112 protein-coding genes, 1 tRNA gene and 2 pseudogenes (2 of these 115 only partly in view) are annotated in these 115,343 nt (G+C 37.1%); 50 read left to right on the top strand and 65 right to left on the bottom strand.

Annotated features, from left to right (window positions below; all coding sequences use genetic code 11):
- The 7 genes from MKL33_RS13780 to MKL33_RS13750 form a co-directional block, all read right to left on the bottom strand.
- A protein-coding gene (locus MKL33_RS13780) for an HIT domain-containing protein (RefSeq protein ID WP_002117900.1) crosses the window boundary here: on the bottom strand, window positions 1-229 show its 5' portion. 206 nt of this gene lie to the left of the window's left edge; 229 of the gene's 435 nt are visible here — the first part of the coding sequence; its start codon is at window positions 227-229; the stop codon falls past the left edge of the window.
- Between the two features lie 201 nt (window positions 230-430).
- On the bottom strand, window positions 431-3,892 hold the full coding sequence (gene mfd, locus MKL33_RS13775) for a transcription-repair coupling factor (protein WP_270907154.1): 3,462 nt from the start codon (window positions 3,890-3,892) through the stop codon (window positions 431-433).
- A 134-nt stretch (window positions 3,893-4,026) separates the two neighbouring features.
- Window positions 4,027-4,383 carry a hypothetical protein gene (locus MKL33_RS13770; protein ID WP_270907153.1) on the bottom strand — a complete coding sequence of 119 codons (357 nt, stop codon included), beginning with the start codon at window positions 4,381-4,383 and terminating at the stop codon, window positions 4,027-4,029.
- 81 nt (window positions 4,384-4,464) lie between these two features.
- On the bottom strand, window positions 4,465-5,397 hold the full coding sequence (locus MKL33_RS13765; RefSeq protein ID WP_025466564.1) for a Dyp-type peroxidase: 933 nt from the start codon (window positions 5,395-5,397) through the stop codon (window positions 4,465-4,467).
- A 143-nt stretch (window positions 5,398-5,540) separates the two neighbouring features.
- Window positions 5,541-6,320: a glutathione S-transferase N-terminal domain-containing protein gene (locus tag MKL33_RS13760; RefSeq protein ID WP_057070753.1), complete on the bottom strand. Its 780-nt coding sequence runs from the start codon at window positions 6,318-6,320 to the stop codon at window positions 5,541-5,543.
- Between the two features lie 24 nt (window positions 6,321-6,344).
- Window positions 6,345-6,851, bottom strand: a complete 507-nt coding sequence (rraA, locus tag MKL33_RS13755) for a ribonuclease E activity regulator RraA (protein WP_270907152.1) — start codon at window positions 6,849-6,851, stop codon at window positions 6,345-6,347.
- 12 nt (window positions 6,852-6,863) lie between these two features.
- Window positions 6,864-7,529 carry an NAD(P)H-binding protein gene (locus tag MKL33_RS13750; RefSeq protein ID WP_270907151.1) on the bottom strand — a complete coding sequence of 222 codons (666 nt, stop codon included), beginning with the start codon at window positions 7,527-7,529 and terminating at the stop codon, window positions 6,864-6,866.
- Window positions 7,530-7,741: 212 nt separating this feature from the next.
- Here MKL33_RS13750 and rpsT point away from each other — a divergent pair, with 212 nt between their 5' ends.
- Complete coding sequence (gene rpsT, locus MKL33_RS13745; RefSeq protein WP_002117906.1) at window positions 7,742-8,008, top strand: 30S ribosomal protein S20; 267 nt, start codon at window positions 7,742-7,744, stop codon at window positions 8,006-8,008.
- A gap of 57 nt (window positions 8,009-8,065) precedes the next feature.
- Here rpsT and MKL33_RS13740 read toward each other — a convergent pair whose 3' ends face one another.
- A complete protein-coding gene (locus tag MKL33_RS13740; protein ID WP_002117975.1) occupies window positions 8,066-8,800 on the bottom strand; it encodes a histidine phosphatase family protein in 735 nt (244 codons plus the stop codon).
- 57 nt (window positions 8,801-8,857) lie between these two features.
- Entirely contained in the window at window positions 8,858-9,715 is an 858-nt protein-coding gene (locus tag MKL33_RS13735; protein ID WP_032056997.1) for a 3'(2'),5'-bisphosphate nucleotidase CysQ family protein, read from the bottom strand.
- A gap of 295 nt (window positions 9,716-10,010) precedes the next feature.
- Here MKL33_RS13735 and MKL33_RS13730 point away from each other — a divergent pair, with 295 nt between their 5' ends.
- Window positions 10,011-10,379 (top strand): hypothetical protein, encoded by a 369-nt coding sequence (locus MKL33_RS13730; RefSeq protein ID WP_005069482.1) that lies wholly within the window; start codon window positions 10,011-10,013, stop codon window positions 10,377-10,379.
- A 59-nt stretch (window positions 10,380-10,438) separates the two neighbouring features.
- Here MKL33_RS13730 and MKL33_RS13725 read toward each other — a convergent pair whose 3' ends face one another.
- The 7 genes from MKL33_RS13725 to MKL33_RS13695 all read right to left on the bottom strand — a co-directional run bounded on the left by MKL33_RS13725 (window position 10,439) and on the right by MKL33_RS13695 (window position 20,716).
- Window positions 10,439-11,098: an SOS response-associated peptidase family protein gene (locus tag MKL33_RS13725; RefSeq protein WP_270907150.1), complete on the bottom strand. Its 660-nt coding sequence runs from the start codon at window positions 11,096-11,098 to the stop codon at window positions 10,439-10,441.
- A 107-nt stretch (window positions 11,099-11,205) separates the two neighbouring features.
- On the bottom strand, window positions 11,206-12,939 hold the full coding sequence (locus MKL33_RS13720; RefSeq protein WP_270907149.1) for an ABC transporter ATP-binding protein: 1,734 nt from the start codon (window positions 12,937-12,939) through the stop codon (window positions 11,206-11,208).
- A 12-nt stretch (window positions 12,940-12,951) separates the two neighbouring features.
- Window positions 12,952-14,094: an ABC transporter permease gene (locus MKL33_RS13715; protein WP_270907148.1), complete on the bottom strand. Its 1,143-nt coding sequence runs from the start codon at window positions 14,092-14,094 to the stop codon at window positions 12,952-12,954.
- 7 nt (window positions 14,095-14,101) lie between these two features.
- The gene (locus MKL33_RS13710) at window positions 14,102-15,040 is read right to left on the bottom strand and encodes an ABC transporter permease (RefSeq protein WP_000881922.1); all 939 of its coding nucleotides are present in this window, start codon (window positions 15,038-15,040) and stop codon (window positions 14,102-14,104) included.
- Between the two features lie 12 nt (window positions 15,041-15,052).
- A complete protein-coding gene (locus MKL33_RS13705; RefSeq protein ID WP_270907147.1) occupies window positions 15,053-17,086 on the bottom strand; it encodes a M3 family metallopeptidase in 2,034 nt (677 codons plus the stop codon).
- Window positions 17,087-18,910, bottom strand: a complete 1,824-nt coding sequence (locus tag MKL33_RS13700; protein WP_082188481.1) for an ABC transporter substrate-binding protein — start codon at window positions 18,908-18,910, stop codon at window positions 17,087-17,089.
- Between the two features lie 15 nt (window positions 18,911-18,925).
- On the bottom strand, window positions 18,926-20,716 hold the full coding sequence (locus MKL33_RS13695; protein WP_130121060.1) for an ABC transporter substrate-binding protein: 1,791 nt from the start codon (window positions 20,714-20,716) through the stop codon (window positions 18,926-18,928).
- A gap of 131 nt (window positions 20,717-20,847) precedes the next feature.
- Between MKL33_RS13695 and MKL33_RS13690 the strand changes: the two are divergent.
- The 6 genes and pseudogenes from MKL33_RS13690 (at window position 20,848) to MKL33_RS13665 (ending at window position 26,793) form a co-directional block, all read left to right on the top strand.
- Window positions 20,848-20,969 (top strand): annotated as a pseudogene (locus MKL33_RS13690) (hypothetical protein).
- Window positions 20,970-21,489: 520 nt separating this feature from the next.
- Window positions 21,490-24,177, top strand: coding sequence for a TonB-dependent receptor (locus MKL33_RS13685; protein ID WP_270907146.1), 2,688 nt, complete (start codon window positions 21,490-21,492; stop codon window positions 24,175-24,177).
- A 109-nt stretch (window positions 24,178-24,286) separates the two neighbouring features.
- Complete coding sequence (locus MKL33_RS13680) at window positions 24,287-25,000, top strand: energy transducer TonB (RefSeq protein WP_270907145.1); 714 nt, start codon at window positions 24,287-24,289, stop codon at window positions 24,998-25,000.
- Between the two features lie 40 nt (window positions 25,001-25,040).
- On the top strand, window positions 25,041-25,922 hold the full coding sequence (locus MKL33_RS13675) for a MotA/TolQ/ExbB proton channel family protein (RefSeq protein ID WP_270907144.1): 882 nt from the start codon (window positions 25,041-25,043) through the stop codon (window positions 25,920-25,922).
- Between the two features lie 15 nt (window positions 25,923-25,937).
- The gene (locus MKL33_RS13670) at window positions 25,938-26,360 is read left to right on the top strand and encodes an ExbD/TolR family protein (protein ID WP_002118000.1); all 423 of its coding nucleotides are present in this window, start codon (window positions 25,938-25,940) and stop codon (window positions 26,358-26,360) included.
- A gap of 19 nt (window positions 26,361-26,379) precedes the next feature.
- Window positions 26,380-26,793: an ExbD/TolR family protein gene (locus MKL33_RS13665; protein ID WP_002117898.1), complete on the top strand. Its 414-nt coding sequence runs from the start codon at window positions 26,380-26,382 to the stop codon at window positions 26,791-26,793.
- Between the two features lie 69 nt (window positions 26,794-26,862).
- On the opposite strand, the pseudogene MKL33_RS20635 reads toward MKL33_RS13665, so the two are convergent.
- The 4 genes and pseudogenes from MKL33_RS20635 to MKL33_RS13645 all read right to left on the bottom strand — a co-directional run bounded on the left by MKL33_RS20635 (window position 26,863) and on the right by MKL33_RS13645 (window position 32,189).
- A pseudogene (locus MKL33_RS20635) lies at window positions 26,863-27,312 on the bottom strand (GNAT family N-acetyltransferase).
- Window positions 27,313-27,410: 98 nt separating this feature from the next.
- Window positions 27,411-29,576 carry a malate synthase G gene (locus tag MKL33_RS13655; RefSeq protein WP_270907142.1) on the bottom strand — a complete coding sequence of 722 codons (2,166 nt, stop codon included), beginning with the start codon at window positions 29,574-29,576 and terminating at the stop codon, window positions 27,411-27,413.
- Window positions 29,577-29,945: 369 nt separating this feature from the next.
- Window positions 29,946-31,088 (bottom strand): cell division protein ZapE, encoded by a 1,143-nt coding sequence (zapE, locus tag MKL33_RS13650; protein ID WP_002117902.1) that lies wholly within the window; start codon window positions 31,086-31,088, stop codon window positions 29,946-29,948.
- Window positions 31,089-31,166: 78 nt separating this feature from the next.
- Complete coding sequence (locus MKL33_RS13645; protein WP_270907141.1) at window positions 31,167-32,189, bottom strand: AraC family transcriptional regulator; 1,023 nt, start codon at window positions 32,187-32,189, stop codon at window positions 31,167-31,169.
- A 121-nt stretch (window positions 32,190-32,310) separates the two neighbouring features.
- On the opposite strand from MKL33_RS13645, the gene MKL33_RS13640 reads away from it, so the two are divergent.
- Together MKL33_RS13640 and MKL33_RS13635 are read left to right on the top strand one after the other, a co-directional pair.
- Window positions 32,311-33,858, top strand: a complete 1,548-nt coding sequence (locus tag MKL33_RS13640) for a flavin-containing monooxygenase (protein ID WP_227061224.1) — start codon at window positions 32,311-32,313, stop codon at window positions 33,856-33,858.
- Between the two features lie 46 nt (window positions 33,859-33,904).
- Window positions 33,905-34,816 (top strand): lysine exporter LysO family protein, encoded by a 912-nt coding sequence (locus tag MKL33_RS13635; RefSeq protein ID WP_270907140.1) that lies wholly within the window; start codon window positions 33,905-33,907, stop codon window positions 34,814-34,816.
- Here MKL33_RS13635 and pyrF read toward each other — a convergent pair.
- The 28 genes from pyrF to MKL33_RS13495 form a co-directional block, all read right to left on the bottom strand.
- Entirely contained in the window at window positions 34,813-35,511 is a 699-nt protein-coding gene (gene pyrF / locus MKL33_RS13630) for an orotidine-5'-phosphate decarboxylase (protein ID WP_062848581.1), read from the bottom strand. The genes MKL33_RS13635 and pyrF overlap by 4 nt on opposite strands.
- A 180-nt stretch (window positions 35,512-35,691) precedes the next feature.
- Window positions 35,692-36,057, bottom strand: coding sequence for a lipopolysaccharide assembly protein LapA domain-containing protein (locus MKL33_RS13625; RefSeq protein ID WP_002121360.1), 366 nt, complete (start codon window positions 36,055-36,057; stop codon window positions 35,692-35,694).
- A gap of 25 nt (window positions 36,058-36,082) precedes the next feature.
- Window positions 36,083-36,385, bottom strand: coding sequence for an integration host factor subunit beta (locus tag MKL33_RS13620; RefSeq protein ID WP_002121337.1), 303 nt, complete (start codon window positions 36,383-36,385; stop codon window positions 36,083-36,085).
- 156 nt (window positions 36,386-36,541) lie between these two features.
- Window positions 36,542-38,215 (bottom strand): 30S ribosomal protein S1, encoded by a 1,674-nt coding sequence (rpsA, locus tag MKL33_RS13615; RefSeq protein WP_002121348.1) that lies wholly within the window; start codon window positions 38,213-38,215, stop codon window positions 36,542-36,544.
- Between the two features lie 111 nt (window positions 38,216-38,326).
- Window positions 38,327-39,007: a (d)CMP kinase gene (cmk, locus tag MKL33_RS13610; protein ID WP_005069521.1), complete on the bottom strand. Its 681-nt coding sequence runs from the start codon at window positions 39,005-39,007 to the stop codon at window positions 38,327-38,329.
- 10 nt (window positions 39,008-39,017) lie between these two features.
- The gene (locus tag MKL33_RS13605; protein WP_057085613.1) at window positions 39,018-39,458 is read right to left on the bottom strand and encodes an SRPBCC family protein; all 441 of its coding nucleotides are present in this window, start codon (window positions 39,456-39,458) and stop codon (window positions 39,018-39,020) included.
- Window positions 39,459-39,528: 70 nt separating this feature from the next.
- A complete protein-coding gene (gene tadA, locus MKL33_RS13600; RefSeq protein WP_002121378.1) occupies window positions 39,529-40,032 on the bottom strand; it encodes a tRNA adenosine(34) deaminase TadA in 504 nt (167 codons plus the stop codon).
- A 5-nt stretch (window positions 40,033-40,037) separates the two neighbouring features.
- A complete protein-coding gene (locus MKL33_RS13595; protein WP_014206599.1) occupies window positions 40,038-41,162 on the bottom strand; it encodes an enoyl-CoA hydratase/isomerase family protein in 1,125 nt (374 codons plus the stop codon).
- The gene (gene ung, locus MKL33_RS13590; protein WP_005069527.1) at window positions 41,159-41,872 is read right to left on the bottom strand and encodes a uracil-DNA glycosylase; all 714 of its coding nucleotides are present in this window, start codon (window positions 41,870-41,872) and stop codon (window positions 41,159-41,161) included. The genes MKL33_RS13595 and ung overlap by 4 nt, the downstream gene beginning before the upstream one ends.
- Before the next feature lie 53 nt (window positions 41,873-41,925).
- Window positions 41,926-42,522 carry a 6-pyruvoyl trahydropterin synthase family protein gene (locus MKL33_RS13585; protein WP_017386831.1) on the bottom strand — a complete coding sequence of 199 codons (597 nt, stop codon included), beginning with the start codon at window positions 42,520-42,522 and terminating at the stop codon, window positions 41,926-41,928.
- Window positions 42,523-42,749: 227 nt separating this feature from the next.
- Window positions 42,750-43,709 (bottom strand): type II secretion system minor pseudopilin GspK, encoded by a 960-nt coding sequence (gene gspK, locus MKL33_RS13580; protein WP_270907139.1) that lies wholly within the window; start codon window positions 43,707-43,709, stop codon window positions 42,750-42,752.
- Complete coding sequence (gene gspJ / locus MKL33_RS13575) at window positions 43,710-44,525, bottom strand: type II secretion system minor pseudopilin GspJ (RefSeq protein WP_270907138.1); 816 nt, start codon at window positions 44,523-44,525, stop codon at window positions 43,710-43,712. It lies immediately after the preceding gene.
- Window positions 44,525-44,905: a type II secretion system minor pseudopilin GspI gene (gene gspI, locus MKL33_RS13570; RefSeq protein ID WP_064784081.1), complete on the bottom strand. Its 381-nt coding sequence runs from the start codon at window positions 44,903-44,905 to the stop codon at window positions 44,525-44,527. The genes gspJ and gspI overlap by 1 nt, the downstream gene beginning before the upstream one ends.
- A complete protein-coding gene (locus tag MKL33_RS13565) occupies window positions 44,895-45,449 on the bottom strand; it encodes a type II secretion system protein (RefSeq protein ID WP_270907137.1) in 555 nt (184 codons plus the stop codon). Before MKL33_RS13565 ends, gspI begins: the two co-directional genes overlap by 11 nt.
- 6 nt (window positions 45,450-45,455) lie before the next feature.
- Window positions 45,456-46,064, bottom strand: coding sequence for a TetR/AcrR family transcriptional regulator (locus MKL33_RS13560; protein WP_014206595.1), 609 nt, complete (start codon window positions 46,062-46,064; stop codon window positions 45,456-45,458).
- A gap of 36 nt (window positions 46,065-46,100) precedes the next feature.
- The gene (locus tag MKL33_RS13555) at window positions 46,101-46,874 is read right to left on the bottom strand and encodes a TatD family hydrolase (protein WP_060465740.1); all 774 of its coding nucleotides are present in this window, start codon (window positions 46,872-46,874) and stop codon (window positions 46,101-46,103) included.
- Between the two features lie 17 nt (window positions 46,875-46,891).
- The gene (locus MKL33_RS13550; RefSeq protein ID WP_002121335.1) at window positions 46,892-47,233 is read right to left on the bottom strand and encodes a PilZ domain-containing protein; all 342 of its coding nucleotides are present in this window, start codon (window positions 47,231-47,233) and stop codon (window positions 46,892-46,894) included.
- A 10-nt stretch (window positions 47,234-47,243) separates the two neighbouring features.
- Entirely contained in the window at window positions 47,244-48,224 is a 981-nt protein-coding gene (locus tag MKL33_RS13545) for a DNA polymerase III subunit delta' (protein ID WP_060465741.1), read from the bottom strand.
- Between the two features lie 13 nt (window positions 48,225-48,237).
- Complete coding sequence (gene kdsB / locus MKL33_RS13540; RefSeq protein ID WP_270907136.1) at window positions 48,238-48,999, bottom strand: 3-deoxy-manno-octulosonate cytidylyltransferase; 762 nt, start codon at window positions 48,997-48,999, stop codon at window positions 48,238-48,240.
- A gap of 9 nt (window positions 49,000-49,008) precedes the next feature.
- Window positions 49,009-50,019, bottom strand: a complete 1,011-nt coding sequence (lpxK, locus tag MKL33_RS13535; RefSeq protein WP_060465743.1) for a tetraacyldisaccharide 4'-kinase — start codon at window positions 50,017-50,019, stop codon at window positions 49,009-49,011.
- A gap of 2 nt (window positions 50,020-50,021) precedes the next feature.
- Complete coding sequence (gene msbA / locus MKL33_RS13530; RefSeq protein ID WP_017386824.1) at window positions 50,022-51,749, bottom strand: lipid A export permease/ATP-binding protein MsbA; 1,728 nt, start codon at window positions 51,747-51,749, stop codon at window positions 50,022-50,024.
- On the bottom strand, window positions 51,746-52,174 hold the full coding sequence (locus MKL33_RS13525) for an ExbD/TolR family protein (protein WP_005069548.1): 429 nt from the start codon (window positions 52,172-52,174) through the stop codon (window positions 51,746-51,748). The genes msbA and MKL33_RS13525 overlap by 4 nt, the downstream gene beginning before the upstream one ends.
- Window positions 52,175-52,189: 15 nt before the next feature.
- A complete protein-coding gene (locus MKL33_RS13520) occupies window positions 52,190-52,825 on the bottom strand; it encodes a MotA/TolQ/ExbB proton channel family protein (protein WP_005069550.1) in 636 nt (211 codons plus the stop codon).
- A 50-nt stretch (window positions 52,826-52,875) separates the two neighbouring features.
- The gene (locus MKL33_RS13515; RefSeq protein WP_032034851.1) at window positions 52,876-53,763 is read right to left on the bottom strand and encodes a ParB/RepB/Spo0J family partition protein; all 888 of its coding nucleotides are present in this window, start codon (window positions 53,761-53,763) and stop codon (window positions 52,876-52,878) included.
- Window positions 53,760-54,542, bottom strand: coding sequence for a ParA family protein (locus tag MKL33_RS13510; RefSeq protein WP_002121458.1), 783 nt, complete (start codon window positions 54,540-54,542; stop codon window positions 53,760-53,762). The genes MKL33_RS13515 and MKL33_RS13510 overlap by 4 nt, the downstream gene beginning before the upstream one ends.
- Window positions 54,543-54,563: 21 nt before the next feature.
- Window positions 54,564-55,196, bottom strand: a complete 633-nt coding sequence (gene rsmG / locus MKL33_RS13505) for a 16S rRNA (guanine(527)-N(7))-methyltransferase RsmG (protein WP_002121443.1) — start codon at window positions 55,194-55,196, stop codon at window positions 54,564-54,566.
- A gap of 87 nt (window positions 55,197-55,283) precedes the next feature.
- Window positions 55,284-55,973: an N-acetylmuramate alpha-1-phosphate uridylyltransferase MurU gene (gene murU, locus MKL33_RS13500; protein ID WP_141315259.1), complete on the bottom strand. Its 690-nt coding sequence runs from the start codon at window positions 55,971-55,973 to the stop codon at window positions 55,284-55,286.
- On the bottom strand, window positions 55,973-56,986 hold the full coding sequence (locus tag MKL33_RS13495; RefSeq protein ID WP_270907135.1) for an aminoglycoside phosphotransferase family protein: 1,014 nt from the start codon (window positions 56,984-56,986) through the stop codon (window positions 55,973-55,975). Before MKL33_RS13495 ends, murU begins: the two co-directional genes overlap by 1 nt.
- A gap of 120 nt (window positions 56,987-57,106) precedes the next feature.
- On the opposite strand from MKL33_RS13495, the gene MKL33_RS13490 reads away from it, so the two are divergent.
- Window positions 57,107-59,548 (top strand): LPS-assembly protein LptD, encoded by a 2,442-nt coding sequence (locus tag MKL33_RS13490; protein WP_017386818.1) that lies wholly within the window; start codon window positions 57,107-57,109, stop codon window positions 59,546-59,548.
- Window positions 59,548-60,858, top strand: coding sequence for a peptidylprolyl isomerase (locus tag MKL33_RS13485; protein ID WP_086398940.1), 1,311 nt, complete (start codon window positions 59,548-59,550; stop codon window positions 60,856-60,858). Before MKL33_RS13490 ends, MKL33_RS13485 begins: the two co-directional genes overlap by 1 nt.
- Before the next feature lie 118 nt (window positions 60,859-60,976).
- On the opposite strand, the gene fba is transcribed toward MKL33_RS13485, so the two are convergent.
- From fba to MKL33_RS13470, 3 genes are all read right to left on the bottom strand, one after another.
- Window positions 60,977-62,014: a class II fructose-bisphosphate aldolase gene (fba, locus tag MKL33_RS13480; protein WP_002121428.1), complete on the bottom strand. Its 1,038-nt coding sequence runs from the start codon at window positions 62,012-62,014 to the stop codon at window positions 60,977-60,979.
- Between the two features lie 121 nt (window positions 62,015-62,135).
- The gene (locus tag MKL33_RS13475; RefSeq protein WP_206217710.1) at window positions 62,136-62,381 is read right to left on the bottom strand and encodes a hypothetical protein; all 246 of its coding nucleotides are present in this window, start codon (window positions 62,379-62,381) and stop codon (window positions 62,136-62,138) included.
- 123 nt (window positions 62,382-62,504) lie between these two features.
- Window positions 62,505-63,692 carry a phosphoglycerate kinase gene (locus MKL33_RS13470; RefSeq protein ID WP_270907134.1) on the bottom strand — a complete coding sequence of 396 codons (1,188 nt, stop codon included), beginning with the start codon at window positions 63,690-63,692 and terminating at the stop codon, window positions 62,505-62,507.
- A gap of 138 nt (window positions 63,693-63,830) precedes the next feature.
- On the opposite strand from MKL33_RS13470, the gene MKL33_RS13465 reads away from it, so the two are divergent.
- From MKL33_RS13465 to putP, 14 genes are all read left to right on the top strand, one after another.
- Entirely contained in the window at window positions 63,831-64,214 is a 384-nt protein-coding gene (locus tag MKL33_RS13465; RefSeq protein WP_002121396.1) for a DUF2237 family protein, read from the top strand.
- Window positions 64,214-64,807, top strand: a complete 594-nt coding sequence (locus MKL33_RS13460) for a Maf family protein (RefSeq protein WP_270907133.1) — start codon at window positions 64,214-64,216, stop codon at window positions 64,805-64,807. Before MKL33_RS13465 ends, MKL33_RS13460 begins: the two co-directional genes overlap by 1 nt.
- 30 nt (window positions 64,808-64,837) lie before the next feature.
- Window positions 64,838-66,001: a ribosomal protein uL16 3-hydroxylase gene (locus MKL33_RS13455; RefSeq protein ID WP_206232761.1), complete on the top strand. Its 1,164-nt coding sequence runs from the start codon at window positions 64,838-64,840 to the stop codon at window positions 65,999-66,001.
- A 353-nt stretch (window positions 66,002-66,354) separates the two neighbouring features.
- Window positions 66,355-66,918, top strand: a complete 564-nt coding sequence (locus tag MKL33_RS13450) for a TetR/AcrR family transcriptional regulator (protein ID WP_002121343.1) — start codon at window positions 66,355-66,357, stop codon at window positions 66,916-66,918.
- Between the two features lie 468 nt (window positions 66,919-67,386).
- Window positions 67,387-67,698, top strand: coding sequence for an ArsR/SmtB family transcription factor (locus MKL33_RS13445; RefSeq protein ID WP_002121379.1), 312 nt, complete (start codon window positions 67,387-67,389; stop codon window positions 67,696-67,698).
- A 408-nt stretch (window positions 67,699-68,106) separates the two neighbouring features.
- On the top strand, window positions 68,107-69,309 hold the full coding sequence (gene sstT, locus MKL33_RS13440) for a serine/threonine transporter SstT (RefSeq protein ID WP_017399485.1): 1,203 nt from the start codon (window positions 68,107-68,109) through the stop codon (window positions 69,307-69,309).
- 5 nt (window positions 69,310-69,314) lie between these two features.
- The gene (locus tag MKL33_RS13435; RefSeq protein WP_033849841.1) at window positions 69,315-69,995 is read left to right on the top strand and encodes a YoaK family protein; all 681 of its coding nucleotides are present in this window, start codon (window positions 69,315-69,317) and stop codon (window positions 69,993-69,995) included.
- 3 nt (window positions 69,996-69,998) lie between these two features.
- Window positions 69,999-70,535, top strand: coding sequence for a DUF2058 domain-containing protein (locus MKL33_RS13430; RefSeq protein WP_002121466.1), 537 nt, complete (start codon window positions 69,999-70,001; stop codon window positions 70,533-70,535).
- 361 nt (window positions 70,536-70,896) lie between these two features.
- Complete coding sequence (locus MKL33_RS13425) at window positions 70,897-72,744, top strand: ABC transporter ATP-binding protein (RefSeq protein ID WP_270907132.1); 1,848 nt, start codon at window positions 70,897-70,899, stop codon at window positions 72,742-72,744.
- The gene (locus MKL33_RS13420) at window positions 72,744-73,184 is read left to right on the top strand and encodes a MaoC family dehydratase (protein ID WP_002121358.1); all 441 of its coding nucleotides are present in this window, start codon (window positions 72,744-72,746) and stop codon (window positions 73,182-73,184) included. Before MKL33_RS13425 ends, MKL33_RS13420 begins: the two co-directional genes overlap by 1 nt.
- Before the next feature lie 108 nt (window positions 73,185-73,292).
- Entirely contained in the window at window positions 73,293-74,318 is a 1,026-nt protein-coding gene (locus MKL33_RS13415; RefSeq protein WP_002121430.1) for an AraC family transcriptional regulator, read from the top strand.
- 37 nt (window positions 74,319-74,355) lie between these two features.
- On the top strand, window positions 74,356-74,730 hold the full coding sequence (gene gcvH / locus MKL33_RS13410) for a glycine cleavage system protein GcvH (protein ID WP_005069578.1): 375 nt from the start codon (window positions 74,356-74,358) through the stop codon (window positions 74,728-74,730).
- 107 nt (window positions 74,731-74,837) lie between these two features.
- Window positions 74,838-75,536, top strand: coding sequence for an SIR2 family NAD-dependent protein deacylase (locus MKL33_RS13405; protein ID WP_270907131.1), 699 nt, complete (start codon window positions 74,838-74,840; stop codon window positions 75,534-75,536).
- A gap of 411 nt (window positions 75,537-75,947) precedes the next feature.
- Window positions 75,948-77,438 carry a sodium/proline symporter PutP gene (gene putP, locus MKL33_RS13400; RefSeq protein WP_064784066.1) on the top strand — a complete coding sequence of 497 codons (1,491 nt, stop codon included), beginning with the start codon at window positions 75,948-75,950 and terminating at the stop codon, window positions 77,436-77,438.
- A gap of 34 nt (window positions 77,439-77,472) precedes the next feature.
- On the opposite strand, the gene MKL33_RS13395 is transcribed toward putP, so the two are convergent.
- On the bottom strand, window positions 77,473-77,961 hold the full coding sequence (locus MKL33_RS13395) for an Lrp/AsnC ligand binding domain-containing protein (protein WP_017386809.1): 489 nt from the start codon (window positions 77,959-77,961) through the stop codon (window positions 77,473-77,475).
- Between the two features lie 124 nt (window positions 77,962-78,085).
- Between MKL33_RS13395 and putA the strand changes: the two genes are divergently transcribed.
- The 4 genes from putA to MKL33_RS13375 all read left to right on the top strand — a co-directional run bounded on the left by putA (window position 78,086) and on the right by MKL33_RS13375 (window position 84,090).
- The gene (putA, locus tag MKL33_RS13390; protein ID WP_270907130.1) at window positions 78,086-81,838 is read left to right on the top strand and encodes a trifunctional transcriptional regulator/proline dehydrogenase/L-glutamate gamma-semialdehyde dehydrogenase; all 3,753 of its coding nucleotides are present in this window, start codon (window positions 78,086-78,088) and stop codon (window positions 81,836-81,838) included.
- A gap of 106 nt (window positions 81,839-81,944) precedes the next feature.
- Window positions 81,945-82,412: a GrpB family protein gene (locus tag MKL33_RS13385; protein ID WP_086395026.1), complete on the top strand. Its 468-nt coding sequence runs from the start codon at window positions 81,945-81,947 to the stop codon at window positions 82,410-82,412.
- Between the two features lie 113 nt (window positions 82,413-82,525).
- On the top strand, window positions 82,526-83,611 hold the full coding sequence (trmA, locus tag MKL33_RS13380) for a tRNA (uridine(54)-C5)-methyltransferase TrmA (RefSeq protein ID WP_017399478.1): 1,086 nt from the start codon (window positions 82,526-82,528) through the stop codon (window positions 83,609-83,611).
- A gap of 248 nt (window positions 83,612-83,859) precedes the next feature.
- On the top strand, window positions 83,860-84,090 hold the full coding sequence (locus MKL33_RS13375; RefSeq protein ID WP_000011679.1) for a hypothetical protein: 231 nt from the start codon (window positions 83,860-83,862) through the stop codon (window positions 84,088-84,090).
- Between the two features lie 35 nt (window positions 84,091-84,125).
- On the opposite strand, the gene MKL33_RS13370 is transcribed toward MKL33_RS13375, so the two are convergent.
- Entirely contained in the window at window positions 84,126-84,872 is a 747-nt protein-coding gene (locus MKL33_RS13370; protein WP_086395024.1) for a phosphodiester glycosidase family protein, read from the bottom strand.
- A 193-nt stretch (window positions 84,873-85,065) separates the two neighbouring features.
- Here MKL33_RS13370 and MKL33_RS13365 point away from each other — a divergent pair, with 193 nt between their 5' ends.
- Window positions 85,066-85,656 carry a lecithin retinol acyltransferase family protein gene (locus MKL33_RS13365; protein WP_014206573.1) on the top strand — a complete coding sequence of 197 codons (591 nt, stop codon included), beginning with the start codon at window positions 85,066-85,068 and terminating at the stop codon, window positions 85,654-85,656.
- A 45-nt stretch (window positions 85,657-85,701) separates the two neighbouring features.
- Here MKL33_RS13365 and MKL33_RS13360 read toward each other — a convergent pair whose 3' ends face one another.
- Window positions 85,702-86,292, bottom strand: a complete 591-nt coding sequence (locus MKL33_RS13360; RefSeq protein ID WP_017386802.1) for a YceI family protein — start codon at window positions 86,290-86,292, stop codon at window positions 85,702-85,704.
- A 213-nt stretch (window positions 86,293-86,505) separates the two neighbouring features.
- Between MKL33_RS13360 and MKL33_RS13355 the strand changes: the two genes are divergently transcribed.
- A complete protein-coding gene (locus tag MKL33_RS13355) occupies window positions 86,506-86,913 on the top strand; it encodes an OsmC family protein (RefSeq protein WP_262451629.1) in 408 nt (135 codons plus the stop codon).
- A gap of 56 nt (window positions 86,914-86,969) precedes the next feature.
- Here the strand turns inward: MKL33_RS13355 and tkt are convergent, their stop codons facing one another.
- Window positions 86,970-88,958 (bottom strand): transketolase, encoded by a 1,989-nt coding sequence (tkt, locus tag MKL33_RS13350; RefSeq protein ID WP_270907129.1) that lies wholly within the window; start codon window positions 88,956-88,958, stop codon window positions 86,970-86,972.
- A gap of 537 nt (window positions 88,959-89,495) precedes the next feature.
- Between tkt and metK the strand changes: the two genes are divergently transcribed.
- On the top strand, window positions 89,496-90,662 hold the full coding sequence (metK, locus tag MKL33_RS13345; RefSeq protein WP_005069601.1) for a methionine adenosyltransferase: 1,167 nt from the start codon (window positions 89,496-89,498) through the stop codon (window positions 90,660-90,662).
- Between the two features lie 128 nt (window positions 90,663-90,790).
- Here metK and MKL33_RS13340 read toward each other — a convergent pair whose 3' ends face one another.
- On the bottom strand, window positions 90,791-91,039 hold the full coding sequence (locus MKL33_RS13340; RefSeq protein WP_002121448.1) for a hypothetical protein: 249 nt from the start codon (window positions 91,037-91,039) through the stop codon (window positions 90,791-90,793).
- 259 nt (window positions 91,040-91,298) lie between these two features.
- Between MKL33_RS13340 and MKL33_RS13335 the strand changes: the two genes are divergently transcribed.
- Entirely contained in the window at window positions 91,299-91,490 is a 192-nt protein-coding gene (locus MKL33_RS13335; protein WP_002121357.1) for a hypothetical protein, read from the top strand.
- Window positions 91,491-91,556: 66 nt separating this feature from the next.
- On the opposite strand, the gene MKL33_RS13330 is transcribed toward MKL33_RS13335, so the two are convergent.
- On the bottom strand, window positions 91,557-92,123 hold the full coding sequence (locus tag MKL33_RS13330; protein ID WP_104074617.1) for an FxsA family protein: 567 nt from the start codon (window positions 92,121-92,123) through the stop codon (window positions 91,557-91,559).
- Window positions 92,124-92,539: 416 nt separating this feature from the next.
- Between MKL33_RS13330 and MKL33_RS13325 the strand changes: the two genes are divergently transcribed.
- Window positions 92,540-93,361, top strand: a complete 822-nt coding sequence (locus tag MKL33_RS13325; protein WP_119685493.1) for an OXA-213 family carbapenem-hydrolyzing class D beta-lactamase OXA-1150 — start codon at window positions 92,540-92,542, stop codon at window positions 93,359-93,361.
- A 79-nt stretch (window positions 93,362-93,440) separates the two neighbouring features.
- Here MKL33_RS13325 and MKL33_RS13320 read toward each other — a convergent pair whose 3' ends face one another.
- On the bottom strand, window positions 93,441-93,986 hold the full coding sequence (locus MKL33_RS13320) for a GNAT family N-acetyltransferase (protein WP_002121393.1): 546 nt from the start codon (window positions 93,984-93,986) through the stop codon (window positions 93,441-93,443).
- A complete protein-coding gene (locus tag MKL33_RS13315) occupies window positions 93,983-94,576 on the bottom strand; it encodes a helix-turn-helix domain-containing protein (protein ID WP_033849818.1) in 594 nt (197 codons plus the stop codon). The genes MKL33_RS13320 and MKL33_RS13315 overlap by 4 nt, the downstream gene beginning before the upstream one ends.
- Before the next feature lie 198 nt (window positions 94,577-94,774).
- Between MKL33_RS13315 and ruvC the strand changes: the two genes are divergently transcribed.
- Window positions 94,775-95,320: a crossover junction endodeoxyribonuclease RuvC gene (gene ruvC / locus MKL33_RS13310; RefSeq protein ID WP_002121356.1), complete on the top strand. Its 546-nt coding sequence runs from the start codon at window positions 94,775-94,777 to the stop codon at window positions 95,318-95,320.
- A 4-nt stretch (window positions 95,321-95,324) separates the two neighbouring features.
- Here ruvC and MKL33_RS13305 read toward each other — a convergent pair whose 3' ends face one another.
- Window positions 95,325-96,785, bottom strand: coding sequence for an NAD(P)H-hydrate dehydratase (locus tag MKL33_RS13305; RefSeq protein WP_270907128.1), 1,461 nt, complete (start codon window positions 96,783-96,785; stop codon window positions 95,325-95,327).
- A gap of 26 nt (window positions 96,786-96,811) precedes the next feature.
- Here MKL33_RS13305 and queG point away from each other — a divergent pair, with 26 nt between their 5' ends.
- On the top strand, window positions 96,812-97,912 hold the full coding sequence (queG, locus tag MKL33_RS13300) for a tRNA epoxyqueuosine(34) reductase QueG (protein ID WP_032062391.1): 1,101 nt from the start codon (window positions 96,812-96,814) through the stop codon (window positions 97,910-97,912).
- An 87-nt stretch (window positions 97,913-97,999) separates the two neighbouring features.
- Window positions 98,000-98,989, top strand: a complete 990-nt coding sequence (bioB, locus tag MKL33_RS13295; RefSeq protein ID WP_005069622.1) for a biotin synthase BioB — start codon at window positions 98,000-98,002, stop codon at window positions 98,987-98,989.
- 48 nt (window positions 98,990-99,037) lie between these two features.
- Here the strand turns inward: bioB and MKL33_RS13290 are convergent, their stop codons facing one another.
- Complete coding sequence (locus tag MKL33_RS13290) at window positions 99,038-99,250, bottom strand: hypothetical protein (protein ID WP_002121471.1); 213 nt, start codon at window positions 99,248-99,250, stop codon at window positions 99,038-99,040.
- 63 nt (window positions 99,251-99,313) lie between these two features.
- Entirely contained in the window at window positions 99,314-99,664 is a 351-nt protein-coding gene (locus tag MKL33_RS13285) for a hypothetical protein (RefSeq protein WP_270907127.1), read from the bottom strand.
- Window positions 99,665-100,109: 445 nt separating this feature from the next.
- Between MKL33_RS13285 and MKL33_RS13280 the strand changes: the two genes are divergently transcribed.
- The 7 genes from MKL33_RS13280 (at window position 100,110) to MKL33_RS13250 (ending at window position 107,623) form a co-directional block, all read left to right on the top strand.
- Window positions 100,110-100,646, top strand: coding sequence for a fimbrial protein (locus tag MKL33_RS13280; protein WP_025468538.1), 537 nt, complete (start codon window positions 100,110-100,112; stop codon window positions 100,644-100,646).
- Window positions 100,647-100,719: 73 nt separating this feature from the next.
- The gene (locus MKL33_RS13275; RefSeq protein ID WP_270907126.1) at window positions 100,720-101,463 is read left to right on the top strand and encodes a fimbrial biogenesis chaperone; all 744 of its coding nucleotides are present in this window, start codon (window positions 100,720-100,722) and stop codon (window positions 101,461-101,463) included.
- Window positions 101,464-101,602: 139 nt separating this feature from the next.
- Complete coding sequence (locus MKL33_RS13270; RefSeq protein ID WP_270907284.1) at window positions 101,603-104,059, top strand: fimbria/pilus outer membrane usher protein; 2,457 nt, start codon at window positions 101,603-101,605, stop codon at window positions 104,057-104,059.
- Window positions 104,056-105,075, top strand: a complete 1,020-nt coding sequence (locus MKL33_RS13265; RefSeq protein ID WP_270907125.1) for a fimbrial protein — start codon at window positions 104,056-104,058, stop codon at window positions 105,073-105,075. The genes MKL33_RS13270 and MKL33_RS13265 overlap by 4 nt, the downstream gene beginning before the upstream one ends.
- Window positions 105,076-105,633: 558 nt before the next feature.
- Window positions 105,634-105,813, top strand: a complete 180-nt coding sequence (locus MKL33_RS13260) for a hypothetical protein (protein WP_002115975.1) — start codon at window positions 105,634-105,636, stop codon at window positions 105,811-105,813.
- A gap of 81 nt (window positions 105,814-105,894) precedes the next feature.
- Entirely contained in the window at window positions 105,895-106,893 is a 999-nt protein-coding gene (locus MKL33_RS13255) for an AraC family transcriptional regulator (protein WP_270907124.1), read from the top strand.
- A 103-nt stretch (window positions 106,894-106,996) separates the two neighbouring features.
- Window positions 106,997-107,623, top strand: coding sequence for a sterol desaturase family protein (locus MKL33_RS13250; RefSeq protein WP_032034795.1), 627 nt, complete (start codon window positions 106,997-106,999; stop codon window positions 107,621-107,623).
- 65 nt (window positions 107,624-107,688) lie between these two features.
- Here MKL33_RS13250 and MKL33_RS13245 read toward each other — a convergent pair whose 3' ends face one another.
- Window positions 107,689-108,540, bottom strand: a complete 852-nt coding sequence (locus MKL33_RS13245) for a LysR family transcriptional regulator (protein WP_206215989.1) — start codon at window positions 108,538-108,540, stop codon at window positions 107,689-107,691.
- 94 nt (window positions 108,541-108,634) lie between these two features.
- Here MKL33_RS13245 and MKL33_RS13240 point away from each other — a divergent pair, with 94 nt between their 5' ends.
- The 3 genes from MKL33_RS13240 (at window position 108,635) to MKL33_RS13230 (ending at window position 111,911) form a co-directional block, all read left to right on the top strand.
- Window positions 108,635-109,564, top strand: coding sequence for a DMT family transporter (locus tag MKL33_RS13240; protein WP_270907123.1), 930 nt, complete (start codon window positions 108,635-108,637; stop codon window positions 109,562-109,564).
- A 225-nt stretch (window positions 109,565-109,789) separates the two neighbouring features.
- The gene (locus tag MKL33_RS13235) at window positions 109,790-110,254 is read left to right on the top strand and encodes a hypothetical protein (RefSeq protein ID WP_161282081.1); all 465 of its coding nucleotides are present in this window, start codon (window positions 109,790-109,792) and stop codon (window positions 110,252-110,254) included.
- A gap of 241 nt (window positions 110,255-110,495) precedes the next feature.
- Entirely contained in the window at window positions 110,496-111,911 is a 1,416-nt protein-coding gene (locus MKL33_RS13230; RefSeq protein ID WP_270907122.1) for a purine-cytosine permease family protein, read from the top strand.
- Between the two features lie 59 nt (window positions 111,912-111,970).
- Here the strand turns inward: MKL33_RS13230 and MKL33_RS13225 are convergent, their stop codons facing one another.
- Complete coding sequence (locus tag MKL33_RS13225; protein ID WP_005076367.1) at window positions 111,971-112,408, bottom strand: PACE efflux transporter; 438 nt, start codon at window positions 112,406-112,408, stop codon at window positions 111,971-111,973.
- A gap of 89 nt (window positions 112,409-112,497) precedes the next feature.
- Between MKL33_RS13225 and MKL33_RS13220 the strand changes: the two genes are divergently transcribed.
- Complete coding sequence (locus MKL33_RS13220) at window positions 112,498-113,382, top strand: LysR family transcriptional regulator (RefSeq protein WP_005076369.1); 885 nt, start codon at window positions 112,498-112,500, stop codon at window positions 113,380-113,382.
- A gap of 1,114 nt (window positions 113,383-114,496) precedes the next feature.
- Window positions 114,497-114,573 (top strand) — tRNA-Ile (locus tag MKL33_RS13215).
- Window positions 114,574-114,742: 169 nt separating this feature from the next.
- Here MKL33_RS13215 and MKL33_RS13210 read toward each other — a convergent pair.
- Window positions 114,743-115,343: the 3' portion of an iron-containing redox enzyme family protein gene (locus tag MKL33_RS13210; RefSeq protein WP_039760712.1), read on the bottom strand. It continues 263 nt past the right edge of the window; only the last 601 of its 864 coding nucleotides appear in the window; the start codon falls outside the window, past its right edge — the gene reads right to left on this strand; the stop codon is at window positions 114,743-114,745.

Genomic DNA, 115,343 nt, shown 5'->3' with positions numbered 1-115,343 from the left:
TTTTATCAGCGCGGAATACACGAGATAGCTGGCTAGATAACCAACTTGATTCGCGCAAAAACTGTTCTTGGTCAGCTTGGCTCAACTCATATAATTCTGTGATTCCCGGCACACGAGGGATTAAAATCAGCCAAGGGAATTGCATATCATTCATTAAACGACATGTTGAAAGCGGGAAATCGCCTACAAAAAAAGTATCTTGAGCAAGTTGTGGATGCAAACTAAACATATCTTTTATAAATGACAATAAACAATAATGGCTAATACTATCACATCAGTTTTGATGTGAGTATTGCTAGTGTCTGGTTTGATTACAAATAACAATGATTTTATGCACTTATTCCCCCAATAGACCGAGAAATCGTGCATAAAATTCTGTTATCAACATATAAAGGATTTGTATAGAATGAAAATCACTTTAAAACACTATTCAAGCATGTAATTCATTCAATAATTTCGCTAATAAATCATTAATAAATTGGATTCGTTTTTCCTGCTCTTCAAGCTGAACCATAACCTTTAAACGTTGACCACCTTCCATACGATAATAGGTTGGATGCTTTTGCATGAGTTGAATAATACTGATGGCCTGAACAGGTGTATCAGGCGAGAATTCAATATTGCCACCTTGAGTATTAATATCGATTTTAGTAATCCCTAACTGTTCAGCTTTCAGTCGAATTTGGTGAACACTAAATAAGTGTTTAACTGATTGCGGTGGAACCCCAAAACGGTCAATAAGCTCCATACGGATATTGTCGAGCTTTTCTTGGGTATCTGTATTACTAATACGCTTATAGAATAATAAACGCTGATGCACGTCACCTAGGTACTCATCTGGAATAAGAGCAGGTATGTGTAAATTAATTTCTGCTGTTAATGATAAAGGTGCATCAAAATTCGGCGTTTTCCCTTGCTGAATCGCTTTAGTAGCTTTTTCCAGCATTTCCATATACAAGCTATAACCAATTGCCTGCATTGAACCACTTTGCTGCTCACCTAAAAGCTCACCTGCGCCTCGAATTTCTAAATCTTCTGTAGCCAACATGAAACCAGCACCAAGAGTTGAAGCACGTTGGATTGCATCAAGGCGTTTTTCAGCATCACCTTTTAAATGCTTTATCGAAGGAACCAATAAATAGGCATAAGCTTGGTGATGTGAACGTCCTACACGGCCACGTAATTGATGTAGTTGAGCTAAACCAAGTTTGTCAGCCCTTTCTATCAAAATAGTGTTGGCATTTGGAACATCAATTCCGGTTTCAATAATGGTTGAGCATACCAATACATTGTATTCTTTGTGATAGAACTGTTGCATGACTTGCTCAAGTTCTCTTTCCCTCATTTGTCCGTGTGCAACAGCTACACGAGCTTCAGGGACAAGCACACGAATATTTTCAGCTGCTCTCTCAATCGTATCAACTTCATTGTGCAAGAAATATACTTGGCCACCACGTAGTAACTCACGCAAAATCGCTTCTTTAATCGACGCTTCAGTATGTTCTTGTACAAAGGTTTTAACAGCTAAACGACGGGCTGGCGGTGTAGCAATGATAGATAAATCACGCATTCCCGAAAAAGCCATATTAAGCGTACGTGGAATTGGTGTAGCTGTAAGCGTTAGCATATCTACATCTGCACGTAATGCTTTAATACGCTCTTTATCACGCACCCCAAAACGGTGCTCTTCGTCGACCACCATTAAGCCTAAATCTTTAAACTGTACATTTTCTTGTAAAAGTTTATGGGTGCCCACCACAATATCGACTTTGCCTTCAGCAAGGTCTTCAATATTTTTCGTATGGGTTTTATTTGAACCAAAGCGTGATAATACTTCAATACGAACAGGCCAGTCGGCAAAGCGGTCTTTAAAAGACTCATAATGCTGTTGAGCAAGTAATGTCGTCGGTACTAATACAGCGACCTGCTTACCATTTTGCACCGCAACAAATGCTGCTCGCATTGCAACTTCTGTTTTACCAAAACCAACGTCCCCACAAACAAGTCGATCCATCGGTTTAGCTTGTTGCATATCATAAAGCGTCGCTTCAATAGCATTGGCTTGATCAAGTGTTTCTTCGTACGCAAATCCACTCGCAAATTGCATATAAAGTGACTGATCGACTTCAAAACCAAAGCCAGGTTTTGACTGGCGACGTGCTTGTATATGTAGCAACTCTGCTGCAACATCATGAATTTGTTCTAAAGCTTTACGTTTAGCCTTACTCCACGCGTCAGTTCCAATTTTGTGTAATGGTGCTAAATCTGGATCTCCGCCACTATAGCGGCTAATGAGGTGCAAGTTAGTCACGGGCACATAAACTTTTGCCTCTTCAGCATAGTCTAGTTGCAAGAATTCATAATCTTGCCCTTCAATTGCCAAAGTAATTAATCCAGCGTAACGCCCTACACCATGGTCAATATGAACAACAGGAGCACCTATGCTTAATTCGGTCAAACTACGAATTAGGAATTCTTCTGAAACTTCTTGCTGACGTTTACGACGACGTTGGACTACCCGATGCTCATATAACTGATTTTCTGAAATAACAGACAATTCATCAGTTAAAAGCAAACCACGGTCTAATGGCGCATTCGTAATCGCAATCGCAAACTGACTTTTCTGGAATTGCTCAAAACTATCTACACTAGGAATATCTCCCAGACTGGCACGCAAACCATCTCTTAAACTTTCTCGTCGACCAGCACTTTCTGCAACCAATAAAACAGGATGATTTGCTTCATCAATATATTTTTTAACTACGGCAAATGGTTTGTCTTTTTTCGGATCAACTGGCAACTTAGGTGGTTGCTCAACCTTAAGATTTAGAGCCCCAACTTTTTCTTCAACTGCTTCAGCACTCACAAGCATACGTGGGAACTGATTTAAAGCACTTAGTAAGTTATTTGGTGCAATAAATAACTCATCAGGTGGGAGAATTGGCTGGTCTGCATTGTGGCGTCTATCTTCATAGCGACGGAAAACTTCTTTCCAAAAACTGGTTAAATCAGTATCCACATCATTATTTGTAATTACAATGCAATTCTTTGGAAAGTACGTTGTGAGTGTACTTTGAGATTGCATGTAAGTTTTATCAAAAAATAACGGTAAATAAAACTCGATTCCTGGAGATGCGATTCCATCAAGAACATCTTGGTAAATTGGGTTTTTCTTAGGATTTGCGGTGGGAAAAAGTTCAGAATAACGATCTCTGAAAATGGAACGAGCTTCTTTTAATGGGAACTCTTTCGCGGGAAGAACTGTAAAACTTTTTAAAGTTGTGGTGGTTCTTTGTGTTTCTGGATCAAAGAATTTTAAAGTATCAATTTCATCATCAAATAGGTCAATACGGATAGGTGCATCCTGACCAGATGCAAAAATATCCATAATGCTGCCACGTACAGCAAACTCACCATGGTCATAAACCGTATCTACTAAATGATACCCAGCTTGTACTAACCGTAGCTTCTGTTGTTCTAAATCAAATTTTTGCCCCACACGTATATCAAAATGCTCACCTAAAACCCAAGAATATGGTGCAACTCTTTGAGCTAAAGTGCTTGCTGAAATGAGCAATACACCTTTTTGCGGCATATTGGATAATATCGCGAGTCGTTCTGAAACAATATCTTGATGAGGTGACAAGCGGTCATACGGCAAAATTTCCCAATCAGGGAAAATTGTCGGTTTTATGCCATAAAATTCAAGTTCACTTTCTAACTGAGCAACATGTTGGTTATTTCGAGCCACCACCACGAGCAAAGATGAATGCTGAACAGCAATTTCTTTGAATAATAATGCAGCAGATGAACCTAATAACGACCCTACCCAACGCTTTTCACCGGCTTTGAGCTGTTGTAAATTCAATTGAGAGATTTCTTGTTGAAACATGTATATGGCTTTTATCAGCTAAGAAGATATGAGCTCAATAGTAGCATGATGTTTTTAGTGAAATGAGTTATTTTTTTGAAAATCAAACTACTAGTTGGCCCTACTTTTTATATTTTTTAATCAATCAACTATGATTATTTATCACGCAAAAACAAAACGTAATATTGATTTAAAATTTGTATAATCGCTTTGAGTTGAAGTAGCTTTTCTTGAGTATTTTCCAATCTTGCAACATAGCGCTGTGTTGCGATTTCTAGATCTATCTTTTCATTAATTTGTGGCGTAATTTGAAATAACTTTTGAAGATTATCAAAATTCTGTAATTTACGGTTTGAGAAATATTCAAGATGCTCTGACCACTTCTGATTAATCACTACATCATTAATGATAGGCCCACGTTCAGAATCAAATTTTAATTGATTCTCTTGCAAGTAAATTTGTTCAGATGTCTCTTTCGAGCCTTGAAAAAGCTGCGTTATCTTTTTAAACATTTCATCACATCATATTTATTTCAATTTAAATAATGGAAGTCATCTAGTCACTCCCATCATTTGAGTCTTCTAAATTAACGACTATTCATCGCCTAAATCATCAAGAAAATCTACAGTCGGTACAAAAAATAAAGTACCTGTTTGAGCAGTACTAAAGTCAAGCAACCGATCAAGATTACCATGCTCGTTACCTAAAAACATGTTCTCAAGCATTTGTCGGGTTGTACTAAATTTACGCGAGTAGCCAATAAAGAATGTGCCATATTCATTTCTAGACGGATTTGAAAAAGGCATATTAGCTCGCATAATTTTAAGTTCATTACCTTCTGCATCATGAGCTTTACTAACGACATTATGAGCCGTTAAAGGTTTTTCATCATCGCCGAGCTCAACATCATTGAACTTTTTACGGCCGATCACTTTTTCTTGCTCTTCGTCAGTTAATGAACGCCATTTGTCCATATCATGTGTATATTTTTGGATAAAAGCATAACTTCCCCCGATAAAGTCAGGGTCTTCATCGCCTACTAATGCCCACTGTGCTGCAATAACAGGTTCAGGATTCTCTGTTCCATCCACAAAGCCAATAATTGCACGACCGTCAAAATAACGAAAACCATGAACTTCATCAATTGGATACGTTACTTTACCAAGCTGTTGATTAATTATATTACCTAGCTCGTAACATAAAGTCTGACGATCAGCACGTATATGAAAAAATAAATCACCCGGAGTTGAGACAGCCGTGTATTTCGGACCTCTAATTTCTTGAAATGGTTGTAACTCTTGAGGCTTGGATTGCTCTGGAAATAATATATCCCATGCATTTGAGCTAAAACCTAAAGTAGCATTAAATTTACTATCTGGATAACGATTAAAGAGACTTCTGGTTAGTGCTGAAAAATTAGCAGCAAAATCTTTTACTTTTTCTATTACAGAATCACCTTGAGCTAATCCCAATACAATAAATAATGCATTTTCACCAGGAGCACTCGTTACAGGTTGAATTCTCATACATTCCATAAAATATGCCTTTTTAGGTATTTAAGTTTATTAATTTAGCATACTCATATTTTTTTCATACAGCCTGTTAATAAATCTGATGTTGATAAGAGTTTAAGTAAACCGCCTTAAACCCTTACTCAAATTAACCTTAATCAACGTCCATATTGCTTTTTTAAATACTTTACGATTTGAGCCGACTCAAACATCTTCACTCCCGTATTTGGGTCTACCAAGTATGGTACTTGCATTTTATCCTGCATAATAGGCAACAGCTTTTCCCTTTTTCCACCTTCTAAAGGTATATATTTCCCTGGTTTTAAGCGAAGAATAGCAGGTCCCATATCTTGCCATCTCTCTTTTGCTACATTATGCAAAATATATGGAAGCTCAAGTTCAGAGAGTAGACTTCTTACAATTCGTGAATACGGACTTGCTTCAAAACTCCATAACTCAAGTTTTTGTTCAGGTGCAGCTCTATTAACAATTTTTTTATTTATCCATATTCCGCGAGCTCCATTTAATAGAGTTCCAGCAACTGCAACATAAGGCATGTTTGGGTAACTCGAAAATTTCTGCGGCGTTTTCCCTGTCTTACCATAATGTTTAAATAAATGATGAATAATATCCTGTGATTCATATAGCTGATCGCCAGTATTTTCATCAATTAAAAATGGAAACTGTAATTTGCCGCCTTTTTCTTTTACAACTGAACGATACTTTGTTCCACCTTTAGGACATGGATAAATTTCAACGTCCAGATTCAAAAGTGTAATCACTTCACGAACACGACGGCAAAATGGTGAACCTTCAAATTCATATAATTTCAAAGCCTTTACAGGTTGTTGTGGAAATGCTGTTCCTGAAACACCTCTACCACCTTCAGCAATTGCAGATACAACTGCTTGAAGTACTTTAATTTGATGAATCACCATCGTGCCTTCCTTTATATTAGAGAATTAGATTAATTTTTCTTTTGCTATCACAATCCCATTATTATCAGCATAGATAAAATCACCAGATTGAATTGTGACTCCACCAAAATACAAATTAATATCTACCTCACCAATGCCCTTACGATTACTTTTTTGTGGAATTGCAGCCAATGCATGTACTCCCAAATCTAAGGTCGCAAGTGCATCAACGTCTCGTACACAACCGTAAATCACTACACCATTCCAGTTGTTTTTAACTGCTGACTCAGCAATCAAATCACCCATGAGTGCACAGCGCATAGATGCACCACCATCCACAACTAATACTTTACCTGTACCATCTGTTGCCAATAACTCTTTTACACGTGAGTTATCTTCAAAGCACTTTACTGTTACAACCTGTCCCCCAAAAGTTTTACGAGCTCCATAACTTTGAAAGAACTTGCCATCCATTGATGGGATTACAACCTGTAAGCCTTTTTCAGGGTTATCATCTAATAAATCACATGTTACAAATGGTACTGTCGACACTTTAATACTCCCTTATCGAGTTTGTTGTATGCTCAGATTATCATATCGTTTAAAGGCTTCAATTTGCGTTAGCGCCGCTACGACCATCGTATGAGCCAATTGCTCGGCAGTTACTGGCTTATATTTGAATGGCTTTTGAAATTTATTCTCAATAAGTTTAAATAGACTCTGCCCTAAGTCTTCAATAAACCGTACATCGCTGCGTTTACCAATCAGTAAAGACGGTCTAAAAATAGATAGTTTTTCGAGTTCTAAGCTCTCAATATAATCCTCTAACTGTCCTTTCACTTTATTATAGAAAAGTGGAGAGTTTGCATTTGCTCCAAGGGCACTCACTAGCAGTAAATGAATGTGCTTATCTTGCACTAGATCTGCTAAATGAGCATTGATTTCATAATCCACGGCATAAAAAGCCTGTTTTGAACCAGCCACTTTTAATGTTGTTCCAAGACAGCTAAAAGCATGGGTATGGCCATTCACATCTTCATCATTGAGTAATAAAAAGTCCTCTATAACAAGTTGAGTAACTTTTTTATATGTATTAAGTAGTTGTGATTCTTTTCTTACCACAACAGTAATCGCTTCAAATTCTGGTGTTTGCTCAAGCTGTTCGACAAGCGCTAAACCCACAAGTCCCGTAGCACCTATCACAATTGCTTTTTTAGTACTTATAGTCATTTTTTATCCAACCCTCTTTAAGTTTGTATCAAATTTAACCTTTTCTTACCGTTTTAGCAGCCCCTAAAACCGCTTAAAATGCTCGCAAGGCTTGACTTCACCGTGTTGATTCATCACAATATGGCACTTGTTTACGGGCTGGTGATGGTTACACCAGTTTACTGAATTGACCACAGCCCGCCCAGACCAACTTATTTTCAAGGAGTGCAAGAGTGGCAAACTCTGCTCAAGCTAAAAAACGTGCGCGTCAAAACGTTACAGCGCGTAAACACAACGCAAGCTTGCGTTCTATGGTTCGTACCTACATCAAACGTACTTTAAGTGCAATCGCTGGTGGTGATTATGCTGTTGCTACAGAAGCTTACAAAAAAGCTGTTCCTGTAATCGACCGCATGGCTGATAAAGGCATCATCCACAAAAATAAAGCTGCTCGTCATAAGAGCCGTTTAAATGCTCAAGTTAAAGCGTTAGCTAACTAATTTGAACATGTAAAAAAAGCCCAATAGGGCTTTTTTTATTATCTATTGTTTTTGAGCTTATAGCACTTTATGAAATTTAGCTACATTCAGCTCATAGGCCTTTCCTCTCCAAATCCACTTTAATTTACAATTTGGAAACTCTTCACCTTCAAACCATACAAATAATCCTTCCATCATTTCCGGCCAGTCTTCTTTCTTAATTTTATTCTCGCCAGAAATTACAGCAACAATTGCTGCAATAATCGTGTCATGACTCACGGCTAAACTAAGACCGCCTTTAGTTTTTGGATGAGTCCGGTAAATAAGCTCTAGTACATCTAAAACACCTGTAATGGGATGTTTCATACCAGGTAATGCATTATTTACAAAACTATTAATAAAACCTAAAGCACCCTGCTTTTTAAAATAAGGAGCAGCTTGTTGTATATCCAACACAAAGCTACCCGGTTCAACAAGTAGCCCTTGCTCAATAATTTCAATCGTATGAGTATTTGATTGGGGACTTACATCGTCAGCCCCTTCAATCATGAGTGCCGCCGTATCGACACAGCGTTGTATTGGACTTGAAATACAATGCTGAATAACACGATCTGTATTTTTGATTAAGTAATTACCCCATGCCTGCGCAAGCTCACGTCCTTGAGGAGTAAGTTGGAGATCATAACCAGCCAAGCCCTGCCCATCTACAAGTTCTCTTAAAGAATGGCGCGTAAATAAGGTTACAGGAGTTGAAGCATCGGGCAATAAATCAATTGCTTCAAACATACTTTTAGGCAATAAATCGAGTGCCATCTTTATCTTGTCATCTTTTTTCAATACTTTGCCACTATAACATGTCTGGCATAACTCTCAATCGATAACACCTGATTGGGCTAATGCTTCAAATGCTATTTTTTTGCTTTCCTGATCACGAAAAGCGATAAAGCCCTTATTTAAAACCGTGCTTCTTTGGTTATATTCAAAAGGTTTTCCATCCAGAGTAAGTAAACCACCGCCTATACTTTCTAACAGACCTTGACCAGAACTGGTATCCCATTCAGAAGTAGGATGAAAGCGTGGGTAAATATCTATTTCACCTTCTAACATCATGCAAAACTTATAGGCACTCCCAGCTTCTCGTCGAATAATGCGATGTTCTTTTTCTATAGGTTGAATAAATTTTTGGTATTTTGGATTTTTACTACCGTGACTAAGTCCTATTTGTATAGGTGCATCTAGCGAAGTTGAACTAACCTGATATTGATACCATTGTTGTTGGCTAAAGCTATATTTAAAAGGTAAATCTTGCAGATATCCTAAGTACACCACTTGTTCACATGGCACGGCAATAACTGAGAAAACTGTTTCTTTGCCGTTGATCAAGCTTAGATTGATCGTAAATTCATCACGTTCATGTATAAACTCTTTCGTACCATCAAGCGGATCTAACATCCAACATGTAGACCAGTCATGACGGGCACTATAATCACTTTCTTCAGACAATACAGGCAACTCTGGAGTAATCTCTGCAAGATGCTTTAATAAAAATCTATTTACCTTTAGATCTGCTTGGGTTACAGGTGAATCATCTTGCTTTTCATGAATAGTAAACTCATAACCCGCAGAATAGTTTTGATATTCTTCTAGTAAAATCTGACTCGCCTGTTCCAAAATCGGCAGAAGTTGGTGAATTAAATTATCTTGTGGGCGCGTAGTTGTTATAAACATAAATATGCTCTATATAGTTTCATTTCTATTATAGGTGAATTATGAACAATTCTATATTCGCCAACAGTTTGATTTACTAAAATAGTCATTTATCCTAATCATTAGGATTGTTACTTTCCGCCTATGCTATTGAGGTAATATGAATAATTTTAATATTTATAAAAGTCTTTATTCCGTACAAAAAACAATCTATAAGTTATGAAAAATAAACAACTTAAATCAGATTTATCCATTTCCTTTTCATATATTTCTTGGTATGTTCAAGGACACAATAACAAGATGGAAGAAAGTGCACATGATGCTATATGGATATCATTTCTCGACAATAGAACATAACTGGGAAGACCTTAAGCCCTTAAATGAGTTTCTACAAACATTTGCAGATGATGATGGTGATGTCTCAACACGAGATAAAGAATCACTCAAAGAAATCATAGCGAAATCTGATACAGCGTTGGCTCTCGCTAGAGAAATGGGTTGGGATGGTAGTTATACTGGCTGCCCTTATCTATTCTGGTTACCAAGTAAAAATAGCCAATCTTTTGAATATGGCTTTGTATTTAAACAGACCTCAGATAATACAACTTTTGTGATTTCACCGATTGAATTGAGCTATTTAGCTGAAGACTCTGAGGTACAAACATTAAGTAAAAATATTGAATAAGTGATATAGGTTATTGATTCAAATTTGAGATCAATAACCTCATCTTAATTTTAGATAGATTAGTCAAACATACTTAACTGTGGTGTAGGTTTTATAATTTTTTCTTTTGGTACATGAGAGCATTCAAACTCTTCAACTGGAAAGCCTTCGATAAAGCTGGAAATATCTGGTGTTTCTAAACTTAACCATTCATCTAGTCGTTCATGTGGAATCACAATAACTGATCGTTTAACATCGCCTGGATCATGAAAATCTTTCATCATCGGATGGTCTATAGCATCCATCGTCAACATGCTTGCAGAACGAATAATCGTTTCATTTATTTTGCAAATTTCATAGATTGCTGCGATGAAAAAAGCCTGCCCATCTTTACGGCGAACACCCCACCGCTCAGGTTTATCATTTATATACTTACTTTCATAAAATTCGGTCACTGGAATCACACCAAATTTACATTTAAGTGCAGCTTCTTGAAAGCTAGGTTTTTGAAAAATAGTCTCATGGCGGGCATTGTAGGTATGTTTTGCTATATTTGTATCTTCAGCCCATTTAGGAACCAATCCGAACATCACTTCACGCCACTCAAGCCCTTGTGGTGATTTAAATAATAGTGGCATTGTTCCTGCAGGATAAACCTCTTCGGCATAGCTAAAGCCGACCACAGGCAACTGAAGTTGCTGTAATTGGGCAAACGTTAAAGGTTTAAAATTAGCGCACATAACAAGAATAAAATACTCTACATTTATCTCTCTTATTTTATAAGCATTTACCACATAAACCAAATAAAAAGGCACTCGAAAGTGCCCTTAACGACATAACTTTACGCTCATGAAATGTGTTGAATCCCTTGAGGAATCGCCTTTAATAGTCGTTTAGTATAATCATGTTGAGGATGTGCATAGAGTTCATCTGAATTGGCTATTTCAATAACTTCTCCATGATTCATGACCATGACCTGATCAGAGATATATTTCACAACCGATAAGTCATGTGAAATAAAGATATAACTCAGCCCAAACTCATCTTGTAAATCTTGTAATAGGTTAAGTACTTGTGCCTGAACTGAAACATCTAGTGCAGAAACAGATTCATCACAAATCAAAATTTCAGGCTTCAGCGTTAAACAGCGTGCAATGGCAATACGTTGACGTTGTCCACCTGAAAACTCATGCGGATATCGGTAGTAAGCTTGTTCAGGTAAATTGACTCGCTCAAGCAGTCCAAGGGCAATTTGTTTACGCTCTGCATCATCTTTACCGATTTTATGAATTTGCATAGGCTCTAATAAAATCTGCCCAATGGTAAAGCGTGGATTAAGAGACGCATAGGGATTTTGAAAGATGATCTGGATTTTACGTTGATATTTAGCAAACTCTTTTTCAGTTAATGAAAGAATATCTTTACCTTCGATGAAAGCCTGCCCACCAGATGCCTGATGTAAACGCATGAGTAATAGCCCAACAGTCGTTTTACCTGATCCAGACTCTCCGACTAAACCCAAAGTTTTTCCCTTAGCCAGCCTAAAAGAAACGCCTTTTACGGGCTGAAACTCTTCTTTGCCAAATAGACCTTTACGGCTATAAAAGCTTTTTTTCAGGTCTTTTACTTCCAAGATGATTTTCTCATCACCATTTAAACCACGTTTGCGCTCGGGAATTGCTGAAACATCAAAACTTTGTTCGACCAATACATCGTCTTCTTGACGCATAAAATCGCTCGTTACAGGCAAACGATAAGGCCGTTGTGACATTTGCGGGCGGCAATATAACAAAGCTCTCGTATATACATCTTTAGGCTGTTCAAGGACCTGCTCAGCAGCACCTTGCTCTCTTATCTCGCCATGACGCATTACAATGACTTTATCTGCAATTTCACCGACCAATGCTAAATCGTGGGTAATAAAAAGCATCGACATTTGACGGCGCTTACGCAATGACTCGAGTAGATCAATAATTTGCTTTTGGATCGTGACATCAAGTGCCGTAGTCGGCTCATCGGCAATAAGTAGTTTAGGCTCACACGCAATCGCCATAGCAATCATGACACGTTGCTGTTGACCACCAGAAAGTTGATTTGGATAGGCATCAATTTTAGTTTCAGGTGAAGGGATACCTACTTCTTTAAGCAATTCTAAAACGCGTTGTCGAGCCTGTTTACGATTCAACCCCATATGTAAACACAACACTTCTGCAATTTGATTGCCAACCGTAAAAACTGGATTTAATGATGACATCGGCTCCTGAAAAATCATGGCTATGTCTTTACCACAGATTTTGCGCATATCTTTACGAGATAAGCTCAGTAAATCTTTACCTTCAAATATAATTTTACTTTGCTCATCAATTTTGCTCTGACCGACAGGAAGTAATCCCATAGCAGCCAATGAAGTAACCGATTTGCCGCTACCCGACTCGCCAACTAAAGCAACTGTGGTATTTGCTGGAATATCAAAGCTAATTCCTTTTACGGTTTCAATATATTGCTTATCTTCACCTTTAAAACTTACTCGTAAATTTTTAACATGCAGTAGCGGCGCATTCTTATTTTCTTGTTCTAACATTTGACCTTCCTCTTATTTTAGCTTTGGATCTAACGCATCACGAAGTGCGTCAGTAAATATTGAAAATGCCGTAACCAAAGCAGCCATTGCGACAGAGGCTGCGACAAGCTGCCACCACTTACCTAAAAGAAGTTCACTTTGTGCTTCATTTAACATGCTTCCCCAAGACACTACGCCTACAGGCACACCGAAGCCCAAGAAACTCAAAATAACTTCAGATTTAATAAAAGAAACCACCAAAATTGACATTTGGACTAAAGCGATATGGCTGACATTTGGGAAAATATGAATGAACATACGGCGGAAGTGACCAACACCAATTGCTTTGGCAGCAAGAACGTATTCACGTGCCGTGTGTTTCATATATTCAGCACGTATTAATCGATAAACACCCGTCCAGCCCGTTAAACCTAAAATCAGAACAATAGACAAAATACCTTTTTGTTGAAGTACTGCAGCAATCGCGAGAACTAATAACAAATATGGAATTGAGGTAAAAATGTTATAAAACCAGTTGAGAATATCATCAACCCAACCACCAAAATATCCAGAAATTGCGCCTAAAAGTGTACCAATTCCTACTGCAAGTAAAGCCGATATCACCCCAACAATAATTGAAGTTTCAGCACCTTTAATAGTTTTCTTTAAAACGTCCTGTCCCCATTTATCAGCTCCAAACACAAGGGTACTTTTCAGTTCTACTTGCTGATCTAGTAGATGTCCGCCCAGTTGCTGATCGATCGCTTTCATATCATCGGCTAATGGGTCAACTACACCATAATAATCAATTGCGCTTCCAGAGCTCTTTTCTTGTTTAATTTCAGCCTTAAGCTTGTTAATTACATCTTTTAAAGGATCGACTGGATTTTCTGGTAATTCTTCCTCACTTGCTGCTGCATTTTGTCCAGCTTCTGTTGTCTTGTCTGCCCCTATAAATGTGGGTGGCGCATAACTTACGGCTACCTCTTTATTCCAGTCAGATGCAATCACGCCCGTCATTGATAGAAGCAAGATAATAAAATAAAGCAATACAATCACTAATGATGACATCGCGATCTTGTCGGCCCGAAGACGTCGCATGGCAAGTTTCCACAGGCCAGATGAATGAGCTTCGGCTTTTGTTTGTTGTTTTCTTTTTGATAAAACGCTCAGCATAGCCCACCTACTTCAACTGTACACGTGGATCAACCACTTTGTAGACCAAATCGGCAATCAGGTTAAAAATCATGGTTGCAGCTGCGATGTAAACTGTAATTGCTTTAATAACAGGAAAATCACTCCGCTCAACTGCAATAATCACCTCTCGACCAATCCCGGGAATACCAAAAAAACGTTCAATTAAAAATGCGCCTATGAGCAGTGCAGGTAAAGTTGACATCACGTCGGTAATAATCGGAATTGAAGCATTACGTAATACGTGTACACCTAAGATTCGGCTTTCACCCACACCTTTAGCCCGTGCTGTTCGAACATAGTCCTGATTAATTTCATCAAGCACAAAGCTACGATATAAACGTAAAGTCGGTGCAATACTCACCACCAGCATGATTAGAATTGGTAGTAAGGCAAACTTAAATAAGTTATCAGTAAAGGTGTCGCTCCAGCCTTGTACAGGAAACCAACTTAGCTGATACGCCAGAACATATTGAAAAACGATAATGTAAACTAAGATGCTGATCGACATGCCAATGGTACATAGCATCATAACCATACGGTCGGTTAGAGAGCCTCGTACCGCGGCAACAGCCAATGCTAAAATAATTGAAATAACCGTTTGTAAAATAGTGAGTGGAATTAAAAGTGTGAGCGATGGTCCTAATCGAGTTAAGATAATTTGAGAAACAGGTTCGCCAGTACTCCAACTTGCACCATAGTCAAAAGTGAGAATCTGCTTAATAAAAATCCAGAGCTGAACGTAATAAGGCTGATCTACACCTAGCTGTTTACGAATGTTTTCAATCTGCTCAGGATTAGACATCTTGCCCGCTAAAATATAAGCAGGATCGCCACCTACCCAGTTAAAAAGAATAAAAATAAGTAAGACTACCCCCAACATAGTTGGAATCATCTGCCATAAACGCCGAATAACATATGCCAGCATAGTGATAATTCCTTATTTAACCCGTTGTCCGGTAATTTCGTTAAAGAATGCTTTATTGTCAGGATCACGGCCAAGGAAATCTTTAACTAATTCAGCTGCTGGTTTTTGGCTACCTTGCGATAAGATCGTTTGACGGTAACGTTGCCCTACTTGCGGGTTATTAAGGTTGTCCCCATAAGCAGAAAGCATGTCTAAAGCTAAAACCTCAGACCACATATAGCCGTAATAACCAGCTTGATAACCGCCCATCAAATGCCCAAACTGCCCAGGAAACTCTGTTGTTGGTACATAACCCAAAGCTGTAGCAGCTTCCATTTTTTGCCAATTTTCTAAAGGTTTCACTTTTAAAGCATCAGCAGTATGCAATGACATATCGTACTGTGCATAAAGGGTCTGACGGGCATAACGCAAGCCACGACCATAGTTATGTACTGCTTTTAATCGGGCAATTAACTCATCGTCAACACGTGGGCAGGCTGGATCGCAATAATCGGCCACTTTAGATAAAGTTTCTTTACGGCGTGCCCACTCTTCATACATTTGAGATGGCGCTTCTACAAAATCACGTTCTACGGATGTTCCTGAATGACTGGCATAACGTGTATTTGATAAAATGCCGTGTAAAGCGTGGCCAAACTCATGGACAAAAGTTTCAAGCTCATCGCTATTTAGCCCTTTACGATTAAAGTTCGTGACTAGGGCTGAAACTGGTAAGCGGTTTGTTAATGTACTACCACCATATACTCCCCAAACGGCGGCATGGCCATACTTCCCTTCACGAGGGAATTTATCCATATATAAGCCACCAAGGAGTTTTCCTGTCTTCTTATCAACTACATCGTAATATTCAACTTCGTCCTGCCATGCTTTAACTTTGACAGGTTTAAAATCAATACCATAAAGGTCAGATGAAATAGCAAACAACCATTTTTGAGCAGCTAAAGTTGGGAAATAATCACGAAGTTTTTCCTGATCAATCTGATATTTGCTCTTACGAAGTTTTTCACTCCAGTAAGCTTCACTCCAACGTGTAATCTCGGTTTTTTCTAATGGCGTTTTTAAAGTTTGTGCTTTAAATGCACGGAGTTCTTCTACTTCTTTACGTTCAAGTGGTGCTACTGTTTTTTGGACTTCTGCTAAAAATTGATTTACAGCCTCAGGCGTTTTAGCCATACGGTCTTTTAAAACCCAATCTGCATAACTTGCTTTTCCAAATAACTGCGCAAGCTCATAACGCAAATCAATTGCCTGTTTGAGTAGTTTTAAATTTTGCTCAGTACCCCGTCGAGTAAAGGCAATTTGATATCTTTTTCGAGCATCATCATTATCTGCCAACTCCATAAAAGGACGATATTCCGGATATTCAAAACCTAATAAATAGTTGCCTTTAGCATTTTTCTTTAATGCTGAAATATAACTTTGAGGTAAGCCTTTCATCTCTTCAGGAGTAAACTCAAGTTTCTCCGGATTATCGCGGACATTACGCGCATATTCTTGTTCGAGTTTGGTCAACTCATCCAGAATAGCTTTCATTCGTGCACGCTTTACTGGCTCAAGTTGAACACCTGTGTCTTCAAACTGATCTAAGATATCTTGACGGTATTTTTGATCTATCGGATCATTAGCTTTGGTATTCTTAATGACGTTATATAATTTTGAATTTTGGAATATATCAGTATGAAACTGATTAATTTTGATTTCACAGTCTTCTGCTGCCTTACGTAACTTTGCATCTGGGTCTACGTTACTATATAGACTTATAGGACCTGAGAAATCTTCAAAATGCGCAAAAATTTTATCCCATTTTGCCAATATAGGCGCCGCTGCTGCATTATCTTTAACAGGCGTTTTTTCAAAATTTGAAATCTCTTTCTGAATCTTTTTTAAATTCGCATCACACCATGCTGGAAGTTGTTGTGTTTTAAGTAATGGCAAAGTAGGACGTATTGTCTCTGCCGTTACAAATTGACTTATACCCATGGTCAACACACATAAGGTTGTCATTTTCAGTGCATTATTTTTCATCGTATCTCCAATTTTTTTCATTTAATGATTAGATTTAGTATTTGTATCAATATCGAAATACATCCACTCTGCATGTAAAATTGGATGCTTCTTATATCCAATGATTTTTGGCTGAGCCAGCATATTCCGGTAGCGTGCATATGAGATTTGAACAGGCATATAAACTTCTAACAACCGTGTCATTTTTCGATAAAGTGCATCTCTCTCAGGACCTGCTTGCATTTGTTGCGTTTGGCGATACAACTGATCAAACTCTGGTGTAGAACCACAAGACCAGTTCGTCATATGTGTATTGGGTCCATAAAAATTCTGCATAAAATTATCCCCATCTGGATAATCGGCTATCCATGCAGAAGACCCGAACATCCCGTCGCATTGTTTTTGCGCACGAATAAGATCTGCAAAAAGCATGGGTTTAAAGACCATACGGATATTCAAACTATCAAAATTTTTCTTCCAGAGTTCAGCGCTTTGCTGCCCAATACTGTCACTACGCGCCATATATTCAATGACCAGAGGTTTCCCATCTGGTTGTGTACGCCAACCTGAGGCATCTTTTTTATAGTGATATCGATCTAATAGTAAATTTGCTGCTTTCACAGAATATGGAGTACTGGTTCTGTATTGAGGGTCATTACCCACTACACCTGGTGGAATTGGAAAATGTAGACGCTCTGCATCATCATTTCTTACTAGTTTAATTTCTTGATCTATTGAACGAGACATCGCAATCGCACGGCGTAAAGCAATTTTTTCTTTACTCATTCCCCCAACGACTGGATTTTTAAGATTCCAATAAATATAACTAATTTCGGGGTCAACAATGCGAGATAACTGCACACCATCTTTAGCAAGTTCGGGTCTTAGTTTGCCGTCTTTAACCGCTTTTGCAACCAATTGACCTTCAAGCTGAAATATATCAACCTCACCACGCTGAAATGCTAGCCACCGAGATTGGTTTTCTTCCATTACCTGAATATCAATTGTGCCGATTTGAGGCATTTTTTTACCTTTAAGTCGCTTCACAATTGCCTGATCTTCAGGGCTGCTGGCAGTAAAGTTCCAAGTAAAGCCCCGATAATCAGGATTCGCTTTTAAAACAATACGCGATGCTGGTACCCACTTGCTCAGCACATAAGGACCTGTACCTACAGGGTGGCCCATTACATAACCAGCTTTGTCTTTATACTTTTCGATGACTTCACGTGCCACTGCACCTGTCGGGTCATGGGCCAGTAATAAAGGAAAGTTATAGTCTGGTTTAACTAAACGAATCACCAAAGTGTATTTATCAGGTGTTTGTAAACCACTTACCTTTTGGTCATAGTTAAATTTTCCAGATTTATTGGCTGCTTTGACTAAAGCATCCATACCTTCAATTTTGTTTTCTAATAACCAGCTATTTGGAGAGCGCAGATTCGGGTCTAATAAACGCTTAAAAGAGTACGCATAATCATTGGCTGTTAATTCTCTAGGTTTGCCTTTAAAAACAGGGTCTGCCGTAAAATAAATTCCCTTTTTAATGCGAATGGTATAGGTCAGACCATCGGAACTGACTTCTGGCATAGCAGTTGCTATTTGCGGAATAAGTTTTGCCGGCCTTGCTAAATAATCATAGGTATATAGAGTTTCAAATATCGAAGTGGTTACATGCGCCGAATATAAATCATGGATATAAGCCGGGTCGAAACCTGTCTCAGCAGTTGGAAATACGTAACGTAAAACTTTATTCGGATCGGCTGGGCTTTTCGCAAAAATACTTGTAGATCCCGTTAAGGCCATACTAGCGAATAGCAAGCTGATACTACAGTGCTTGAGCTTTTGTTTTAAATTTTCAGTCATCATGATCTTTATCTAAAATTATTTTTTAATAGGAGTAATATCAAGATATTGCCAGTTTGTATTCATCATAGGATGAGGTTTAAAACCCTGAACTTGTGGCCGTACTAACCAGTTACGAATTCGAGTTACATGAACAATCCATGGGTTATCAGCTTCAATCTGGCGATTGAGCTTTTCATAATATGGTAGACGTTGTTGCGGTGGTAAATGAATGGCCTGAGTATAAAGGGCATCATATGTTTTAGACTGATAACAAGCATGGTTTCCCTGCCCAGCATTTGGTCCATAAAGCAACTGTGCAAAATTATCTCCTTCAGGATAGTCAGCAATCCATGCCCCACTCCAAATCATATATTTACATTGAGTTGCGGCTTTTAAGTTATCTGCAAAATTACTCACTTTAAAGTCAGCTCGAATGCCAATCGCATCTAAATTCTTTTTCCAGAGTTCGGAGTGGATAACTGAGGCCGAGCTATTTTCTGTATTAATTTTTAAAATCAAAGGTTTCCCATTTGGCAAATTTCGATAGCCATCAGCCCCCTTTTTATAACCATAATAATCAAGTAATTTATTTGCTAGCAGCGGGTTGTATCCTACGCTACTTTTATATTTCGGATTATAGCCATTCACACCTTCAGGTATAAACATTTCAGCCCGAACAGCTTGTCCTTTATAAGCCTGTTTTATACTTTCTTTTTGGTTATAAGACAAAGTAATTGCTCTACGAAGAGCGATCTTTTCTGGGCTAAAACCACCAATGACAGGATCACGCATGTTCATCATGGTATAGGTAATTTCAGGTTCCTTATATGGGAAGTGTTTAATTCCTCTCTTCTTAAAAGAAGCTTTAAGCTGATTTCCATCTAAAGCTTGAGGAACAGCATCTGCTGTAAGTTTGTCAAAATCTAATTGACCCGACTGAAAAGCTAACCATCTTGACTGTTGTTCTTCAATAATACTGACCACCACCTTTCCAATTTGTGGCATTTTCTTTCCAGACATTTCCTTAACAAGCTGGTTATCCCAAGGTGTTCCTGTCGACTTAAAGTTCCAGACAAAACCACGATAATCAGGATTGGCAACTAACTCGACCTTACTTCTTGGTACATACTTACTTAACATGTAAGGGCCTGTACCTACGGGATGCATACCAATACGGTCACCGTAATAATCAACAACCTCTTTAGCAACTCCGCCAAAAGTAATATAGGCAAGAATATAAGGGAAATTATAGTCTTGGCGAGTTAAGGTAAATTGTAAAGTATATCGATCAAGTGCTTTGACTCCTGCAATTGGAGCAGCATAATCAAATTTTCCAGTTTTCTTTGCTTGGGCTACAACCGCATCGGCACCTAGTAACTTACCATCAATGAATGAAACAGACGGTGCTCTATTTTTAGGATCTAGAATCCGTTTAATTGTATAGACGTAGTCTTCGGCTACTAGCTCACGGCGTTTACCTTTAAAAGCGGGATCATTGGTAAAATAGATACCTGGCTTAATTTTAAAAGTATAAACTTTACCGTCTTGTTCCACTTTAGGCAGACTCTCTACTGTATAGGGAGCTAACTGTAATGGACGTGCCAGATAGTCATATTTGAGTAAAGGCTCAAAAATTGCCTCAGCAATATTAGCACTATAGAAATTGGTAGTTTTAACCATATCGAAGCCATCATCTGGAGCTTCATAGGCAACATGCAAAATTTTGTTTGGTTGTGCTGGTGTAATTGCGTAAGCACAAGGAACTGATGTAATAGCCAGACTTAAAATGGCGAGCTTAAAAAATTTTAATTTCAAGTTCATACCCACGTAATTAGTTTTTTAAAAGATATTATCCTTTTGAGTAACATCTAAATCTGCATAAGAAAAGTTCTTTTTCAACAGATAAGCCTATTTGGGTTTAATTCTTTACTTTTCTATAAGCGTTTTTATTTGAACAAATGGAAAAACAAAGTCAAAAACCCAATCTTTTGTAACTACTGAAAATAAAGCGAATTTCATGCCATTTATTAATATTCATCACAAAATAATTAATAATATTAGAAATTCATATTTTTATTAGGTACTTAAAATGGTTTGAACTATATAAATAAAAGTAACTTTTTGCCAAATATTATATTTGCATATGTTAATCATCTAATACCTTAAATGCACAAATAAAATACATTAATGACACATTATGATTCATATTGAGAAAAGCCAAATTAACAAATAATTATAAAATAAGCAATTGATTTAAAATAAAAAACATAACAAAACTCGACATTACAAATAGTATAACATTACATATAAAAAGGTTCTAAAACGATACATTTTTATTTATTAAGCATGTGAAGAGTCCAGTAATGGATATTTTTTATACAAAAAAATTTGAAACTTTTGGCCAGCGTTAAAAAATTTTCCAAACGGAAAATTTATTTTTGCTTAATAAAAGATGAACCTTCGTGCTGAATCATAATAAAATCAATATATATCAATATTTTGCATAAACTAAAAAAAGAAAAATATATAGTTGGCACTTGCTTTGCTTAAAAACTTTCCAGCAATATCGCTAACGACAACAAAAAGGGATCAAATCCACGATGAAAAAAAAATACAATGTTCGATCTCAGGCAACCCCCAAGATCAGCAAAACAATTCTTAAATTAAGCACCCTTAGTTTAAGTATGATGTGTCTTACCCTGGCACAAGCAGCAGAAACTGAACAATCAAGTACTGATGAAAAACCAACAAAAGTCGTAAAAGTTGCCGTTACAGGTTCTTCAATCAAAGGAGTTGCAGCACAAAGTGCTTCGCCAATTACCATCGTAAAAGTTGATGAAATCTTAAAACAAGGGGTAACAACAACAGAGGAAGCATTAGCAAAGATCAGTGCAAACCAATCGAACTTTGTGACTGCAAGTAATGTAGGCGCAAGTAAGACGGTGGGTTCAGCAGCGAACCTTAGAGCCTTAGGTGCCAATAAGACACTTGTTTTACTTAATGGCCGTCGATTGGCTGCAAACGCCTATGACAGTGGCGTTACCAACTTAAATATTATTCCACTCGCAATGTTAGACCGTATTGAGGTTTTACGAGATGGTGCCTCTTCCATTTATGGCACTGATGCAATTGGCGGGGTAATTAACTTCATTACCAAAAAACAGTTTACAGGACTTAATCTGACTGCTGGCTATCAAAAACCAGAACAAAAAGGCGGTGAGCAACAAGACTACAGTATCTTTGGCGGCTTCGGTGATTTAGACGAAAATGGCTACAATGTTTTTGGTGTTGTGGACTATCGCAAAGGCGACGATGTCATGGCCAAAGACCGTAAAGTTAGTCGACGTGGAGGCATATTACCTGAATTAGGAATCCATAAAACTAGTAGTGGTTCATTCCCTGCCAATGTACCTGGATTAGGTAATCCCTATGCATCTACAGGTTGTGGTAATAACCCTCTAGTAGAGACTGATGGTCAAATTTGTAAATATAACAGCCAAGCAGTAATTGGTATTGTTCCAAAGACAGAAGACATCTCAGCTATGGGCCGAGCTACTTTTAAATTAAATGATAATTTTAACGCGATTGCAGAATATTTATATGCAAGAAATGAAGTTACAACGTCAGTCGCACCAGATGTATTTTTTGATTTGACGCTTGACCCTAGTAGTAAATATTATCCAGGTAAAGGTATTACTCCAGCTTTAGCAGGCGCTACTGGAACTATCCCTCTATATTTGCGTTCACAATCAGGTAATCGTGTAAGTAATAGTATTAATCAATCACATAGAATATTTGCTGGTATTGAGGGTGAAACTCATGGTTGGGACATTAACTCCGGCGTTACCTATGCTCATAGTAGTGCATCGGATGCAGTAGTAAGTGGCTATTTAAACTTTGACAAAACACAAGAAGCTTTAAACAATGGTATTTTAAATCCATTCGGACCGCAAAGTCCTGAAGATGCCAATGTATGGAACCAGTTAGGTGTTGAAGGTAAATATTTAAAAGCCAATCTAGATACAACTACAGTCGATTTCACTGCAAGTAGACCTATATTTAAATTACCAGCAGGAGATGTGGCTTTTGCAGTTGGAGCAAGCTATCGTTATGAAGATTGGACTTCAAAAGTCGTTACTGATGTTGCCCGAGTTGCACCTAGTACAGGTGTCGATCCTGATGAGCCAGTAAATACTGGCGATCGTAATATTAAATCGGTATTTACCGAATTTCATATCCCCCTTCATAAAACTTTAGAAGCTCAAATCGCTGCTCGTTATGATGACTACAACGATTTTGGCGATACGTTTAATCCAAAATTTGCACTTCGTTGGGAACCTATTAAACAGTTAATGTTCCGTACGACTTATAGTACGGGCTTCAGAGCTCCAACACTTTGGGAAGTGAATGGACCAAACTCCGTAACCAATACGGGTGGATACTATTATGATCCCGTACTCTGCCCAGGGAATGTCTTAAAACCAGGTGGTGTAAGAGAACGTGATTGTAATATGCAATTTGATAGACAAAATGGGGGAAATAAAAGTCTTGATCCGGAAGAGTCAAAGTCTTTTACTGCTGGCTTAGTATTTGAACCAATTAAAAATTTAGCCTTGACTCTCGACTATTTCAATATTGAAGTAGATAAGCAAATTGCTACGCTTTCAGAAACTGCTATTTTTGATGACCCTGTGAAATATGCAGACAAATTTGTACGTAATCCTGATGGCTCATTAGATTATATTATTACAACACAACAAAATTTAGGTGGAATTAAAACATCTGGTTTCGATGTGGGCTTAAGTTGGGTTTCTCCAATGACTGCTACAGGTCGTTTTGGTTTCAATATTGATGGAACATATATTACGGATTACAAATATCAAGCCGAGCAAAATGGTGAATGGAAAAGTGTTGCAGGCACTTATAGCGGTCTAGACTACCAAGCTATTATTCTTCGCTGGAAACATACTGCAAACCTAAATTGGAATTATGAGAATTGGGCTTTAAACCTACAACAAAATTTTTCACGCGGTTATAAGGATCAAAATTCAAGTTCTTCTGTTAAGGCAGGCTATCGAAATCACAAAGTGAGCGACTATACAACCTATAATATTTCAGGCACATACAAAGGCTTTAAAAATCTAGAAGTTACAGCGGGCATTAAGAATATCTTTGATGAAGACCCACCAGCTTCAAATGTTGGCGACAACTTCCAAATGGGATATGACCCACGTTACGCAGATCCTTTAGGACGTACTTACTTTGTACGAGGTACATATAAGTTCTAAATGGTTGTTCTGCAAATATAACTCTCAACGGTTAGTTTGCAGAACAAATACTCATTCTTAGCCAAACAGTCATTTTAAAAATTGTTTGTCTACAGTTTCAGGAGTAACTATGGGCATGACTTTTACAGACATAGAAAATAAATCTGCCAAACGCCTAATTGGTATTGCTGCAGTTATTTTTCTGCATCTTCTTGTTGCCTATATTCTGATGTCAGGTTTAGCAAACAATATTCAAAAACCAGCAGAAAAACCTGTGGAATTACAAATTATTCAGGATATTAAGCCACCTCCTCCACCAAAGCCGGAAGAACCGAAACCGAAGGAAAAACCACCTGAGCCACCAAAAATGGTAGAAAAAGTTGCCAGGGTTCCTGAGCCGCCTAAACAAGTAGAGAAAGTAGCAACACCGGTACAAAAAACGACACCAGTGGCTCAACCTACTAAAGCGGCTACCCCAGCTCCTGCGGCACCTAGTACTCCATCTCCAAGCCCTGTTGCCGCACCTGCTCCAGTGGCTGCTGCGCCAGCCCCCAAACCAGCTGGTGTAAGTCGTGGTGTTTCAGAGGGTTCCGCTGGTTGTGAAAAACCAGAATATCCACGAGAAGCACTTATGAATGAAGAACAAGGGACAGTGCGTATACGTGTTCTGGTTGATACATCCGGCAAAGTTATTGATGCCAAAGTAAAAAAATCGAGTGGCAGCAAAATTTTAGATAAAGCGGCAACTAAAGCTTACAGCTTATGTACGTTCAAACCAGCAATGAAAGATGGTGTACCTCAGCAAGATTGGTATGAAATTGAATATCCATTTGTAATTGAATAAACAATTGAATTAGCAAGAAATTAAAAAATATTGGAGATATATGATGAAAAAATCAACTCAACCGTTAGTTCGTTTCGCTTCTGCTAGTCTAATCGCAGCTTGCTCGTTACTTCCATTAAGCTCAGTTTTCGCAGAAGAAACAAGCAATACTCCTGTGGTCACAGCAACTACTGAAGCTACATCAAGTACAAATACTCCAACTCCACCACCGAAACCAGCAACGAGTGAAACTGTTAAAAACCCTTATGGCCTAGAAGCCCTTTGGCGCGAAGGTGATTTAGTTGCTAAGTCTACTTTATTTATATTAGTACTCATGTCGATTGGAACTTGGTACATCATCATCTCTAAACTATTGCAGCAAGGTAAAGTCAAACGCCAAGGCAAAGAAGCTGAAAAACACTTTTGGGAAGCGACTTCCCTTGATAATGCTGCAGAAGGTTTAGAACAAAGTAGCGCTTATCGCTTTATTGCAGAAAAAGGCATTAATTCAACTAAATCACATGGCGGTTCTTTACTTGAACGAATCGATTTTAATACATGGGTGAGCATTTCAATTCAACGCGCAATTGAGAAAATACAAAATCATTTAGGTGGTGGTTTAGCCTTTTTAGCAACAGTAGGCTCTACTGCACCATTTGTTGGTCTTTTTGGTACCGTTTGGGGAATTTATCACGCATTAACAGCCATCGGTATCTCAGGTCAAGCATCTATCGATAAAGTTGCAGGCCCCGTTGGTGAAGCTCTGATTATGACAGCGATTGGTCTTGCAGTCGCAGTACCTGCTGTACTTGGTTATAACTGGCTTACACGCCGCAATAAAGCAGTTATGGAAAATGTACGTTCATTTGGTTCAGATTTACACGCGGTTTTATTAAGTGGAGAAATTAATACCAATAATTCAGTTAACCGCAGCATTAAATAACGAGGAGCAAACATTATGGGTATGAGTGTTGGTTCTGAAGATGATGATGAAATGATTGGCACAATTAACACGACACCTTTGGTTGATGTCATGTTGGTTTTACTTATTATTTTTCTTATTACTATTCCGGTAGTCACACATACAGTTCCAGTGAAACTACCAGAAGAAAAAAATACTCCCTATGCAACCACGCCTGAAAATATTCAACTCTCAGTAAATAAGAAAGGCGATATTTTCTGGAACGAAAGTTATGTGCCAAGTAAAGAGATATTGCTGGCAAAACTTCAAGCAGTTGCACAAAAAAGGCCTCAGCCAGAAGTTCATATTCGGGGTGATCAGCTTACCCATTTTGAAGCGATAGATCAGGTCATTAGTACGACCAAAGAAGCTGGTATTGGCAAAATTGCTTTTGTTACTACCCCTCCAGCCTCCCCGTAATTAACTTAAGGAGAATTTTATGGGTATGAATGTCGGTTCAAATAATGATGACGATGTGATGTTAGAAGTCAACATGACACCTCTCATTGATGTCATGTTGGTACTCATTATTATGTTTATTATTACCATACCTGCACCAAACAACGCGATTAATATTAATTTGCCAAATGGCACACCGCCACCAACAAATGAAAAGCCACCTGAAGTGATTGATGTAAGAATTGATGCGGTAGGCAAAGTATTTTGGAATAACCAAGAGGTTTCTGACCGTAAGGCGCTAGAGACTTTATTTCAAGGTGTGGTTGCTAAAAAAGATCAAGACCAGATCAAACTCAAACCAGACCAGATGGCTGAATATAAGAATGTAGCAATGGTCATGGCTACTGCACAACGTTTAGGTGTCACTAAAATTGGAATTGTGAGCAGTAACTAATATTGCTTTTCAATATATTTAATTCTATTAACTCCTGCGCTAACTTGAATCTTCAGTTAGCGTTTTTTTTTAATTAGAAATATTCAACTCTAAAATAATATCTCCACGCTCATCATATTCTCCAGTTTCTTGAAAACCCTTTCTTTTATAAAGTTTTCCAGCCACATAGTTGGATGATTTATACATTGTTCGAATTCGTTTTGCTCCTTTTGCGGCCATTTCATTAATTGCCATTTGCAATGCCGTGGTACCACAACCTTTAGCCTGATTATTTGCATCAATCATAAAACGAAACAACCAAAATAATGTCTCATCAGGTGGATCAACTTCGACACAATACATTAAAAATCCAATGACTTTATCATCCGAAAAAATCACTCTTGGACAGTAATGTTCTTACACTTTAGACTCAGCAATAGAATATACATTTGGTGCAACATAATCTTTTTGGGATTCATCCAACGATAATCTCGCACATAGAATCCAATTCTCACGATCAAGATCTTTTAGACTAATCAAATTAAAAAACCTCTTAGCTATTAATCTATATTCCATAAGCACAAAATATACCGTAAATAAAAAAGCCTCCGAAGAGGCTTTTTCAAAACAGGATGAAATTAATCACCTATATAACCTTTTAACTTCAAACGAGCAGCATGAAGTAACGGCTCAGTGTAACCAGAAGGCTGTTCACAACCTTTGAAGATAAGATCAGAAGCTGCTTGGAAAGCAATATTTGTTTCAAAGTTAGCTGCCATTGGTTTATACAATGGGTCATTCGCATTTTGCTCATCAACAATTTTTGCCATGCGTTTAAGCACTTCTTCAACTTGTTCACGAGTCACAATACCGTGACGTAACCAGTTAGCAACATGTTGAGAAGAAATACGTAATGTTGCACGGTCTTCCATTAAGCCCACGTTGTTAATATCAGGAACTTTCGAACAACCTACACCTAAGTCAACCCAACGAACAACATAACCTAAGATACCTTGGCAGTTGTTTTCAAGTTCATTGTTAATCTCTTCTGCTGACCAGTTTGTATCAGGTGCAAATGGAGGGGTTAACAAATCATCTAATGACAACATTTCTTCAGCTTTTAACTGATCTTGACGTGCTTTTACATTCACTTGATGGTAATGCATCGCGTGAAGTACAGCGCCAGTTGGAGATGGAACCCAAGCACATGAAGCACCAGCATTTGGATGTGCAGCTTTAGTCGCTAACATATCTTTCATGCTATCTGGTTTTGGCCACATGCCTTTACCAATCTGTGCTTTACCTTGTAAACCACATTTCAAGCCAATTGCAACGTTACGGTTTTCGTAAGCAGCAATCCATTTTTGTGTTTTAACAGCTTCTTTACGAACTACTGGCGCAGCTTCCATAGAAGTATGGATTTCGTCACCAGTACGGTCCATAAAGCCAGTATTAATAAAGATTGTACGGTCTTTAGCAGCAGCGATACAGTTTTTCAAGTTTACAGATGTACGGCGCTCTTCATCCATAATACCGATTTTTAACGATTTAGTTGGTAATCCAATCGCCTGTTCAGCACGTTCAAATAACTCTACAGCAAACGCAACTTCTTCAGGACCATGCATTTTTGGCTTAACAATATACATAGACCCTTTACGAGAGTTTTTATTTTCGTTTGTACTACGGATATCAGCAATTGATAACAATGGAGTTACCAATGCATCCATAATACCTTCAAAAATTTCTTCGCCGTCTACCAAAATAGCTGGGTTAGTCATTAAGTGACCTACGTTACGAAGTAACATAAGTGAACGACCATGAAGTTTTGTTGTACCACCAATTAAGTTTTTAATTTCGCGATCTTTATTTAGATCACGAACAATCGTTTTACCATTCTTTTCAATAGATTCTTGAAGTGTACCCTTCATTAAACCTAACCAGTTACGGTAACCTTCAACTTTTTCTTCTGCATCAACAGCCGCAACAGAGTCTTCCAAATCTTGAATTGTGGTTACTGCCGCTTCAAATGTTAAATCTTTAACACCCGCTGGATCAGTTTGTCCAATTGGGCTATTTGCATCAATTTCGATAATGACATGAAGACCATTACTTAAAAGTACAACTTCTGAAGGATTTGCTTCTTCACCATTGAAACCAACAAACTGAGCTTCATGAGCTAAACCTGTTTTTGAACCATCTTTCAAAATTACAACGAGTTTATTTTGCTCAATTGTATATTTTGTTGCATCTGCATGTGAACCTTGAGCAAGCGGGAAAACTTTATTTAAGAAATTCTTAGCGAACTCAATAACTTTTGCACCACGAACAGGATTATATCCTTTACCCTTTTCAGCTCCACCTTCTTCAGAAATTACATCGAAGCCGTAAAGTGCATCATATAAAGACCCCCAACGGGCATTTGCTGCATTTAAGCAATAACGTGCATTACGTACAGGTACAACTAACTGTGGTCCTGCCAACAACGCAATTTCTTCGTCTACGTTTTCAGTAGTAATTTGAAAATCTTCAACTTCTGGTAATAAATAACCAATTTCAGTTAAGAACGCTTTATAAGCACCTAATTCAAATTTGTTGTTACGGTGCCATTCATCAATTTTTGCTTGTAATTCATCACGCTTAGCCAATAATGCTTTATTTTTTGGGCTAAGATCGACAACAACTTGCTCAAAGTTCTTCCAGTAAGTTTCACTATCTAAACCAGAACCTGGTAAAGCTTCATTTTCGATAAAATCGTAAAGTTCTTTAGCAATCGCTAACTTGCCTTTTTGAATACGTGCAGTCATTGTCTTTCCTGAAGTTGCTACTTTTTATACCAAGAGAATCCTAGTATACCGATTTAAATTAAGCTGAATACTAATATCACATTCCTAAATAGTAAGCATTTTCCCTTGCAAAACTATTGACAAAGATAAATTTTTCTATATAGGAAATATTAAAATTCTAACTAGGATTCCCATCAATTTATTCAATATTTAAAGATACTGAAACTAGACTTTTTGTTAACAGACAAAAAGTTTCACTATCTTGTTTTTCTAAAGCGTATTTAGTTATATCAAACTTTGCTGCGTGAAAAAGCACTATTTAATTAAATTTATCTATTTTTTGTTATAAAAAAAGCGCTCTATCTAGAGCGCTTTTCATATCTATTTTACTTAAGAGGTTTTTGTAGCATCAATATGTCGGTGTTCAGAATGTAAATATTCATCAGACTGCATTTCTAGCAAACGCGAACGTGTACGTTCAATTTCAAATGCTAATTTTTCACCTTGATAAATATCAATAATACTATCTTGAGACGTTAAAAGTAATTTCACACCTCGATCATAAAACTCATCGACTAGATAAATAAAGCGACGAGTACCTTCAGATAAGAAATCTGTCAAATGAGGAACATTACTCACTAGAACCGTATTATAAATATTCGCAATTTCAATAAAATCTGCCGGGCTACGTGGTTTAAAGCAGAGTTCAGAAAACTCACACCACAACACATCTTCTGTATGCCCCAGAGTCTCGACAACACGATTATTAATCACAATCGGCTCTTGAGAATGAGCTTGTGTATGAGTTAAAGCACTAAAACGTTCAGCCATCCAGCTTTGAGCTTCATTCGTTAATGGCGATTTAAATAATTGAGCTTGTTTTAGTACACGCAAACGATAGTCCACACCTGCATCTACATTTAAAACAGCACAGTTCTTTTTAACCATTTCAATGGTTGGCAAGAAACGATCACGGTGAATACCGTTTTTATATAAGCCATCTGGTGCAATGTTTGATGTTGCAATTAATGTCACACCACGAACAAATAATTTTTGGAATAAATCGCTTAAGATCATTGCATCTGTTACGTTTGATACAAAGAACTCATCGAAACAGATAACGACAGCATCTTTATAGATTTGGTCAGCTACGATTTCAAGTGGATTACGTTGGCCTGAAAGCTTATTTAGCTCTTTATGAACATGTTGCATGAAATGATGAAAATGCATACGCGTTTTACGGCGAAATGGCACAGACTCGTAAAATTGATCCATAAGCCAAGTTTTACCACGCCCTACTCCGCCCCACATATATACACCTTTAGGTGAAGTTTGGCGACGAAAACGACGGAAAGCTTTTTTTGAGGCTTTATAACGGTTTAAAAGTTCTTTCCATACGCGATCTAATTCTTGCACTGCCTGTGCTTGCGCTTCATCTGCCATAAATTGACCTGAAGCTAAAGCCTCAGCATAGCGTTCTGCTGGGGAAGAAGGTGTGAATGCAGTACTATGAGAAGATTTTAAATTTAACATATCGTTTTATTTCAATTTTAACTGATGAAGAGTATAGCGAACATTTTGTTCAACCACATTAGCTTTTAGCATCAAGAGTTACGACGATGACTCTTTTGCATATTGTCGAGGACTCTGTCCAAACCATCGTTTGAATGCATGATTAAATGCCGCAGGTTCAGAATAGCCGAGTAATTCGGCAACAACTTCTATTGAGTATTCCCTATATTCCATAAGCTTCAATGCCTTATTCTTGATAATTTGTTCACGAATTTGCTTATAACTCGTATTTAGCTGTTGCAGTTGATGCCTTAATGTCCTTTCAGGCATTTTCAATGCAAAAGCCGTTTCCGCCATACTCGGGATAATTCCTTGTTGCAGTTCAAGATAATCTTGCACACATTGTATGATATGTGGAGTTTGATGATCTTGTTGATTTAATCTTGTTATTTCTGCAATACATTTTGATTCATAGATACGATGTGTGATGATATCGGCAGAAGGAATCTTGATTTCAAGTACATCCTTACTTAGGCTAAATGCCGCATATTTACCATTAAAATGCACATCTTCGCCATAATATGCAAAATAATGTGACAAAGTATCTATATCAGCAGGCTTTTCAAATGGGAGTTCTATACGCATCGTAGGTATTTGTAATCCCATCATCGTATAAATATCTTGAATAAATTTATAAGTTCCAGAGATTTCACACTGTGCCCGTAACTGACCAATTTCCGTTTTTAAATCAACAGGCAAATAATTTAAAATCGTCCGCTCATCATTTTCATATAAAGCCAAGCTACCAAATAAATGCGTAAGCTTTTGATATTTTATACCCTTATTTAAAGCAGTTTGAATATCATTACTTGTGACAAGTAGCATAAGCAATGGGCCGTAACCAGCTAAAGCATAATGCTGTCCAATAAATAAACCCTTTTCAGGCTCTACATTTTTACTAATTATTTGTTGAATGTCCCATTCAAGACGATCATGAATTGTAGAGCTCGGGTCTAAAGCATCGACTTTAATACCTATATCGGCCAAACGTGAGTCGACATCAATGCCAGCATTGCGCATTCCTTGAATTAAATAGATTAAACCAAGTATCGACCGTTTCATTCTTCTATCAATTTCCTTAGACTGAAATGTTTTACTATAAAGAAGCAAGAAAATTAATTGCCGAATCTATCAATTTTCACGTCGATACAATCATGTTTAAACTGATTAAAAAACGTTAGTCTTGCGTGCAATCCTCTTTTCAGCTTATGCAGGGTTTCCAATGCTAAACGCAAAGCAAGATGCTATTCAAAAAACTAAAATCGCTATTATTGGTGCTGGCTTTGGTGGCCTAGCAATGGCAATCCGTTTACTACAAAATCAACAGCAAGACTTTGTTATTTTAGAAAAATCAAATGATGTCGGTGGAACTTGGCGAGAAAATCGTTATCCGGGTGCAGCGTGTGATGTTCAATCTCATATGTATTCATTGTCTTTTGCGCCAAAAACAGATTGGACAAAACGCTATGCTGAGGGATCAGAGATCTTTAATTATATTCAAGACATTACACAGAAATATAAAATTAAAGATTACTGCAAGTTTAACCATGACGTAACTCATGTCCAATATGATGAAACACGTCATGTGTGGACTCTAGATTTTAAGAATCAACCTTCTATAGAAGCGCAATTTGTAGTTTTTGCATCTGGTCCCCTACACATCCCACAAATTCCTGCTATCAAGGGGATCGAGAAATTCAAAGGAAAAGTGTTTCATTCCTCACAATGGGAACATGACTATGATTTAAACGGAAAGTCAGTCGCATCTATTGGTACAGGTGGTAGCGCAATTCAATATATTCCTGAAATAGCCAAAGATGTTAAACAGCTCTATGTATTTCAAAGAACAGCTGCATGGGTAATACCACGCGATGAGCGCAAATATTCAAGCTTAAGTAAAGCATTATTCAAATCTTCTAATATTTATCGCCAGATTCATCGTAGTCGTCTTTACTGGAGTAATGAATCTCGCGTTGTACCCATTGTTCAACCTCAAATCATGAAATATGGCCAAAAATTGGCAGAAGCATTCATCCGTTTTCAAGTCAAAGATAAAGAGTTAGCAAAAAAACTCACACCTGACTTCGTTATGGGATGTAAACGTATTCTTATCTCAAATAAATACTTTCCTACCTTTAACCGAAAAAATGTTGAGCTAGTAACTGATAGTATTCAAGAGATTAAAGAAAACACTATTGTTACTAAAGATGGTCAAGAACGACCTATTGATTGTTTAATTTACGGTACAGGTTTTATTACTGACCCACGCATTTATTTAAAACATTTCACATGTATCGGACGTAATCAAATCGAGTTAAAACAAGCATGGAAAGATGGTGCTGAAAGCTATTACGGTATTATGACTAAAAACTTTCCCAATCTATTCCAACTGGTAGGCCCTAATACAGTTCTAGGTCATAATTCGATTATTTTTATGATTGAATCTCAAGTAAATTACATTTTACAGCTTATTCAGTTAGTAGAAGAGTCTGGTCAAAAAGCAATTGAGATCAAGCCTGAAATTCAAGACGCTTTTAACGAACGTGTCCAAAAGCAGCTGCAAGGAACCGTATGGCAAGCTGGTGGGTGTAGTAGTTGGTATCAATCTGCCGATGGTAGAAACTTTTCACTATGGCCAACTTACACATGGAAATATTGGTTAGAAACACGTAAAGTTAAGCCCAAAGACTACTTACTTTTAAATAAAAGCTCACAGAGCTATGCAGCTTAAAATGTTCAAGACATAATAGGTAGGTTGATAACAATCTACCTATTATATGCAATCTTTTTATCTCATCATTCAAATTTTTTTAGTACTTGCTTTCGGTTATTTCCTAGCACCCAAACTATCTATAAATATCCGACACTTTATATTTAAAATACTGCCCTATTTTTCTTATATTCTTTTAGCTAGTGTAGCTTTTGAATTAACATTGGCCCTTGATCAAATCGAGAATACTTCTGCCATACTCCCACCAGCGATTATCATTGCTCTTACCACGTCTTTTGGTTCGTTCTTTACGTGTTTATTTGCTTATACAATTTTTGATAAACAAAGCGTCAAAGGAAAAATCTCCCTACAACTTTTTGTAAATGCTTTAAAGAACATTGCGAAGGCTTTTTTTGCACTAGGTGTCGGTGTTTTATTCGGCGCTATCATTACTCAATTCACCTCACATATCGCATTTAATAGCTGGTATTTATTATTACTTTTTATTTTCTTAATTGGTATTGAACTTGCCTTTACCCACTTTAACCGCACTTGGTTAAGCTGGAAGATTTTAATTGTACCGTTAGCTGCTTTTATAGGGTCATGTATAGCGGGCTTTTTGAATTACTACTTACTTCACAAACATTTTACACTTAATGAAACTTTAGCTTTAGCACAAGGTTATGGCTGGTATTCAATGTCAGGGATTTTATTTACACAATTACACTCGGCAGAACTAGGTGGAATTGCCTTATTAACTGACTTATTTAGAGAAATTGTTGCTATTTTTCTAATGTATACCATGGGTTGGCGTTTTCCACGCCCTGCTATCTCAAGTGCAGGCGCAACCTCCATGGATGTTACCTTAGCAATGGTAAAACAGTCATGTGGTACACATTATGTACCACATGCCATGATGAGTGGCTTATTATTAAGCCTACTCGCGCCGTTATTAATTAGCTTATTTCTAAATTTTTAGGCAATTGAAGCCAGAATAGATTTCAACATTTCTGTTGGGTTTTCTGCTTTAGTAATCGGTCGACCAATTACCAGATGCGTAGAGCCATCAAGCATAGCTTGCTTTGGAGTCACAATACGTTTTTGGTCGTCTGCATTAGAACCCTCTGGGCGAATTCCTGGTGTTACCAGAGAGAAGTCTTGCCCGATCAATTCACGAAGAATCTTAGCTTCTTGAGCAGAACAAACCACCCCATCCAAGCCACTTTCTTTAGTTAATTTAGCTAAGCGCTTCACATGCTCTACAGGTTCAATATCTAAACCAATATCTTTTAAATCTTCACGGCCCATTGATGTGAGTACTGTCACAGCAATAAGTTGAGTTTGATAGTTACCTGCTTTTAAACGTTCAACACAGGTTTCCATCATTTTACGACCACCTGAAGCGTGAACATTTACCATCCATACGCCTAAATCAGCTGCCGCACAAACAGCTTGAGCTGTAGTATTAGGAATATCGTGAAATTTAAGGTCAAGGAAAACTTCAAAATTTTGTTCTTGGAGTTTTTTTACAACAGATGGGCCTTCATGAGTAAAAAGCTCTTTACCTACTTTTACACGGCATAAAGCAGGGTCAAGCTGTTCAACAATTTTTAAAGCGTCATATTGGCTTTTTGCATCTAACGCAACAATGATACTCAAGAGACTTTCTTCCATCATATAAAATCAGCGTTATTATAATAGACAAATCATGAAGGAATAAAGGAATGTAGAGGCTCGCTTTTCAAATTTAAAAGCGATAAGACTAAAAGAGTTTATATTTAGAAGAATAAAAGAAGAACAGATTAAATTAGGGAGATACTACTCTTTACTCATCAATAAAGAGTAGTACGGGGATTATAGCGGAGTAGAATTTTTATCTTGCGGATAAATATCTACAACGGTTTTTTCATGTCTTACATTTGCAGCTGCTTCAGCCGCTGCTAATTGAGCACTTTGGATTTGTTCTTTTCTTAAATGGTCAATATCTTTACGCAGGCGTTTAATTTCCCAACCTTTTTGGAATACTCTGAAAACCTGTACACCAAGTAAAAGACCGACCACTGTTCCTAGTACTAATGTGAGTAGCAATAATAAGCCTAAACGCATAGCTGGAACTTGGGTAAATAACAAATCAACAGAAAGTTCTGTTGGATTCTGCAAAACAAGTGCTAAAGAATAGCCAAATACAACAATAAGCAATGCAATTAAAATATAACGCATAGGCACCCCGACTTATAAATTTTATTTATTTCCCAGATTCGTTTACTGCGTCACGAAGGGCTTTTCCGGGTTTAAAATGTGGAACAGCTTTAGCTGCAACTTCAACTGATTTTCCTGTTTTAGGATTGCGACCAACTCTTGGATCACGGTGGTGTAAAGCAAAGCTACCAAAACCACGGATTTCAATTCGATTATCAGTTGATAGTGCTTCTATCATTTGATCAATCATAATTTTAACCGCCTCTTCCACCAAAGGTTCAGCTAAGTGTGGGTTTTTTAGCGCAATGCGTTCAATCAAATCAGACTTATTAAGAGCTTCAGTAGTCATCTACGACCTCGTTATTTATTGCTACTCTATGTCGTTCGATAATAACCTGTTTAAATACAAAACGGTAGCGCAGTATGTTGAATACTAGGCTACCGTTTACAGTAATTTGTATAAAAAGTACAATTCCGTTACATGAAACTGTACTTTGTTAACTTATTACTTCATTTGTGCTTTGATCAAGTCACCAATAGTCTTAGGACCATTGTCTTGACTTGTAGTTGCTGTACGCAAGCTAGCAACTGCTTCTTTCTCTTCAGCTTCGTCTTTCGCTTTGATAGACAAGTTGATAGAGCGAGATTTACGATCAACGTTAATGATCTTCGCTTCAACTTCTTGACCAACTTCTAAGAATTTAGTCGCATCTTCTACGCGGTCACGGTTGATTTCAGAAGCTTTAAGAGTTGCTTCAACTTCGTCAGCTAACTTAACAGTTGCGCCACGAGCATCAACTGCAGTTACAGTACCTTTAACTAAAGCACCACGTTCGTTAGCAGCTAAGAAGTCATTGAACGGATCGCTGTTCAATTGCTTGATACCAAGGCTGATACGGTTACCTTCAGCGTCTACAGACAAGATAACAGCTTCAACAGTGTCACCTTTCTTGTAACGACGAATAGCTTCTTCACCTTGCTCGTTCCAAGAAATATCAGACAAGTGTACTAAACCGTCGATACCGCCGTTCAAGCCAATGAAGATACCAAAGTCAGTGATAGACTTGATAGTACCAGATACTTTTTCGCCTTTCTCATGAGCTTTAGCAAACTCTTCCCATGGGTTAGCACGAGTTTGTTTGATACCAAGGCTAATACGACGACGTTCTTCATCAACTTCAAGAACCATAACATCAACTTCATCACCAATCTGAACAACTTTAGATGGGTGGATGTTTTTGTTAGTGTGGTCCATTTCAGAAACGTGAACTAAACCTTCAACGCCTTCAGCGATTTCAGCAAAACAACCGTAGTCAGTTAAGTTAGTTACGCGAGCTTTAACGATAGAACCTTTAGGGTAACGGCTCATGATCGCTAACCATGGATCTTCGCCTAATTGTTTAAGGCCTAAAGATACGCGGTTACGTTCACGGTCAAATTTAAGTACTTTAACAGTAACTTCTTGACCAACTTCAACAACTTCTGAAGGGTGCTTGATACGCTTCCAAGCCATATCTGTGATATGTAGAAGACCATCAATACCGCCAAGATCAACGAATGCACCGTAATCAGTAAGGTTTTTGATTGTACCTGTAACTGTTTGACCTTCTTCAAGTTGAGCAAGTAATGCTTCACGGTCAGCAGAAGATTCAGCTTCCATAACAGCACGACGAGATACAACAACGTTATTACGTTTAGCATCAAGTTTAATTACTTTGAACTCTAACTCTTTACCTTCAAGGTGAGTAGTGTCACGAATAGGACGAGTGTCAACTAATGAACCTGGTAAGAATGCACGAACAGGACCGATGTCAACAGTGAAACCGCCTTTAACTTTACCAGAGATAACACCAGTAACGATTTCGCCATCTTCAAAGATTTTTTCAAGTTTAGTCCAAGTTTCAGCACGCTTAGCTTTTTCACGTGATAAAACTGTTTGACCCATACCGTTGTCAAGAGCTTCAACAACTACGTCAACAGTATCACCAACCTGAACTTCAAGTTCACGTTGTTCATTTAAAAATTCAGCACGGTCAACAATGCCTTCAGACTTTAGGCCAGTGTCAACAGTTACCCAGTCGCTATCGATGTTTACAACAACACCTTGGATGACTGCACCCTTTTCAACGTTGAGGTTTAATTCACTTTCTTCAAAGAGGGCTGCAAAAGATTCGGTCATGATATACCTGATAAATTCAGCGGTCTTGGATCAGACAAGGCCGGTTTAGTTAAGTATCAACATAGTCTTTATAGACTGATCAAGCTATGCTTCAACTGATAATTCTATTTACTAAATAGTACGGCTATCGACATAATCAACCATTAACTTAAATACCTGATCGATCGTTAATTCCGAACTATCAATGATATAAGCATCTTTGGCTGGCTTGAGCGGAGCAACTTCTCGCTCCATATCTCTTTTGTCTCGTGCCTGTATATTAGCTAAAATGTCGTTTATTTTAGCATCTAGCCCCATACCCTGCAACTGTTTTACTCTTCGCTCAGCGCGTGACTCTGCCGAAGCTGTCAGATAAATTTTGGCATTGGCTTCTGGAAAGATAGATGTTGCCATATCACGGCCATCTGCAACTAAACCAGGACTTTGCGCAAAAGCTCTTTGTCTTTCAAATAGTGCCTGTCTAAGCTCTGGAACCACTGCAACTTTTGAAGCGTACTCACCAACTCGCTCTGTACGGATTGTTTGAGATACATCTTCGCCATCTAAGAAGACCAAAATCCCTGAGGTAGACGTTTCAAATTTAATGTCCAGTTGACGTGCATATTGAATGCATTCATCAAGCTGACTATCTAATTTCTCTAATAAATCGTGTTTATGTAATGACAACCCCAATAAACGATATAAGGCACCCGAATCGAGTAAATGATATTGATAATGTGCTGCAAGTTTTGCAGCCAATGTTCCTTTACCCGAACCACTCGGACCATCAATAGTAATAATTTGAACTGTCATTGAACTCTCACTAAGAAGCAAATGCTTTAGCTAATCTCGAAAAGCCTAGTGTAATGGCTAGTTTTAGCTGTGCAAGGATTAATTTACTGACCACTGGCGCTTTTGCCGTTAACTCGATGCGGTATTTAACTAAGGTAATGTATGGTGTGATCTCAGAAAACTCGATTCTGCCTAAATGATGTTTAATCAAAGGATTGTCTATTAATTTATACTCAATACTTTTATTTTCTTCCAACAATGTAATTTCTTCTTTAAGTGGCTTAATTGGACCAAATCCCATACGTCGAATTGAGCCTAAACCATCAGGTCTTTTAGAATCTGCGGAGTCTTTAACACGCACAACTTGTAAAGGTGCAAAAGCAGTATTGTAAGTTGAATGCTTAGAGAGCAAATTAAATACATCAGTAAGAGGAGCATTAAATTCTTTTTCTACGGTAATTACATTACGCATTGGATCGTCCTTATTAAATAGAATCATGGCATTAAAACCGCGTTAGTTTGCCATAAGAGTATGTTAATTTTTAATCATTTAAGGACGTTTTTTGTTGTTTCTCTTGTTTCTTTTGCTCACGTCTTTGTTTAAAAAAATGGCTAAGCTGTTGTGCACATTTTTCTTGTAGACAGCCATTCTGAAATGTAAACCTATGATTATAATAACCTTGCTGTAATAACTGACGCGCACTCACCAAAGAGCCTGCTTTAGGTTCTGGCGTACCAAAAACCACATGTTTAATTCTTGCATGTACGAGCGCACCTACACACATAGTACATGGCTCAAGAGTAACATATAAAGTCGTATCTTCGGGTAATCGATAATTTTCTAAAGAGGAACACGCTGCACGGATAGCTTGAATTTCTGCATGTGCAGTTGGATCTAATAAAGTAATTGGAGCATTATAACCAGATCCAATTACTCGATTTTGGCTCACCAGAACCGCTCCAACAGGTATCTCACCCTGCTGGGCGGCTAATTCAGCTTGCTCGTAAGCAAGCTGCATCCAGTATTCATCACTATATTCAGTCATTTATTTTAGGTGATCACACCGTGTTGTCTAAGTAAGGCATTCCAGCTATCAATAGAAGTCACTGGTGGACAATCAGCCAATATACCTCTCAAGCTTAGATCGTCACATGGTTTCCATTCAGGTGATAAATCTTTATCAACTAAGCGTGCGCGAACACCTTCCACAAAGTCAGGATGACGGATTTTCCACTCAGAAATCTGAGCCTCTAGATCAAAGACCTCATCCCATGAGTGAATTTGTTTGCCCCATTGCCACAGTAACCAAGTAATTGCCGCGGTACTAGGTGATCCTTTTTGCAAATTCTCACTCGCTTGACGTAACCAATCACTGCTCGCATCACGCAAGCTAACAATAGCTTGATAGTCTTGTTCAAAATTAAAACCACGGCAAACGCTATGAATTACATCAAGTGAGTTTTGCAATGGACCTGCCGCAACAGGACGGTGCAAACTATTTAAAGTATCATCAATTGCTCGGAAATCCCCTGCAGGATAATGAGCCCAGTTAATATTTAAAACTTTTTGCAAAACATTATCACGCTGAGCTTCACAAATATGTGTTGCCCAACCGATGCTATACGCCCCAGCAGCAGTCATAATTGAACCAGTTAAACCCGTAAACAAACCTATTGGACCACGATCTGCCAAGAAACGGCTCGCACCAACATCAGGATATAAACCAATATTAATTTCAGGCATTGCTAAACGTGAATATGGCGTCACTAGACGGAATGGTGCAGCCATAAACAAGCCTAAACCACCGCCCATTACATAACCTTCTCCCCAAACCACAACCGGTTTAGCATAATTATGTAAAAGTAAATCTAAAGCATATTCCTGCTGGAAGAACTTATTTGCGGTATCGACTTCTTGATTTATAACAAGTTGGCGTAATTTTCTAACATCACCACCTGCACAAAAAGCTTTTGGTGTAGTTGAGTCTAACCAAATTGCTTTAACCTGTTCATCGTCACGGAAATCTTCAAATACACGCAATAATGCCGTTACGATTGATTCGTCTAAAGCATGTAACGATTTAGGACGATTCAAACGTACTATACGCCAGCCGTTTTTTGCTTCTTCAACCACCAAGTCCGGGTGATAGTTATTTACATTGGGAGAGTTCATCATGCGTCCAATTGCCAGTCTATGGGCTCAATGCCATGTTGTTTCAAATATTGATTTGTTTTTGAAAACACTTTGCATCCAAAAAATCCCCCTCTATTTGCAGCAAGAGGTGATGGATGTGCGGCTGTTAAAACCAAGTGTTTATCTCTATTTATACGTTGTCCTTTGCGCTGTGCATAAGCACCCCACAAAATAAATACTATATGTTGTCTCTGTTCATTTAGAACATCAATAACTTCATCAGTAAATGCTTCCCAACCTTGCTTTTGATGTGAGGTTGGCTGTCCAGCTTCAACCGTAAGCACACTATTGAGTAAAAGTACGCCTTGCGTAGCCCATTTTGTTAAGTCACCATGGCGAGGAGCTGGAATACCCAAATCTGTATGTAATTCATGAAAAATATTGCGCAAAGATGGTGGTAATGCAATACCTTTTTGAACAGAGAAACTTAATCCATTCGCTTGGTTTGGCCCGTGATATGGGTCTTGCCCTAAAATCACAACTTTCACATCAGCCAGTGGTGTGGTATTTAAAGCATTAAAGATCTGTTTACTAGGCGGATATATTATTTTCTGAGCTTGTTTCTGTTGAAATAAGAAATCGCGCAAACTATCCATCTGAGGACTTAATAGAAAAGGTGCTAAAGATCTTTTCCAACTTTCTTCTAATTGAACTTTACTGAGTTTATCTTGCTGTTGCTCAGTTAATTGCATTAATGTCATCCTAGATCAATTTTCAATTCTACAAATAAAATAAGTAATTCGATTTATACTTCGACTTGCAAATCAACTTGAGGATTATTAAATTTAATCCCTTTTTTCAAGTCTTCATACATTTGTGGATTTGTCCACTCTATCTGAATTTGTTCTGAAAAAACAATTCCATCAAGACTTAAAATACCCATTTGTTCGTTTTGAATATCTTCAATAAAGCTTTGAGCATATCCAGTATCAGTCTCATGAACAATAACAGAATATACTTCAACATCACCTTCCCCATTTTGAGTGACTGTTGATTGTAAAACTTGCTGAGCTAGATAAAAGAAAATACGTGAAAACTGTTCAGCAGATGGTGAAACAGGTAAAGAAATCCAACGAGCACTAAAAGTCTGACATGCATCAATATATTGAGAATCATCTTTTTCCCAAAAACAGATTGCGTGATCAAAGCTGTCGAATAGGTCTTTTATTACTCCTTTTAGGAGTCCAAAATCATAAACCATTTGCCCATGATCTAATTTCGAAGCTTTAAGCAATAACTCAACTTTATAGCTATGTCCATGAATTGATCGCTTACAACGATCCGATGTACAGTTACGTACAACATGTGCATTTTCAAACTTAAATAACTTACGAATTAACATGTGCCAAATCGATCATTCCTTCTAAGAACATTATTATAAAGCAAAAGACGAAAATTTCGCACCACTTTTCAATTAGAAACAATTAGCAAAAAGTATGATAAGACTGATGAAGAAATATTGAATATAAACATATAGAAAGTTTATATTTACTTTAACGTTTAACTTGAGAAAAATTTATAATTACAAACTTCAAAAACATTAAAAGTAAATAAATCATAAATTTTCAATTAGTTAAAAGGTGCCATATTTCTAGAATATACATAGACCTGCTTATCACTGCGCATTAAGGCACTTGTAAATTGTCTTTTTCTATTATTCAACACAACCTCAATTTGTGCTTGAAAAAAGTTCGACTTCACATCTAAAAGGCTATTAACTTCAGTTTTCTTTTGCGCATCAACTGCTGAAAAAGCATTCAATTGCCATAATTCATCAATATTTTGAAAGAACTTTAAATTCTGTTGACGTAATTGAAGTTCTTTTTCTATAGTCCCTAAATCTAATTTTTGATCAATACTCGCTAATACTAATGGAGATGCGGTATTAACATTCACTTTTGTATTTTCAGGTAATGCAGAAATATATGGTGCTATTAAATCATATTTCTTGCCTTCAAAACCTCTTACCAATTTCAACTCTTCTATACGATGAAATTTAGCATTTGAAGCCAAATAGCCAGGCTCAAGTCCTTCATAATAGTTACTTTCTGCCCCCATAGGGCCGCTTGGTTCATCATCTGGATCTTGCCAATCAATAACTGCTTGACTTAACTCTGCTGGCAATCCTACACGCACAAGCAATCGCTCAAACCAATTTTTAGCAGCTTCGTTTACCTTGCCTTCATTGGTCGTTAAATTGTTTAGATTAAATTTTCCTGACTCATCTAGTAAGCGCCCCGATACGGCTCCATCTTCTATTGGGAAAGGTGGCATTGGCTGAGCCCAACTTTCCTTTAAATGATCGATACCACCAGCATTATTTGCATCTTGAATTAATAATTCAGAAAAAAAAGCTTCTGCACTTTTTGCATAGAGTAATGACTGATTTTGACGCATCAAATAACCCGTATTTTCCATCGTATTAGTTTGATGCTTTGCGATAGAGGCAGCTAAAATTGTAGCCAAAGCAACCATTATCAAAATTGTGAGTAACGCTACACCTTGCTGATTTTTTTTATAGAGTAACATTTATTGACCTCCCTGTTTGGAGAGCGATAAGTCACCTTGGTTTAAGCTATAAATCCACTCATAACTTACACCTGCAACCGTAAGTTGCATTTTTATTCCTTTTGGCAACTTCCTAAATTCATCAGGTTTTGTAGGGTCAATATTAACTTCAGGCCACTTTGTTACTTCTTGAGGTGTCAAAACCATAATTTGAAATTGTTCAACTTGGCTCAACAGCGTACTTGATAAGGGTTGCTCTCTATTTGAAGTATTTAAGTTACTATATTTAAGGCGATGAAGCTTTTTTTGATCAGGATCATATCGATATTCGATACGCTCAAAAGGTGATAATCCTTGCTTTAATGGATCAGTAACACCCGCCTTACTAAAGCGGAGAACTTGATTATCAATCTCTAAAGCTGGACGTAATTGCCCGCCTTGATTGGCTGATAAAGGTATAATTTGCAATGTATCACGCAAAACTTGTTGATAAGCATCTTGTAATTCAAATAGCTGCACTTCATGTTGAGTATTACGATCGCGAACTTTTAATAAATAGTCAAAAACCTTCCAACCCAACAAAGATAAAATAGCAAAAATTGCAATTGAAACTAAAAGCTCAACTAAAGTAAATCCTGAGGCACGAGTTAATCGAGCACTGCTCGATCGTGTCGCAAGATGAGAAACTATGTTTCGAGTGTGAGAGTCTTTAAAGCAATGCTTTGTCTGAGCAGAAGACGAAGAGCTTTGCTCAGAGTAACCCCTCATCATCTGCTCCGATCGTACCGCAAGACGGGAAGCTGAGCTTGGAGAGCGAAAACTTTTATTCTTTATCATTATTTTGCTTTCATTGGATAATTAAAAAATACCAAGTGAGTAATACCATTTTGAACTTTGCCCTTATCAGAATCATATAAGCTAATTTGTAAATCTACTTTCTGAACATTCGGGCTAATTGTAGATTGTGCAGATTTGTCAATCTGCCAAGTTTCGCCTTGAGAAGTAATTTGCTTACTTTGAGTACCTTCAAGCCATTCCTGATTTATCTCCATTAAAGCAATTTCATTCATTGCTACAAACTGAGCTTTTGTTCTAAGAATTGCATTTGAGGTAGATTGAGTATATTGCATGGCTACTTTAGTTAACGCGACAGCCGCCACTGCAAAAATTGCTAAAGCAACCATTACTTCTAATAGAGTAAAGCCTTTAGATTTCATTTATTTTACCCAAATGATCAATTTGTATTTCTGAACCAATTGGTTTTTGTTCAAAGTAAAACTGTATTTTCACAGTTTTAGCTTCACCGTTACCGAACCAGATTAACTGGGGAGCCTGCCCTCCAATTAAATCGGTATTCGTAGCTTTTGAATAGTTTTGCTCATCTAAAGGTTGTATTGTAAACGATACATGTCTAGGCAACTGGCGTGTATTAAACTCAGAATATTTCTGCCAGCGATTTTTTAAATCTTGGACTTGTAATTTACTCTGGTCATGATACTCATACAATTCATAAGAAAATGGTGAAACATCTGTTTCACTGAGAGTAGATAAAGCTAAAACACGAGACTGATCAAGCGACTCTTTACCAATTTTATGCATATCAAGCAAAAATAACTCTCTTGCTTGCATCGCTTTCTTTTGGTCAACGCCACCTATGTTGAGTACAACTAGAGAAGTCATAATCGTCATAATAACAATCACCACCATCACTTCTATGAGAGTAAAACCTTTTTGGGATTTAAGCGGTGATTGAGATTTCATATCGACCTAAGCATATTGCTCAACAGCTTGTTTAGGTAAGGCTAAAGCCTGATCAATATAAGCCACTCTTAAAGTGTCTCTTGAACCTAAATATCGTTGATAAAAACTTGAATTGAGAATAGCTGCTGCACCATGAGTTAATGACCAAATAGAAGCAAGATAATCTCGTGTAGGCATATTGCTTTGAATAGATTCTAGGTAATGGTCTGTCATCCGAATGATAATTCGCAATCTCTGTTTACGCACTTGATAAAGTTCATGAAAAAGATGATGTACGCCTTGAGCAGTGATTGAGAGTTTTTCTTCAATTTGATGAAATAAAACTGTTCGTTCAGGATGATGTAAATGATGCAACATGAAAAAGGCCAAATGCTCTGGAAAGGCTTTTTCAGTATCTTGAACCATTTCAAGTAACATACGCTCATTACGAATAATCAACAGCATGTACAACTCATCTTTACTTTGAAAGTGTTTGTACAAAGTTCCTTTTGCTAAATCAAGCTCAGCAGCCAAGACATCAAGTGTCATTCCGGCTTCGCCATTTTCTAGCAATAATTGTTCCGCAACCTGAAATATTAATACTTCTCTTGCTCGGAACTGAGCCTGACGATCCATCTTCACGCAATTACTCTCTTATATAGTTTCTATAACCTAAATCGCTTTTAGCAAGTTCTCAAAATTTTGTGAGGTGATCATTGCAATTTCCTCAATCGATTTATCATATACATCACTGAGCGCTTTGGCTACATAAGGCACATATTTTGGTTCATTTGTTTTACCACGATATGGGACAGGTGCTAAATACGGACTATCTGTTTCAATTAAAAGGCGATCTAGTGGGACCTGTTTAGCTACATCGCGCAAATCCTGTGCATTCTTAAATGACACAATACCGGAAAAAGAAATGTAATAACCACAATCAAGCACAGCTTTAGCAGTTTCCCAATCTTCGGTAAAACAATGCAGAATCCCATGGGTTGATTGTTCAGCACGGATAATATCTACCGTATCATGCTTTGCTGATCGGGTATGAACGACAACTGGTTTTTTTACAATTTTTGAAGCTTGGATATGTCTTGCAAAACACACCTTTTGCTCTTCAATAAAATCTGTACTGTGAAAATAGTCCAGTCCAGTTTCACCTAAAGCCCATACTTTTTCTGATTGAGCCAATTCAACCAAATACTCAGTTGTTGCACGTGCCATTGTGTCCACATCCTCGCAAGGGTGTACACCTACCGTATAACCAACATCTGCATGTTTATTTGCAATTTCAGCCAATACAATATGGTCATCGAGATCAACGGAAATTGCCATAAACTTAGACACTCCTTCTGCTCGCGCCGCTGCAAGCGCAAGGTCCAGATCACCGTTATAAGGCGTTAAATCTAACATCGTTAAATGGCAATGCGTATCAACAAACACTTTTCTTTCCTATTTAATTACATCGTATAACTTGGACGGTCTAAAGACATACTACCAGCCAAAACTCGTTCTGCCTCAGTTTTATAGTAAATTCCCTTATCTCCACTTAACTGAATAGCAAAACCTTGAGGTTTAAATCCACTTTGCTTATGGGAGATCCAGATTACTTTGCCTGTTAGAGGAATTTTTTGAGACTGCTCAGGCAAAGTCGCTAAAATGAAAATTTCTTGTCCCATCTTTACCTTTTGTTTTGATGGTACGAATAGGCCTCCACCTTGCACATATCCCATATAGCTTGCTTGCAAAGTAGCTTTATCAGGAATATTTACCTGAATAATCCCCCCCATTTGCGGCTGCATAGTTTTCCCCTTAAATATTCATTAACGTTATAAATAATTGATCAATAATAAGTTGGCTTTGTACATTTTGTTCAACAAGCTTTTTTGCTTGCTGTAATTCACTATAAATATTAAATAAGCTTTCTAAATCATAATATGGGCTTAACTGATCAAAATCTAAATCAGTATTTTTCTGTGGCTGGTTTAGCTTGACACAAATTAAATCACCCAACAAGTATTCAAAAAGCATTATAAAATCATTAAAACTTAATTCTTTTTGCCATTTGCCTGAGAAAAATAAAGGCATATTTTTTTGAGCAACAATTTTAAGCCAATCATTTAAGAAAACTTGCCTTTTCGCAAACCAGTCACTTTGAGCAATTTCTATTGCTTGTAAAGGCATATCATTAGATAAGCCAAGCAGTAAATCAGGCTGCACTTCCGCAAGTTCAGATAAATGCTCATTCAAATAAGAAGTAGCTTGCTCATATGAAATACGATCTAAAGCGAAATGTTGCAATCGGCTACGAATAGTGGCCGGTAGTTTAAGATAGTGATCAGCTAATAAAATTAAAACAACACGCTCGCCTGGTTCTTCTAAAGTCTTTAGCAAAGCATTTGAAGATGCCAAATTAAGTGCTTCTGCAGGCTCAATCACAATAACGCGCCAACCCTCTCCCGTTTGTTGTACGAAAGGTAGTAAGTCACGAATCTTTTCTATTTTAATTTTTGCATTCTGTTTTTTATTTTCTTCATCCGTTGTGATATGAACATAATTGGGATGAGTGTCTGATTTTAACCATTGGCAACTACTACATTCACCACAAGGGCCCTGCGGCTGCTTATTTAAACAAAGTACCCATGCCAAAAACTGCTTAGCAAAAGCATGTTTTCCACAACCTTGCTTGCCGTAAAACAAGAGACCATGTCCAATTTTGGGAAACCTTGTTGTCAAGGTGTCCCATGTTGTTTGCTGCCAAGGATAGACCTTTGAAGTTACATTCGGATTCATTAAAAATTAACGCTTATTCAAAAGATTCAACAGGCATATTATTTAAGCGATCAAGATCAGCTTGTGTGTCCACACCGGGTGGTAAATTTGCTTCTGCTACCGCAATTGCAATTCGATGACCATTTTCTAAAACACGCAATTGTTCAAGACTCTCAAGCTTTTCAAGCTTACCCATATCCCATGTTACATATTCTTGTAATAAGTTCACTCGATAAGCATACAAACCTAAATGACGAAATGCTTGTGTATGTAAAGTCGGTTCAGCGTGCTTAGCCCCATCTCGATCATAAGGAATGGTAGCCCGACTAAAATATAAAGCTTCATTTTGTTTAGACATGACTACTTTTACAATACTGTCACGCTGAAACTCATCTAAGGTATGAATTGGCTCACACAACGTAGACATCGAACAATTTGGTTTATCTACCAAAAGTTTTGCAACTTGTTGAACAAGTTGAGCTGGCAACAAAGGTTCATCACCTTGAACATTTACAATAATATCGTCTGCATCCCAGCCCTTAATGCGAGCAACCTCACTTAAACGGTCTGTACCCGAAGAATGATCAGCGCTGGTAAGAACTACATCAATTCCATCTGCACGGCAGATCTCAGCAATACGTTCGTCATCTGTTGCCACGCACAAATCATCAAAACCTTCGACTTTTTTTGCCTGATCCACTACACGTAAAATCATAGGACGGTTATGAATAAGCAACAATGGTTTACCTGGCAAACGCGAACTTGAGAAGCGTGCTGGAATGACGATGTGTTTCATTTTTTCTTCCTAAGATAATTGAATATCAAGTTCTTGCAATTGCATTTTTAAAACCTGATAACACTGTGTAGACAGGACAGCTTTAACAGGAACTACCCAAATAGATTGTTTAAATTCAGGATGTTTTTCAAGTAATGGTAATAGTTTAACTGCATCTTTTTCAGTTGTAATAAGTGGCAGCTCGTCATTAAAAATTAAATCATTGATTGTGTAATCATGATGATCGCGAAATGCATGCTCTTGAAATTGCTTCAACCCTAGATCTTTAAGTGTTTGATAAAACCGTTGAGGAAAACCAATACCAACTACAGCATGATAATTATTCTCAAGATTAAAGCTTGGTTTAGAATTAGATAAAGGGTTAAGTAAATATGGCTGTCCTGTCTCGAGATGCATGTTTAATTCTGTAGCAGGTTTATGAGTATGCTCAATCACTGTTCCAGTTTCTAAACGTTGAACAGGCTCTCGCAGATAACCTTCAGGTAATAGTTTTTTATTCCCTAAACCACGATTTTGATCCAGTACAATCCACTCGATCTGTCGATCTAATGCCCAATGCTGCAACCCATCATCACTAATAATCAAATCTATTTCTGATGACTCAAGCAATAACTCTATTGCGGCCTGCCTATTAGGACCTACTGCCATTGGTACACGTGTAGCCTGAACAATTAATGCTGGCTCATCCCCAGCTTGAGCTACTTGGCCGCCCGAGGTAACCAGCAGTGGAAAAGGACCATTACCCCCATATCCCCGACTGATTACCCCTACTTTTACATTATGCTGCTGTAGATAATTCACCAGTTGTATGAGCAACGGAGTTTTTCCACTTCCACCTACTGTGATATTACCTATAACCATCACAGGTACAGGCGCTTTATAAACTTGTTTAAAACCTGAATTATAAAGATTACGATTTAGTAAAAACCCAGCCCGATACAAGCAAGACAATGGACGTAAAGCAATCAACCAACTCGATTGTTTATTCCATGCATTCTGGATCAGCTGGGTTAATGACATGCTTAGTTATCCTCGAAATTACGCTGATGTAATTGATAATAAGCACCATGTTTTGCGAGGAGTTCTTGATGAGTACCTTGTTCAACAATTTGTCCTTGATCCATCACTACAATACGGTCAGCATTCTCAATTGTTGATAAACGGTGAGCAATCACAATGGTAGTGCGGTCTTGCATTGCTTCATCAAATGCTTGCTGAATGAAATGTTCAGATTCATTATCAAGAGCACTTGTAGCTTCATCTAAAATTAATATTGGAGCATTCTTTAAAATTGCTCGAGCAATAGCAATTCGCTGACGCTGACCACCGGATAAGTTTAGGCCCTGTGCCCCTAAAACAGTATCATAACCATTTGGTAAATTCATAATGAAGTCATGTGCATATGCAGCTTTTGCAGCGGCATGAATTTCCTCATCTGAGGCACCTTGCAACTGGCCATACGCAATGTTTTCACGAACAGTACGATTAAATAATACAACTTGCTGATTTACCATTGCGATTTGGGTACGCAAACAAGAAAGATCAATGTCATTAATTGGCAAACCATCTAAGTAAATTTGCCCACTTGATACTTCTTGGAAACGTACCAACATATTAACTAATGAGCTTTTACCAGCGCCTGAACGCCCGACTAATGCTACAGTTTGACCAGGGAGAATATCTAAAGAGAAGTCTTTAATAGCCTGTACGCCATCAGCATAATTTAATGCCACATGATCAAAACGAATCGCACCATTTAGTTTAGGTTTCAACTGACCATTATTTTGCTCTTCAGGCAAATCCAATAGTTCAAAAACAGAATGAGCTGCCGCCAAACCACGTTGTAACTTTTCATTAACGTCAGTTAAATTTTTTACTGGTTTTGCTAATAAACCAGCAGCTGTAAGGTAAGCCACGAACTCACCAGCACTAGTATTACCTAAAATCTGTGGTCGTAAAGCTAACCATACAATAAGGGCCATCGCACAAGCCATTACTACCTGAACCACAGGGCTATTCAGGTTTTGTACAATTACCATTTTTAAACCACGTTTTAAGTTTTCTTCTGATGACTTATAGAACCGTTCTTGTTCAGACTCTTCACCAGCAAAAGTTTTTACTACAGCATTACCATTGATACTCTCTTGAACAACGTGGTTCACGTCACCCATCGTATCTTGAACCTGTAATGAGAGTTTTCGCATACGTTTTGAAGCTTTACGTACCAATACACCAATTACAGGTAAAAATACAAAAATACATAGCGTAAGACGCCAATTGGTATAAAACAGGTAGCCTAACAGTCCCAGAGTAATCATCCCATCCCTAACAATGGTTCTTAATGACTCCGAAGAAGCTGCCGTTAGCTGCTCAACGTTATACATAATCTTGGCAGTAATATGGCCAGATGAATTATCGAGGTAATATTGTGCCGGTAGTCTTAAAAGTTTGGCATAAACTTCTTGGCGAATACTAAAAACTAAACTACGTGAAATCACCGCAGTATAGTAACCTCCCATAAAAAGGCCTAAACCACGGAAAAAAACCAATAAAATGATTAATAATGGGAACCAATCCAAATCACCTCTACTGCCATTTTGGATTGCATCAATAATAAATTTAATCAATTTAGCAACGGAGACTTCTGTTGCTGAGTTAATACCGAACCCGATAAGAACTAATAAGGCCACGCCCCAATAAGGTTTTAAATAGGCTATGAGACGCAAATAAACCTTAAAATCTTGATTCACTCAGAAAAACCTCTAGAAGGAACTTTGGTACTAATATTGATGTTAACAAAACCGAGTTGTCCTGCTACATCCATAACGCGAATTACATCCTGATGAGACGCTTTGGCATCCGCAGCAATGATGAACATAAAATCACGGCGCTCTTGAGCAACTTGCTTAATCGCAGTACTCAGATCAGCAACCTCTTTAGACGAAAGTGCCTGACCATTTACAGCATAATGACCAGAAGAGTCTACCACGACTTCAATTTTGTGATCGTACTGTTTTGGTGGAACACCTTGTGCATCTGGTAACGTTAAATTGAGGCGACTTGGCTGATTAAAAGTAGTCGATAGTAATAAAAAAACCAAAATGAACAACAAACAGTCAATCATAGGCGTTAAATTGATATGAATGTCTTCAACCTGAGAACGTTTAAATTTCATCTGGCTATTCACCCATCACCCAACACGACGATGTTCTGCTATAGACGAGGAACGTTTATAGAACAATGAGGCATGAAATAAAGTCGATTGCTGCTCTAGTTCAGCAATATAATCTTGTACTAATCTTTGGAAATAGCGATAAGCAACTAAAGCAGGAATCGCAATTAACATTCCCACAGCTGTAGTAATAAGCGCTTTAGAAATACCCGGAATCATTAAACTTGGACTACCTGCCGATCCAAAATCAATCACAAGGAATGACTCAATAATCCCAACCACTGTACCAAGCAGCCCTAATAAAGGCGCCACAGCACTCAAAGTCCCCAAGAAATTAATATTTTTTTCTAAATAAGAAATTTCTTGAGAAGCGGCTACTTCCATTTGTGCACGTGCAAATTGCTCACCATGCTCACGATGATCAAAACCTGCTTTTAAAATGTGAGCCAATGCGCTGTTTTGCACTTCTACATTTTGTTCCAAATTTTCCACAATATCTTCAGTTCTTAACGAACTATCATCAATTAATGCTTTGGGTAGAACTTGTGAACGTCTTAACCGAACAAAACGTTCAATGCTGATCGCAACAGTTAAAATTGAGCACAGAATTAAAGGCAGCATCAACCAGCCACCCGCTCTCACAAGTTCCCACATATCTTCTTCCCCAAGAATATAAAATTAGAAATATATGACCCAAATACAAATTAATCAGGCAAACAAATATTTAAAATGCCATCTAACTCATCTAAGGTATGGTAATGAATAACAAGCTTACCCTTACCTTTTTGATTATGATCAATTTTCACATTAGCGCCAAAACGCTCTGATAATTTTTGTGTCAATTGTTCAATATCAGGTGCTACAGGTGCTTTTTCCTTCTCCTGCTTAGGCTCACTTCTATCACGCACCAATTGCTCTGTTTGACGAACAGATAGTCCTTTTTCAATTACGATTTTAGCAACGTCTAATTGATCTTTACCCTTTAACGTCAAGATAGCTCGAGCATGCCCCATATCAAGCTGGCCTTGCTGCATGAAATCTTTAATTTCATCCGCCAAACTCAACAAACGAAGTAAATTACTTACGGTAGTACGTGCTTTCCCTACTGTGTCAGCAATTTCTTGATGGCTCAAACCGAATTCATCATGAAAACGCTGCAAGGCTATAGCCTGATCAATCGGATTTAAATCTTGACGCTGAATATTCTCAATAAGTGCTAATGCAATGGCAACCTGATCATTTAAATCACGAACAATTGCAGGAATTTCAGTTAAACCCGCAAGTTGCGCTGCACGCCAGCGTCGTTCACCAGCAATGATTTCGTATGGATGTGATTCATCATCAACTGGACGAATTACAATAGGTTGCATCACTCCATGTTTTTCAATAGAAGATGCTAGCTCTTGCAAATCATGCTCATGAATAAAGCGACGTGGTTGATATTCACCACGTTTCAATAAATTTACATCAATTTGTTTCAACTGTCCGTGGTCAAGTGCCTGTGCTTCCAGCTGTAATTTTTCTTTTTGAATTGAACCAAGTAATGCATCTAAACCACGTCCTTTAGCCAATCCGCGTTTTTTGATGCTCATACTTTACTTCCTTTCTTCACTTTACTTTTCTTCAACATCTCAGCTGCAAGATTTAAGTATGCAACTGCACCTTTAGAACTTTTCTCAAAATAGATAACAGGCAAACCATGTGCTGGCGCTTCTGCTAAGCGAACATTACGTGGAACGACAGTATCATAAAGTTTTTTACCGAAATACTGTTCTAACTCAGCAGATACATCACGTGTTAAAGCATTTCGTGCATCGTACATTGTACGTAATACACCAATAATTTCTAAATCAGGATTTAATGCCTTTTGAATACGATCTATAGTCTGGGTTAAATCAGCTAAACCTTCTAGCGCATAATATTCGCATTGCATTGGAATGATTACACTATCTACAGCTGCCAAAGCATTGACAGTAATCAAACTCAAGCTTGGCGCACAATCCACAATGATAAAATCAAATGAGTTTCGGATTTCATTCAAAGCATTTTTTAGAATGAATTCACGGCCCTCTTGCTCCGCAATAGCAAGCTCAACACCGGAAAGTTCACGATTAGAACCTAAAACTTTATATCCGACTTCTGCTTTTTGAATGGCCGTTTCAATTGGTACTTCACCAAGTAGAACATCCGTAATGGAATACAAAAGATCGTTCTTTTGAATACCAGACCCCATCGTAGCATTACCTTGTGAATCCATATCTACAAGTAATACACGTTTCTTTAATACAGCTAGAGACGCTGCAAGATTTACTGCAGTCGTTGTTTTACCAACACCACCCTTTTGGTTTGCAATCGCAATAATTTGAGCCATGGTAACCCTAATACTTTTTATTTAAATACGTTGAAGTAAAAGTAAATGACGTTGTTCATCAAGTCTTGGTACGCGCAGCTCAATCACTTTACATGAAAAGTCCTGCTTAAGTTGCTCAATTTCCTCAACTGGCACAACTCCTTTCATTGCTGCAATTATACTGCTTTGATGCAAGTATGGCTGAGCTGCATCCACAAAATCCGTTAAAGAAGCAAAAGCGCGACTTGTAATCACATCAAATTGACCAAGCTCATCAATTGTATCTTGATTTTCAACACGTGTTTGCACGGCTACTACGTTTTTTAACTTAAGGTCAGCAATAAACTGTTTCAAAAAACGAATTTTCTTACCATTTGAATCAAGTAATACACATGAGCGTTCCGGCTGACATAAAGCAATGATCATGCCCGGCATACCACCACCTGTACCTACATCAAGCAAACGGCCTGTTGGCAAATCTTTCAAAATACTTAGGCTATCTAACAAATGCTTCACTAACATTTCTTTCGGATCACGAATCGCTGTTAGATTATAAGCTTTGTTCCAAAGTACCAAAGCATCTTGATACTTCAACAATAATGTCAAAGCTTCATCGCTAAGCGATAAACCTAATTTTTGACTACCCTGTTGTAACTCTTGAAAAAACGGATGCATAAACAGATAACATCTAAGTAAAATTTAAAACAAAGTATACCCATTTATGCATCGTGGAACACTAGTTAACGATTAGGGATTACACACTTAATCGTAGAAGCCTTCACGAATTTGCAAATCTAGCTCCATTAAACGCTCAGGCGTTCCCACATCTACCCATGCACCTTTAAGCTTTTCACCAGATATTTTCTGATTATGCATCGCTTGCTTCAATAGTGGAGCTAAAGGACGCTTACCCGCTTCCAATCCGTCAAAAAGTTTAGGATGAATAACAGATAGACCACTAAAAGTGAGTTTTTCGCCCGTCACATCTTGATCGAATGTAAAAGCGCGCCCATCCAATAATGTAAAGTCGCCTTCAGGATGCTGTTTAGGATTATCAACCAACACAAGATGTGCCAAATCATCATTTAGCTTAATATGGCGCAGACCTTCAAAATCCATTGTGGTCCATACATCCCCATTCACCAGAATAAAAGGATCTGTTCCAAGCAGTGGCAAAGCATTAATAATTCCACCAGCTGTTTCTAGCCCTTCATCCTCTCGTGTCCAACGGATATCCACACCAAATTGAGAGCCATCACCTAAACTACTGATGAGCTTGTCGGCCAACCATGCAGAATTGATGACTATTTCAGTCACACCAATTTTCTTAAGTTTTTCAATATGCCACACAATCAGGGGTTTACCACCCACCTCAAGCAGAGGCTTTGGTGTATATAGCGTAAGTGGACGCATACGATTGCCCAAGCCAGCAGCAAGAATCATTGCTTTCATTATGCTGCTACCTCATAGCTACCATATTTCTCGATAAATTTAGGCATCACGATATTATTTATAAATGCCATAAACTCTTCAAGCTCAGCGTAACCACGACTTTCTTCGAGCAAATACCACATGACACGTGGTAAATCCCTCAAATAACCAGACTTACCATCACGTTCAAATAAGCGAACAAAAATGCCTAAAATTTTAATATGGCGTTGGATCGCCATTAAATCTGCATCACGTTTAAATTGATCAAAGCTACGGTTTTGTTTAGTCGACGCTGGCAACAGGTCATAAAACACTTTAAACCATTGATAAACACGATCAGCGTTCCATTGAACATATGCATCACGAGTAATCGAAATTAGATCATATGTATCAGCGCCAATAACAGCATCTTGGAAGTCGATTACCCCTAATTCTTGCTCATCGGTAATTTTCATCAAATTTCGACTATGAAAATCTCGATGTACAATAACTTGTGGTTGGGCTAATGCAGCATGAGCCAAGAAGTCAAATGCATTATCAATCGTTTTTTTCTGTTCAGCAGTCGGCTGAATAGAAAGCGACGGTAACATCCAGTCTGTGAGTAGATGCATTTCCGACATTAATTTTTCGTAAGAATAAGCTGGGAACTGATTAGTCCCGTCAATAGACTGCAATTGAATAAGTTGTTTAAAACTTTGTTCGTAGTATTTATCAACAGTTTCGTTAGTCAATAATGTCGACAAAAGCACATCGCCAAAGTCTTCTAACAATAGAAAACCTTGAGCCAGATCTTTCGCGACGATCTGAGGCACACGTACGCCATGGCTCGCAAAAAACTCGTCAATGGTCACAAACGGAACACAGTCTTCTTTTTCTGGAGGGGCATCCATGAGCATATACGTTTTATTTTGTAACTCGATACGCGCATAACGGCGGAAGCTTGCATCACCTGCTAAAAAAGCGATCTTAAATTGATCATTTTCAAGAACAGATGTAAGCCATGTATATATCAATTGTTCACGTTGTGTATTCATTTGCAATAAAATCTAAAACAAGCTGAGATTTTTGAAGGGTTAAGTGTAGCCACTTATAAACTTTTTCTCTATGATGCGACAATAATTAATTGTGAATTAGCATACTTGGTTAATGAGACAATGAAGCATCAGTTTAAATTTAATCCTTTAGCGACAGCTATTTTTACGCTCTTATGTGGCTCCATACAATCAAGTTATGCTGAGTCAACTGATGTTGTCTCCAATATAGACAATAATCAACTTAAAGCGAGCATCAAGGAAGCTTACCCAGGTCAAGAATTCTTTCAGCAATATTATGTTGATAAATCTGCACCTGAAGCTCAGCTTCGTGACAATAAATATTTAAGCTCGGCATTTTGCCAAGGCACATGGGTTACACCGATTAACCCTGAGACCAAAGCTTTAGATGCCGACAAAGCGACTTCTGTCGTTACTGCTAACTACGGACATTACAACCCAGCGGGTGATTCTGTTTTAGAAGGCGATGTCGTTATTGATCAGGAAGGACGCACAGTTCGTGCTGACAAAGTAACGATTGATAAGACCCAAACCTTTGCGCATGCACAAGGTCGAGTACAGTTAGCTCAAGGCGGGTTACTTTCACAGAGTGATGAAATTAATTACAACCTAAAAACCCAAACCGGGAATTTAGACAATAGTTTTTATATTTCTGAACAGCAACATGCCCATGGTCATGCAGGAAAAATCGAAAGGACCTCACCAAATGTTATGGTTCTTAATGATGCAACCTATACGACTTGCCCACCAGGCCAAAAACCTGGTTGGAAAATCCAAGCCAATAAAATTGAGTTAAATCAGGAAACTGGACGCGGCGTAACTCGTGGAACAAAATTATATGTTAAGGACGTTCCCGTTCTAGCTGTTCCCTATTTTAACTTCCCGATTGACGACCGCCGTACTACAGGTATTCTCAACCCACAATTTGGTTTCTCAAATGATGGTGGTGTTGAGCTTTCTGTTCCGGTTTATTTAAATCTTGCACCTAACTATGATTTGACACTTACTCCGCGATATTTAGCAGACCGCGGTGCAATGCTAAAAGGTGAATTTAGATATTTAACCGATGGCTTTGGTGCTGGGGAAATGTGGGGTGGCATCTTGCCATCTGACAAAGGTTATGATGACAAAGATCGTAAAGATTTCCATTTTTTACATAATTGGGATATCAATGATCAATGGTCTACTAACCTCGAATATAACTATGCATCAGATAAAGATTATTTCTCTGACTTAGATAGCAGTCCTAACTCTAAAACAGATCTTAACTTACGTAGAGCTTGGGAACTTAATTATCAACATGGTATTCCGGGTTTAAAAGCACAGCTTAAGGTCGAAGATTTCCAGACACTTGATCCTGAAGTTGCAGATGCAGATAAACCATACGCGCGTTTACCACAATTCTTATTAAATTACGTCACTGGTAATCCACTAGGACTACAATACGAATTTAATAACGACACTGCTTACTTTAAGAAATCAATTAATGATGATTCTGCTCAAGAAAGTAGTGGTACACGTATTTATAACCAGTTCGCAACGCGTTATAACTACCGTACACCGGCAGCTTTTGTGATTCCTGAAGTCTCTGTACGTTCTATTCAAACGTTTTATGATAAGGACAGTATCGCATCTCAAAATCTAGATGGTGGTTCCGAAAACAAATCAGTCGTTGTACCTCAATTCACGTTAGACACTGGACTGAACTTTGAACGTGATGGCAAGTACTTACAAACACTTACACCACGTGCTTTCTATGCATATGCGCCATACAAAAATCAAGATGGTTACCCTAACTTTGACTCAACTACTGCGTCAGTAAGTTATGATCAATTATTTAACCCTTACCGTTTTTATGGTCATGACCGCCTAGAAGACAATAACTTTTTATCATTGGGTGTAAGTTATAGCCTCTTTGACACAGTAGGTTTAGAACGTTTACGGGCAAGTGTAGGTCAAAGTTACTATTTCGAAGACCGTCGTGTCACCTTACAACGACAACAAGATGAAATTGATACTGAACGCAACACAGGTCCTGTGGTGAGTCTATCAAGCCAGCTTAACCAAAACTTTACCATTGCTGCCAACTCAGCTTGGATGTCGAATGGTGACAATGCTCAACGTGACTTCCAACTTTACTATACTGGTGATAAAGGAAATCTATATAACTTAGGCTATTTCTATCGTAAAGATATTCCTGGTCGTCAAGATACTTATGACCAAGTTGTTGCATCGTTTATACAACCAATTAAAGACAATTGGCGTATTATGGGCCACGTACAATATGACATGGACAATGATGTTGCCCGTGAACTCTTGCTAGGAGTTAACTATGAGTCATGTTGCTGGGGTATTTCTGTCTATGGCCGTTCATACTATAACGATCTAGACGATCCAAAATCTCCAGATGTTAGTGAAAAGCGCGCGATCATGGCCGAAATTACACTAAAAGGTTTAGGTGGTTTAAACAATAAACTCGCGTCTTTACTTGAAAATCGCGTTTTAGGTTTTAACAAAATTAATCAATCTTGGACACAACGTTAATGAAGACAAAGCATCTTAAACAGTTTTTTAAAGCAACTACACTTGCTGCCCTAATCTCTTCATCAATGCATAGTTTTGCCCAACCCGCTGATGAAGTTGTGGCAATTGTGGACAATAGCGTAATTTTAAAAAGCGATCTTCAACAAGGTATGGCTGAAGCAGCTCATGAACTGCAAGCTCAAAAAAAAGAAGTGCCACCTCAGCAATACTTGCAGTTTCAGGTATTAGATCAATTAATTTTGCGTCAGGCTCAACTTGAACAAGTTAAAAAATATGGCATTAAACCTGATGAAAAAAGCTTAAATGAAGCAGTCTTAAAAGTAGCAAGTCAATCTGGAAGTAAAAGTTTAGAAGCTTTCCAGCAAAAGTTAGATGCTATGGCACCAGGAACTTATGAAAGTTTACGTGGCCGAATCGCTGAAGATTTAGCGATTAGCCGTTTGCGCCAACAACAAGTGATGTCTCGTATTAAAATTAGTGATCAAGATGTAGAAAACTTCTTAAAATCACCTCAGGGACAAGCTGCGTTAGGTAATCAAGCACATGTAATTCATATGCGCATTTCTGGTGAAAATGTACAGGAAGTTCAATCTGTAGCTCAAGAAGTGCGTTCAAAGCTTGCGCAAAGTAATGATATAAATGCTTTGAAAAAACTTTCAACTGCAAATGTAAAAGTTGAAGGTGCTGATATGGGTTTCCGCCCACTGTCTGATATTCCTGCTGAACTTGCGGCTCGTATTACACCATTACAAGATGGTCAAACAACTGACCTAGTTTCAGTACGTGATGGTGTACATGTTTTAAAGCTTCTTGAACGTAAACAAAATGAGCAAAAAGCTTTAGTACCTCAATTTCAAACCCGCCACATTCTCATTCAGCCATCTGAAGTAGTGACTCTTGAGAATGCTAAGCAAATTATTGATAACATCTATAAACGCTTAAAAGCTGGTCAAGATTTTGCAACACTTGCAGCAACCTATTCAAATGACACAGGTTCAGCACGTGATGGGGGAAGTTTGGGTTGGGTAACACCTGGAATGATGGTTCCTGAATTTGATAAAAAAATGCAGGAAATTCCTGTAGGTGAAATTAGCGAACCTTTCCAAACTCAGTTCGGCTGGCATATCTTACAAGTAACGGATAAACGTGAAAAAGATATGACGCATGAATATCAAGAGCGGATGGCACGTCAAATTTTAGGTGAACGCCAATTTAACACTGAGATTGATAGCTGGTTACGTGAAGTACGTGCAAACGCATATGTAGAAATCAAAGATCCAAGTCTAGATAAAAAGAACTTACAAAAGTAAGTCTTTTTCTCTTCATCAAAACCTGTGACAAACACAGGTTTTTTTATGCATGAAATTTACATAATAAAAAACCGGTTATATAAATAACCGGTTTCTATAAATTAAACCCTAACGGGAATTATTTATAGCGATCAACCATTTTCTCTAAAGAAATCGGGCGAATCTTGTCAGCATTTCCAGCTGTACCAAACGCTTCATAACGATCAATACAAATTTGCTTCATTGAATCTACAGTTTTAGCAAAGTATTTACGTGGATCGAATTCAGCTGGGTTTTCAGCCATAAACTGACGAATTGCACCAGTAGATGCTAAACGTAAGTCTGTATCGATATTGATCTTACGCACACCATGTTTAATTGCTTCTACAAGCTGTTCAACAGGTACACCATAAGTCTCTTTAATATCACCGCCAAACTCATTTATTACTTTTAACCACTCTTGCGGCACAGAACTTGAACCATGCATAACAAGATGAGTATTTGGTAATGCCGCGTGAATTTCTTTAATGCGGTCAATTGCCAAGATATCACCTGTAGGTGGACGAGTGAACTTGTAAGCACCATGTGAAGTACCTACAGCAATCGCCAATGCATCTACATTAGTATCGGCAACAAACTGAGTCGCTTCTTCAACAGAAGTAAGAAGTTGTGAGTGATCAAGTACACCTTCTGCACCAACACCGTCTTCTTCGCCAGCCATACCAGTTTCAAGGCTACCTAAACAGCCAATCTCACCTTCGACAGAAACACCACATGCATGTGCTAAAGCAACAACATTACGAGTTACATCAACGTTGTATTCGTAAGAAGTAGGTGTTTTACCATCTGTACCTAATGAACCGTCCATCATCACTGAGCTAAAGCCAAGCTGAATTGAACGCTGACAGATATCAGGGCTTGTTCCATGGTCTTGATGCATTACCACTGGAATATGTGGCCATTCTTCAATTGCAGCCAAAATAAGATGGCGTAAGAATGGAGCGCCTGCATATTTGCGAGCTCCAGCTGATGCTTGAACAATTACAGGTGAATTGGTTGCATCCGCGGCAAGCATAATTGCACGCATTTGTTCTAAGTTATTTACGTTAAATGCTGGTACGCCGTAGTTATGTTCAGCAGCGTGATCCAAGAGCTGGCGCATTGAAATGAGTGCCATAATATCCTCCCAGGTAGTGCGGCCTATTCTACCCTGTCATTTATTTCAATTCAGCAACAAATCACAGTATTTCAAAAAAAATCCCTGCATTTGCAGGGATTTTTTAACAAAAAACAACAAATTAATGTGCTTCTGAAGCAGCAGCCTCACTTGGCGCACTACCTTCAACCACATCTGTATTCTTTTCATCTAGAACTGGCTTATCAATCGCATCAATTGCTGCTTGTTGCTCAGGTGTTACTTTTTCAGAAACAGCAGTAGATGCAGCTGATTCTTGACCCGCTTGAGATGCTTCATCTTTCTTAGCACAAGCAGTCAACATCATCGGTACAATTAATATAGCAGCAAATGTAAGCTTTAAATTCATCACTATTTTCCACAGTTGGTGATTTAATGCTCTACATTTTATTGCAAATATATGACAGTTTAATGACTTATCAATGAAAAAGGGATTGGTTACCCAATCCCTTCTTATTTCTATATAACAGTATTAAGCACGTTCAAGCAAAACAGCAACTGCTGGCAATGTTTTTCCTTCAACAAACTCAAGGAATGCGCCACCACCTGTAGAAATATAACCAATTTTGTCAGCTACGTTATATTTATCAATCGCAGCTAATGTATCTCCACCACCAGCAATCGAGAATCCTTCCGATTGAGCAACCGCAAGAGAAAGTGCTTTGGTACCTTCACCAAATTGATCTACTTCAAATACGCCTACTGGACCATTCCAAAGGATCGTTTTTGATGTTGTTAAAATATCAGCAAATGCTTTAGCTGTTTCTGGACCAACGTCTAAAATCATATCATTTGCAGTCACATCTTCTACTTTCTTCACAACAGCTTGAGCTGCTGCTAAAGAACCTAAGAAATCTTCAAAATTAATTTGCGATGCATCAGCAACTACAACATCTGTAGGAAGTGGAACACTTACTTTAGCAGCAATTTGTTTAGCAGTTTCAACCAAGTCAGCTTCATATAATGATTTACCAACGTTAAAGCCAGCAGCTGCTAAGAATGTATTTGCAATACCGCCACCAACGATCAGTTGATCACAGATACTAGAAAGTGAGTTTAAAACATCGAGTTTAGTTGAAACTTTAGAACCAGCAACAATTGCAACCATTGGTTTTTCAGGAGTTTGCATTGCACGGCCTAGTGCATCTAACTCAGCAGCCAATAAAGGACCAGCAGCAGCAACTGGAGCAAAACGAGCTACACCTTCAGTAGATGCTTCTGCACGATGAGCAGTACCAAATGCATCCATAACAAATACATCACATAATGCAGCATATTTTTGAGCGAGCTCTGGATTATTTTTCTTTTCGCCATAGTTAAAGCGTACATTTTCAAGCAATACAACTTGACCAGCTTCAACTTCAACGCCTTCTAGATAATCTGTTAATAATTTAACTTCTTGGCCTAATACTTCTGTTAAATAAGCAGCGACTGGTGCAAGTGATTGTTCTGGCTTTGGTTCACCTTCAACAGGACGACCTAGATGTGAACATACCATCACTGCTGCGCCTTTATCTAAAGCAGCTTTAATAGTTGGTAATGCTGCACGTAAGCGAGCATCGCTAGTAATCACACCATTTTTGACAGGAACGTTTAAATCTTCACGAATAAGGACACGTTTGCCTGTTAAGTTAAGGTCAGTCATACGCTGAAAATTCATGTAAAGCTCTCTTTATGATTTTAAAAACGCGCCAATTTTAAATGATTACATCAAAAAAGGTTAGTTTTTTTGCATAAAAGCTGTAGAAAGCCCCAGTTTTGATTATGATAGAGGTAGTTATTTGATATTTCACCCATTATGTCTATTCATCCAGATCCACAAATCAATCGCTTAAATGTTTTAGGGGAACCTTTAGCAAGTTGTTGCTTTGACCCTATTACAGGCTATTTTAGAAATGGTTTCTGCCACACAGCAGTAACAGACCTTGGTCAGCACACCGTATGTGCACAAATGACCTCTGATTTCTTAAATTTCTCTCAGAAAATTGGTAATGATCTTATTACTCCTTTGCCAGAAGTAGGTTTCCCTGGTCTGAAACCGGGTGATTTCTGGTGTATCTGCGTAACTCGCTGGGTAGAGGCTTATCAAGCTGGTGAAGCTCCTCCTATTAAAATACATGCATGTCATCAAGCTGTATTAAGCTATGTACCTTTAGATGTATTAATGGAATTTGCAGTGTAATGGTTCAGCCACAAATTATTTTGGCATCGAGTAGTCAAACTCGCAAAGACTTAATGGACCGTCTTGGAATTAATTATATTTGTATTAGTCCCGATATTGATGAAAGTCCTCGCGATGAAACCCATGCCGATGAACTTGCAAAAAGACTCGCTTTCACAAAAGCTCAGGTGATTGCTGAACAGAATCCATCAGCCATCGTTATTGGTTCAGATCAAGTTGCTTGGCGAGAGCATACCCCGCATGACTTTATTGGCAAACCGATGACTAGTGAAAATGCCAAAGCACAACTAGCCGAAAATTCTGGTCGAATTCTTTTTTTTAGTACAGCTCTTAGCGTGCAATGGCTCGATAGAGACTTTGAGCAAACGCTTGTTGAACATTATCAAGTTAAATTTCGAAACCTGAATCAAGCTGAAATTGAACGTTACGTTTTATTAGATCAGCCACTACATTGTGCAGGTAGCTTTAAGTGCGAAAGTTTAGGAATTAGCTTGTTTGAAAAAATGATAGGCCAAGACCAGACCACACTTATGGGTCTTCCTATGATTCAACTTTGCCATATTTTAAGGCAACTTGATCTACAAATTCCTTAATTCTAGATATTTTATAAATAGGTTATTTCCATGACAGAACCTTTAACAGTTTTAGGCGGTATTACTGCCGAGCAATTTTTAGCAGAGTATTGGCAGAAAAAACCTTTACTGGTGCGTAACGGATTACCAGAAATTATAGGTCTTTTACAACCTCAAGATGTGCAAGAACTTGCCTTGGAAGAACATGCAAGTGCCAGATTGATTCGCCAAAAAGATAAAAATCCAAATGAATGGCACGTAAAGTCTTCACCTTTAACCAAAGGTGATTTTCAAAAGCTACCAAAATTATGGTCAATTTTAGTACAGGCAGTAGATCACTACTCTTTTGATCTTTCTGAACTTTGGAAAAAATTTCCTTTTATTCCTCAATGGCGCCGCGACGATATTATGGTGTCTTATGCACCTAAGGGTGGTTCAGTTGGGAAACATTTCGATTTTTATGATGTGTTTTTAGTTCAGGGTCATGGTCATCGTCGCTGGCAGCTAGGTCAAATGTGCGATGTAAATACCACATTTGTACCCAATCAACCATTAAAACTTTTGCCAGAAATAGATGTGCAATTTGATGAAGTTTTAGCACCAGGTGATTTACTCTATGTTCCACCTGGAATGGCACATTATGGGGTTGCCGAAGATGACTGCTTAACTTTCTCATTTGGCTTTCGTATGCCAAACATTGCAGGAATGATGGAACGCATTAGCGATCAATTTTCAGCCAATACTTTACTTCAAAATCCTGTTATAGACATCGCACGCAAACAAATGAGTCAAATTGGTGAAATTAACTCAACTGAACTAAGCTATCTAAAAGACTTAGTTTTAGCTCAGTTGCAAGACTCTGCAGCACTTGATGCAGCAATCATGTCTTATATGAGCGAACCTAAATATCCAGATAATATTCCAGAACCTGATGAGATCGAAGCCGATGATCTTCAAGAGATCTTACATGAAGGTTATGAAGTTCTATTAGAACCTGCCTCTCGCCTACTTTATACAGAAAATAACGGAATTCTAAACTTCTGGGGAAATGGCGAAGCGCTATGTATAGCTGAAACCTTCGCACCAAAATTAAAAGCTATTGCTGATGGAGAGAGCTTAGCTTTCGATAGCGAATTTAATGAGCTTGAAATCCTTGAAAATGTTGCTTACTTACTCAATGAATCTATTTTGATGCTTTTACCTCCTTCAGAGTAAAAAACTTTAATAAAAGTGGACTTTTCAAAACAACGGGAAGTCCACTTTTAAATTAGCCGAAAAACTCAAAAATAGATTTGTTTTTTGTTTATTAATTTTCCTTTTTAAATTTTAAAGCGACTTATCGCAAAAATATTGGAGTTAAAAGATTTTGAAAAAGGAAGTATAATTATTTAAATATATAGCCTAAAACTCTTTACCTTTCCCTTAAAAGTAAAACTTCAGCGTTTAAAAAAATAATATCTTTTTTCTATCAATAACAAACAATACCTTGTAAAATTAAATTATCTAGATTCTCATTGATAAAGATCACCGTTCAAGCTAATAGCAATTCATTTGTGAGAGGCTAAAATATGTCGAAAAAAGATGACATTATTAACACCGCATTAAGACTTTTTAACTCGTATAGCTATAATTCTATAGGTGTAGATCGCATCATTAATGAATCTGGCGTTGCAAAAATGACTTTCTATAAGCATTTTCCATCAAAAGAAAAATTAATTGAAGAGTGTCTACTTCTTCGAAATACGCTTCTACAAAACTCTCTTACTTCTGCCTTATCAAAACATGATGAGTTAGACCCTCTTGCCAGAATTAAAGCAGTATTTTTATGGTATTCCGACTGGTTTAATAGCGAAGATTTTAATGGCTGTATGTTTCAAAAAGCCTTGGAAGAGGTTTTAAAACAATATCCTTCAACACATCAACCTGCCACTTTGTATAAAGCTTGGTTGACTCAACTTATGCAAAATCTTCTTAACCAGTATGATGTAAAAGAGCCAGTTCCCCTATCTTTACTACTCGTTAATATTTTGGAAGGTATGACCATACAGGCTCAAGTCGAACATGGTTCAATAAAAATTAATGATTACTGGACTCGAGTAGAAAAATTAATCGATTTCGAAAGAGCAGCATAAAAATAAAGCGTGATATTCTTCTTCTTATATTTAATGATTCTTCTTATGTATCACGCTGCGTCTGAAAGTCATTTTGGTTCACAATTAGACGTTTTTTTCGACCTTACTGAACCAAAATATACAGACCTGTCTGTACAAAACAGATTATATATTTAAAAAATAAAAACTCAATCCTTTTTTATGATTTGTCTCAAGATAAATTAGATTTAACTATTTATCGAAAGCAAATTGAAATTGTTTTAGGTTGACTTCGTTTCACTTATACTTAACAATTACACTTATAACATAAAGCAACATTTTAGACACAAAAGAAATACAAATAGTTGTTTTTAATTAGAAAGACTACTTATTTATCAATTCCCCTTATATTGCTTTTCAACAAAAACAATTGGATTGATTAGTTTTGCTACATTCATTTTCATAAGATCAATCTATACTATGCCCGCTATATTGATATAGGTATAAAGTATGAAAGATGGACTCCAAATCGAAGAAATGAAAAATGCGGCTGATTCAGTCGTTGGAATTCTTAAATCTTTGGCTAATACAGATCGTTTATTAATTTTATGTCACTTAGCTTATGAGGAGTTAAATGTTTCTCAAATTGAAGAGAAAACCCAAATTACCCAGCCCACTCTTTCACAACAACTTATGATGCTACGCAAAAGTGATGTTGTATCAACCCGTCGTGATGGCAAGCAAATTTTTTATTCAATTAAGGATGACAATATGCATTCAATTTTAAATACGCTTCATCAGCTGTACTGTGCAAGTAAATAATATTTTTTAAATTATAAATTTATAATAATAGTAGTAACTTCCTGAAATATGCGATTTTTCAGCTTGAAAGCTTAGAGTCCAATCCAAGCACAAAGTTTTGAAAATTCGCGTAGCTTTTCTAAAAAGCTCAACCATATTTAACTTTTTGCCACCCTATTTTCTTTAGCCTATTCCATGCTTTCACAGCTTTTTGATATACCTAGTTTTTTAATGAGCAATTAACAAGCAAAACCACCAACTACAAAATTTAAAATATTAAATTAAGACCAATAAAAACAAATATTTAATATTACCATCAAGTATAAATACTTATAGGTGCTATAAAAAAGCTTAAGATTCACATCACTTAAGTATAAAATACTCCGCTTGTTCAACCTTTAGCCATGATTAGGTTAATAAGGCCTTTATATGCTTGCATTCTTTTCTCGATTAAGCTTAGTCACTAAGATTATTATCGCCATTATTCTAGGGATAGGCGTTGCATTACTATTTCCGAACGTTACGCCTTACTTAAGTTTATTTGGTGAGCTTTTCATTAAAGCCTTAAAGTCGGTTGCCCCTATTTTAGTTTTTGTATTGGTACTTTCTTCTATTGCCAACTTCCAAGTGGGTCATAGCGCCAATTTACGCCCTATTATGATTCTATATGTGGCAGGTATGTTGCTTGCAGCTTTCACAGCTGTGATTGTCAGTCTTTCTTTTCCAAGCACATTATTCCTCAATACAGTTTCACATAATGACTTACAAGCGCCTGGTAGTCTCGCAGATATATTAAAAAACTTGCTCTTAAGCTTTATTGCAAACCCTGTTCAAGCAATTAGTGAAGCTAACTTTATTGGTATTTTAGCTTGGGCAATTGGCCTAGGTTTAGCTATGCGTCATAGCTCAGACACCACAAAACAAGTGATGCAGGATGTTTCACATGCTGTAAGTGCTATTATTCATAAAGTAATTGCTTTTGCACCAGTCGGTATTTTCGGATTAGTTGCAGTGACTTTTGCCGATGCTGGCCTTGCAACACTTGAAAGCTATGCACAATTATTAGTGGTATTGTTAGGTACCATGTTCTTTGTTGCTTTAGTTATCAACCCTATTCTTGTTGCCCTTACTATACGTGGAAATCCATACCCTCTCGTATTTAAGTGTCTAAAAGAAAGTGGTATTACAGCTTTCTTTACTCGAAGCTCAGCAGCAAACATTCCAGTTAACTTAGATTTGGCAGAGCGTTTAGGTGTTAACCCATCTACAGCTAGTGTCTCTATTCCTTTAGGTGCAACAGTAAATATGGCAGGTGCAGCAGTCACGATTACTGTACTTACATTAGCTACTGTGCATACGCTTGGCATTCATGTTGATTTTGCGACAATGGTTATTTTATCAGTTGTTGCTACTGTTTCAGCTTGTGGTGCTTCGGGTGTTGCAGGTGGTTCTTTACTTTTGATTCCGGTAGCTTGTAGTCTATTTGGTATTTCAACAGAAATTGCTATGCAAGTTGTAGCGGTTGGTATGATTATCAGTGTATTGCAAGACTCTACAGAAACAGCCCTTAACTCATCTACAGATGTATTATTTACCGCAGCTGTAGATATTCGCTCTAAGCAAGCGTCTTAAGCAAAATGCCATTTCAACGCCTACCAAACTGGTTCCAACTTGGAGCCTTTTTGCTGGCATTTAATGCCGGAATGATTAATGTCTTAGGATTAATTACTCTTTTGCATCAATCTATTTCACATATGACTGGCAACGTTAGTATGCTGGCTATGAGTTTGGTAGAGTGGCAACCAGAACATATCATTTTTTTACTTCTGGTGATTATTTGTTATGTTTGCGGTTCATTTTATAGTGGTTTTATTTTAGGTAGTAGTCATTTTCGACTAGGTCGTCGTTATGGCTTACCTTTGAGCCTTGTTGCCTTATTCATTTTCCTTTGCTGGCTATTGCTTCCTTATTTTCCACGCTATGGATTATTATGGGCTTGTACGGCAATGGGGTTACAAAATGCGATGGTAAGCCACTACAAAGGAACGATTATTCGCACTACTCATCTATCTGGTGTGCTGACTGATATTGGTTTAGCACTTGGATATAAAGCCAGGGGCTTAATTGTAGAAAATCGACGTATTGTTTTACATTTACTTATTCTTGCTGGCTTCCTGCTGGGTGGAATTCTTGCCGCTTCAGTACATCCATATTTGAAACTACAATCATTTTTATTGCCAGCAATTTTAAGCTTAGCCTTAAGTATTTCTTACTGGATAGTTTATCTCTATAGTACTTCAACTTCACACAAGGACTAAGACATGGTTAAAAATGCCTTACAAGCACAGTTATTAAAAGCTGGTTTAGTTGATAATAAAAAAGCAAAAAAATTAACAAAGCAAGCTCATCACGAACAACGTCTTGGGCTAAGTAATGAAGCTGAAATCAAAGCAAATATTGAAAAAGCTCAACAAGAAAAGTTAGCTAAAGATCAGGCTTTAAATTTAGAAAAACAGAAACAGCTTGAAGAAAAAGCACTTAAAGCATCAATCATTCAGATGATTAAGCAGCACAAAATTACTGATTTTGCTGGGGATGTGGCTTATCAATTTATTGATGAAAATAAAATCAAAAAAGTGTATCTATCTCAGCAAGTTTATAACGCACTTGTTGCAGGTAGCCTAGTTATTGCTAAAGATCAAGATCAATACGCCTATCTTCCAAAAGCTTTAGGTGAAAAAATTGATCAAAAAATGCAAGGCTTCATTTTGATTAATAATGCTGAGAAAAACGAACAAGCCACTGATGAGGAAGATCCATATGCAGCATATGTTATTCCAGATGACTTAATGTGGTAATACGATACTTAGGCCTTTATGACCCACATCTAAAGGCCTTTTCTAATATGTGTAGCTGTAATAATTTAACAGATGTTCAAAATACTAATAAAAAATACTTAAAGAATAAATTCCTTCACCCTTTATCTATTAATCTCGATATAATAAATAATATTTTTAGTCCTCGCGACGTTCTTGAAGATTTCTTCGAGTCTCCATTTTTGCGTCATGTATTAATTTAAGACGTACAACATTATCAGTTCATGTGTATTTGCATATATTCACAAGATCGAAACCCTAAGTGATATTGATCTAACTGACTTTTTGCAAATTAAATTGCAAAGATTTAATTAAGTGGCTTTTGTGTCAAAGGTAGTAATTCATGCTGAAGTGGTTTGAAAAACTTGTAGATCCCTACCCAACTAAAGGTTTAGATGAACCTTTACCGACTCGTTTTTTCCCATTTGTGTGGCAAGCTACGGAAGGCCTACGCCCTTACCTATTCTTACTTATTCTTTTTACAGCAGGTGCTGCAAGCTTTGAAGCCTTACTTTTTTCAAAGATTGGACAACTCGTAGACTGGTTAAGTAAAAGTCATCCAGAAAGCTTTTTAAGTCAGCATTCTACTGATTTACTCATTTTGATTGCGGTCTTATTTACCAACATCTTTTTTGTAAATATTCAATCTATTATCAAACATCAGATTTTATATAGTACCTTCCCAATGCGTTTGCGCTGGCGCTTCCATAATCTTTTATTGAAGCAAAGCTTGGACTTTTTCCATAATGACTTTGCTGGACGACTTTCTGCGAAGGTTATGCAAACAGCATTAGCAATCCGTGAGTTCTGGATTATTTTGGGTGACATGTTGGCCTACGTCAGCATTTACTTCATTACAGTCAGCATTGTTCTTGGCGCAATTTCACCAATTTTACTTATTCCACTTTTAGTTTGGTTAAGCCTATTTTTATTAAGCGCATGGTTCTTTATCCCCCGCTTAAGTAAAGTTTCTCAGCAACAAGCCGATGCTAGAGCGATCATGACGGGCCGTGTAACAGATGCATACACCAATATCCAAACGGTAAAACTATTTGCCCATGCTGGTCGTGAAAGCCAATACGCAAAAGCATCTATGAAAGAGTTTATGACTACAGTCTATGCTCAAATGCGTTTAGGTACCCTCTTTGAAGTCAGCATCAATATGTTGTCTGCTGTTTTGTTTGTAGGTGTAATTGGTACCTCTGTTTGGCTATGGACCCAAGGTTTAGCAGCATTAGGTGTAATCGCAGCCACTACTGCAATGATTTTAAAACTTAATAGTATGGCTGAATTTATGATGTGGCATATGTCAGCCTTATTTGAAAATGTTGGAACCATTCAAGATGGTATGCAAACATTAGGTAAAAAAATCAATATTCAAGACAAACCAGATGCAAAACCACTTGCAGTGACCAAAGGTGAGATTGTATTTAAAGATGTAAGCTTTGCTTATAACAATAAAAATGTGATTGATCACTTCAACTTGCATATTAGAGCAGGCGAAAAAATAGGAATTGTGGGTCGTTCTGGCGCAGGAAAGTCGACACTGATCCAGTTGCTTTTGCACTTTTACCATCTTAAGCAAGGTGCAATTTTAATTGATGGCCAAAACATCGAAGATGTAACTCAAGATAGTCTAAGAGCTAATATTGCTTTAGTTACTCAAGATACGTCTTTATTGCATCGCTCAGTTGCAGAAAATATTAAATATGGTCGCCCTGATGCATCTGATGCAGACATGGAGAATGCTGTAAATAAAGCCAAAGCTGCTGAATTTATTCCGCAATTAGTTGATTTAAAAGGACGTAGTGGTTATAACGCTCAAGTAGGTGAACGTGGTGTTAAACTTTCTGGTGGTCAAAGACAGCGTATTGCCATTGCACGTGTATTCTTAAAAGATGCTCCTATTCTTATTTTAGATGAAGCAACTAGTGCATTAGACTCGGAAGTTGAAGCAGCAATCCAGTCAAGTTTAAATGACCTGATGGTTGATAAAACCGTTATTGCAATTGCACACCGTTTATCTACTATTGCACAAATGGACCGTTTAATCGTTCTTGATGAAGGTAGAATTGCTGAGCAAGGAACTCATGAAGAGTTAATTGCGCAAAATGGTATATACGCACAGTTATGGAAACGTCAAACAGGGGGTTTCCTAATTGAACAAAAAGTATTACAGGGTCAAGATTAATGCTTTATTTAGAAGATTTGAAAATTGGTGATCGTTTCATTAGCCGTGAATATGAAATTACCTTAGATGAAATCAAAAAATTCGCAAGCTCCTATGACCCTCAACCCTTCCATATAGATGAAGAACAAGCTAAGCACGATCCAATTTTTCAAGGAATTGCTGCTAGCGGTTGGCATACTTCTGCAATTACTATGCGGTTATGGACAGAATGTATGCCGATTCATGGCGGCCTGATTGGTTCAGAGTCTAGCTTACGGTGGCCACGCCCTACTCGACCAGGTGATAAAATTCATGTTGAAGCAGAAATTTCAGCGATCACACCATCCAAAACAAAATTAGATCGTGGTATTGTAAGTTACGTTACGCAAGCCTTAAATCAAAATGGTGACGTATTACTTATTTCAACAACAAAAATTGTTGTCTTTAAAAAGAATGTTTAAAACATGGTTGATATGATTGTCTAACAGTTTTTATAAACTCAGATTATATTTCATGACAAGATGTTTAAGAAATGCATGTGACAAATTGATGAGAGCAATGGAACGCATATGAAAATTACCTCAGCTCGTCAAGATCAAGGTATTCCGGGAGTCTATGGCTTATTGCTATTAGATGTTGTTTCGCGTTGGGGATATAACGATGAAACATTATTTGCTCCATTTCATCTTACTAGTGAGCAACTGGCCGATCCTGATTATCGTATTTCTACACCTGTAGCAAACGAACTAGTTAAACACGCGCTTAATTTAACTGGTGAAACCACGTTGGGTTACCATCTTGGTACTCAAATGCGTATTTCGATTCATGGCTTCATTGGCTATGCGATTATGACAGCCAAAGATATTACAGAAGCAATTGCCCTTGCAGCACGCTTTATTCAACTACGTCTACCTTTTTTACAACTCTATTTTTCAACGTTTGGCCCAAAAGCTACCCTACAATTACAGTGTGACATCGAACTTGAACCTCTAAGAACAGAAATCGTTTTAGGTTTGACCATTGGTATTATGAGTATGGCCAAAGCGATTACGGGTATCGAAGATTTAGCTGGTGATGTAGATTTGGACTTTCCTGAACCAGAAGGCTTTGAAAAGTATAGAAATAAACTAAGCAGCACAATTCGCTTCAACCAGCCACATCTGATTTCAAGTTTTGATAAAAAATACTTAGGAATTAAGTTAGTTAATGCTGATCCTATCGCAAGTCAGGTTGCTATTAATCAGTGCGAAGCCGAACTTTCCGCTTTAGGTGAGCGCCGTCGTTTAGCAATGCGAGTTCGTGATATTTTAAGTAATTCTGAACAACATTATTTAAGCATTGAAAATGTAGCTGAATGTCTACACATGTCAGACCGTACACTAAAGCGCCAATTAGCGGCTGAAGGAACTTCATTTTCTACATTGGTTGATGAAGTGCGCTATCGACATGCAACATCTCTACTTTCACGTACAGATTACAGTCTTGAACAAATTGCAGATGAACTTGGCTATTCAGACGTTGCAAATTTTAGCCGTGCTTTTAAACGCTGGAGTGGCCGTAGCCCAAGCAACTGGCGTAAAGACCCATACTTATAATGTTTAAAACTATTGGACACAAGCTTAAGGAGTTACCATGAATCATCCTTCTGAACTGAAGTATGCACGTACACATGAGTGGGTAAAGATTGAGGGTGATCTTGTTATTACAGGGATTACCGATCATGCACAAGATGAACTTGGCGATTTGGTTTACGTTGAAACTCCAGAAGTTGGGAGTAAAGTTACTGCTGGCGAACAAGCTGGTGTGGTTGAATCAGTAAAAACTGCTTCTGACATCCATGCTCCTGTTTCAGGCACTGTAGTAGAAGTAAATACTGACCTTGAAGATGATCCTGATTTTGTAAATGACGATCCATATGGAAAAGGCTGGATTTATAAAATCAAACCAGACAACATTGCAGATGTTGAAAAACTTTTAACAAATGCAGAATATGAAGCTGGCTTATAAAAGATAGCTATAGCTTTTCATATTTAATAAAAACCAGTTTAGTCTTAAACTGGTTTTTTCTTTATCTATTATCTATTCAAATTCAGTTTTACGAATCGGTAACTTCTATGACAAAGCTTGTTGTATTCTCTGGCGCTGGCATGAGTGCTGAAAGTGGAATTAGCACTTTTCGTGACAGCAATGGCTTATGGGAAAATTACGACATCCAACAAGTTGCCACACCTGAGGCATGGCAAAAGAACCCTGCTCTAGTTCAACGCTTTTATAATGAGCGACGTAAAAATATTTTAGAGGCTGAACCCAACGAAGCTCATCACTATATTGCCAAACTACAAGACTACTTTGACGTACAAGTGATTACTCAAAATATTGATGATTTACATGAACGGGCTGGAAGTTCTAACGTTTTACATTTGCATGGAAATATTCGTTTAGCGAAAAGCTCTGGCCCGAATGCACAATTTACAACACAGTTTTACCATATTAATGGTTGGAAGCTAGATTTAGAACAAGACTTTTGCCCAGATGGCTATCCCCTGCGTCCACATGTAGTCTGGTTCGGTGAAACTGTACCTGCCTATGAAGAAGCAGTTCAATTAGTACAGAGTGCAGATATTTTTATTGTGATCGGCTCGACATTAAGCGTATATCCAGTTGCAGCTTTAGTTCATGAAATTTCAAATCAATGTAAAGCCTACTATATAGATCCAAATGCGGATCATCTGCGTGTTCCTCACCAATATGAGTTATTAAAGATGTCAGCAACTCAAGGAATGCATAAAATTTTTGAAAATTTAATCAGCTAATTGCTATTTTTAGACACTAAATAAGCCCAACGTGTATAAAAAAATTATTAATTGAACAAAAAATTGTCGATTTTTTTAACTTTATTCTAAATTTCTATAAATTTTTTTTGACCAATAGCCTATTTATAACTCTATATTGATTTAGTTTTTTTCAGAATGGCGTTTTTTTGCTGAAAAAATTTAAAAAAATAAATATTAAAAAATTATAAGTTAATGATTAATATTATAATTTTATATCTCTAAAATCAATTTATTTCAAGTTACACAATGATACAAAAGTACAATATAAAAATAACAGTGCAAAAAAAATCTTTTGTGGTTGAATCTCAACCTCTTGGATGCCGTACAAGAAAACAGCGACCTGGATTAGGTTACAATCACGGATTATGGATATAAGGACACACATCCATTATGAGTTATTTTGATCCCACCCTCATCATGTTTATGGTGTACATCGTAGCAATGGTTCTTATTGGCTTATTTGCCTACCGTGCTACAAGCGACTTCTCAGATTATATTCTCGGTGGTCGTAGTTTAGGCAGTTTCGTAACTGCATTATCCGCAGGCGCATCAGACATGAGTGGTTGGCTGCTCATGGGTTTACCAGGCGCGATTTATCTTTCTGGTTTATCTGAAGCGTGGATTGCAATTGGTCTTATTATCGGTGCTTGGCTTAACTGGCTACTGGTTGCTGGTCGATTACGCGTTCATACTGAAGTCCAAAATAATGCACTCACGTTGCCAGATTATTTTACAAGTCGTTTTGACGATCAGAAAAAAGTACTTCGTATTTTCTCTGCCGTTATCATCTTGGTTTTCTTCGCAATTTATTGTGCTTCAGGCATGGTAGCAGGCGCCCGTCTATTTGAAAATTTATTCGGAATGTCTTACAACACGGCTATTTGGCTCAGTGCTATCGCGACCATCAGTTATGTTTGTATTGGTGGATTCTTAGCAATTAGCTGGACCGATACGTTCCAAGCTGGCTTAATGATTTTTGCTCTGTTGTTAACACCAATTGTGACTTACCTTGCGATTGGCGATACGACTCATTTCGTTACGCTCATTGAAACTGCGCGCCCGCATGCGTTTAACATCATCTCAGATTTGAGTGTTGTGGCGGTTCTATCCTCCATGGCATGGGGCTTAGGTTACTTTGGTCAACCACATATCCTTGTACGTTTCATGGCTGCTGACTCTGTAAAATCAATTCCTGCTGCGCGCCGTATTGGTATGACTTGGATGATTTTATGTTTAGTTGGTGCTGTCGGCGCGGGTTTCTTCGGTATTGCTTACTTCCAGCAACACCCTGAATTAGCAGCAGTTGTAAGCAAAAACCCTGAAACTGTATTTATGGAATTGACTAAAATCTTATTCAATCCATGGATTGTAGGTATCATTTTGGCTGCAATTTTAGCTGCTGTAATGAGTACATTGAGCTGCCAGCTTTTGGTATGTTCGAGTGCATTAACAGAAGATTTATACAAAGGCTTCATTCGTAAGAACGCTTCTCAGAAAGAGCTTGTATGGGTTGGCCGTGTTATGGTTCTTGCGATTGCTGTTCTTGCGATTGCTCTTGCTGGTAACCCAGACAGTAAAGTTCTTGGTCTTGTTGCTTATGCATGGGCTGGTTTCGGTGCTGCATTTGGTCCGCTTATCATCTTGTCATTGTTCTGGAAACGTATGAATTTACAAGGTGCTCTAGCGGGTATGATCGTTGGTGCAGTTGTAGTGATTGGCTGGAAAAATCTTTTCGCAGACACTGGTGTTTACGAAATCATTCCAGGCTTTATCCTTGCATTTATCAGCATCATTGTAGTGAGTCTCTTAACTAAAGCGCCAAATACGACAGTAACTGGCCGCTTTGAAAAAGCAGATGAACTCTACAAAGAAAGCGTATAAGTTATTGAAATAAATCAAAGGGGCTTCGGCCCCTTTATTTATTTTTAGTTTTGATTTTAATTTTTGAAGTATCTTTTACAACTTGCATAACTGGATAACTACGAGTCTCTTTTACCCCTGGTAATTGCCACAGTACCTGCCCCGCAATTCGTCTAAACTCTTCCATGCTGCCACTTCGTAATTTAATTAAAAAATCAAACCCACCACTCACCATATGGCATTCAACAATTTCAGGATAGTGAACCACAGCATCAATAAACTCATCTAAAACATTGGGGGTAGTCTTATCTAATAGCACCTCTACGAACACCAAAAAATTTGCGTTTAACTTGATTGGATTCAATTTCGCTTCATATCCCAAAATGAAATCATCCTTTGTCAACTTCTGCACTCGAGCCATAACAGCAGTTGGGGACAAGTTGACAAGTTCCGCCAATTTACTATTAGAAATTCGCCCATCTGTTTGAAGAATATCCAAAATTTTTAAATCAGTACGGTCAAGGCTTAATATTGGGCCATTCATCTGAATTTTCCTCTAAAAAATGGGCTAAATATAGTGAGTTATTCGGTGTTTCTTCTGTAATGATAAATTATCTAAACCTCTCTACTCAAGATGGCAGTATGAGAGTTGCTTGGCGGAAACAGATATGAACACAATGGATACTTTTCATCAAATGGATAAATCTCACCAAGGCTATATCACCGAATTTAACGATAAAAGTGAGTTTGAACAACGCATTAATACAGCTTGGCGACGTGCTGAACCAGAAGCTGTAGAAGAGCTATTACAAGCTGCCGCGGTATCTGATGATTTAGATCATAAAATTTATGACCTTGCTTTTAATCTTGCCAATAATTTACGTGAACGTAAGACCTCTTCGGGTAAAGCAGGTATTGTTCAAGGGTTATTACAAGAATTCTCTCTTTCTTCACAAGAAGGCGTGGCGCTCATGTGTCTTGCCGAAGCTTTGCTTCGTATTCCAGACTCAGCAACACGTGATTTGCTTATTCGAGATAAAATCAATCAAGGTAACTGGAAAGAACATGTTGGCCAAAGCAGCTTAATGTTTGTAAATGCTGCAGCATGGGGCCTCATGTTAACTGGTAAGCTCATGGAAACTCCTAAGCAAACCAGTCTTTCAAGTGTACTTACTGGCCTTTTAGCACGCAGTGGACGTGGCATCATTCGTAAAGCTGTTGACGTTGCAATGCGTATGATGGGTGAACAGTTTGTAACTGGTGAAACCATTGAAGAAGCTGTAGACCATGCGAAAGTACTCGAAGACAAAGGTTTCCGCTATTCTTACGATATGTTAGGTGAAGCAGCTTTAACCGAACATGATGCTGAACGCTACTTTAACGATTATACACAAGCCATTCATGCAATTGGCAAAGCGTCTAATGGTAAAGGTGTTTATGATGGCCCGGGCATTTCAATTAAGCTTTCTGCTTTACACCCTCGTTATCAACGCGCGCAAATTGAACGTGTTCATCAAGAACTTTACGGCAAAGTATTTGAACTCGCTCGTTTGGCTAAAAAGTACAATATTGGCTTAAATATCGATGCTGAAGAATCAGAACGTTTAGAAATTTCTCTTGAGTTACTAGAACGTCTTTGCTTCGAGCCAGAACTTGCAAACTGGAAAGGTATTGGCTTCGTTATTCAAGCTTACCAAAAACGCTGTTTCTTCGTGGTTGATTATATTATTGACCTTGCAAAACGCAGCCAAAAGCGTCTCATGATTCGTCTTGTGAAAGGTGCATATTGGGATAGCGAAATTAAGAAAGCGCAAATCGAAGGTATGGATGACTATCCTGTCTTTACCCGTAAAGTACATACCGATTTATCTTATATCGCGTGTGCTAAAAAACTACTTGCAGCACCTGATTTCATCTATCCACAATTTGCAACTCATAATGCTCAAACATTGGCAACGATCTATCATTTAGCGGATCCAAGCAAATATTATGCTGGACAATATGAATTCCAATGCTTACATGGCATGGGTGAACCGCTTTATGAACAAGTTGTTGGTCCACGCGAGCAAAATAAATTAGGCGTACCATGCCGTATTTATGCTCCTGTTGGTAACCACGAAACTTTGTTAGCTTATTTAGTTCGTCGTTTACTCGAAAATGGCGCGAATACTTCATTCGTTAACCGTATTGCCGATAAAACACTTAAAGTTGAAGATCTTATCCAATCTCCAATTTATGATATTCGTCATGCAGCTAAGCTTGAAGGTTCAGTTGGTTTAAAACATCCATCAATTCCTCTACCTTTAGATATGTACGGAACACTTCGTAAAAACTCTAAAGGTTATGACTTAGCAAATGACACCCCACTTGCAGCTTTAGATAGCACAGCTCAAGAATTACGTAATCGTATTTGGCAAAGTCATCCATTATTGGCAAATAACGAGTCGTTAGAGCAAGGTCATTCTGTTGCAATTACAAACCCAGCACAAAATGATGAAATTGTTGGTTATGTGCAAGAAGCTGATCTTAAGCATGTTGAAATTGCACTTAATGCAGCTGAACAAGCTCAATCAGAATGGTCAAATACGCCTAAAGAACACCATGCTCAATACTTAAAACGTGCAGCTGACCTAATGGAAAGCCGTATTCAAGAGTTGATGGTATTACTTTGCCGTGAAAGTGGTAAAACTTATGCCAATGCGATTGCAGAAGTTCGTGAGGCTGTAGATTTCCTACGTTACTACGCAACTCAAGTTGAGAATCTTCCTGCAAATACAGCTATTCAACCTTTAGGTACTGTACTTTGTATTAGCCCGTGGAACTTCCCTCTTGCAATTTTCTCTGGTCAAATTGCTGCAGCATTAGTCAGTGGTAACTGCGTTATTGCTAAACCTGCTGAACAAACCCCATTAATCGCAGCTCAAGCAGTTCAGATTTTATGGGAAGCTGGTATTCCACATGGTGCTGTACAGTTACTTCCTGGCCGCGGTGAGACAGTCGGTGCTCAGCTTAGCCAAGATAGCCGTATTGATGGCATCATGTTTACTGGTTCGACTGAAGTTGCAAAAATTTTACAGAAAACCGTTGCGAAACGTTTATCTGAAAATGGTCAATCGATTCCTCTCATTGCAGAGACTGGCGGTCAAAATGCAATGATTGTGGACTCATCAGCATTAACTGAACAAGTCGTACTCGATGTTGTGAGTTCTGCTTTTGATAGCGCGGGTCAACGTTGCTCTGCTTTACGTATTTTATGTGTACAAGAAGACAGTGCTGCAACCGTGATTAAAATGCTTAAAGGCGCAATGCAACAGTTGATCGTAGGTAACCCTGCGATTTTAAAAACTGACATTGGTCCTGTTATTGATGACGAAGCGAAACAGACGATTGATCAACACATCCAAAAAATGAAGTCGAAAGGCTATCCAGTACATCAGTTGATGTTTGGAGCAACAAGCCAGAATGAACTAGATAAAGGAACCTTTATTGTACCAACAGCAATTGAACTCCCTAACCTGGATGATTTGCAGCGCGAAGTTTTTGGTCCAGTTCTCCACATCATTACCTATAAGTATGGCGAGCTTGAGCAGTTGATCTCACGTATTAATGCCAAAGGTTATGGTTTAACAATGGGTCTGCATACCCGTATTGATGAAACCATTCAAACGGTCATTCAACATGCTGAAGTTGGTAACCTTTATATCAACCGTAATATTGTGGGTGCTGTCGTTGGTGTACAACCATTCGGTGGTGAAGGTTTATCTGGTACAGGCCCGAAAGCTGGTGGTCCGCTTTACATGTATCGCTTGATGCAGCAGTGTTCAAACAAAGTATTAGCAACACCATTTGCTATGAAGACTGAGCAAACTGCTTTTGAAGGCTTTAACCGTGAGGTTTATAAGAGCTTACAAAATTGGGCAAAACAACATTTACCACAAGCAAATCGCGAAATTGAACCATTTGGTGTTGGTAAATTTTATGAGTTACAAGGCCCTACTGGGGAAAGTAACCAATATATTATTTTGCCACGTCATCGTGTTCTTTCTATCGCAGATACAGAACAAAATCAGTTGCATCAGTTACTCGCAATTTTTGCAGTGGGTAGCCAAGCGGCCGTAATGCCAAATAGTCCGTTATTGGCAAAATATAAACAAACATTGCCAAAAGATGTGCTTGCTGCAATTACTACAGTTAAAAATATCGCATCAGATGATTTTGATGCAGTTTTACATCATGGTAATCGCGAAGAGATCTTCTCATTACAGCAAGAGATTGCTACTCGCTCTGGTGCAATTGTTGGTATTACCCATGTTGAACCAAATGAGAATATTCCACTTGAACGTTTAGTGATTGAGCGTGCGATTAGTGTGAATACAGCTGCAGCTGGTGGTAACGCAAGCTTAATGACAATGACTGATTAATTGATAATTTTTCTAAAAAAGCCCAAATCTCAGTATTTGGGCTTTTTTATTTAATAAAGTAATCTATTCTTAAATATATAAATTTTATCAAATCGAGATTCTAATAATGGTCTTTTTAGAACCAGAACAATATCAACAAAGATGCGCTCAGCTTTTTAATTCATATCAAAAAGACATCTCCACACTTCTACCATTTGCCAAAATTGAGCATATTGGTTCATCTGCAATACCGAATGCAATTTCAAAAGGTGATTTAGATATTTATATTGAAGTTAAACCTGATCAATTTAAATTCGCAATTGAACGCTTAAAAACACTTAATTTTATCGAAAAACAAAATACATTAAGAACACATGAGCTTTGTATGCTCGAATCACTCAACAATGATGATGTAGCATTTCAAATTGTAGTCACAAATTCAGTATTCACATTTTTCTTAACATTTAAAAATAAGCTTATAAGCTCACCCAAGTTGGTTAATGAATATAATGAATTAAAATTACAGTGTAGCCATTTAGACCCCGATCAATATAGAACAATAAAATCAGATTTTATTAATCGTGTTTTAAATTAGCTGTAGTTTAGACACCTCCCTTCTCTTATGAATATCTGGTTAAAATTGGCTCCTGTAAGTTCAATTTTTTTGATACCATTCACTATTTGATTCTGTCTAAATTTTCTTTGTCTATGACCTCTTCTTATCGTCAACAACTTCAAGCTAAAATTGAACGTATTACTACTCAATTTTCTGAATTTACACCACCTACATTAGAAGTGTTTGAATCACCTGAACAACATTTCCGTATGCGTGCTGAATTTCGTATCTGGCATACAGAAAATGATATGTTCTATGCCATGTTTGAGCGTAACGATGACGACAAGCAAAAAACCGTTGTACGCATTGATGAGTTTCCAATTGCAGATCAAAGCATCAATGATTTAATGCCAAAACTTTTGGAAGAACTCAAAGCTGAACCCAAGCTTTCTAATCGTTTATTTGAAGCTGATTTCCTCGCAACACTTAGCGGCGAAATGTTAGTTACCCTCATTTATCACCGTAAATTGGATCAAGAATGGGAACAAGCCGCTAAAGCGCTTGCCGATAAATTAGATATTAAGATTATGGGCCGTAGTCGTGGCCAGAAAATTGTTATTGGTGATGATTTCGTTGTTGAAGAATTCGAACTTTTAAATCGTTCCTTTAAATACAAGCAAATCGAAAGTAGCTTTACCCAGCCTAATGCACAAGTTTGCAAAAAAATGCTTCAATGGGCATGTGATGCAGCTGAAGGATCAAAGAAACACTTGTTAGAACTCTATTGTGGTAATGGTAATTTTACACTTCCACTCTCTTTAAAGTTCGAACGAGTGCTTGCTACTGAGCTTGCAAAATCATCTGTTTATGCTGCTCAATGGAACATAGAACAAAACCAAATCGATAATATTCAAGTAGCACGTCTCTCGGCTGAAGAGTTTACTCAAGCTTATCAAGGTGAGCGCGAATTCCGCCGTCTACAAGAAGCGAATATTGATATTCAAAGCTATGACTTTGACACCGTATTTGTAGATCCGCCGCGTGCAGGAATTGATGATGAGACTTTAAAACTTCTACAAGGTTTTGAACGTATTATCTACATTTCATGTAACCCTGACACGTTATATGAAAATCTAAAAACTCTCAGTCAAACTCATCGAGTGACTAAATTCGCCTTATTTGATCAGTTCCCTTATACGCATCATGTCGAGTCTGGAGTTTTACTTGAGAAGATTTAAACAAAATCTTTCATTGTAAAGTTTTAAATAAGGAGGCTACATACCTCCTTATTTTTTAACGTTTTATTAGTTAAGTATTTAAATTTTCAAAAAATATCAAGTCATCTATTCGTCATAATTTCGTTTAACTCAAGCATTCCCATCGAAAATTCTCGAGTTCAAGTGGTGGATTTATCACTTATAGAGTCTTGTATTTTATTTTAAATTGGCTATATTTCGAGCTATGTTAGGTTGTATATGAAGGCTCTATGAGTTTTTGGCAAAAGCTGTTCTTGGCAGATCAACAGCATAACGAGCATAAAAACCAAACTGCTTGTGTTGAAAATGACTGCTCATGTAAAACTAATGAACAACTTCTAAGTGCACTTGCACAAGCAACAGATGAAGATGTCATTAAGGGAATTAAAAAAGTTCTTATTTCCCGTGGTTATAGCCGAAAAGAGTTAAATGAACTCACTCAAAAACCGTCTATTCATTAATTAAAAAGCCAGTCTTGTACTGGCTTTTTTATATTTCACTTTACTGCACAATTGGACTCATCTACCCAACCGACCATTGGTCCCATTTGAAATTGCTGATCGTTCCGATTGTTCTTTTGCATATATAAACTAGAAATAGAACCATCGAGATATAAAGCCTGCTCTACTTTAAGGTTCCTTTGAAAAAACTCAGCAAAATTATAGAAATTCACCCTATTTTTCGATATTACAAAGTAAAGTTTATTATCTCGAATACCAACTCCATTACGAATTTTCTTTGATTGAGAGTCTGATAAAAAAAGAGAATTTATCTTTCCATCAATAACTAACATTGGGCCAGATTGTGTTGCATAATCAAATTTCAAATTTTTTCGGCTATATTGTTGAGTAGTTAAAACAAAGGCCTGTTTTTTATTCCAAGCTACTACCCCATTCGGCTGTAAAAAGAAATTTCCCAATCCTTTATGCTCATTTAAGGGCTGAACTACCTTAGCTCGTTCAATATACAACCCTACTGGAGAAAATCCTAAATGAAACATCCCCGCATTCATTGCAAAGCTAAGCTGCTCGCACTGCTTTAATTGTTCCTGAATAGTGTTAAAGCTTTTATAGTATTGCTGCTTATTAGGATTCTTTAAAAACAAACGTAATGCTTTAAAATCGCTGATCGAGACCACATCGTATTGCTCACCTTCCACCGTTTTAACCTGCTGATGCGCTATAGCATATGCAGACTGAAGCAAAAGCCCATATAAAGCTAAGCACCCGACGACCCATTTCATTTAACATCACCTGACATGACATTTTCCCTTCATATTAAGTTCTTAAATTATATACAAGAAATATGAATAGCTTGAATATGCATCAAATTCCTTCATTCGACGTAATCAATACACTGCAAATTGCTGATATTGGTTATAATGTTTAGCAGCTTTTCAATAAAAGCCATTTACACTTTATTGGATCAGCGTAAGCATGCAACAACCGAATAAACGCTACCCTTTAGGGGCTCACCTCATCGTAAAGCATCTCGGCTATAGCCATCATGGTATATATGCAGGGAGAGGTCGAGTTATCCATTATTCCGGCTTAGCTCATTTCATCAAAAAACGCCCGATTGAAATCACTTCAATAGATGCTTTCTCACATGGCAAAAAAATACACGTCCGTTCTTATGACAAACCTCGTTATAAAGGAAAGATTGTCGTTCGCCGAATGCGTTCACGTATGCATGAAAACCACTATCATTTGATTATTAATAACTGTGAACATCTATGTAGTTGGGCAATTACCGGCATTGAAAGTAGCACTCAAGTTGAACGTATGATGCATCGTTTAACAACTATTGGCTATGTAAGCTCAATTATGAGCTATATGAATGGTATGATGCTCACCGTTGCAACTACGTGTTTTGCTCTGGTTCTGTATATTAAAAAGAAACTACGCGATCAAGCAAAAAGAAAAGTTCCTACTTACCAGTTCTTAAGAGAAAAATCTCAGAAAAGAAATATCGATCCTTCAGCGCCTTTAGTATTTATAGACCCAGATAAAAAAGAGCCAGTCTAAATAAAAAAGCCCTCATATTTGAGGGCTTTTTAGAAAACTTATAACTTATTTTTTAGCTGCATTAGCAACAGTTGCTTCTGTCGTAATATTTACAGTGATTTTATCACCAACATTAGGCACATAACTTCCTAAACCAAAGTCAGAACGCTTGAATGAAGTTGTAGCATTAAAACCAATCGCTGGAACTTTAGCCATTGGATGCTCGCCCTGCTTGTTTAAAACAGCGTCAAGTACAACTGGCTTAGTTACGCCTTTAACAGTTAAGTCACCAGTAATTTTAAAGTGCTTTTTGTCTTTGGTTTCAACTTTAGTACTTTTAAACGTAATATTTGGATATTTAGCAGCATTAAACCAAGCTTCTTCTTGGAACTCTTTATCTAAAGCAGGTACGTTTGTATTTACACTGCTTAAAGGAATAGTCACATTTACAGATGAGTTTGCTGGTTTAGCATTATCAACTTTAATTACACCTTGGATATCCGAGAAGTTAGCGCTTGGAGTAGAGAAACCAAAGTGATTCCATGAGAAAACAGTAGCTGTATGTGTTGGGTCAATTTTGTAGTCTACTGGTGCAGCTAAAGTAACTGAACTAGCCAATGCTACTGCCAAACCGAAGCTTAATGTTTTAAGATGCATTTTTCGTATCCTTTATTGATATAGTCATTAGTGTATACATCAAGTAATTTAATTCACTATTCTTTATAAAACGATATGTTTCATCCATGCAACAATAAAAGCGTTACAGTTGTTATTCAAAAACAATATTATAAAGTTTAGATATTCTTCTATTCGAAGCTTCAGATTTATTAATTTTTATTACGATTTTATTCATGAATAACAAGGTAAAACATGGTTAATACAGCCCAAGCACAAAGTACTTCTACCCCATATCGAGTAACTCTTACCGATCCTTCAGGTCATCAATGGTTTGCAGATGAACCAACTGATAAAGGTGGACAAGATACAGCTCCGAACCCGATTCAGCTTTTATTAGCCGCTTTAGGAGCTTGCACTACAATTACATTAGAAATGTATGCGAATCTTAAAGGTATTAAGCTTGATCATGTTCAAGTGGATTTAGCATTAAACCCAAATGGCGAACCTGAAAAAGGCCAAAATAATATTGAGCGTAAAATTACGCTCAAAGGTGAATTTACTGAAGACCAGCATAAGCGATTACTAAAAGTTGCAGAGAATTGCCCTATTCATAAGTTATTAACCTCTCAGATTAATATCCAAACAGAACTCACTAGTTAACTTCTCAAATAAAAAAAGCGCTCTATCTAGAGCGCTTTTTTACACTACTTTAATATTTAAGCAGTTAATTCTTTTACCGCTGCAACAACAGCTTCAGTCGTAATACCAAAGAATTGGAACAAATCTTTTGCTGGCGCAGACTCACCATAAGTTGTCATACCAATTACTTTGCCATCAAGACCAACAAACTTCCACCAATAGTCAACATGAGCCGCTTCAACAGCAACACGCGCACGGATATGAGCTGGTAATACTGCTTCACGGTATGCAGCATCTTGCTTCATAAACTCTTCTGCACATGGCATAGAAACTACACGCACACCTTCAAGTTGTGCATAAGCTTCCATTACTAAAGAAATTTCAGAACCAGTTGCAATAATAATTGCTTTTAATTCGCCTTTTTCTTGAGCAAGTACATAACCACCTTTTGCAGCGTTTTGAATTTGCTCTTCAGAACGTGTTTGGAATGGTAAGTTTTGACGAGAGAAAATAAGTGCTGTAGGGCCATCTTTGCGTTCTAAAGCAGATTTCCAAGCAATTGCAGTTTCTACAGTATCCGCAGGACGCCATGTATTTAAGTTAGGTGTACCACGTAATGAAGCAATTTGTTCAATCGGTTGGTGAGTTGGACCATCTTCACCCAGACCGATTGAGTCATGTGTATAAACATGAATTACACGTTGTTTCATTAATGCAGACATACGTACTGCATTACGTGCATATTCCATAAACATTAAGAATGTTGCAACGTAAGGAACGAAACCACCATGCAATGCAACGCCATTAGCGATCGCAGTCATACCAAATTCACGTACGCCATAGTAGACATAGTTACCAGCTGGGTTTTCTTGAACACCTTGGCAACCTTTCCAAAGTGTTAAGTTAGAACCTGCTAAGTCAGCGGAACCACCTAACAATTCAGGTAATAAAGGACCAAATGCTTGTAATGTATTTTGGCTTGCTTTACGAGTTGCAATTGTCTCGCCTTTCGCATTTGTTTCACGAATGAAAGCATCTGCTTGCGCTGCAAATTCTGCTGGTAAGTCACCACTGATACGACGAAGTAACTCAGCCGCTTCAGTTGGATATTTTGCTTGATATTGTGCAAATACCGCATTCCAAGCTGCTTCAGATTCACTACCTTTTGCTTTTGCATCCCATGCAGCATATACATCAGCAGGAATAACAAATGCTTCTTCGTTCCAGCCTAATGCTTCACGAGTTAAAGTAATTTCATCTTTACCTAATGGCGCACCATGACAGTCTTCTTTACCCTGCTTATTCGGTGAACCTAAACCAATAATCGTTTTACACATAATGATTGTTGGTTTCTGAGTTTCAGCTTTTGCTTCGATTGTCGCTTGACGAATCGCATCAGCATCATGACCATCTACACGAAGAACTTGCCAACCATAGGCTTTGAAACGCTCTTCTGTATCGTCGCTGAACCAACCTTCTACTTCACCATCAATTGAAATGCCATTATCATCATAATAAGCAATCAATTTACCAAGTTGTAAGGTGCCAGCTAAAGAACATACTTCGTGAGAAATACCTTCCATTAAACAGCCATCACCTAAGAAACAGTAAGTGAAATGGTCAACAACTTTTAAATCATCTTTATTAAATTGAGCAGCCAATGTTTTTTCTGCTAAAGCAAAACCAACAGCATTAGCAATACCTTGACCTAAAGGACCAGTTGTCGTCTCTACACCCGGTGCATAGCCATATTCAGGATGACCAGGAGTTCTAGAATGCAATTGACGGAACTGTTTTAAATCTTCAATTGAAAGATCATAACCTGTTAAATGAAGCAAAGCGTATTGCAACATTGAGCCATGGCCATTTGATAAAACGAAACGGTCACGGTTTGCCCATTGTGGATTTGTTGGGTTGTGATTTAAAAACTCACGCCAGACGACGTCAGCAATATCTGCCATCCCCATTGGAGCACCTGGATGCCCTGAGTTTGCTTGTTGCACAGCATCCATTGCCAATACACGAATTGCATTTGCAATACGACGTTCGTTTAAAGGGGTCGTCATAGATCAGAATCCAATTTTAATAGATTGATGAAAAGAAGAAGATGAATAACCATTCAATGCCGCTATATTGTCTTAAAAAAAAGGCTTAGGGTAAACCCCAACACGGTATATTTCTTTATTTTTAACCGTTTCTTGGTTACACAAAAAACATTTGAATCTTTAAGTTATACAAAACAGTGTTCATTTTTCTGCACAACGACTAAAGGTAAGAGTATTTATCTGGTTAGCTTTTGATATATAAATAAAATAATTAGCTAATCTTGTATGCGTTGATCATGTTTCTTTACTTTAAAATTCAAATTCTGATATTTAAGATTTTTTATTAAGTTATATGTTTAAAAAACACACTAGCAAGAAGTTGTTAAAATATAAATACTTTAAATTAAAGCTTTCTATATCAATTTTGCTAATACACTTATCAATTAAAACACACTATAAATGAAATAAATTCATGCTTTTTAGTCAGTATGAACTGGTCCTCAAGCTCAAGTCGATGTAACATATTATGTCTTTTGAAATAACCAAGATAGGACTTTCATGCGCGAGTACGCTGTTTTTACCTCGGAATCTGTAAGCGAAGGTCATCCCGATAAAATGGCCGACCAAATTAGCGACGCTATTTTGGATGCAATCTTAAAAGAAGACCCATACGCACGTGTTGCTTGTGAAACACTGGTAAAAACAGGCGCTGTTGTACTTGCTGGTGAAGTAACAACGACTGCTAATATTGATGTTGAAGCTGTTGTTCGTAATACTGTTAACGGTATTGGTTATCACCACTCTGATCTTGGCTTTGATGGATCAACGTGTGCTGTAATCAATATGATTGGTAAACAATCTCCTGAAATTGCTCAAGGTGTAGACCGTCAAAAACCAGAAGATCAAGGTGCTGGTGACCAAGGCCTAATGTTCGGTTATGCAAGCCGTGAAACAGACGTGCTTATGCCTGCGCCGATTTCTTATGCTCACCGCTTAATGGAGCGTCAAGCTGAACTTCGTCGTTCAGGTGCCCTTCCATGGTTACGCCCAGATGCAAAAAGCCAAGTTACTTTTGCCTATGAAAATGGCAAGCCTGTACGTCTAGATGCTGTTGTTTTATCTACTCAGCACGATCCTGAAATTTCTCAAAGCCAGCTTAAAGAAGCAGTTATTGAAGAAATTATCAAACCGATCATCCCTGCTGAAATGTTCCATGCAGCTACTAAGTTCCACATTAACCCAACAGGTATGTTCGTTATTGGCGGCCCTGTAGGTGACTGTGGTTTAACAGGTCGTAAAATTATTGTTGATACATACGGCGGTATGGCTCGTCACGGCGGTGGTGCTTTCTCTGGTAAAGATCCATCTAAAGTTGACCGTTCTGCTGCTTATGCTGGTCGTTATGTTGCAAAAAATATCGTAGCTGCTGGTCTTGCTGACAAATGTGAAATTCAAGTGAGTTACGCAATTGGTGTAGCAGAACCTACTTCGATTTCAATTAATACCTTTGGTACAGCAAAAGTTTCTGATGAGTTGATTATTCAACTTGTACGTGATCATTTCGATTTAAGACCGTTTGGTATTACTCGTATGTTGGATCTTCTTCAACCAATGTACAAACAAACCGCGGCTTATGGTCATTTTGGTCGCGAAGGTTCAGATTCTGCATTTACTTGGGAAAAAACTGATAAAGTTGATGCCCTTAAAGATGCTGCTGGCCTCTAAAATAAAATCGTAAAAAAGCCCGCCATTGAGCGGGCTTTTTTATTTATAGTTCAAATTTTATGGTATGTAGGGTTTAATCTTCTAGCAATCATCCTTGACGCCATATCATTTGTAGCTGTAATCAAAATCTATTGTCTTGTCGTTTTATCATCCTGATTTAATACATCCAGTAAAGTTGACTGCGTTGGAGTATCTTGATGATTCTGGATATAAATATGGACAACTTTAAATACAACGACAACAGCTAGACAAGCCATCACACAAAACATCCATAAGCCATACGGGCTTCGAATATGTTGTGAACCACAATATGGACATGATTTATCAGTCGATGCCACAACTTTGTCGCAACACGCACAATGGTATTGATATAGCATAGGTAACCCTCCTTCCCTCGTTTCAACTGTTGTTGTTTTAATAGGTTTGCTACATTTTTTAATTTATACATCCTTTATATTTATCCTATGTGAAATGAATAGATAATTCAATCTGGATGAACAATTGAGTCAATTAAAAAATATTAATTAAAAACATATATATAACTTAAATATTATTTTTATAGGACTATTTTTCTTATTTTGATATTTTGCCAAATTTGTTAAAATAAGCGAATAATCTCACATTTTAGGCAAATGCATGTCACATACAAAGCTCATTAATAAAGGTGGGTTTCGCGAACGAGCCAACCGAAGCCGAGGTTATCAACAATCTGAAAATAAGCAAACAGCCTTAGCTTCAAACAAATACCAACCTCAAACAAAACCACAAGAAAGCCCTACTGAATTGGCTCAAACAGATTCTGCTGTGACTGAATCTCTAACTAAATAATTTGTATCTTCTTAAAATAAAAAAGGCCTAGACTTTGGAGGTTTAGGCCTTTAGATAAGGTATTTATTAATCCTTATTTTTATGTTCAATTTTCTTGTGATCTGGAGTGACTTCTCGCGCTTCTCCGTCAATAATGCTTGAATCACGGTATTGACCTTGACTACTACCACCTTGTTGATTCTGCATATCTTGCATTTGGCGCATTAGATCAGCAAATGGATTTTGCCCACTCATATTACCGCCCATACCACCCATCATTTTATCCATCATAGCTTGTTGGCGTTTTGCAAGAGTTCTCATGGCTATATTACGGAAAGCAGTTTGAACACCAGGGATCAAAATTAAAACCGCTAACACATCAGAAACAAGGCCTGGCAACATTAATAAGAAACCTGCAAAAGCATAAGCAAGTTTTTTAGTTACTGTTGGGTCATTACCGAGTTGGCCAGTCATCTGCATTTGCTGTAATTGAGGCATAATACCAGCAGTACTTCTGCGAATAAGGCCCAAACCAATAAAGAAAGCAAGAATGAACCAAAAGAACACATACCATCCACTGATGAACTGTGCTACGCCAATCCATACGGCAATTTCAACAATCGCGCCCAGAACTACAATAAGAAGTAAATTCATGTAAAACTTTATCTATCTCAAAAAGAAAATTCATTGCAGTTTATTTGCCCCAACCCTATCGAAACAGCCAGAGTCTGCAATACTAGAGTACATTTGATTTTAACTCGATAAAAACAAACATGCTTTATTATTAATGAGTGCTGTATCAAGTTTATCAAGTGCGACTTCAATTAGATTTTAATTTTTTTACTCTAGTTAAACGAAAAGTCCTTCAAGAAAGCAGTTTTTTAGTCTAGTTGAAAACTTAGGTTCTTAGAAAAATTGGATATATTCCTTTATTTATATAGTTGTTTTATAAAATTTAAAAAAGTAGTGCATAGATATAGAATTTCCTAAATAACTTACATTTTCTCTATCTAAAAGTACCTCTATTCAAGTTAAATTAAAGAATAATTCTTTTAAACCCACATAAACTCATGACTAAAAAAGCTCTTTTCTTTGCCATTGGTACGATGTTTTTGTCGGCATGTTCTTTTAATACCGTACAACAACATCAAATACAGTCAATTTCTACCAATAAAAACTCAGAGAAAATTAAATCATTGTTTGATCAAGCACAAACTGAAGGTGTTTTAGTTATAAAACGTGGGCAAACAGAGGAAATCTATGGCAATGATCTTAAAAGATCATCAACCGAATATGTTCCCGCCTCTACCTTTAAAATGTTAAATGCTTTGATTGGACTTGAGCATCATAAAGCAACACCAACTGAAGTGTTTAAATGGGATGGGCAAAAGCGTTTGTTTCCTGATTGGGAAAAGGACATGACTCTAGGCGATGCGATGAAAGCTTCTGCTATTCCAGTTTATCAGGAACTAGCTCGACGAATTGGCCTTGATCTTATGTCTAAAGAGGTAAAACGCATTGGTTTCGGTAATGCTGATATTGGTTCAAAAGTAGATGATTTTTGGCTTGTTGGTCCACTTAAAATTACACCTCAACAAGAAGCCCAGTTTGCTTATGAACTAGCCCATAAAACTCTTCCTTTTAGCAAAAATCTGCAAGAACAAGTTCAATCTATGGTGTTCATAGAAGAAAAAAATGGACGAAAAATTTATGCCAAAAGTGGTTGGGGATGGGATGTGGATCCTCAAGTGGGCTGGTTTACAGGCTGGATCGTTCAACCTCAAGGAGAAATTGTAGCGTTCTCACTCAATTTAGAAATGAAAAAAGGCATACCTAGTTCTATTCGAAAAGAAATTGCTTATAAGGGATTAGAGCAGCTAGGTATTTTATAATTTGAACTTTATAGCCCAGCTTATATTCATCCTTATAAACTGGGTTATTTTAAAACTTGAAATTTGAAAACCTTATTATTTATCCGTCAACTGGCGTATGCGGTGTATTTAAATTTAACTGATAGAAAGCAGCATCTAACCATTGGCCAAACTTAAAACCGACTTGCTTAAAAGTACCTGCATGAATAAAGCCCATTTTTTCATGTAAACCGATACTTGCTTGGTTGGTTGCATCAATACAGCCTATCAATACATGTAAGTCTGCCTCTTGAGCACGCTTAATCAATTCTTGCATTAAAATTTTGCTTAATCCGCCGCCACGATGTTCATGATGAATATAAATACTATGTTCGACCGTATATTTATAGGCAGGAAAAGCTCTAAAAGTTCCCCAACTTGCAAAACCTAATAACTTGTTTGTCTCATCTACAATACCAATGACAGGAAAACCATTTTCCCTTTTAACCCCGAACCAATTTTTCATTGAGTCTTCAGAGCGCGGCAAATAGTCATACAAAGCAGTAGAATTGATAATTGCTTCATTCAAAATATCTAATATAGCCTTTGCATGTGTAGCTTCATGACAATCGATTAAACGTAAATTTGGATTAAGATTTTTAATCATGAAGATTCCTTAAGAATAGAGACGAGCTCATTACATACAACTAAAATATATCGAGCAGCTTTAGAAGAAGGATTGCTATATATGATCGGTTGATCTAATTGCATCGCCAAACAATCCCCCTCTTGTAAAGCATAAAAGTTTTCACCCAATTGAATATCAATTTGCCCCTCTATCACCCAAATTTGCTGTAATACAACTTTAGAATTCGTACTTGTTTCATAAGTAACTCGTGACAGAGCTGGAAATTCAATTTCAACGATTTGAAATGGAGATTTCCAATTTGGTGGCGAAACTTGACGGCGAATATATCCCGTTTCTGGATCTTTCCATTCTGCTTGTTGAGTACGCCGTACCATAGGTTGAGGCGATTGAGTATTCTGGGGGGAATCAAATAGCTGAGTCAAAGGCACCCCTAAACCATTTGCTAGCTTTTCAAGAACAACAGCTGTAGGGCTCGCTTCTCCTCTTTCAATGAGTGAAATTGCAGAGCGGCTTACCTGACATCGACTAGCAAGAATATCTAGGGTATATCCACGCGCTAGACGTATTTCACGCACTTGCTGCGCAATGCGGATATTAATATCTTCCATCTACCGATAAACTTTAATTCCAAAATTATAGATAAGTATTCCACTAAAATAGAATTACATCAAATGATTTTAAAGATATAAATTGGTTCGATAAAAAACCGAAAAATAACCATTCATCGCAGCATTCTTTAAATTACGCATGCAGAACCTTTTTGGCTATGTAACAATACTCTCTAAACTATTTATATAAGTCTTCACATGGCATTGATTATTGGTATTGATCCGGGTTCACGCTTAACAGGTTATGGAATCATTGAAAAAGATGGTAGTAAACTACGTTTTGTTGATGCCGGTACAATCCGAACAGAAACTCAAGAAATGCCAGAACGCTTAAAACGTATTTTTGCTGGCGTTGAGCGAATTGTGAAATTCCATGGTCCAACTGAAGCTGCGGTTGAGCAAGTCTTTATGGCTCAAAACCCAGACTCTGCCTTAAAATTAGGACAAGCCCGTGGTGCTGCCATAGCCGCATTAGTGAATTTAGATTTACAAGTTGCAGAATACACTGCCCGCCAAATTAAACAGTCTGTGGTTGGTTATGGCGCTGCCGATAAAGAACAAGTCCAAATGATGGTGATGCGTTTACTTAATTTGACCATTAAACCTCAATCCGACGCAGCCGATGCCCTTGCTGCTGCCATTTGCCATGCTCATGCATCGGGAAGTATGAGCAAACTGTCTGTTTTAAATGCTTTAGGTGGTATGGCACGTGGGCGAAGTCGTTCTAGCAGTCGCAGACGTTAAAAATTTATTGATTTACGACTTGAATAATTGCCTGATTCATCTCAAAAGCCTGCAAGCCACGCATACCATTTTTAGCTAAAAGGTCTCCTGCTTGTGCATGAAGGGTAACAATCTCATGTAATGCAATACCTTTGTGAAATTGGGCTTTCAAGCTTGCAAGCATTCCTGCTAACACATCTCCCATTCCACCGGTTCCCATACCAGCATTACCTTGCGTACAGATATACAAATTATCTTCTAAAATTAAGCTACCCGCTCCTTTAAGTACCCACTGGCCTGCATATTTTTGTTGTAAGGCATAAATTGCAGCAATTCGGTCATTTTCAATTTGCGCTGTAGAGCAACCAAGTAAAGTAGCAGCTTCTCCAGGATGAGGTGTGGCATAAATATGTGTATTTAACTTTTCAGGCTGTTTAGCCAGAAACCATAAAGCATCTGCATCTAAAACAACTTCTAGGCGTGTACTTTGATTTAACAAATTAAACCATTGTTGGTAAATCTGCTTTGCCCAATCGTCACGGCCTAATCCCATTCCAAAGCATATTGCATCGATCTGAGATAGAATCTCTTTAATATTGTTTTCATCTAAAGCATTAATATCACGAAGCATAATATTAGGTGCCCGCGACAAAATGGCCTGATGATGGTTGCGATGACAAACCACTGTCACTTTGCCTGCACCTGCATGAAAGGCAGCTTCAGCAGCCATAATGACTGCTCCACCCATTTGCTCATGTCCACCAATCACTAAAACATGCCCGTAGCTTCCCTTATGCCCAAATGCCATACGCTGAGGAAGTTTAATGTTTGTGGGTGACAAATAAGCTAAGGGTTTCAACTCGTTGTCTATAGGAATTAGACTAACTAAACGAACTTGTCCCGCATATTCTTTTCCTTGTCCTGTAAATAATCCAGCTTTAAGTCCTAAAACAGTAAAGGTATGATCAGCTCTCACTGCGCAAGGTAAGACTTGCCCTGTATTTGCTTGTAACCCGCTAGGTATATCAACTGAAATTTTTAGACCAGATTGTTCATTAAACTTTTGAATTACTTGTTGCCAATCTATATTTAATTCTCGGTTTAAACCTATGCCAAATAAAGCATCAATATGACAATCAAATGTTCTTTTAATATCAAAATTTGGATGAATTTGGGCTTTCATTTCTCTAGCAAATTGCGCTGCACAATGTAAATCGGTTGACTCACCCAATTGAGCCGCAAATATTTCAACATTAAATCCAGCTTGTTTAAGGTAACTTGCTATAAAGTAACCATCACCTGCGTTATTGCCTTGTCCGCACCAAATAGCAATATTCTTAATAGCCCGATCGTTAAAAAGCTCAATAAGTTGCTGGGCAATTGACCAAGCCGCTTGCTGCATTAAACCTAAGGAGGAGTTTTGCGCAGCAAACCAGCGCAGCTCCCATGCTCGAATATCATCGCTATGGTAAACTACCGCCTGCATATTATTATCCTCTTGCATTTTGGTTTATGACATCTTCCGACACATCACGCATTACAGTGCAACAAATTGATCCACATGAATTAAAAGCATGGATCAAAGCTCAAGCATTAGACTTGGGTTTTGCTGATTGTGTCATCGCAAAACCAGATGCTCAAGAGCAAATGCCACGTTTTTTAGAGTATCTTGAACGTGGTTATCATGCAGATATGACTTATTTAGAAGAAAATCTAGAAAAACGAGCTGATCCAACACTATTAGTGCCTGGCACAAAAAGTATTATTTGTGTCCGCATGAATTATCTTGTGGAATCGCCAAAACCACGATATGTACCTTTAGAGCCTAATTCTGCCATTATCGCCCGCTATGCACGTGGCCGTGATTACCATAAAGTCATGCGTGGTAGATTGAAAACCCTAGCAACACGAATTCGTGAAAAAGTTGGTGACTTTGAATCTCGTCCTTTTGCAGATTCGGCACCTATTTTTGAAAAATCATTAGCTGAAAGTGCTGGAATGGGTTGGACAGGTAAACATACTTTGCTCATTCATAAAAAGTCAGGTTCTTTTTTCGTATTAGGTGAGCTATTTACATCACTCGAGCTACCTTTCGACGAGCCTGCAACAGCACATTGTGGTTCTTGTAGCGCTTGTATTGATATTTGCCCGACGCAAGCAATTGTCGAGCCTTATATGTTAGATGCAAGACGTTGTATTGCCTATTTAACTATCGAATATAAAGGAATTATTGCTGAAGAATTACGTGCAGGTATTGGAAACCGAATATTTGGTTGTGATGACTGCCAGTTAATTTGTCCTTGGAATAGCTTTGCCAAAACAGCATCTATTTCTGATTTTAATCCTAGACATGGGTTAGATAATATTAGTCTGCTTGATATCTGGCAGTGGGATGAAGCCACTTTTTTAGCCAATACGGAAGGTAGCCCTATCCGCCGGACAGGTTATCAATCATTTAAACGTAATATTGCAATCGGATTAGGAAATGCTCCTTATTCAAAAGAAATTGTAGATCAACTACAAAATGGCAAAAATTTACATGACGAAATCGTCAATGTGCATATTGATTGGGCAATTGAACAGCAACTTAATCAACTTCAACTATCAAATTAAAAAAATGATGTTTTTTGCCCTATAGCTTTAATACGAATTCTGTATGATTATGTATAGTGAATTAATGCCATCATCATGGATATGACAATGACTCTACGTAATGATTGGAATCGTGAAGAAATCCAAGCTTTATATGAACAACCTTTTTTGGATTTAGTTTTCAAGGCTCAACAAGTACATCGTGAGCACTTCACTGCCAATTCAATTCAGGTCAGTACCCTTTTATCTATTAAAACGGGTAAATGTCCTGAAGATTGCAAATACTGCTCACAATCGGCACATTACGAATCAAAACTAGAAGCAGAAAAACGTATTGCTGTTGAAAAAGTGATTAGTGAAGCAAAAGCTGCAAAAGATTCAGGTTCTTCACGTTTTTGTATGGGTGCTGCTTGGCGTAACCCACATGAGCGCGATATGCCTTATGTTTTAGAAATGGTACGTGAAGTTAAAGCATTAGGTATGGAAACCTGTATGACTTTAGGTATGCTTAACCAATCTCAAGCAGAACGCCTAAAAGTTGCTGGTTTAGATTACTACAACCACAATTTAGATACATCTCGTGAGTATTATTCTCACATCATTAGTACTCGTACTTTTGATGACCGTTTAAATACCCTTGATTATGTTCGTCAAGCTGGTATGAAAGTTTGTAGTGGCGGTATTGTGGGTTTAGGCGAAAGTCGTGAAGACCGAATTGGTTTATTACATGAACTAGCTACCCTACCAATTCATCCTGAATCTGTGCCAATCAATATGCTTGTTCCTATTGAAGGAACACCTTTAGCTGATGTTGAAAAGCTTGATGTTATTGAGTGGATTCGTACTATTGCTGTGGCGCGTATTATCATGCCGCATAGTTATATCCGTCTCTCTGCTGGCCGAGAATCATTAAGTGATTCAGACCAAGCATTAGCATTTATGGCGGGTGCAAACTCATTATTCTCTGGTGATAAACTACTAACCACACCAAATGCTGGTGAAGGTAAAGACCAAGCTTTATTTAATAAACTAGGTTTAACGGCTGAAAAACCAAAGCCAACAGTTGCTGATTTATCAGTAGATGCAATGAGTGCTTAACTCAAATTAGAAAAGTTAAAAGCCCTGATTATTCAGGGCTTTTTTCATTTATATAGAAGTTACTAATATTCCGTAAGTAGCATTTAGAAAGGTTCCGACTCGAATAATATCCTTTCCTGCCGCATGCGTTACTGTGAATTCTTGGCTCAACACATCAAAATTAAAAGAATCAAAAACATCTTGATGGTGTAAAAGCCAAGTCACCGTATCTGCTACATTCTCATCCGCAATATAAGTTAAGGCCTTAAAGTCTTTACTCATAAATAACTCTTAAAAATAAATTTTATGAATTTTATATGAGTTCACTCTACCTTAAAAGAAAATCTAAGCTGCTTTAGGATTTACCAACGAACGACCTGATAACAGACTTGACAAGGCTTGAGGTGTAAATTCTAAAGAAAGTACATGATTTTTGAGATTGACTGAATGCTTGCTAATTAATGGAAGTAAGCCATCTTCTGTTTCAAAGACATATTCATCTGCAATATTTAAGATACCTTCAAGGTTTGTTGTACTTGAAGCAAGATCATGGCTAAAGATGTCATAAATCGTTTGTAAGTTAAACGTTGTTTGCTGCTCCGTTGGATGCTTGATGAGATAATCCTTTAAAAATAAAACTAATTTATGAGCAAAGAAAAAGTAATTAGGTTTATAGCTATACTTCATAGTATTCATGGAACTGAACTCCAGATTATCTTTTATTGAATTACAACTAAAACAGTAGGAATTGAACCTTAAAAAATTCTTAAAAAATTAAATATATTTATAAGATATACACAAAACAATTTTATCATTAAAAAACAATGGCTTAATCAAAAATATTAGATGTATATTATCTTAAATATTTTAAAATTTCATTAATTCAATAAAATACAATTACTTAGATATTACTATTTTTTAAATTCCATTTTAAATAAAAACTAATTAATTATTTTACCAAATGATAAAAAATAAATTTTTTAATTTTTATTAATAAAAATAATTGATCAAAATATATATAAATATAATGTTTTTCTTGTTTTTTGATTGAAAAGTGATATATTTCCTTCGCCTTACTTAATCAGAATAAACTTACTGAAAAGTAATGGATTTTATTTTAAAAAGCTATTCTGGGGATTTTATGAAAAAATTTATTTTTGTGGCGGCAGTTTCTCTCTTAAATATAGCAAATGCACAAGCAGCAGATGGCACAATTACTATTAATGGTCTTGTCACGGATAATACTTGTACTATTGATACTGGAGATAAAAATTTAACAATCAATTTGCCCACTGTTTCATCTCAAACCTTAAAAAATGCTGGTGATGTAGCTGGTCGTACACCTTTTCAAATTAATTTAACGAACTGTACCGCTGCAGGTAAAGTCGCAACTTATTTTGAACCAGGCGCAACCGTTGACTTTAATACGGGTCGTTTATTAAACCAAGCAACCTCTGGTGCAGCAACAAATGTAAATATTCAGTTACTTGGCAGTAATAACGCTGTAATTCCTGTGCTTGCTACAAGCACAAATGAAACTCAAACGAATTCACAATGGGTAAATGTTTCAGCAGGCGGTAGTGCTGATCTTAACTATTATGCCGAATATTATGCTACAGGTGCTTCTACTGCTGGTACGGTAACATCACAAGTAAAATATACGATCATTTATCAATAAACTTAAAATTGAAGCTTCTATTCATGAATAGAAGCTATCTCCTTCCTATTATTTGTTATTGAGAATATGACTGATGCTTTTTCGTGGTCGTAAATTTTTTTGGGGATTAGTTTGCCTGCAAGTAGCGCTCACTACTACAGGTCATGCTGAGATTGTTTTACATGGTACTCGTGTCATTTATCCTTCAAATGCCCGTGAGATCACATTACAACTGAGTAATAACGGCACGGCCCCGTCTCTTGTTCAAGCATGGATCGATGATGGAAATGCAAAGTCAACACCAGATGAAACAAATGTACCTTTCATTATTACTCCACCAATTTCAAGAGTAGAAGCAACTAAGGGGCAAACCTTAAGGATTACAGCGTTGCCTACTACATCTCAACTAAGCCAACAACAAGAATCTATTTTTTGGCTTAATGTTTTAGATATCCCTCCTAAACCTGAAGGGAGAACTCAACAAGGTCAAACCACAACAACCTCTAACAATTTTTTGCAACTCGCTGTTCGTTCGCGAATTAAATTTTTTTACCGCCCTATAGATCTAAAAGAAAATATTGATCAACTAAGTGACAAAGTCGAGTGGAAAATAAATGATCAATATCTAATGATAAAAAATCCGACACCTTTTTTTCTTACTATTACCTCCATTTTTCAAGGAAGTGAAGGCCATAAAACAGCCTTATTGCAACAAGGCTTAATGATTGCCCCTTATTCAGAGGATAAAATTAAACTAAAAAATAAAAACTTAGCAGATATGAGCTTTGTGTATATCAATGATTACGGTGGACGAGTTGAGCACCCAATAAAATTCTAACCTCATTGTATTTCTTAAGAAAATTTAAAACCTATCATGAGTAGGCTCTAGAACTATGTCTAAATGGTTTATACCTTATATATGTTTAAAAAGCCCCTTTACTTGGTATGTCGTCTCAAGTATTACGCTATTCATGCCTATGGCTATATATGCTGAAAATAATACTGATGTTCCACATTTTACGAAGGCTGAATTTGATAGTAATTTCTTAGTAGGTAATGCACAAAAAATTGATATAGCTCGCTTCAAATACGGAAACCCGACCTTGCCTGGTGAATATAGCTTAGATGTTTATCTTAATGGTCAATGGCTGGGTAAACGGCGTATGCGATTTACTGCCTCAGCTCATAACACAAATGCTGGAACATGTTTTACAAAGGCCATGTTGCTTGAATATGGGGTAAAAGCTAATGTTCTAAGTCAACATGACTCTAATTCATCTCTTTCATGTAAAACTCTCGCTTCATGGATAGATAGTGCTTTTTATGTATTTGATAGTTCCCGTTTAAGAATTGATATTTCGATCCCGCAAGTCGTCTTAGAGAAAAATCCGCAAGGTTATATCGATCCGCATTTGTGGGATCGCGGTATTAATGCAGCTTTTTTAAGCTATAACGCAACAGCATATCGAATAGTCAATGAACCACATGAAAATAGTTATGCTTTTATGGGAGCCAATCTTGGAGCAAATTTAGCAAGTTGGCAGTTTCGCCATAATGGACAATGGAAATGGCAAAGCCAATCTAATTCTCAATCTAATAATTCTTCTTATACCTCCACAAATACATATATACAAAAGGCGTTTCCAGATATCCACGGTGTTGTGACTTTAGGAGATTATTTTACTAATAGCGATTTTATTGACTCTTTACCCTATCGTGGAATGAATATTTCAAGTGATGACAGAATGCTTCCAAATAGTATGCTCGGTTATGCTCCAAGAGTTCGAGGTTATGCCAAAACCAATGCAAAAGTCGAAATTAGACAACAAGGTAATTTAATTTACCAGACCACAGTCCCACCGGGAAACTTTGAAATTAATGATCTCTATCCCACAGGATTTGGAGGTGAGTTACAAGTTTCGGTACTTGAATCTAATGGAGTAGTTCAAAAATATTCTATTCCATATGCTTCTGTAATTGAAATGCTACGCCCTCAAATGAGCCGATATTCATTCACCTTAGGACAATTTCGAGACCCAAACATTAAGTTAACTCCATGGCTAATACAGGGTAAATATCAACGCGGAATCAATAATTACCTTACAACTTATAGCTCAACTCAAGGAACACAGCAGTATTTCTCTGTATTGTTAGGTACAGCTTTTTCAACGCCTATTGGCGCTATTTCTTTTGATGCAACACATTCAAATGCCAATTTTTCTCATCAACCTAAAATGACAGGGCAAAGTTATCGTCTAAGTTACAATAAGTTATTTTCTCCAACGCATACTAACTTAACACTAGCAACTTATCGTTATTCAACACAAAACTATCTCAAAATACGTGATGCAATTTTGATTCGGGACTTACAAGAGCAAAACATTGATAATTTTTCGGTAGGTAAGCAAAAAAGTGAATTTCAGATTAATTTAAATCAAGCTCTTCCAAACCAATGGGGAAATTTCTATTTAGTAGGTTCGTGGACAAACTATTGGAACCAGTCTACTACTAATAAGCAATTCCAATTAGGTTATAGCAACCAATTTAAAGATTTAACTTATAGTTTCTCTGCAATTAATAGTGAAACTATTGAAGCTGGCGGGCGAGCTAACCAAGATACTCAATACCTCATTTCTCTATCCTTTCCCTTAGATTTTAAGAAAAGCTCTTTAAATTTTAATAGTCTTATAAGTGAAGATAGCCAAATTCTGAGTTTTAGCGGTTTTACAGGAAACCGGTTGAATTACGGCGCATCAATTTCCAGTCAAAACCATGGTCAAACGAATCTCAATATCAATGGCAACTATAAGACAAACTACACAACATTAGGTGCTTCATTTAGTCACGCTGACTCATATCAACAAGAAATGCTTAACTTGAGTGGCAATATCGTTGCTCACTCCCAAGGAATTCTGTTTGGTCCAGATCAAGCTCAAACAATGGTTTTAGTTTATGCACCAGATGCAACAGGAGCACAAGTCGGTAATACACCAGGCCTCAGCATAAACAAAAAGGGATATGCAGTTATCCCCTATGTTACGCCTTACCATATGAATGACATTAGTCTTGATCCACAAAACATGTCTACACAGGTTGAGCTAGCTGAAAGTAGCTTACGTATTGCTCCCTATGCAGGCTCAATCACTAAAGTTCAATTCTCAACAAAAAAAGGTTATGCACTTTTTATCAGCCCAACCACTTTAGATGGCTCACATTTGCCTTTTGCCGCACAGGTATATAACCAGAATAACGAAGTAATAGGTATTGTTGCGCAAGGCAGCCGTATTTATTTACGAACCCCCTTAACCCATGACCGTTTATATGTGAAATGGGGAGAAAGGAGTACTGAAAAATGCGAACTTGAATACGATATCACGGATCAAATAAAGCATAACAATCAATCAATTATTATGACAAAGGCAATCTGTAAATGAATAAGATTTTAAAAAAATTTGGATTTTTGACAGTGAGTCTATTTGCTTATAGCCATACAAATGCAAATTGTAATTTAAGTAAGGGATTTACCACCGTCGATATCCCGATGAACATTGGTAAAATCGTCGTAAAACCGACTGACCCTATAGGGACTATCTTACAAAGGAATACTTTTACGATTTCTCCCAATAATTCCACTGCAACATGTAGTCGTGCTAGTGATCAAATTATTGCAGCTCTCCCCTTAAATTATCCAGTTAGCCCAATAGGTAATAATGTTTATGCGACCAATATTCCCGGTATTGGTATTCGTCTTTATCGTGAAGCAGCAGATGCTTCAGATTTTTCTGGGTATTATCCATATAGACGTACTTTAACCCCAAATACTGCATATACCCTTTCACCGGGATATTTTGTTATGGAAGTTATTAAAACATCCATCACCACAGGTTCAGGAGCATTAGTAGCAGGACGTTACAGCACCTATTATGTATCAGGTCAACAAAACCGACCATTTTTAACTACTACAGTATTAAGTAATGCTCCTATTCTGATCGCGTCTTCATCATGTGAAATTCAAAATGGTGTAGATATACCTATTCAACTCCCGACTGTTACAAAGTCAGGTTTTAAAGCGATTGGTTCAACACAAGGCGAGCAGAGCTTTAATCTATCGATTTTATGTAACGGCGGCGAAAACAACTCGGGTATAGCAACAAGTAACACCATCAGCTTAAGTTTTGACTATAATTCTGATCCCAAAAATAATCAGGTCATTAATAATAGTGCAGCAAACTCAACCAAAGCCAATGGTGTGGGTGTAGAACTATTATGGAATATGAATGGTGCCACTACCCCAATTCAAAAAACAATAAAACAAAATATAGGCACAGTCAGCTCTAATCAGACTATAGAGTACGATATCCCCTTAACTGCTCGTTACTATCAAACAGCGGCTAATGTAAGCGCGGGTGAGGTTACGGCAACAGCAACTGTAACTATTCAATATGATTAATTTATCTCTAAAAATTTATTAAAAATAATTAAGCTTAGCTCAGCTAAATAATCTTAAAATTTAACGCTTCAAAAATTTTGTAGTTATATTAAAAAGTCACATAAAAAAATGCTCATAAGCAAAAATAGCAAATGAGCATTAGTGATAACCACTTAACCTGAAATACAAATTGTGGGAAATAGATCACAATTTGCATAACTATAATTCCAAAATTTAGCTTAAAAATCAAGTCTTTTTTTTAACAAAAATTTAAATAACCACAGTAAACTATTGTTTTATATTAATTAAAAAATTAAATTTATTTTTTACATTCCTATTTTATAGTGTTTCTAAAGAATTATCATTCTATTAATTAATAAAAACTTAATTTTAAGAAAAAATGAAAGAAATTGATTTATATAACCTAAAAATAATTTATTTATTTTTCAAAATCTTAATAAAAAACGAATTTTATAAAATTATAAAGAATTACATAATCTATAATAAAAAAAACATAAATAAATTTAGAAATCCCTTTCAATTACAAACAATATTCTTAGGCTTTTATCAGAACGTAACATGCTCATTTTTTGGAAAATATTATGTATTGTTTTACTAAGCTTAGGAGCTACAAGTATAGGTTACGCGATCAGTAAAATTGATCTTTTTCTTTTCCTCATAGGGCTACTTTTACTAATATCTTTTATTTTAGCTTTAAAACAGGCACGTGAAGATGCAGGCTTTTTTTCTGATCAATGAAATTTATAGGTAAGAATATCGTATTAACAATAAATTCATGATTGAATGCATTGTACAACTTTCTGGATATTTATAAAAAACATGTCAAAAAATTCTTCCGATGCTGGAATTTTTTTATGGATGACTTATCAAACTATGCAGCAAATGGGATTAGATGCAGCATCTATTTTTGCAAGTGTAAATTTACCCAATCAACCGCCCGATAAAAATATTCGTAGAGACAATTCTACTCAACAGCGATTTTGGACAGCGGCAGAAGAAATAAGTGAAGATCCTGATATTGGTTTGCATGTAGGTAGTCAAATGCCTGCTTTCAGAGGTTTAGTTATTGAATATTTATTTTTAAGTAGTTCTACTTTCGGTGAAGGTTTACAACGTGCTTTAAGATATCAGCACCTGTTAACCGATGTATTTAATCTTTCTTTAATTGTTGAAAAAGATATCGCGTTATTAGTAGGTTTTGAACACCCTGTAAGACATTATCTTGAATGTGGTATCGGTATTTTTCTTAATTTTTTTAAATATATTACAAATAACGAGTTTAGGCCTAGCCAAATTACATTACCTTATCAACAAGGTGCTTCAGCTAATAATTATCAAGAAGCTTGGAAATGCCCGGTAATTTTAAACCAAAAACAAGGCGCTATAATTTTTCCTAGTACATTATTGAATAAAGCATCACCAGCGGCTGAACCTGAATTATTAAAAATTCATGAAACAATTGCTGAACAGCAACTATCAAACTTAGAAAAGCATCAACTTGTTTATGCGATTGAGCGCTTGCTCAGCAATGGTTTACTTGAATCTGGTCAATTCGATCAAAAATTTATTGCTGAACAATTAAATCGTAACCCACGTACCCTTCGAGCTGATTTACAAGCAATTAATACTAATTACGAGAAAATTTTAAACCAGCATCGAGAGAGGCTTGCAAGACGTTTACTTGCAAACACCAAAGAAACCCTTGATCAAATTGTTTATTTAACTGGCTTTTCTGAACCCTCTGCATTTACACGAGCTTTTAAACGTTGGACTGGTGAAACTCCAAGCGCATATCGCCAACGCAAACAAAAGCAATAAAATTGATTTTATAGGCAGTTCTTGGACTGCCTATAAAGTCAAAGCGATAAAACTTTCTTATTTTACAATGCATTTAAATTATGATTCATGAGAAGTAATTAGTATGCTCGGGTTTCCTGTCGGTATTTTTGTTGCAAATGGCCTTGAATGGTACTTCCATAAAGTTTGGTTACACGAATATCCAACTAAGTATCGTAACAGCCCTTTTTTTACTCATATTGCTCATCATAAACGTGCTCGCTTAAATAATTTTCATGATGAAGGTTATGCAGAATCAATGTTCAAAAATGCAGAAATTTATAATGAAAAAACAGCATTAATTAGTTTAGCTGGTGCTGCAACAGTATTCTTACCAGTAGCACCCTTTTTTACAGCTGGGCTTTATTATGGCTTATGGAATTATTGGCGTGTACATTCAAAAGCCCATTTAGATCCTGAATATGCTAAGAAACGCATCCCTTGGCACTATGATCATCATATGACAAGCAATCAAAATGCTAATTGGTGCGTTACCAAACCATGGTTTGACTATATTATGGGAACTAGGATCAAAACCGAGGTATCTCAAACCGAAAGCAACCCCTTAGGTATCAAATTACCTAAGTTGATAGAAAAACCAATTAATTTTGCTGCTCGACGCATACTTGCCAAATCGTATGCCAAAATTGATTTAAACTCCGATCAGGACCAATCTAATTTACGTAGAGGAATAGAAGTCAGTCTGGCTTAAAATTTATCTCAATATAAAAGCTACGGACTCCAGTAGCTTTTATATAAATGGATAGCATTAACACATTAGACCTTAAAAGCTTCAAAACAAGATATAAGAAAATCCATTACTACACGTATTGCAGGGCTATGCCGTAAATCTTCGTGTGTGACTAACCATATTTCAGCACTCATCGGATAATCATCTTGTAATCTGACCAAATTGCTAATAGCTCCTAAAAAATCTGGTAAGACCGCTAAACCAATTTCTCCACATGCAGCTCTCCACTGTAACTCGGGATTATTGGTAACCATTATCGGTTCTTTATGATTTAACCTTTCTTTTAACTTTTGCTGTTTTTGACCATGCACTCCCCCCACTTCTACACTAATCCAATCATAATTTTCAGGATCTGTTGAAGCTAAATAATTTGGACCTGCATATATTCCAAAAGGTATTTCACCTACTTTTCGAGCAACTAAATTTTCATCCTTAGGACGTCCAAATCGTACCGCAATATCGGCTTCACTATGCTGTAAAGAAACATAATGAACATCACCGAGCACCCGTAATTTTAATTGCGGATAATGGCGATAAAATTTACCCAAATGAGGCATGATGAGATGTGCAGCAGTTAAAGGAGGCATACTAATAGAGACACTTCCCATTACTTCTTGCTGACCTGCTTGAGTTAAACGTTCAATAGAAAAAGTTTCTTCCATCATACGAGCAACTACTTGTGCAAGACGTTCTCCGTCAGGAGTCAGAATGTATGTCCGTGGCCTACGATCAACTAATTTAAGTTTTAAATTTTGTTCTAGCTGGGCAATTCTTCTAGATACAGTTGCATGATCTACTCCCAATTTTCTGGCAGCAGCAGAAAGTGACTTTTCTTCTGTAAAAACTGAAAAGTAATGCAAATTTTCCCAATCAATCATTGTGCAAATTTTCACATTAGAAGTGTATTAATATGGAATTGTACACCTTTATAGATTTGTCGAGAATAAAACCTTTCTTAATGGGAGCCTGTCCATGAACAGAACGGTGGCTTATGCCTATGCTGGTGTTGTCTTAACGATGTTTTTTTGGGGATCAGCATTTAATGCAATGTCTTATATTATTCAACATATGCCCCCGTTATCTGCTGCGTCTGAACGTTTTTTTATTGCAAGTCTAGGCTTACTCTTAATCTTTTCAATAACAGGCCAGCTTAGATGGACAGCCTTAAGACAGAATCTAGCTATCTATCTGATTATTGGTATTATCGGAATTGCGGGATTTAACATTGGCTGTTTTTATGGACTTCAAACCACATCAGCTGTTAACGGTGCTTTAATTATGGCAACCACGCCATTAATGACTCTATTAATGACAATCCTTTTAGATGGTGAAAAACTTACTACTAACAAATTCTTAGGCGTTTTATTTGGCTTAAGTGGCGTGTTACTGGTGATTAGTCAGGGACATATAACGACTTTGCTGCACCTCAAAATAGACATTGGAGATCTATTTATATTATTGGGCGCATTTGGATTTTGTCTTGCAAATGTACTGTCTCGCCGTTATGTAAAAAATGCTACTCCCTTAGAAACAACAACTTTTTCTATGCTGTTCGGGGCAATAACACTTGGTTTGTTGAGTGTGATATTTGAAGATCCTCTTACAGCGATTACATCTGCCCCTATAAATGCGCACTTAGCCATGGGATATGTTGTTATCTGCTCTACCATGATTGCTTATCTATTCTGGTTTAATGGCATACAAAAGTTAGGTGCTGGTCGTGCTTCTGTCTTTTTTAACTTTGTCCCAGTGTTCAGTATGATAATTGCTCTACTTACTGGACAAGCCCTCAATATCTGGCAATTACTAGGAACAGTTTTAGTAATGCTTGGTGTAATGAGTAGTGGAGGATTTTTTAAAACTAAAAGCACGCCACTTATGGCAAAACCTTGTATAAAATAAGAAATATGCTGCTACATTAAAAATCTATCCTTAATATGTAGCAGCATTTCAATTATATAAATTATTTCTTTAAATTCTTATATTTTCAAAATATTTTTTACAATTGTGATGGTTTATACAAAAGCTCATCTTAATTATTCCGTTGTAACAAATACTGTATGTTTCTTTAAAACTTAATAAAAGATTGCCATATATAGTTTTAAAACAACCAAAGGAGATATTAAAATGAAGCTGGATTTTACAACAATTGAAAAGCAAGCCAAATTGCTACAAGAAGAGCAAGAAAAGATCGAGCAACGTGATCATGAATTTCAAGTTGCTTTAGATAAACACAGAGAATCCCTAAAGAATTTATTTAAAGATCTTTTCTCTGACCGAGAAATTAAGACAGAAAATGGAGGTCACTTCTGTGTAACCTTCGGAGATTTCAAAATTTCCTTATTGATTGAAACTGCTAAATTTGAAAATGGCGTTCCTGTAAAATTAAACTCCGTAAATCCTGTTATTATTAAATGCAAGAAAGATAAGCCGATTGCAAAAGCACAGTTTACAGATGCAACCCAATATCTAGATAACCATTTAGACACCCCAAATTATCAGTATTATTTTAAGCAAGAAGATAAGACCCAACTGGTACAATTTTCTGAACTTCCCACTTATATCCAACTTGTTTTAGACGCAAATGCATAAAATTGAGCCCTCTGCAGAGGGCTTTTTCATATATTATTTTTTTATCATTTAACTTTTAAAAAATAAAATCAGTCAAATACTTTTTCTATTTATCTATGAATTATTTAACTCAATTTTAACGTCCAATACTTCAAAAATATTTGATTCTCCTTAAAATTACTTGTATATACATGATTATATTTGCTTATACAAATATGAATGAATAAGAATAGGATGGCTCTTAAAGGATAAGGAGAGTGAAATGGACTCATCGGCTGGGAAACCTAATAGTAGTTTTATAGAAAACCGAAGTATTGATTTTATTCCTGAAAATGAAAGACACGGCGGAGTATTTGCTCAATTTACCCTATGGTTCGGCGCCAACTTACAAATCACAGCGATTGTGACAGGCGCGCTAGCCGTTGTGTTAGGCGGAGATGTTTTTTGGTCTATTATCGGCTTATTAGTAGGACAATTTTTTGGTGCTGCCGTCATGGCACTGCATGCTGCCCAAGGTCCTAAACTTGGTCTCCCTCAAATGATTTCAAGCCGTGTGCAATTTGGGGTTTATGGCGCGTGCATTCCAATCATACTCGTTTGCCTTATGTATATTGGTTTTACCGCAACTGGAGAGGTATTAGCGGGTAAAGCAATTGCACATTTGGCACATGTCAGCAATACAACTGGTATCTTAATTTATGCAAGTTTAATCATTTTATTCGCAACGATTGGATACCGTTTAATCCATTTGGTAGGCAAAGTAGCCAGTATTATTGGTTTGATTGCTTTTGTGATTATTTTGACTCAGATCTTCGCACTTTCTGATTTTTCTGAACTCTTAGCAGTACGTCATTTCAGCTGGTCTTCATTCTTGTTAGCAGTTTCCCTTTCTGCTTCTTGGCAAATTTCTTTTGGGCCTTATGTTGCAGACTACTCCCGTTACCTTCCAACTAAAACGTCTTCATCTCATGTATTTTGGGCCGTTGGCTTAGGTTCTCTACTGGGTTCACAAATTTCTATGAGCTTAGGTGTTTTGATTGCTCAGGTAGCAAACGGTAATTTTGTCGGAAATGAAGTTCAATATGTTGTGGGTATGAACCCAATTGCCCTCGTCGTGACCTTTTTATATTTTAGTATCGCTTTTGGGAAAGTTACTCTAACGACCTTAAATGCCTATGGCAGTTTTATGTGTATTGCTACGATTTGGAATAGTTTCAAATCGACAAATCAAATCTCAAAAATAACAAGATTATTGATTGTCCTTGCTATGGTTGTAGTCTCAACCTTTATTGCAATTATAGGTGAACATACTTTTTTAAGCGCCTTTAAAGCATTTATTTTGTTTTTACTCACCTTTTTTATTCCGTGGAGTGCTATTAATCTTGTTGATTACTACTTTATCTCTAAAGAAGAATGTGATGTAGATGCACTCTATGATCCAAATGGTAAGTATGGCCGTTGGAATCGGATTGGAATTACCTGCTACTTTCTAGGTATTTTGATTCAACTACCATTTATTGATAGTAAATTCTATACGGGTCAAATTGCGGCAATGTTAGGAGGAATCGATTTATCGTGGCTTGTAGGACTTATCTCTACTGCATTGATTTACTACATTTTCGCCAAGAAAGCTCAACTCAAGTTTTCAAAACAGTTAGTCATTGATCAAATCAAATAATGAAACTAGATAAGCTATCAACGTCGATCACCTTGATAGCTTATAAAATAATTTTACGGTTATTCTGATAGCGCTTTAGCCTGTGCCGAAATAGGCAATCCAAATAACTTATCAAAACTCCAATTAAATATAAAAGTATAGACAGGAATAATGATAATAAAGGCCACATCTAACCAAAAAGCAGCAATCAGTGAAATATCCATCCACCATGAAATAAGCGGAATTAAAAACAGAACCAAAGTAAGCTGGAACCCGATGGCATGTCCAACTCTACGCTTAACTGTACGGATATGACTGCTTTGTTTAGCTTCCCATTTCTCATATAAAATATTGTAGATAAAATTCCAAGTTACAGCGATGGTCGTAATCATGACAGATAGTGGTCCAGTATGTTCAACACTATCACCTGCCAAAATCGCTAACCCTACTGATGAAATAACCATTCCGATTATTTCATAGGAAGAAACATATACAATTCGACGCTTTATACCTTGCATAATCAATAAACTCTGCTTCATTCCTTATATTTTAATTTCAGTCAAAATCATATATAAAGTTAATAGCTTTCAGTTCAGCTGATATCAAAATGAATTTTAACAGTGAAAATATTGAACTTTTCATAACCGTACTCGATACGGGTTCTTTCTCTGCGGCTGCTCGTAAACTAAATCGAGTCCCCTCAGCAGTAAGTATGGCCGTTGCTAATTTAGAAGCAGAATTGGGTTATATATTATTTGAACGGACTCCTCGAAAGGTCATTCCTACAGCTACAGCATTAGCCTTGGAACCTCAAGCACGGATCATTTCTGAACAACTTAGGCTATTTAGCACTCATGCACATGAACTTTCTTTAGGACTTGAAAGTAAATTGCGTATTGGCGTTGTTTCCGATGTAAATACAAAATTATTATTCCATTCAATAAAGAAACTAGCCGATAAATTCCCTTTACTGAACATAGAAGTTATTACTGCTCCCCAAGACGACATTGTTAATTTACTTTATACGGAGCAAATCAGTCTTTGCTTAGCGGGTTCAGACCTCAATATAAAAATGCGCGAGAATCTACAATTGGTAATGACCGAAACAGTGGCGGCTACGATTTCTTCTAACCATGCTCTTCTACAAGATAGAACAAAACGCTTTTCTATTGAGGAATTAATTAATATTAGACAAATTGTTGTGGCGAGTAGTGAGCATGAAATGACAGATTCCCGCTCAATTATTGGTGCAATGTACTGGAAAACCAATAGTCTACAAACAGCAATTAATATGGTTGAAGCTGGACTTGGTTGGGGAAATTTTCCCTTATCACTAGTACAAGATAAAATTGATCAAGGTCACTTAGTCCTTTTAGATTTTAAAAATACGAAAAATCATCTACCCTTATCTATTTATTTAATTTGGCTCCAAGACCGCCCTTTACCTAAAGCAGCTAGAGAGTTAATTCAAATTATTCAAGAAAATTTATAAAACTTTATAGGTTAGTTCTGAAAGTCTAAAGATTTTTTATAATTTTTATTTTTGTTAAATCTAGTTTATTTAAAGCTTAAGCTTATTACTCTGTACCATCTCTCTAAATACTACTAAAAACAAAAAGCCTACTTAGAAAGTAGGCCTCTTGTTGTATTTCAGGATTAAGCAATAATATTTTGTTTTGTAAAAAATACACTTATACTTTATTAAAACCAAGTGTTTTAGTCAAGAATAAAGTTTATAAGATACAAACATTTGTATTCTTGTGAAGACAATCACAATTTAGGTTTTATATAGAAAATACTTTAGAGAAGGAAAGATATTTTAGTAATAAAAATTTCTATTACCACCCTTAACAGCTTTTTTTTAGAAAAACACAACAATACTTTAAGAAAAATTATTATATTTTAATTAAATTTATTTGCATCAAAAAATATTGAATCCGTTTATTCGTTACTTTTATGTTTCATTATTAAAGTTGCTAACTTTATATGTTAATTTTTACTTTTTATTAAGTTGAATTTAAGTTTCACACCTACTCTAAAAATTAATAATATTATTTTTCTTAAGTAATTTGGGCCTAATAGTCTATATTTTTTACTACATATAGGCTAGAACTCTATTAATAGAATTATTGTAACTATTATTTTTCGAAATATATAATTAAAAAGGCAATCTACCATATATCTAAAGCTCAACTACAATATAAAAATATATAATATTTTTAATCACCATTTATATTTATCTTAAATAAGTTTTTTCTAATTCTATATTTTCACAACACACAAACAGCACATCTACAATTCCTGCTCATATTTTAAACAAAATTTATTTTATATAAATTAATGTCTCAAACTACAAATACAATTAAGTCATCGTCACAATAGATTGTTGGAATAAATTCTAATTGATCGATAAATAACTTCCCCCACTTTACTCTTGAACTACACATAAGCTAGAATCACTATCGCTTGAAATATTAACCAATATGACACAATATTTTTGGGTTTAGTTTGCGTCTACTTCAGAAAATGACTTGTGTTTAATTAAAAAATTGATTAGTATTGCACGCACTGAAAAGCATTGAGATTAAAAGCTTTTCTGACTTATAGGGCCTATAGCTCAGTTGGTTAGAGCAGCGGACTCATAATCCGTTGGTCCACAGTTCAAGTCTGTGTGGGCCCACCAAATACCGAACCTCATAAACAAAAAGTTTATGGGGTTTTTTAATATATATCCAAATAAAATATGCTTTACTCTTATAAAAAATACTCAAAATTTAAATTTATTTTATCCCTAAATTTTAGATGTTTTAAAATACACTTACGTTCCGTACTAAATATCCATCTTTCATCTATTAAGCTAAGATTTGCTTTCGCATGGGCTCAGAATTCTCTAATTGTGTATCCCAAAACTTTTCCCATAAATCACAATACTCTAAGCATAATTTTTCAATATAATTATAGTCTTCTTCTGTACAAGCTTGCATCAAGACATACCATAAATCCTCTTCATGATCATCATCTGCTGCTTCAGCACTTTCATCCTCAGAAATACCATGTACATGATAATAACCACCACCCTCCACATCTAGACCAACTGCCTTAGTTGCTCTACGTAACGGTGGACTATACAGAATGACTTCTTCTTCTGCGACTGCTAATAAGGCTGAAACAGCTTTATAGTCATTATAAGCATTTTCTAAAAATACCCTAACCTGATCTGCAATTTCAGTCGGATGATAAGTTAGACGATCTTGTTCTGTAATACCGAAATCATTCAATATATCTTCAAATAAGGGATAATGAGCATATTCAGGATTTCCCTGATAGTAGCCGTCTTTATCCAACCCTGGCCGAAATCCAAACTCATCAAAAATATTTAAACTCAAAAGAAAACGCGGGAACATTTTTGCACCAGCATGCAATCTCGGCTCTAATTGTTTAGTTTGAAATTGG

This window comes from Acinetobacter sp. AOR43_HL (assembly GCF_027854635.1).
Classification (GTDB): domain Bacteria; phylum Pseudomonadota; class Gammaproteobacteria; order Pseudomonadales; family Moraxellaceae; genus Acinetobacter; species Acinetobacter pittii.
This window is presented reverse-complemented; position numbering and strand designations above follow the sequence as displayed.

What these genes read in the sequence shown, in the direction of transcription:
- MKL33_RS13635 (WP_270907140.1), top strand. Translation starts at nt 33,905, where the DNA reads ATGCAATCTTTTTATCTCATCATTCAAATTTTTTTAGTACTTGCTTTC.
- MKL33_RS13655 (WP_270907142.1), bottom strand. Translation starts at nt 29,576, where the DNA reads ATGACTGCACGTATTCAAAAAGGCAAGTTAGCGATTGCTAAAGAACTT.
- ung (WP_005069527.1), bottom strand. Translation starts at nt 41,872, where the DNA reads ATGCAATTAACTGAGCAACAGCAAGATAAACTCAGTAAAGTTCAATTA.
- zapE (WP_002117902.1), bottom strand. Translation starts at nt 31,088, where the DNA reads ATGTTAAATTTAAAATCTTCTCATAGTACTGCATTCACACCTTCTTCC.
- cmk (WP_005069521.1), bottom strand. Translation starts at nt 39,007, where the DNA reads ATGACAGTTCAAATTATTACTATTGATGGTCCGAGTGGTTCGGGTAAA.
- MKL33_RS13465 (WP_002121396.1), top strand. Translation starts at nt 63,831, where the DNA reads ATGTCTATTCATCCAGATCCACAAATCAATCGCTTAAATGTTTTAGGG.
- MKL33_RS13265 (WP_270907125.1), top strand. Translation starts at nt 104,056, where the DNA reads ATGAATAAGATTTTAAAAAAATTTGGATTTTTGACAGTGAGTCTATTT.
- MKL33_RS13355 (WP_262451629.1), top strand. Translation starts at nt 86,506, where the DNA reads ATGGTTAATACAGCCCAAGCACAAAGTACTTCTACCCCATATCGAGTA.
- MKL33_RS13275 (WP_270907126.1), top strand. Translation starts at nt 100,720, where the DNA reads ATGCTTTTTCGTGGTCGTAAATTTTTTTGGGGATTAGTTTGCCTGCAA.
- MKL33_RS13545 (WP_060465741.1), bottom strand. Translation starts at nt 48,224, where the DNA reads ATGAATCCGAATGTAACTTCAAAGGTCTATCCTTGGCAGCAAACAACA.
- MKL33_RS13220 (WP_005076369.1), top strand. Translation starts at nt 112,498, where the DNA reads ATGAATTTTAACAGTGAAAATATTGAACTTTTCATAACCGTACTCGAT.
- MKL33_RS13270 (WP_270907284.1), top strand. Translation starts at nt 101,603, where the DNA reads ATGGCTATATATGCTGAAAATAATACTGATGTTCCACATTTTACGAAG.
- queG (WP_032062391.1), top strand. Translation starts at nt 96,812, where the DNA reads ATGACATCTTCCGACACATCACGCATTACAGTGCAACAAATTGATCCA.
- MKL33_RS13525 (WP_005069548.1), bottom strand. Translation starts at nt 52,174, where the DNA reads ATGAAATTTAAACGTTCTCAGGTTGAAGACATTCATATCAATTTAACG.
- MKL33_RS13460 (WP_270907133.1), top strand. Translation starts at nt 64,214, where the DNA reads ATGGTTCAGCCACAAATTATTTTGGCATCGAGTAGTCAAACTCGCAAA.
- MKL33_RS13550 (WP_002121335.1), bottom strand. Translation starts at nt 47,233, where the DNA reads ATGCAGCCGCAAATGGGGGGGATTATTCAGGTAAATATTCCTGATAAA.
- MKL33_RS13665 (WP_002117898.1), top strand. Translation starts at nt 26,380, where the DNA reads ATGGGTATGAATGTCGGTTCAAATAATGATGACGATGTGATGTTAGAA.
- MKL33_RS13670 (WP_002118000.1), top strand. Translation starts at nt 25,938, where the DNA reads ATGGGTATGAGTGTTGGTTCTGAAGATGATGATGAAATGATTGGCACA.
- rsmG (WP_002121443.1), bottom strand. Translation starts at nt 55,196, where the DNA reads ATGCATCCGTTTTTTCAAGAGTTACAACAGGGTAGTCAAAAATTAGGT.
- MKL33_RS13365 (WP_014206573.1), top strand. Translation starts at nt 85,066, where the DNA reads ATGCAACAACCGAATAAACGCTACCCTTTAGGGGCTCACCTCATCGTA.
- MKL33_RS13335 (WP_002121357.1), top strand. Translation starts at nt 91,299, where the DNA reads ATGTCACATACAAAGCTCATTAATAAAGGTGGGTTTCGCGAACGAGCC.
- MKL33_RS13520 (WP_005069550.1), bottom strand. Translation starts at nt 52,825, where the DNA reads ATGTGGGAACTTGTGAGAGCGGGTGGCTGGTTGATGCTGCCTTTAATT.
- pyrF (WP_062848581.1), bottom strand. Translation starts at nt 35,511, where the DNA reads ATGGAAGAAAGTCTCTTGAGTATCATTGTTGCGTTAGATGCAAAAAGC.
- MKL33_RS13720 (WP_270907149.1), bottom strand. Translation starts at nt 12,939, where the DNA reads ATGTTAGAACAAGAAAATAAGAATGCGCCGCTACTGCATGTTAAAAAT.
- MKL33_RS13485 (WP_086398940.1), top strand. Translation starts at nt 59,548, where the DNA reads ATGAAGACAAAGCATCTTAAACAGTTTTTTAAAGCAACTACACTTGCT.
- MKL33_RS13325 (WP_119685493.1), top strand. Translation starts at nt 92,540, where the DNA reads ATGACTAAAAAAGCTCTTTTCTTTGCCATTGGTACGATGTTTTTGTCG.
- MKL33_RS13730 (WP_005069482.1), top strand. Translation starts at nt 10,011, where the DNA reads ATGATGCTATATGGATATCATTTCTCGACAATAGAACATAACTGGGAA.
- MKL33_RS13370 (WP_086395024.1), bottom strand. Translation starts at nt 84,872, where the DNA reads ATGAAATGGGTCGTCGGGTGCTTAGCTTTATATGGGCTTTTGCTTCAG.
- MKL33_RS13290 (WP_002121471.1), bottom strand. Translation starts at nt 99,250, where the DNA reads ATGAGTAAAGACTTTAAGGCCTTAACTTATATTGCGGATGAGAATGTA.
- trmA (WP_017399478.1), top strand. Translation starts at nt 82,526, where the DNA reads ATGACCTCTTCTTATCGTCAACAACTTCAAGCTAAAATTGAACGTATT.
- MKL33_RS13395 (WP_017386809.1), bottom strand. Translation starts at nt 77,961, where the DNA reads ATGAATGGCCCAATATTAAGCCTTGACCGTACTGATTTAAAAATTTTG.
- MKL33_RS13430 (WP_002121466.1), top strand. Translation starts at nt 69,999, where the DNA reads ATGGTTAAAAATGCCTTACAAGCACAGTTATTAAAAGCTGGTTTAGTT.
- MKL33_RS13225 (WP_005076367.1), bottom strand. Translation starts at nt 112,408, where the DNA reads ATGCAAGGTATAAAGCGTCGAATTGTATATGTTTCTTCCTATGAAATA.
- kdsB (WP_270907136.1), bottom strand. Translation starts at nt 48,999, where the DNA reads ATGAAACACATCGTCATTCCAGCACGCTTCTCAAGTTCGCGTTTGCCA.
- MKL33_RS13740 (WP_002117975.1), bottom strand. Translation starts at nt 8,800, where the DNA reads ATGGCACTCGATTTATTGCCTAAAAGTATGTTTGAAGCAATTGATTTA.
- MKL33_RS13235 (WP_161282081.1), top strand. Translation starts at nt 109,790, where the DNA reads ATGAAGCTGGATTTTACAACAATTGAAAAGCAAGCCAAATTGCTACAA.
- MKL33_RS13735 (WP_032056997.1), bottom strand. Translation starts at nt 9,715, where the DNA reads ATGTTTATAACAACTACGCGCCCACAAGATAATTTAATTCACCAACTT.
- murU (WP_141315259.1), bottom strand. Translation starts at nt 55,973, where the DNA reads ATGAAAGCAATGATTCTTGCTGCTGGCTTGGGCAATCGTATGCGTCCA.
- MKL33_RS13330 (WP_104074617.1), bottom strand. Translation starts at nt 92,123, where the DNA reads ATGAATTTACTTCTTATTGTAGTTCTGGGCGCGATTGTTGAAATTGCC.
- MKL33_RS13455 (WP_206232761.1), top strand. Translation starts at nt 64,838, where the DNA reads ATGACAGAACCTTTAACAGTTTTAGGCGGTATTACTGCCGAGCAATTT.
- MKL33_RS13375 (WP_000011679.1), top strand. Translation starts at nt 83,860, where the DNA reads ATGAGTTTTTGGCAAAAGCTGTTCTTGGCAGATCAACAGCATAACGAG.
- putP (WP_064784066.1), top strand. Translation starts at nt 75,948, where the DNA reads ATGAGTTATTTTGATCCCACCCTCATCATGTTTATGGTGTACATCGTA.
- MKL33_RS13595 (WP_014206599.1), bottom strand. Translation starts at nt 41,162, where the DNA reads ATGATGAACTCTCCCAATGTAAATAACTATCACCCGGACTTGGTGGTT.
- MKL33_RS13495 (WP_270907135.1), bottom strand. Translation starts at nt 56,986, where the DNA reads ATGAATACACAACGTGAACAATTGATATATACATGGCTTACATCTGTT.
- MKL33_RS13680 (WP_270907145.1), top strand. Translation starts at nt 24,287, where the DNA reads ATGGGCATGACTTTTACAGACATAGAAAATAAATCTGCCAAACGCCTA.
- MKL33_RS13260 (WP_002115975.1), top strand. Translation starts at nt 105,634, where the DNA reads ATGCTCATTTTTTGGAAAATATTATGTATTGTTTTACTAAGCTTAGGA.
- MKL33_RS13305 (WP_270907128.1), bottom strand. Translation starts at nt 96,785, where the DNA reads ATGCAGGCGGTAGTTTACCATAGCGATGATATTCGAGCATGGGAGCTG.
- MKL33_RS13445 (WP_002121379.1), top strand. Translation starts at nt 67,387, where the DNA reads ATGAAAGATGGACTCCAAATCGAAGAAATGAAAAATGCGGCTGATTCA.
- MKL33_RS13405 (WP_270907131.1), top strand. Translation starts at nt 74,838, where the DNA reads ATGACAAAGCTTGTTGTATTCTCTGGCGCTGGCATGAGTGCTGAAAGT.
- MKL33_RS13280 (WP_025468538.1), top strand. Translation starts at nt 100,110, where the DNA reads ATGAAAAAATTTATTTTTGTGGCGGCAGTTTCTCTCTTAAATATAGCA.
- MKL33_RS13620 (WP_002121337.1), bottom strand. Translation starts at nt 36,385, where the DNA reads ATGACTACTGAAGCTCTTAATAAGTCTGATTTGATTGAACGCATTGCG.
- MKL33_RS13475 (WP_206217710.1), bottom strand. Translation starts at nt 62,381, where the DNA reads ATGAATTTAAAGCTTACATTTGCTGCTATATTAATTGTACCGATGATG.
- sstT (WP_017399485.1), top strand. Translation starts at nt 68,107, where the DNA reads ATGCTTGCATTCTTTTCTCGATTAAGCTTAGTCACTAAGATTATTATC.
- MKL33_RS13250 (WP_032034795.1), top strand. Translation starts at nt 106,997, where the DNA reads ATGCTCGGGTTTCCTGTCGGTATTTTTGTTGCAAATGGCCTTGAATGG.
- gspJ (WP_270907138.1), bottom strand. Translation starts at nt 44,525, where the DNA reads ATGATAAAGAATAAAAGTTTTCGCTCTCCAAGCTCAGCTTCCCGTCTT.
- MKL33_RS13245 (WP_206215989.1), bottom strand. Translation starts at nt 108,540, where the DNA reads ATGATTGATTGGGAAAATTTGCATTACTTTTCAGTTTTTACAGAAGAA.
- MKL33_RS13765 (WP_025466564.1), bottom strand. Translation starts at nt 5,397, where the DNA reads ATGAGAATTCAACCTGTAACGAGTGCTCCTGGTGAAAATGCATTATTT.
- MKL33_RS13760 (WP_057070753.1), bottom strand. Translation starts at nt 6,320, where the DNA reads ATGGTGATTCATCAAATTAAAGTACTTCAAGCAGTTGTATCTGCAATT.
- MKL33_RS13450 (WP_002121343.1), top strand. Translation starts at nt 66,355, where the DNA reads ATGTCGAAAAAAGATGACATTATTAACACCGCATTAAGACTTTTTAAC.
- MKL33_RS13560 (WP_014206595.1), bottom strand. Translation starts at nt 46,064, where the DNA reads ATGGATCGTCAGGCTCAGTTCCGAGCAAGAGAAGTATTAATATTTCAG.
- MKL33_RS13725 (WP_270907150.1), bottom strand. Translation starts at nt 11,098, where the DNA reads ATGTGCGCTAATTTTAAACCTTTAACGTTTGCCCAATTACAGCAACTT.
- rpsA (WP_002121348.1), bottom strand. Translation starts at nt 38,215, where the DNA reads ATGACCGAATCTTTTGCAGCCCTCTTTGAAGAAAGTGAATTAAACCTC.
- MKL33_RS13360 (WP_017386802.1), bottom strand. Translation starts at nt 86,292, where the DNA reads ATGCATCTTAAAACATTAAGCTTCGGTTTGGCAGTAGCATTGGCTAGT.
- MKL33_RS13285 (WP_270907127.1), bottom strand. Translation starts at nt 99,664, where the DNA reads ATGAATACTATGAAGTATAGCTATAAACCTAATTACTTTTTCTTTGCT.
- MKL33_RS13515 (WP_032034851.1), bottom strand. Translation starts at nt 53,763, where the DNA reads ATGAGCATCAAAAAACGCGGATTGGCTAAAGGACGTGGTTTAGATGCA.
- tadA (WP_002121378.1), bottom strand. Translation starts at nt 40,032, where the DNA reads ATGACTGAATATAGTGATGAATACTGGATGCAGCTTGCTTACGAGCAA.
- MKL33_RS13425 (WP_270907132.1), top strand. Translation starts at nt 70,897, where the DNA reads ATGCTGAAGTGGTTTGAAAAACTTGTAGATCCCTACCCAACTAAAGGT.
- fba (WP_002121428.1), bottom strand. Translation starts at nt 62,014, where the DNA reads ATGGCACTCATTTCAATGCGCCAGCTCTTGGATCACGCTGCTGAACAT.
- MKL33_RS13415 (WP_002121430.1), top strand. Translation starts at nt 73,293, where the DNA reads ATGAAAATTACCTCAGCTCGTCAAGATCAAGGTATTCCGGGAGTCTAT.
- MKL33_RS13315 (WP_033849818.1), bottom strand. Translation starts at nt 94,576, where the DNA reads ATGGAAGATATTAATATCCGCATTGCGCAGCAAGTGCGTGAAATACGT.
- MKL33_RS13490 (WP_017386818.1), top strand. Translation starts at nt 57,107, where the DNA reads ATGAAGCATCAGTTTAAATTTAATCCTTTAGCGACAGCTATTTTTACG.
- mfd (WP_270907154.1), bottom strand. Translation starts at nt 3,892, where the DNA reads ATGTTTCAACAAGAAATCTCTCAATTGAATTTACAACAGCTCAAAGCC.
- MKL33_RS13715 (WP_270907148.1), bottom strand. Translation starts at nt 14,094, where the DNA reads ATGCTGAGCGTTTTATCAAAAAGAAAACAACAAACAAAAGCCGAAGCT.
- gcvH (WP_005069578.1), top strand. Translation starts at nt 74,356, where the DNA reads ATGAATCATCCTTCTGAACTGAAGTATGCACGTACACATGAGTGGGTA.
- MKL33_RS13710 (WP_000881922.1), bottom strand. Translation starts at nt 15,040, where the DNA reads ATGCTGGCATATGTTATTCGGCGTTTATGGCAGATGATTCCAACTATG.
- MKL33_RS13320 (WP_002121393.1), bottom strand. Translation starts at nt 93,986, where the DNA reads ATGATTAAAAATCTTAATCCAAATTTACGTTTAATCGATTGTCATGAA.
- MKL33_RS13770 (WP_270907153.1), bottom strand. Translation starts at nt 4,383, where the DNA reads ATGTTTAAAAAGATAACGCAGCTTTTTCAAGGCTCGAAAGAGACATCT.
- gspK (WP_270907139.1), bottom strand. Translation starts at nt 43,709, where the DNA reads ATGTTACTCTATAAAAAAAATCAGCAAGGTGTAGCGTTACTCACAATT.
- gspI (WP_064784081.1), bottom strand. Translation starts at nt 44,905, where the DNA reads ATGAAATCTAAAGGCTTTACTCTATTAGAAGTAATGGTTGCTTTAGCA.
- MKL33_RS13420 (WP_002121358.1), top strand. Translation starts at nt 72,744, where the DNA reads ATGCTTTATTTAGAAGATTTGAAAATTGGTGATCGTTTCATTAGCCGT.
- lpxK (WP_060465743.1), bottom strand. Translation starts at nt 50,019, where the DNA reads ATGTCATTAACCCAGCTGATCCAGAATGCATGGAATAAACAATCGAGT.
- MKL33_RS13750 (WP_270907151.1), bottom strand. Translation starts at nt 7,529, where the DNA reads ATGACTATAAGTACTAAAAAAGCAATTGTGATAGGTGCTACGGGACTT.
- MKL33_RS13685 (WP_270907146.1), top strand. Translation starts at nt 21,490, where the DNA reads ATGAAAAAAAAATACAATGTTCGATCTCAGGCAACCCCCAAGATCAGC.
- MKL33_RS13470 (WP_270907134.1), bottom strand. Translation starts at nt 63,692, where the DNA reads ATGAATTTTCAGCGTATGACTGACCTTAACTTAACAGGCAAACGTGTC.
- MKL33_RS13625 (WP_002121360.1), bottom strand. Translation starts at nt 36,057, where the DNA reads ATGCGTTATATTTTAATTGCATTGCTTATTGTTGTATTTGGCTATTCT.
- metK (WP_005069601.1), top strand. Translation starts at nt 89,496, where the DNA reads ATGCGCGAGTACGCTGTTTTTACCTCGGAATCTGTAAGCGAAGGTCAT.
- ruvC (WP_002121356.1), top strand. Translation starts at nt 94,775, where the DNA reads ATGGCATTGATTATTGGTATTGATCCGGGTTCACGCTTAACAGGTTAT.
- MKL33_RS13605 (WP_057085613.1), bottom strand. Translation starts at nt 39,458, where the DNA reads ATGCGTAATGTAATTACCGTAGAAAAAGAATTTAATGCTCCTCTTACT.
- MKL33_RS13435 (WP_033849841.1), top strand. Translation starts at nt 69,315, where the DNA reads ATGCCATTTCAACGCCTACCAAACTGGTTCCAACTTGGAGCCTTTTTG.
- MKL33_RS13230 (WP_270907122.1), top strand. Translation starts at nt 110,496, where the DNA reads ATGGACTCATCGGCTGGGAAACCTAATAGTAGTTTTATAGAAAACCGA.
- MKL33_RS13645 (WP_270907141.1), bottom strand. Translation starts at nt 32,189, where the DNA reads ATGAAACGGTCGATACTTGGTTTAATCTATTTAATTCAAGGAATGCGC.
- bioB (WP_005069622.1), top strand. Translation starts at nt 98,000, where the DNA reads ATGACTCTACGTAATGATTGGAATCGTGAAGAAATCCAAGCTTTATAT.
- MKL33_RS13240 (WP_270907123.1), top strand. Translation starts at nt 108,635, where the DNA reads ATGAACAGAACGGTGGCTTATGCCTATGCTGGTGTTGTCTTAACGATG.
- MKL33_RS13705 (WP_270907147.1), bottom strand. Translation starts at nt 17,086, where the DNA reads ATGAAAAAAATTGGAGATACGATGAAAAATAATGCACTGAAAATGACA.
- MKL33_RS13585 (WP_017386831.1), bottom strand. Translation starts at nt 42,522, where the DNA reads ATGTTAATTCGTAAGTTATTTAAGTTTGAAAATGCACATGTTGTACGT.
- MKL33_RS13510 (WP_002121458.1), bottom strand. Translation starts at nt 54,542, where the DNA reads ATGGCTCAAATTATTGCGATTGCAAACCAAAAGGGTGGTGTTGGTAAA.
- MKL33_RS13340 (WP_002121448.1), bottom strand. Translation starts at nt 91,039, where the DNA reads ATGCTATATCAATACCATTGTGCGTGTTGCGACAAAGTTGTGGCATCG.
- MKL33_RS13255 (WP_270907124.1), top strand. Translation starts at nt 105,895, where the DNA reads ATGTCAAAAAATTCTTCCGATGCTGGAATTTTTTTATGGATGACTTAT.
- putA (WP_270907130.1), top strand. Translation starts at nt 78,086, where the DNA reads ATGAACACAATGGATACTTTTCATCAAATGGATAAATCTCACCAAGGC.
- MKL33_RS13565 (WP_270907137.1), bottom strand. Translation starts at nt 45,449, where the DNA reads ATGAAATCTCAATCACCGCTTAAATCCCAAAAAGGTTTTACTCTCATA.
- tkt (WP_270907129.1), bottom strand. Translation starts at nt 88,958, where the DNA reads ATGACGACCCCTTTAAACGAACGTCGTATTGCAAATGCAATTCGTGTA.
- MKL33_RS13700 (WP_082188481.1), bottom strand. Translation starts at nt 18,910, where the DNA reads ATGATGACTGAAAATTTAAAACAAAAGCTCAAGCACTGTAGTATCAGC.
- MKL33_RS13385 (WP_086395026.1), top strand. Translation starts at nt 81,945, where the DNA reads ATGGTCTTTTTAGAACCAGAACAATATCAACAAAGATGCGCTCAGCTT.
- MKL33_RS13675 (WP_270907144.1), top strand. Translation starts at nt 25,041, where the DNA reads ATGATGAAAAAATCAACTCAACCGTTAGTTCGTTTCGCTTCTGCTAGT.